General features: G+C 61.1%; 105 protein-coding genes, 1 tRNA gene and 1 CRISPR repeat array (1 of these 107 running past the window's edge). Of the genes, 51 read left to right on the forward strand and 55 right to left on the reverse strand.

Going from position 1 to position 114,521, the window contains the following annotated elements; translation table 11 throughout:
• The 3 genes from acs to NH195_RS18995 form a co-directional block, all read right to left on the reverse strand.
• The coding region (acs, locus tag NH195_RS18985) for an acetate--CoA ligase (protein ID WP_202906535.1) at positions 1–1,886 on the reverse strand (1,886 nt) is incomplete at its 3' end.
• Between the two features lie 487 nt (positions 1,887–2,373).
• Positions 2,374–4,302, reverse strand: coding sequence for a methyl-accepting chemotaxis protein (locus NH195_RS18990; RefSeq protein WP_066710842.1), 1,929 nt, complete (start codon positions 4,300–4,302; stop codon positions 2,374–2,376).
• A gap of 204 nt (positions 4,303–4,506) precedes the next feature.
• A complete protein-coding gene (locus tag NH195_RS18995; RefSeq protein WP_238379810.1) occupies positions 4,507–5,883 on the reverse strand; it encodes an aminotransferase-like domain-containing protein in 1,377 nt (458 codons plus the stop codon).
• Positions 5,884–6,049: 166 nt separating this feature from the next.
• Here NH195_RS18995 and NH195_RS19000 point away from each other — a divergent pair, with 166 nt between their 5' ends.
• The 9 genes from NH195_RS19000 (at position 6,050) to cas2 (ending at position 14,870) form a co-directional block, all read left to right on the forward strand.
• Positions 6,050–6,910, forward strand: a complete 861-nt coding sequence (locus tag NH195_RS19000) for a DMT family transporter (RefSeq protein ID WP_066710845.1) — start codon at positions 6,050–6,052, stop codon at positions 6,908–6,910.
• A gap of 24 nt (positions 6,911–6,934) precedes the next feature.
• Positions 6,935–7,069, forward strand: coding sequence for a hypothetical protein (locus NH195_RS21825; protein WP_274377303.1), 135 nt, complete (start codon positions 6,935–6,937; stop codon positions 7,067–7,069).
• A 141-nt stretch (positions 7,070–7,210) separates the two neighbouring features.
• Positions 7,211–9,448, forward strand: a complete 2,238-nt coding sequence (locus NH195_RS19005) for a CRISPR-associated endonuclease Cas3'' (RefSeq protein WP_066710848.1) — start codon at positions 7,211–7,213, stop codon at positions 9,446–9,448.
• A gap of 63 nt (positions 9,449–9,511) precedes the next feature.
• On the forward strand, positions 9,512–10,180 hold the full coding sequence (gene cas5c / locus NH195_RS19010; protein ID WP_066710851.1) for a type I-C CRISPR-associated protein Cas5c: 669 nt from the start codon (positions 9,512–9,514) through the stop codon (positions 10,178–10,180).
• Complete coding sequence (gene cas8c / locus NH195_RS19015) at positions 10,177–11,988, forward strand: type I-C CRISPR-associated protein Cas8c/Csd1 (RefSeq protein ID WP_066710854.1); 1,812 nt, start codon at positions 10,177–10,179, stop codon at positions 11,986–11,988. The genes cas5c and cas8c overlap by 4 nt, the downstream gene beginning before the upstream one ends.
• Positions 11,985–12,887, forward strand: a complete 903-nt coding sequence (cas7c, locus tag NH195_RS19020) for a type I-C CRISPR-associated protein Cas7/Csd2 (protein ID WP_066710857.1) — start codon at positions 11,985–11,987, stop codon at positions 12,885–12,887. Before cas8c ends, cas7c begins: the two co-directional genes overlap by 4 nt.
• A 15-nt stretch (positions 12,888–12,902) precedes the next feature.
• Positions 12,903–13,547: a CRISPR-associated protein Cas4 gene (cas4, locus tag NH195_RS19025; RefSeq protein WP_066710860.1), complete on the forward strand. Its 645-nt coding sequence runs from the start codon at positions 12,903–12,905 to the stop codon at positions 13,545–13,547.
• Positions 13,544–14,578 (forward strand): type I-C CRISPR-associated endonuclease Cas1c, encoded by a 1,035-nt coding sequence (cas1c, locus tag NH195_RS19030; RefSeq protein WP_066710863.1) that lies wholly within the window; start codon positions 13,544–13,546, stop codon positions 14,576–14,578. The genes cas4 and cas1c overlap by 4 nt, the downstream gene beginning before the upstream one ends.
• Before the next feature lies 1 nt (position 14,579).
• Positions 14,580–14,870, forward strand: a complete 291-nt coding sequence (gene cas2, locus NH195_RS19035) for a CRISPR-associated endonuclease Cas2 (protein WP_066710866.1) — start codon at positions 14,580–14,582, stop codon at positions 14,868–14,870.
• Between the two features lie 174 nt (positions 14,871–15,044).
• Positions 15,045–16,810: direct repeats of the CRISPR family, unit length 32 nt; unit sequence GTCGCGCCCCACCCGGGCGCGTGGATAGAAAC.
• 99 nt (positions 16,811–16,909) lie between these two features.
• On the opposite strand, the gene NH195_RS19040 is transcribed toward cas2, so the two are convergent.
• Both NH195_RS19040 and NH195_RS19045 read right to left on the reverse strand, forming a co-directional pair.
• Positions 16,910–16,985 (reverse strand) — tRNA-Ala (locus NH195_RS19040).
• A 152-nt stretch (positions 16,986–17,137) separates the two neighbouring features.
• Entirely contained in the window at positions 17,138–17,452 is a 315-nt protein-coding gene (locus NH195_RS19045) for a TIGR02300 family protein (protein ID WP_066710869.1), read from the reverse strand.
• A 163-nt stretch (positions 17,453–17,615) separates the two neighbouring features.
• Between NH195_RS19045 and NH195_RS19050 the strand changes: the two genes are divergently transcribed.
• From NH195_RS19050 to NH195_RS19060, 3 genes are all read left to right on the forward strand, one after another.
• A complete protein-coding gene (locus tag NH195_RS19050; protein WP_066710871.1) occupies positions 17,616–18,311 on the forward strand; it encodes a M48 family metallopeptidase in 696 nt (231 codons plus the stop codon).
• Positions 18,312–18,342: 31 nt separating this feature from the next.
• Entirely contained in the window at positions 18,343–18,996 is a 654-nt protein-coding gene (locus tag NH195_RS19055) for a GntR family transcriptional regulator (protein WP_066710873.1), read from the forward strand.
• Positions 18,997–19,075: 79 nt separating this feature from the next.
• Positions 19,076–19,546 carry an acyl-CoA thioesterase gene (locus NH195_RS19060; RefSeq protein ID WP_066710878.1) on the forward strand — a complete coding sequence of 157 codons (471 nt, stop codon included), beginning with the start codon at positions 19,076–19,078 and terminating at the stop codon, positions 19,544–19,546.
• Positions 19,547–19,594: 48 nt separating this feature from the next.
• Here NH195_RS19060 and lpdA read toward each other — a convergent pair whose 3' ends face one another.
• From lpdA to sucC, 6 genes are all read right to left on the reverse strand, one after another.
• A complete protein-coding gene (lpdA, locus tag NH195_RS19065) occupies positions 19,595–20,989 on the reverse strand; it encodes a dihydrolipoyl dehydrogenase (protein ID WP_066710881.1) in 1,395 nt (464 codons plus the stop codon).
• A 207-nt stretch (positions 20,990–21,196) separates the two neighbouring features.
• Positions 21,197–22,702: a 2-oxoglutarate dehydrogenase complex dihydrolipoyllysine-residue succinyltransferase gene (gene odhB / locus NH195_RS19070; RefSeq protein ID WP_066710885.1), complete on the reverse strand. Its 1,506-nt coding sequence runs from the start codon at positions 22,700–22,702 to the stop codon at positions 21,197–21,199.
• 4 nt (positions 22,703–22,706) lie between these two features.
• Positions 22,707–25,667, reverse strand: a complete 2,961-nt coding sequence (locus NH195_RS19075) for a 2-oxoglutarate dehydrogenase E1 component (RefSeq protein WP_066711074.1) — start codon at positions 25,665–25,667, stop codon at positions 22,707–22,709.
• Positions 25,668–25,803: 136 nt separating this feature from the next.
• A complete protein-coding gene (sucD, locus tag NH195_RS19080; protein WP_066710888.1) occupies positions 25,804–26,691 on the reverse strand; it encodes a succinate--CoA ligase subunit alpha in 888 nt (295 codons plus the stop codon).
• 32 nt (positions 26,692–26,723) lie between these two features.
• Positions 26,724–27,266 (reverse strand): hypothetical protein, encoded by a 543-nt coding sequence (locus NH195_RS19085; RefSeq protein WP_066710896.1) that lies wholly within the window; start codon positions 27,264–27,266, stop codon positions 26,724–26,726.
• A gap of 5 nt (positions 27,267–27,271) precedes the next feature.
• The gene (sucC, locus tag NH195_RS19090) at positions 27,272–28,465 is read right to left on the reverse strand and encodes an ADP-forming succinate--CoA ligase subunit beta (RefSeq protein WP_066710899.1); all 1,194 of its coding nucleotides are present in this window, start codon (positions 28,463–28,465) and stop codon (positions 27,272–27,274) included.
• A gap of 390 nt (positions 28,466–28,855) precedes the next feature.
• On the opposite strand from sucC, the gene NH195_RS19095 reads away from it, so the two are divergent.
• Positions 28,856–29,512 (forward strand): outer membrane protein, encoded by a 657-nt coding sequence (locus NH195_RS19095; RefSeq protein WP_066710902.1) that lies wholly within the window; start codon positions 28,856–28,858, stop codon positions 29,510–29,512.
• 125 nt (positions 29,513–29,637) lie between these two features.
• Here NH195_RS19095 and mdh read toward each other — a convergent pair whose 3' ends face one another.
• The gene (gene mdh, locus NH195_RS19100) at positions 29,638–30,600 is read right to left on the reverse strand and encodes a malate dehydrogenase (RefSeq protein WP_066710904.1); all 963 of its coding nucleotides are present in this window, start codon (positions 30,598–30,600) and stop codon (positions 29,638–29,640) included.
• Between the two features lie 160 nt (positions 30,601–30,760).
• Between mdh and NH195_RS19105 the strand changes: the two genes are divergently transcribed.
• Complete coding sequence (locus NH195_RS19105; protein ID WP_066710906.1) at positions 30,761–31,516, forward strand: sulfite exporter TauE/SafE family protein; 756 nt, start codon at positions 30,761–30,763, stop codon at positions 31,514–31,516.
• Here NH195_RS19105 and NH195_RS19110 read toward each other — a convergent pair.
• Entirely contained in the window at positions 31,513–31,818 is a 306-nt protein-coding gene (locus NH195_RS19110) for a hypothetical protein (protein WP_066710909.1), read from the reverse strand. The genes NH195_RS19105 and NH195_RS19110 overlap by 4 nt on opposite strands.
• A gap of 221 nt (positions 31,819–32,039) precedes the next feature.
• On the opposite strand from NH195_RS19110, the gene NH195_RS19115 reads away from it, so the two are divergent.
• From NH195_RS19115 to NH195_RS21350, 11 genes are all read left to right on the forward strand, one after another.
• Positions 32,040–32,894: an HpcH/HpaI aldolase/citrate lyase family protein gene (locus NH195_RS19115; RefSeq protein WP_066711076.1), complete on the forward strand. Its 855-nt coding sequence runs from the start codon at positions 32,040–32,042 to the stop codon at positions 32,892–32,894.
• Between the two features lie 20 nt (positions 32,895–32,914).
• Complete coding sequence (locus NH195_RS19120; protein ID WP_066710912.1) at positions 32,915–33,463, forward strand: NnrU family protein; 549 nt, start codon at positions 32,915–32,917, stop codon at positions 33,461–33,463.
• A 22-nt stretch (positions 33,464–33,485) separates the two neighbouring features.
• A complete protein-coding gene (locus NH195_RS19125) occupies positions 33,486–33,689 on the forward strand; it encodes a DUF1737 domain-containing protein (protein WP_066710915.1) in 204 nt (67 codons plus the stop codon).
• A 10-nt stretch (positions 33,690–33,699) separates the two neighbouring features.
• Positions 33,700–34,737 carry a MaoC family dehydratase gene (locus tag NH195_RS19130; protein ID WP_198403547.1) on the forward strand — a complete coding sequence of 346 codons (1,038 nt, stop codon included), beginning with the start codon at positions 33,700–33,702 and terminating at the stop codon, positions 34,735–34,737.
• 302 nt (positions 34,738–35,039) lie between these two features.
• Entirely contained in the window at positions 35,040–35,429 is a 390-nt protein-coding gene (gene sdhC / locus NH195_RS19135; protein ID WP_066710919.1) for a succinate dehydrogenase, cytochrome b556 subunit, read from the forward strand.
• 12 nt (positions 35,430–35,441) lie between these two features.
• Positions 35,442–35,813, forward strand: coding sequence for a succinate dehydrogenase, hydrophobic membrane anchor protein (gene sdhD, locus NH195_RS19140; RefSeq protein ID WP_066710921.1), 372 nt, complete (start codon positions 35,442–35,444; stop codon positions 35,811–35,813).
• Between the two features lie 26 nt (positions 35,814–35,839).
• A complete protein-coding gene (gene sdhA, locus NH195_RS19145) occupies positions 35,840–37,648 on the forward strand; it encodes a succinate dehydrogenase flavoprotein subunit (RefSeq protein WP_066710923.1) in 1,809 nt (602 codons plus the stop codon).
• Positions 37,649–37,660: 12 nt separating this feature from the next.
• Positions 37,661–38,440, forward strand: a complete 780-nt coding sequence (locus NH195_RS19150) for a succinate dehydrogenase iron-sulfur subunit (RefSeq protein ID WP_066710927.1) — start codon at positions 37,661–37,663, stop codon at positions 38,438–38,440.
• A 173-nt stretch (positions 38,441–38,613) separates the two neighbouring features.
• The gene (gene creD, locus NH195_RS19155; protein ID WP_066710930.1) at positions 38,614–40,023 is read left to right on the forward strand and encodes a cell envelope integrity protein CreD; all 1,410 of its coding nucleotides are present in this window, start codon (positions 38,614–38,616) and stop codon (positions 40,021–40,023) included.
• A gap of 61 nt (positions 40,024–40,084) precedes the next feature.
• Complete coding sequence (locus NH195_RS19160) at positions 40,085–40,285, forward strand: hypothetical protein (protein WP_066710933.1); 201 nt, start codon at positions 40,085–40,087, stop codon at positions 40,283–40,285.
• A 140-nt stretch (positions 40,286–40,425) separates the two neighbouring features.
• On the forward strand, positions 40,426–40,596 hold the full coding sequence (locus NH195_RS21350) for a hypothetical protein (RefSeq protein WP_155846244.1): 171 nt from the start codon (positions 40,426–40,428) through the stop codon (positions 40,594–40,596).
• Between the two features lie 54 nt (positions 40,597–40,650).
• Here NH195_RS21350 and NH195_RS19165 read toward each other — a convergent pair whose 3' ends face one another.
• From NH195_RS19165 to NH195_RS19185, 5 genes are all read right to left on the reverse strand, one after another.
• Positions 40,651–41,640, reverse strand: a complete 990-nt coding sequence (locus NH195_RS19165) for an aldo/keto reductase (RefSeq protein ID WP_202906533.1) — start codon at positions 41,638–41,640, stop codon at positions 40,651–40,653.
• A 28-nt stretch (positions 41,641–41,668) separates the two neighbouring features.
• On the reverse strand, positions 41,669–42,127 hold the full coding sequence (locus NH195_RS19170; protein WP_066710935.1) for a hypothetical protein: 459 nt from the start codon (positions 42,125–42,127) through the stop codon (positions 41,669–41,671).
• Positions 42,128–42,192: 65 nt separating this feature from the next.
• The gene (deoD, locus tag NH195_RS19175; protein ID WP_066710937.1) at positions 42,193–42,906 is read right to left on the reverse strand and encodes a purine-nucleoside phosphorylase; all 714 of its coding nucleotides are present in this window, start codon (positions 42,904–42,906) and stop codon (positions 42,193–42,195) included.
• Between the two features lie 91 nt (positions 42,907–42,997).
• Positions 42,998–43,687: a sulfotransferase family 2 domain-containing protein gene (locus NH195_RS19180; RefSeq protein WP_066710941.1), complete on the reverse strand. Its 690-nt coding sequence runs from the start codon at positions 43,685–43,687 to the stop codon at positions 42,998–43,000.
• A gap of 167 nt (positions 43,688–43,854) precedes the next feature.
• On the reverse strand, positions 43,855–45,849 hold the full coding sequence (locus NH195_RS19185) for a protein meaA (RefSeq protein ID WP_066710943.1): 1,995 nt from the start codon (positions 45,847–45,849) through the stop codon (positions 43,855–43,857).
• A 392-nt stretch (positions 45,850–46,241) separates the two neighbouring features.
• On the opposite strand from NH195_RS19185, the gene ccrA reads away from it, so the two are divergent.
• The 5 genes from ccrA to NH195_RS19205 all read left to right on the forward strand — a co-directional run bounded on the left by ccrA (position 46,242) and on the right by NH195_RS19205 (position 51,107).
• Complete coding sequence (gene ccrA, locus NH195_RS19190) at positions 46,242–47,522, forward strand: crotonyl-CoA carboxylase/reductase (RefSeq protein WP_066710945.1); 1,281 nt, start codon at positions 46,242–46,244, stop codon at positions 47,520–47,522.
• A 310-nt stretch (positions 47,523–47,832) separates the two neighbouring features.
• Positions 47,833–48,042, forward strand: a complete 210-nt coding sequence (locus tag NH195_RS21355) for a hypothetical protein (protein ID WP_155846245.1) — start codon at positions 47,833–47,835, stop codon at positions 48,040–48,042.
• Positions 47,996–48,709, forward strand: coding sequence for a helix-turn-helix transcriptional regulator (locus NH195_RS19195; protein WP_066710947.1), 714 nt, complete (start codon positions 47,996–47,998; stop codon positions 48,707–48,709). The genes NH195_RS21355 and NH195_RS19195 overlap by 47 nt, the downstream gene beginning before the upstream one ends.
• 160 nt (positions 48,710–48,869) lie before the next feature.
• Entirely contained in the window at positions 48,870–49,508 is a 639-nt protein-coding gene (locus NH195_RS19200) for an acyl-homoserine-lactone synthase (protein ID WP_066710950.1), read from the forward strand.
• A gap of 30 nt (positions 49,509–49,538) precedes the next feature.
• Positions 49,539–51,107: an ATP-dependent DNA helicase gene (locus NH195_RS19205; RefSeq protein ID WP_066710952.1), complete on the forward strand. Its 1,569-nt coding sequence runs from the start codon at positions 49,539–49,541 to the stop codon at positions 51,105–51,107.
• Between the two features lie 52 nt (positions 51,108–51,159).
• Here the strand turns inward: NH195_RS19205 and NH195_RS19210 are convergent, their stop codons facing one another.
• From NH195_RS19210 to NH195_RS19255, 10 genes are all read right to left on the reverse strand, one after another.
• A complete protein-coding gene (locus tag NH195_RS19210; RefSeq protein ID WP_066710954.1) occupies positions 51,160–51,903 on the reverse strand; it encodes a TIGR02186 family protein in 744 nt (247 codons plus the stop codon).
• Positions 51,903–52,811, reverse strand: a complete 909-nt coding sequence (locus tag NH195_RS19215; protein WP_066710955.1) for a sulfite exporter TauE/SafE family protein — start codon at positions 52,809–52,811, stop codon at positions 51,903–51,905. The genes NH195_RS19210 and NH195_RS19215 overlap by 1 nt, the downstream gene beginning before the upstream one ends.
• Before the next feature lie 129 nt (positions 52,812–52,940).
• Entirely contained in the window at positions 52,941–53,903 is a 963-nt protein-coding gene (locus NH195_RS19220) for an ABC transporter permease (RefSeq protein ID WP_066710956.1), read from the reverse strand.
• A 1-nt stretch (position 53,904) separates the two neighbouring features.
• On the reverse strand, positions 53,905–55,002 hold the full coding sequence (locus NH195_RS19225) for an ABC transporter permease (protein ID WP_066710957.1): 1,098 nt from the start codon (positions 55,000–55,002) through the stop codon (positions 53,905–53,907).
• Positions 54,999–56,615: an ABC transporter ATP-binding protein gene (locus NH195_RS19230; protein WP_066710959.1), complete on the reverse strand. Its 1,617-nt coding sequence runs from the start codon at positions 56,613–56,615 to the stop codon at positions 54,999–55,001. The genes NH195_RS19225 and NH195_RS19230 overlap by 4 nt, the downstream gene beginning before the upstream one ends.
• A gap of 7 nt (positions 56,616–56,622) precedes the next feature.
• Positions 56,623–57,627 (reverse strand): BMP family lipoprotein, encoded by a 1,005-nt coding sequence (locus tag NH195_RS19235; protein ID WP_066710961.1) that lies wholly within the window; start codon positions 57,625–57,627, stop codon positions 56,623–56,625.
• Positions 57,628–57,861: 234 nt separating this feature from the next.
• Entirely contained in the window at positions 57,862–58,305 is a 444-nt protein-coding gene (locus tag NH195_RS19240) for a GNAT family N-acetyltransferase (protein ID WP_238379811.1), read from the reverse strand.
• 10 nt (positions 58,306–58,315) lie between these two features.
• A complete protein-coding gene (locus tag NH195_RS19245) occupies positions 58,316–58,879 on the reverse strand; it encodes a NifU family protein (RefSeq protein WP_066710963.1) in 564 nt (187 codons plus the stop codon).
• Positions 58,880–58,961: 82 nt separating this feature from the next.
• Entirely contained in the window at positions 58,962–59,426 is a 465-nt protein-coding gene (locus NH195_RS19250; RefSeq protein ID WP_066710965.1) for a DUF2267 domain-containing protein, read from the reverse strand.
• Complete coding sequence (locus NH195_RS19255; protein WP_066710968.1) at positions 59,426–59,881, reverse strand: universal stress protein; 456 nt, start codon at positions 59,879–59,881, stop codon at positions 59,426–59,428. Before NH195_RS19255 ends, NH195_RS19250 begins: the two co-directional genes overlap by 1 nt.
• A 395-nt stretch (positions 59,882–60,276) precedes the next feature.
• Between NH195_RS19255 and NH195_RS19260 the strand changes: the two genes are divergently transcribed.
• Positions 60,277–60,861, forward strand: coding sequence for a L,D-transpeptidase (locus tag NH195_RS19260; RefSeq protein ID WP_066710971.1), 585 nt, complete (start codon positions 60,277–60,279; stop codon positions 60,859–60,861).
• A 125-nt stretch (positions 60,862–60,986) separates the two neighbouring features.
• On the opposite strand, the gene trpS is transcribed toward NH195_RS19260, so the two are convergent.
• The gene (gene trpS / locus NH195_RS19265; RefSeq protein ID WP_066710974.1) at positions 60,987–62,003 is read right to left on the reverse strand and encodes a tryptophan--tRNA ligase; all 1,017 of its coding nucleotides are present in this window, start codon (positions 62,001–62,003) and stop codon (positions 60,987–60,989) included.
• Positions 62,004–62,081: 78 nt separating this feature from the next.
• Between trpS and NH195_RS19270 the strand changes: the two genes are divergently transcribed.
• Entirely contained in the window at positions 62,082–62,780 is a 699-nt protein-coding gene (locus NH195_RS19270) for a rhomboid family intramembrane serine protease (RefSeq protein ID WP_066710976.1), read from the forward strand.
• A 3-nt stretch (positions 62,781–62,783) separates the two neighbouring features.
• Here the strand turns inward: NH195_RS19270 and murJ are convergent, their stop codons facing one another.
• Genes murJ through NH195_RS19285 form a run of 3 tightly spaced genes read right to left on the reverse strand, consistent with a single transcriptional unit; the run spans position 62,784 to position 68,282 of the window.
• Complete coding sequence (gene murJ / locus NH195_RS19275) at positions 62,784–64,325, reverse strand: murein biosynthesis integral membrane protein MurJ (protein WP_066710978.1); 1,542 nt, start codon at positions 64,323–64,325, stop codon at positions 62,784–62,786.
• Positions 64,322–67,144: a [protein-PII] uridylyltransferase gene (locus NH195_RS19280; RefSeq protein WP_066710980.1), complete on the reverse strand. Its 2,823-nt coding sequence runs from the start codon at positions 67,142–67,144 to the stop codon at positions 64,322–64,324. Before NH195_RS19280 ends, murJ begins: the two co-directional genes overlap by 4 nt.
• Positions 67,104–68,282 carry a penicillin-binding protein activator gene (locus NH195_RS19285; RefSeq protein WP_066710982.1) on the reverse strand — a complete coding sequence of 393 codons (1,179 nt, stop codon included), beginning with the start codon at positions 68,280–68,282 and terminating at the stop codon, positions 67,104–67,106. Before NH195_RS19285 ends, NH195_RS19280 begins: the two co-directional genes overlap by 41 nt.
• 118 nt (positions 68,283–68,400) lie before the next feature.
• Between NH195_RS19285 and rsmI the strand changes: the two genes are divergently transcribed.
• The 4 genes from rsmI to NH195_RS19305 all read left to right on the forward strand — a co-directional run bounded on the left by rsmI (position 68,401) and on the right by NH195_RS19305 (position 71,613).
• Entirely contained in the window at positions 68,401–69,258 is an 858-nt protein-coding gene (gene rsmI, locus NH195_RS19290) for a 16S rRNA (cytidine(1402)-2'-O)-methyltransferase (RefSeq protein WP_066710984.1), read from the forward strand.
• 6 nt (positions 69,259–69,264) lie between these two features.
• The gene (locus NH195_RS19295) at positions 69,265–69,648 is read left to right on the forward strand and encodes a YraN family protein (RefSeq protein ID WP_066710987.1); all 384 of its coding nucleotides are present in this window, start codon (positions 69,265–69,267) and stop codon (positions 69,646–69,648) included.
• A 128-nt stretch (positions 69,649–69,776) separates the two neighbouring features.
• On the forward strand, positions 69,777–70,712 hold the full coding sequence (gene gshB / locus NH195_RS19300) for a glutathione synthase (protein ID WP_066711082.1): 936 nt from the start codon (positions 69,777–69,779) through the stop codon (positions 70,710–70,712).
• 4 nt (positions 70,713–70,716) lie between these two features.
• Positions 70,717–71,613: an alpha/beta hydrolase gene (locus NH195_RS19305; RefSeq protein WP_066710989.1), complete on the forward strand. Its 897-nt coding sequence runs from the start codon at positions 70,717–70,719 to the stop codon at positions 71,611–71,613.
• On the opposite strand, the gene NH195_RS19310 is transcribed toward NH195_RS19305, so the two are convergent.
• Positions 71,583–73,046, reverse strand: coding sequence for a YifB family Mg chelatase-like AAA ATPase (locus NH195_RS19310; RefSeq protein ID WP_066710992.1), 1,464 nt, complete (start codon positions 73,044–73,046; stop codon positions 71,583–71,585). The two genes, NH195_RS19305 and NH195_RS19310, sit on opposite strands and share 31 nt — an antisense overlap.
• 3 nt (positions 73,047–73,049) lie before the next feature.
• Between NH195_RS19310 and NH195_RS19315 the strand changes: the two genes are divergently transcribed.
• Positions 73,050–74,828, forward strand: coding sequence for a recombinase family protein (locus tag NH195_RS19315; RefSeq protein WP_066710994.1), 1,779 nt, complete (start codon positions 73,050–73,052; stop codon positions 74,826–74,828).
• Between the two features lie 324 nt (positions 74,829–75,152).
• On the opposite strand, the gene NH195_RS19320 is transcribed toward NH195_RS19315, so the two are convergent.
• The 4 genes from NH195_RS19320 to NH195_RS19335 form a co-directional block, all read right to left on the reverse strand.
• The gene (locus NH195_RS19320; protein ID WP_066710996.1) at positions 75,153–76,148 is read right to left on the reverse strand and encodes a hypothetical protein; all 996 of its coding nucleotides are present in this window, start codon (positions 76,146–76,148) and stop codon (positions 75,153–75,155) included.
• Positions 76,149–76,211: 63 nt separating this feature from the next.
• On the reverse strand, positions 76,212–78,752 hold the full coding sequence (locus NH195_RS19325) for a GIY-YIG nuclease family protein (RefSeq protein WP_066711002.1): 2,541 nt from the start codon (positions 78,750–78,752) through the stop codon (positions 76,212–76,214).
• A gap of 2 nt (positions 78,753–78,754) precedes the next feature.
• Positions 78,755–80,326, reverse strand: coding sequence for an Eco57I restriction-modification methylase domain-containing protein (locus NH195_RS19330; protein WP_066711004.1), 1,572 nt, complete (start codon positions 80,324–80,326; stop codon positions 78,755–78,757).
• On the reverse strand, positions 80,323–81,036 hold the full coding sequence (locus NH195_RS19335; protein ID WP_338012228.1) for an N-6 DNA methylase: 714 nt from the start codon (positions 81,034–81,036) through the stop codon (positions 80,323–80,325). The genes NH195_RS19330 and NH195_RS19335 overlap by 4 nt, the downstream gene beginning before the upstream one ends.
• A 197-nt stretch (positions 81,037–81,233) precedes the next feature.
• On the opposite strand from NH195_RS19335, the gene NH195_RS19340 reads away from it, so the two are divergent.
• Positions 81,234–81,869, forward strand: coding sequence for a recombinase family protein (locus tag NH195_RS19340; RefSeq protein WP_066711008.1), 636 nt, complete (start codon positions 81,234–81,236; stop codon positions 81,867–81,869).
• Between the two features lie 296 nt (positions 81,870–82,165).
• Here NH195_RS19340 and NH195_RS19345 read toward each other — a convergent pair whose 3' ends face one another.
• The 3 genes from NH195_RS19345 to cobU form a co-directional block, all read right to left on the reverse strand.
• Positions 82,166–82,852 (reverse strand): glutathione S-transferase, encoded by a 687-nt coding sequence (locus NH195_RS19345; RefSeq protein WP_066711009.1) that lies wholly within the window; start codon positions 82,850–82,852, stop codon positions 82,166–82,168.
• A 75-nt stretch (positions 82,853–82,927) separates the two neighbouring features.
• A complete protein-coding gene (locus tag NH195_RS19350) occupies positions 82,928–83,497 on the reverse strand; it encodes a histidine phosphatase family protein (protein WP_066711010.1) in 570 nt (189 codons plus the stop codon).
• Positions 83,494–84,042 carry a bifunctional adenosylcobinamide kinase/adenosylcobinamide-phosphate guanylyltransferase gene (cobU, locus tag NH195_RS19355; protein WP_338012227.1) on the reverse strand — a complete coding sequence of 183 codons (549 nt, stop codon included), beginning with the start codon at positions 84,040–84,042 and terminating at the stop codon, positions 83,494–83,496. Before cobU ends, NH195_RS19350 begins: the two co-directional genes overlap by 4 nt.
• A gap of 118 nt (positions 84,043–84,160) precedes the next feature.
• Between cobU and NH195_RS19360 the strand changes: the two genes are divergently transcribed.
• The 6 genes from NH195_RS19360 (at position 84,161) to NH195_RS19385 (ending at position 90,751) form a co-directional block, all read left to right on the forward strand.
• Complete coding sequence (locus NH195_RS19360; protein WP_066711011.1) at positions 84,161–85,042, forward strand: RNA polymerase factor sigma-32; 882 nt, start codon at positions 84,161–84,163, stop codon at positions 85,040–85,042.
• Positions 85,039–85,872: a ChaN family lipoprotein gene (locus tag NH195_RS19365; RefSeq protein ID WP_066711013.1), complete on the forward strand. Its 834-nt coding sequence runs from the start codon at positions 85,039–85,041 to the stop codon at positions 85,870–85,872. Before NH195_RS19360 ends, NH195_RS19365 begins: the two co-directional genes overlap by 4 nt.
• 75 nt (positions 85,873–85,947) lie before the next feature.
• Positions 85,948–87,147: a bifunctional phosphopantothenoylcysteine decarboxylase/phosphopantothenate--cysteine ligase CoaBC gene (coaBC, locus tag NH195_RS19370; protein WP_066711015.1), complete on the forward strand. Its 1,200-nt coding sequence runs from the start codon at positions 85,948–85,950 to the stop codon at positions 87,145–87,147.
• A 34-nt stretch (positions 87,148–87,181) separates the two neighbouring features.
• A complete protein-coding gene (dut, locus tag NH195_RS19375; RefSeq protein ID WP_066711017.1) occupies positions 87,182–87,649 on the forward strand; it encodes a dUTP diphosphatase in 468 nt (155 codons plus the stop codon).
• Positions 87,646–88,674, forward strand: coding sequence for a HesA/MoeB/ThiF family protein (locus tag NH195_RS19380; RefSeq protein WP_066711021.1), 1,029 nt, complete (start codon positions 87,646–87,648; stop codon positions 88,672–88,674). The genes dut and NH195_RS19380 overlap by 4 nt, the downstream gene beginning before the upstream one ends.
• Before the next feature lie 52 nt (positions 88,675–88,726).
• A complete protein-coding gene (locus NH195_RS19385) occupies positions 88,727–90,751 on the forward strand; it encodes a M3 family metallopeptidase (RefSeq protein ID WP_066711023.1) in 2,025 nt (674 codons plus the stop codon).
• Positions 90,752–90,789: 38 nt separating this feature from the next.
• Here the strand turns inward: NH195_RS19385 and NH195_RS19390 are convergent, their stop codons facing one another.
• From NH195_RS19390 to NH195_RS19400, 3 genes are read right to left on the reverse strand one after another with little or no spacing between them, the layout of a single operon-like run.
• Positions 90,790–91,668 carry a cation diffusion facilitator family transporter gene (locus NH195_RS19390; protein ID WP_066711025.1) on the reverse strand — a complete coding sequence of 293 codons (879 nt, stop codon included), beginning with the start codon at positions 91,666–91,668 and terminating at the stop codon, positions 90,790–90,792.
• 27 nt (positions 91,669–91,695) lie between these two features.
• Positions 91,696–92,685, reverse strand: a complete 990-nt coding sequence (locus tag NH195_RS19395) for a capsular polysaccharide export protein, LipB/KpsS family (protein WP_066711030.1) — start codon at positions 92,683–92,685, stop codon at positions 91,696–91,698.
• A gap of 5 nt (positions 92,686–92,690) precedes the next feature.
• Positions 92,691–93,221 carry an SH3 domain-containing protein gene (locus NH195_RS19400; protein WP_066711031.1) on the reverse strand — a complete coding sequence of 177 codons (531 nt, stop codon included), beginning with the start codon at positions 93,219–93,221 and terminating at the stop codon, positions 92,691–92,693.
• A 161-nt stretch (positions 93,222–93,382) separates the two neighbouring features.
• Here NH195_RS19400 and NH195_RS19405 point away from each other — a divergent pair, with 161 nt between their 5' ends.
• The 3 genes from NH195_RS19405 (at position 93,383) to NH195_RS19415 (ending at position 94,976) form a co-directional block, all read left to right on the forward strand.
• Positions 93,383–94,408 carry a 2-hydroxyacid dehydrogenase gene (locus tag NH195_RS19405; RefSeq protein ID WP_274377304.1) on the forward strand — a complete coding sequence of 342 codons (1,026 nt, stop codon included), beginning with the start codon at positions 93,383–93,385 and terminating at the stop codon, positions 94,406–94,408.
• 91 nt (positions 94,409–94,499) lie between these two features.
• Positions 94,500–94,706 carry a CsbD family protein gene (locus tag NH195_RS19410; RefSeq protein ID WP_066711033.1) on the forward strand — a complete coding sequence of 69 codons (207 nt, stop codon included), beginning with the start codon at positions 94,500–94,502 and terminating at the stop codon, positions 94,704–94,706.
• Between the two features lie 72 nt (positions 94,707–94,778).
• On the forward strand, positions 94,779–94,976 hold the full coding sequence (locus NH195_RS19415; RefSeq protein ID WP_066711034.1) for a CsbD family protein: 198 nt from the start codon (positions 94,779–94,781) through the stop codon (positions 94,974–94,976).
• Between the two features lie 53 nt (positions 94,977–95,029).
• Here the strand turns inward: NH195_RS19415 and NH195_RS19420 are convergent, their stop codons facing one another.
• From NH195_RS19420 to panC, 3 genes are all read right to left on the reverse strand, one after another.
• The gene (locus NH195_RS19420; protein ID WP_066711035.1) at positions 95,030–95,947 is read right to left on the reverse strand and encodes a pirin family protein; all 918 of its coding nucleotides are present in this window, start codon (positions 95,945–95,947) and stop codon (positions 95,030–95,032) included.
• Between the two features lie 336 nt (positions 95,948–96,283).
• Positions 96,284–97,105: a 3-methyl-2-oxobutanoate hydroxymethyltransferase gene (gene panB, locus NH195_RS19425; RefSeq protein ID WP_066711037.1), complete on the reverse strand. Its 822-nt coding sequence runs from the start codon at positions 97,103–97,105 to the stop codon at positions 96,284–96,286.
• A 12-nt stretch (positions 97,106–97,117) separates the two neighbouring features.
• A complete protein-coding gene (gene panC / locus NH195_RS19430) occupies positions 97,118–97,966 on the reverse strand; it encodes a pantoate--beta-alanine ligase (protein WP_066711088.1) in 849 nt (282 codons plus the stop codon).
• Positions 97,967–98,179: 213 nt separating this feature from the next.
• On the opposite strand from panC, the gene NH195_RS19435 reads away from it, so the two are divergent.
• The gene (locus tag NH195_RS19435; protein ID WP_066711038.1) at positions 98,180–98,587 is read left to right on the forward strand and encodes a hypothetical protein; all 408 of its coding nucleotides are present in this window, start codon (positions 98,180–98,182) and stop codon (positions 98,585–98,587) included.
• A gap of 79 nt (positions 98,588–98,666) precedes the next feature.
• Here NH195_RS19435 and NH195_RS19440 read toward each other — a convergent pair whose 3' ends face one another.
• The 8 genes from NH195_RS19440 to NH195_RS19475 form a co-directional block, all read right to left on the reverse strand.
• Positions 98,667–99,020, reverse strand: coding sequence for a carboxymuconolactone decarboxylase family protein (locus tag NH195_RS19440; RefSeq protein WP_066711039.1), 354 nt, complete (start codon positions 99,018–99,020; stop codon positions 98,667–98,669).
• Between the two features lie 243 nt (positions 99,021–99,263).
• On the reverse strand, positions 99,264–100,346 hold the full coding sequence (locus NH195_RS19445; protein ID WP_066711041.1) for a BMP family ABC transporter substrate-binding protein: 1,083 nt from the start codon (positions 100,344–100,346) through the stop codon (positions 99,264–99,266).
• A 38-nt stretch (positions 100,347–100,384) separates the two neighbouring features.
• The gene (locus NH195_RS19450; RefSeq protein ID WP_066711043.1) at positions 100,385–101,311 is read right to left on the reverse strand and encodes an ABC transporter permease; all 927 of its coding nucleotides are present in this window, start codon (positions 101,309–101,311) and stop codon (positions 100,385–100,387) included.
• The gene (locus NH195_RS19455) at positions 101,311–102,396 is read right to left on the reverse strand and encodes an ABC transporter permease (RefSeq protein ID WP_066711045.1); all 1,086 of its coding nucleotides are present in this window, start codon (positions 102,394–102,396) and stop codon (positions 101,311–101,313) included. Before NH195_RS19455 ends, NH195_RS19450 begins: the two co-directional genes overlap by 1 nt.
• Positions 102,393–103,904 carry an ABC transporter ATP-binding protein gene (locus NH195_RS19460; protein WP_066711047.1) on the reverse strand — a complete coding sequence of 504 codons (1,512 nt, stop codon included), beginning with the start codon at positions 103,902–103,904 and terminating at the stop codon, positions 102,393–102,395. Before NH195_RS19460 ends, NH195_RS19455 begins: the two co-directional genes overlap by 4 nt.
• Positions 103,901–104,824: a xanthine dehydrogenase accessory protein XdhC gene (gene xdhC / locus NH195_RS19465; protein ID WP_066711090.1), complete on the reverse strand. Its 924-nt coding sequence runs from the start codon at positions 104,822–104,824 to the stop codon at positions 103,901–103,903. Before xdhC ends, NH195_RS19460 begins: the two co-directional genes overlap by 4 nt.
• Positions 104,821–107,223 (reverse strand): xanthine dehydrogenase molybdopterin binding subunit, encoded by a 2,403-nt coding sequence (xdhB, locus tag NH195_RS19470; protein ID WP_066711092.1) that lies wholly within the window; start codon positions 107,221–107,223, stop codon positions 104,821–104,823. Before xdhB ends, xdhC begins: the two co-directional genes overlap by 4 nt.
• On the reverse strand, positions 107,223–108,584 hold the full coding sequence (locus tag NH195_RS19475) for a xanthine dehydrogenase small subunit (RefSeq protein ID WP_066711049.1): 1,362 nt from the start codon (positions 108,582–108,584) through the stop codon (positions 107,223–107,225). Before NH195_RS19475 ends, xdhB begins: the two co-directional genes overlap by 1 nt.
• Before the next feature lie 227 nt (positions 108,585–108,811).
• On the opposite strand from NH195_RS19475, the gene dnaE reads away from it, so the two are divergent.
• Positions 108,812–112,330, forward strand: a complete 3,519-nt coding sequence (gene dnaE, locus NH195_RS19480) for a DNA polymerase III subunit alpha (RefSeq protein WP_066711051.1) — start codon at positions 108,812–108,814, stop codon at positions 112,328–112,330.
• Positions 112,330–113,367, forward strand: coding sequence for a hypothetical protein (locus NH195_RS19485; protein ID WP_066711053.1), 1,038 nt, complete (start codon positions 112,330–112,332; stop codon positions 113,365–113,367). The genes dnaE and NH195_RS19485 overlap by 1 nt, the downstream gene beginning before the upstream one ends.
• 91 nt (positions 113,368–113,458) lie before the next feature.
• On the opposite strand, the gene NH195_RS19490 is transcribed toward NH195_RS19485, so the two are convergent.
• Positions 113,459–113,671, reverse strand: coding sequence for a SlyX family protein (locus NH195_RS19490; protein ID WP_066711056.1), 213 nt, complete (start codon positions 113,669–113,671; stop codon positions 113,459–113,461).
• A gap of 154 nt (positions 113,672–113,825) precedes the next feature.
• Between NH195_RS19490 and hisS the strand changes: the two genes are divergently transcribed.
• A protein-coding gene (gene hisS, locus NH195_RS19495; RefSeq protein ID WP_066711058.1) for a histidine--tRNA ligase crosses the window boundary here: on the forward strand, positions 113,826–114,521 show its 5' portion. Its footprint extends 789 nt past the window's final position; the window shows 696 of its 1,485 coding nt (coding positions 1–696); its start codon is at positions 113,826–113,828; the stop codon falls past the right edge of the window.

The following is a 114,521-nucleotide window of genomic DNA, read 5'->3' on the forward strand; positions in this document are numbered from 1 at the left end:
GCGAGGGTTGAGATGTCGCCGAGGGAGCCTGTGTCGTTCTCGGCGATTTTGCGCAGGATGCGGCGCATGATTTTGCCGGAGCGGGTCTTGGGCAGGCCCGGCGCCCATTGGATGAAGTCCGGTTTGGCGATCGGGCCGATTTCCGTGCGGACCCATTTCTCCAGTTCCGCACGCAGCGCGTCGGAGGGTTCGACGTCGTTCATCAGCGTCACATAGGCGTAGATGCCCTGGCCCTTGAGCTCGTGCGGCATGCCGACGACCGCCGCTTCGGCGACCTTGGCGTGGGCGACGAGGGCGCTTTCGACCTCGGCGGTGCCCATGCGGTGGCCCGACACGTTGATCACGTCGTCGACGCGGCCGGTGATCCAGTAATAGCCATCGGCATCGCGGCGGCAGCCGTCGCCGGAGAAGTAATAGCCTTTGTATTGCTGGAAATAGGTCTCTTGGAAGCGTTCGTGATCGCCCCAGACGGTGCGCATCTGGCCGGGCCAGGAGTCCTTGAGGCAGAGGACGCCTTCGGCCTCCGTCTCGGTCATTTCCTCGCCGGTGGTGGCATCCAGAATGACCGGTTGCACGCCGAAGAAGGGCAGGGTGGCGGAGCCCGGTTTGGTCGGGATCGCGCCCGGCAGCGGGGTCAGAAGATGCCCGCCGGTTTCGGTCTGCCACCAGGTGTCGACGATCGGGCAGTTCCCCTTGCCGACGACCTCGTTGTACCAGTTCCAGGCCTCCGGGTTGATCGGCTCACCGACGGAGCCCAGCACTTTGAGCGAGGAGAGGTCGTATTTCTCGACCCATTCGTTGCCCTGGCCCATGAGGGAGCGCAGCGCTGTGGGGGCGGTGTAGAATTGGTTGACCTTGTGCTTTTCGCAAACGGCCCAGAACCGGCCGGCGTCGGGGTAGGTCGGCACGCCTTCGAACATCACGGTGGTGGCGCCGTTGGCGAGCGGGCCGTAGACGATGTAGCTGTGGCCGGTGACCCAGCCGACATCGGCGGTGCACCAGAAGACGTCGCCGTCGTGGTAGTCGAAGACGTATTTATGGGTGAGTGCTGCATAGGCCAGATAGCCGCCTGAGCTGTGGACGACGCCTTTGGGTTTGCCGGTGGAGCCCGAGGTGTAGAGGATGAAGAGCGGGTCTTCGGCATTCATCGGGCGCGGCGGGCAATCGGGGCTGGCGTGTTCCATCAGGTATTTGACGTCGACATCGCGGCCCTGCACCCAGGAGATCTGATCGCCGGTGTGCTTGACGACGAGGCAGCGGACCTTGTCGGAACAGTGCAGCAGGGCGGCGTCGGTGTTGGCCTTCAAAGGCGTGCGACGGCCGCCGCGGGGTGCTGTGTCGGAGGTGATGACGAGTTTTGCGCCGCAATCGTTGATGCGGTTGGCGAGCGCGTCCGGGGAAAATCCTGCGAAAACAATGGAGTGGATCGCGCCGATGCGGGCACAGGCGAGCATGGCATAGGCGGCCTCGGGGATCATCGGCAGGTAGATCACAACCCGATCGCCGCGCATGACGCCTTGGCTCAGGAGCACGTTGGCCATGCGGTTCACCTTGTCGGAGAGCTCCTTGTAGGTGATGTGGCGGGCGGGTTCGTTGGGATCGTCGGGCTCGAAAATGATCGCGGTCTGCAAGGATTTGCGCGCAAGATGGCGGTCGATGCAGTTGGCAGAGACGTTCAGAACGCCGTCGGCGTACCATTTGATGTCGACGCGACCGAAATCGAAACAGGTCTTCTTCACCTGGGTGTAGGGTTCCATCCAGTCGAGGATCTTGCCCTGCTCGGCCCAGAAGGACACCGGATCCTCCACCGAGCGGCGGTACAGATCCTCGTAGTCCGTCGCGGAAATCAAGGCCTCTGAGGCAAACGCCTCGGAGGGAACGGTCATCTTGTTCGTGTCGTCAGACATGTGGCCTCCCAGAAATATCACATGTGGCCCGCTTGTCCCGCGGACCTCCTCCTCGCCTTTATCTTTATAATCTTTTTGTGAACTTGCCTTTAAGTTGCTGCATTGAATGGATTTTTTAGTAAAGTAATTGACGAATTTTACAACTTTTAGTTAATTTTATTTACAAATATCTCTGAGTTCGGACAAAATGCGTTACTTTACAGATTGTTAGGTTTTCAGCGCGGAAGAGGATTGGTGATCGGGGCGCGCGACGCCTGGGCGATTGACAAGCGGGGCCTTCAAGCCGGATGTGGCGGGAACGCGTGGCATTTCATCGCCGGGCACGGGAGTGTGCGACTCGCGCGCAGGCTTTCATGACAGGTCTGATCGTCCGGGCTGGATTGTCACGGTGGAAATGCAGTGTGAAAAATGCGCGGTGCAAAAATACCGGCACCAGGCAGAGGCGCCGGTATGTCGATGTCAGGGGTCAGGACGCGAGTCTGACCGCTTCATCGTTCTGCCTAGTCTTGAGTTGTGAGCTGTCGCGTTCCAGAGCGGTTGCCTGAGCCTTCAGGGACTGGAGGGCGGCCGTGGTTTCTTCGAACATCGCCGCGTTGTGTTGGGTGACCTGATCCAGTTGCCCGACCGCCGTGGTGATTTCCGACAGGCCGACGGATTGTTCGGAGGCAGAGGTGGCGATCGTGCTCATCAAGGCGTCGAGATTGGACACGAGTGTCTCGATCTCGACCAGCGCATCGCCGGAGGCGTTGACCAGTTCCACGCCCTCGTCCACCTGACGCCCGGAGGTCTCGATGAGTTTCGCGATTTCGTTGGCGGCTTCGGAACTGCGTTGGGCCAGGGCGCGCACCTCGGAGGCGACGACGGCGAAACCGCGTCCCGATTCGCCGGCCCGGGCCGCTTCCACTCCGGCGTTCAGTGCCAGAAGATTGGTCTGGAAGGCGATGTCGTCGATCACGCTGGTGATTTTCGAGATTTGAGTGGAGCTTTCCGCGATGTCGCTCATGGCCTTCACTGTGCGCTGGACAACGTCACGCCCGGCCATGGAGCGTTGCTTGGTTTGTCCGACGGTTGTCGCTGCGTCGCGTGCGCTCTTTGCGGAACTGTCGACGGAAGCGGCCAATTCGGTGATCGCGGCTGCGGTTTCCTCGAGCGAGGCGGCCTGTGTCTCCGTCCGGCGGCTCAGATCAATCGCGGCGCTGTTCAGGTTGTCGGTCTCGTAGATGATCGTTGTCGTTCCTTCGACGATGGTGCCTGCCAGACGTGCGATCTTTTCGACGGCATCGTTGAAGTCATTGCGCAGTTTCTCATAGGATTCGGGGAAACTTTCCTCGATGCGTACGGTGAGATCGCCGCGGGACATGGCGCCGAGGCCTTCAGCGAGGGAAGATACGACCCGTTGTTGTTCCTGCAGGTTTTTCTCGCGTTCTCGTTCGGCGGCTTCGCGGGCCTTCTCTTTTTCCTGACGCGCGGCGTCCTGCTCTTCGCGACGTTTCGCTTCGGCGGCCTCCTCGCGCAGATGGGCCTGGCGTTCGCGCTCGGCATTTTCCTCACGCTCGCGTGCCAGTTCGGCGTCCTTGGCAGTCTGGGCTTTTTCCAGTTCTGCACGTTCCACCAGGGCCAGGGGGAACACTTCGAGGACACGGGCCATTTGCCCGATCTCGTTTTCCGCTTCGGTCATCGGTACGGGGGTTTCCGTGTCGCCTTCGGACATGTGGGACATGCGCAGCTTGATGGCGTCGAGCGGGCGGGTGACGCTGCGGACGAGCAGGGTCGAAATGGTCAGGAGGATCACGAGGGTTGCGATCAGAACGCCATAGCCGATCTTCGTCATCCAGGCGAGCTGGGCGTGGATGTCCGAAAGGTAGGAGCCGGTGCCGACGATCCAGCCCCAGGGTTCGAATGTTTTGACATAGCTGATTTTCTCTTCGTCGCCGCTGCCGTCCGGCTTGTCGAAGAAATAGGTGATGGTGCCGCCGCCCTGAGCCTTGGCGACATCGGACATGGCAACGAAGATCTGGGTGCCGCGGGTGTCGGTATAGTCCGATTGATCCTGGCCGATCCATTCGGTCTTGATCGGGTGGGCGATCATGCGGTTGTTGAAGTCGAGTGCGAAGAAGTAGCCGGTCTCGTCATAGCGCAGCCCCATGAGGACCTCGCGCCCCGTGTCCCTGGCCTCTTCCGGGGTCAGGGCGCCGGATTGCACATCCTGCTGGAGCGCGTCCAGGCTTGAGATCGCGGTGTCGACCACATCGCTCAGGTGTTGTTCCCGCATGCTGAAGGCGGAATCATAGGCGATGTTGAGGATGATTTGCGTGAGTGCGGCGATCATGATGACGGCAACGGCAACGATCGCGTAAATGCGTGTGGAGAGTTTGGACAGGTGGGCTCGAAGCATCGTGGACCGCTTTCTGGAACTGGATGTCATTTGGCTGCATCCTGACGGCGACCCGTTAATTTTTTGTGGATTCCGTCGCAAATTGTCAAAGTTCGCGTTGGAAAGTGGGGCGCTTGGGTTTTGCCGGGCGACAAAGAACGGGATTTTCCGGTGCGACGGTTGAGGAATGGCAGGGGGAGATTCCGCCCCACAGGCCTCCCGGGGTTAGCGCATCGCGGTCGCCAGCACGTCATAGACGCGGGGGGCGTCCATTTGGGTGACGTTGAAACGCATGAAACTTGCGGCGGTTTGTGAGGGGCTGAAGACGTTGCCGGGAGCCAGCATGACGGCAGCCTCCATGGCGCGTTGTGCAACCTGACCGGTGTCGGTGCCTTCCGGGAAGCGACACCATAGGTAAAATCCCCCTTGAGGCAGGACCCATGGGGTGATGCCAAGTGGGGCGAGGCGTGTGATCGCGGTTTTGCGTGCCCGGGCCAGCCGTCGATGCAGTTCGGCGATATGTTTGCGGTAGCTCCCGCCAGTCAGCACCTGGGCGAGCAATTCGGTGGCGACCGGACTCGGTCCGCCAAAGCTCGTGGCGACCTGAAGATCGACGAGCGCCTCGATCCAGTCGGCGCGCCCGGCGATATAGCCGCAGCGCACGGACGCCGAGAGGGTTTTGGAAAAACCGCCGATTCTCAACACCCGGTTCAGCCCGTCGAGCACCGCGAGCCGGGGGGAGGGATCGGGTTCGAGATCGGCGAACGTATCGTCTTCCACGATTGTCAGATCGGTCTGTGCTGTCAGGGACAGCAGCCGATGTGCGACCTGCGGCGAGAGGGTTGCGCCGGTCGGATTGTGTAGGGCTGAATTGGTGATGTAGAGCCGGGGCGCCCCGGACAGGGCGGATTGGAAGGCGGTGAGATCGGGCCCGTCATGGGTGTAGGGAATGCCGACAATCCGGACCTGATGTGTCCTGAGCAGAGCGTGAAAGTTGAAATAGCCCGGATCGTCGACCAGAACCGTGTCGCCGGGGCGCAACAACAGCCGACAGATCAGGTCCATGGCCTGGGATGCGGATGCGGTCAGCATGAGCTGGTCCGGCGCGGGGCTCAGATGATCTTCGGCAAAGCGGCCCAGAAGACAGCGCCGCAAGGTCTCCGAGCCGCGCGCCGAGGCGTAGTTGGTCAGGAGGGCCGCATCGCTTTTCGCCAGCGCCCGCAGTCCCTTGCGCAGCGCGTCTTGCGGCATCCAGTCTTCCGGCAGCCAGCCGCAGCCCGGTTGCAATGTGCCGGGGCGGGCGTCGAGGGATTGCCGCGACACCCAGAACGGATCGACATTGCGCGCTCGCGGCGGTCCCATCCCGGCGACTTTCATGGGTGGAAGATGCGTGTTCGTCACATAGAAGCCGGACCCGGGCCGCGATCGGATCACGCCCTCGGCGGTAAGCCGGTCATAGGCCTCGACAACCGTGGAGGGGGACACATTCATCTGTGCGGCAAAGCGGCGGACCGACGGCATGCGATCGCCCGGCCCAAGGGCGCGGCTGGCGATCCGGTCGCGCAGGGCCTGCATCAGGCTTTCCGTTTTCGGTCCGGCCATCATCCTCGTCCATTTTGCAATTCCATCGCGAAATTGTATCGCACAATGATCCCATACAGTTTGTAGGAATTGTATGGAATTGTCTCTGTCTACACGACCCGTGCGCACTTACCCAGAGATAAACGGCCCAGAGATAAAGGGCCAAGAGACAAAGAGGTGAGGCAGCATGGATCGAAAACTGACGGGTTGGGGCAGCGGGGGGATCGGTGTGCTGATTTTCAGCGGCTCGCTGCCCGCGACACGGGTGGCTGTGGCGGAGTTCGAGCCCCTGTTCCTGACCTCCGCGCGGGCGGTGATTGCAGCGCTTCTGGGGGCGCTTTGCCTTGCGGTTCTGCGGCAAAGCCGTCCGGAACGAAGTGATCTCGTGGCGCTGACGGTGGTCGCGCTCGGTGTGGTCATCGGGTTTCCGCTCCTGACCGCGCTGGCGCTGCAATCCATCACGGCGGCGCGTTCGATCGTCTTTATCGGACTTCTGCCGCTGTCGACCGCGCTCTTTGGTGTGCTCCGCTGCGGTGAGCGGCCCAAACCCGGCTTCTGGCTCTTTTCGCTTCTCGGTGCGGCAACGGTTTCGGGCTTTGCTCTGACGCAAAGTACAAGTGGCGCGTTGCGTGGAGATCTGTGGATGCTGGCGGCCATCGCGGTCTGCGGTCTGGGCTATGCCGAAGGCGCGACGCTGTCGCGGCGCCTGGGCGGGTGGCAGGTGATCTCCTGGGCGCTGTTAATCGCGTGTCCGGTGATGGTGGGCGTGATGGGGATCACCTGGCCTGCGGCGCTGACGACGATTTCTCCTGCGGCCTGGGGGAGCCTTGGCTATGTGGCGGTGTTCAGCATGATGCTGGGTTTCGTCTTCTGGTATCGCGGCCTTGCCTTGGGTGGCATCGCGCAGGTCGGGCAATTGCAGCTTTTGCAGCCCTTCTTCGGCTTCCTGCTGGCGGGCCTGCTCTTACACGAACCGATTGCATGGCAGATGATCGCCTGCGCGGTTCTCACCGTGCTCTGCGTGGCCGGTGCCAGACAACTCGCCTGACGCGAACGGTCAAAGGAAATCGCCATGTTTCAGATGCTTCTCTGGTTTTTGCGGATGATGTCCCGGGCGACAGGGCTGGATGCCGCCGCCGTCTTGCAGCGGCGTCAGGCGTGTCGTCAGGGCACGCGCGAGCAGGCGCCCGATGCGTTCGGGCGCTGAGACCTGTGCGAAAAAGATGGCCTGCGGCGCAGTTCCCCGCCAGAATGGATGTCATCCCCCCGGCGCAGGAGACGTGCCGGGTCACAGGGGGTGTCCGGCATCGTATTGAAGATGTGACCGCTAAAGGGAGCGTGAAACGGCATGATTTATGCGCATTCATTACCGGATCGCTCGACCGATCTCTGGGAAACGCTTTTCGATCACTCCGCCGCGGTCGCACATGCGGCGCGGCGCAATGCGGCGGGTTTCGCGCCGCAAATGGCGGAGATTCTCGGCTGGGCACATGATCTCGGCAAGATGAAACCGCGGTTTCAGGCACGGTTGAACGATCCTGCAATCCATGAGCCGCATGCTGGCGTGGGCGCACGCTATCTGTATTTTCGCCAGCCCGGGCTCTTGTCCACCGTGATGGCGCAGGTCGTTCTTGGCCATCACGCGGGACTGGCCGACGGGGGCGATGCGGGGCGTATTTTTCAGGCCCGGCTCGAAGAGGAGGCGGAAATAACCCCGCCTGACGACTGGAATATTCCGGGGATGACCGAATTCCCGATGCCGCTGAGGGGGCTCGGCAGGGGGGAGGTCAATTACCCGGTGACGTTTCTCGGACGGATGCTGTTTTCGGCGCTTGTCGATGCGGACCGCAGCGAGACGCGGACGTTTTACCAGCGTGCCGAAGGGCGGGTCGTCTGCGAACCGGTCGCGGTTTCGCTCACGGAGTTGCGCGACCGACTTGATGCCCATATGGCGCAGATGTCGGGGGAGGGGGCGGTCAATGCGCTCCGGCAGGACATCCACCGCCATGTCCGCGACAGGGCCGGGTGCGATCCGGGGCTGTTCAGCCTGACTGTGCCGACAGGGGGTGGCAAGACGCTGGCCGCGCTTGGGTTCGCCCTGGATCATGCGATCCGGCACGGTCAGGCGCGCGTCATCTTCGTCATTCCCTACACCTCCATCGTGGAACAGACAGCGGCGGTGTTCCGCGAGGTTCTGGGCGATCCCGAAGGCGAGATCGTGCTTGAACACCATTCCGCCTTCGACTGGCCGGGGCAGGGCGACGACGAGGCGCGCGACCTCAAAACCGCCGCCGAGCGCTGGGATCGGCCGGTGATCGTGACCACTGCCGTGCAGTTTTTCGAAAGCCTTCATGCCGCACGGACCTCGCCCTGTCGCAAGCTGCACCGGATTGCCAATGCGGTGGTGATCCTCGACGAGGCCCAGACCCTGCCGCGGTATCTTCTGCGTCCGAGTCTGGCGGCCATTCGGGAACTGGCCCGGGGGTATCGCAGCTCTCTGGTGCTGTGTACGGCGACCCAGCCTGCGGTTTTGCAGGAAGACAAATTCCCCCACCCGGAAGCCCTGTCGCGGGGGGGAGATTTGCCGCTGCGAGAACTCGCGCCCGACCCGGCGACGCTCGACGAGGCGCTGAAGCGCGTGCGGGTGGAACAGGCGGGGGGGCTCGACAACGCAGCATTGGCCGGGCGGCTGTCGAAGGGGGAGGGTGGGCTGGCGATCCTCAACAACCGGCGTCAGGCGCGGGCCGTCTTCGATCTGCTCCGGGCGTGTCCTCATGCCTTTCATCTTTCGACCAACATGACTGCGCGCCATCGCAGGGCGGTGCTTGAGACGGTGCGACAAGAGTTGCGGGAGGGCGCTCCGGTGCGTCTGGTCAGCACGAGTCTGATCGAGGCGGGCGTCGATGTCAGTTTTCCGACTGTCTACCGGGCGCTTGCCGGGCTCGACAGTATCGTGCAGGCGGCCGGGCGCTGCAACCGCAATGCCGAACGCGAGGAGTTGGGGCGCGTGGTGGTGTTCGAGGCGGAAGCGGGCGAGGGGTTCAGCCCGCCGATGGAATTGCAGCAGATGGCGGAGGTGACCCGCCGTGTGCTGGAGCTCTTCCCGGACGATCCGCTGTCGCTTGAGGCGGTGCGGTCCTATTTCGCGGAGGTTTTCTGGGAGAAGAAGCAGAAGATGGATGCGGGCAAGGTGGATGGCCGGGAGTATCCCATCCTCTCTGGCATCGCGGAGGCCGGTGACAAGGAGGGCATGCCCTATGCCTCCGTCGCAAAGGCTTTTCGGATGATCCCGGAGGGCGCGCTTCCGGTGGTGATCCGGGGTGGTGACTGGGGGGTGCCGGAGGCGGAGTGGCAGACGATGCAGCATGTCGTCAGCGCGGGCGCCGTCGCGCGGGGGCTGCAAAGCTATCAGGTGCAGGTGCCGAGGCAGGTGCGGCAAAAGATGCTTGGTGCTGGGCTGCTAGCGGTGTTGCGGCCAGAGGAGTTCGGAGACCAGTTCCTGATCCTCGATCGGCCGGAGCTTTACGATCCCGAGACGGGGCTGAAATGGGACGACTGGGATGATCTCGGGTTTCTGAGTTTCTAAAGCGCGGTATGCTTGACAGAGGGACCGAACCGGTCCCAATCTGAGGCAAATTTGGATTTTGAAATGTCTTACGGCCTCAAACTTTTGATCAAGGGCGATTACGCCTGTTTTACGCGACCGGAGATGAAGGTCGAGCGTGTGTCCTACGATGTGATGACTCCTTCTGCGGCGCGCGGCGTCATCGAAGCGATCCATTGGAAACCGGCGATTCGCTGGGTGATTGATCGCATTCACGTTCTGGCGCCGGTCCGGTTTGAAAACATCCGCCGAAATGAAATCGCGTCGAAAATTTCCGCCAGCACTGTGAAAACCGCGATGAAGGCGAGGACCGTGTCGGGGCTGCATCTCAATGTCGATGAGGACCGCCAGCAACGCGCCATGATGGCGCTCAGGCATGTGGTCTATGGCGTCGAGGCGCATCTCGAAATGACGCCACGCGCCGGAGCGGAGGACAATCCCGCCAAACATATCGAAATGGCGCGACGGCGTGCGGAGAAAGGCCAGCATTTCCATCAGCCTTGCCTCGGTGTGCGCGAGTTTCCCGCCGATGTGACACTGGTGGAGGAGTTTCCGGAGAGCGCGCTGCCGGAGGCGGAGCGCAATCGCGATCTGGGCTGGATGCTCTACGATATTGCCTATGACCGGGGGCGTGAGGCGATGTTCTTTCATGCTCGTCTGGAGGACGGGGTGATCGACCTGGAGAAGGCCCGGCAAGAGGGGCTTGCGCGATGACGATCCTCTCGGCTCTGGCGGCGCTTTATGAGCGCATGGAAGAGGCGGGGGAGGCCCCGGCCCCGGGCTATTCAACGGAAAAGATCGGTGCGGAACTGGTGATTGATGCCGAGGGGCAGTTGATCGCGTGGCATTCGCTTATGACGCAGGATGGTAAACGTATGGTGCCGGAAAACCTGTCGGTTCCGGCGGCGATCAAACGGTCCTCTGGGATTGCGCCGAATTTTCTGTGGGACAAGACGTCCTATGTGTTGGGCGTGACCGCGCTCAAGGACGAGAAGAAAAAGCCTCTTGCCGATGCCGAGGGGCGATTGCAGCCCTGTCAGGAGCGGCGTACGGCGGATGAACATGCCCATTTTGTTGCGCTGCATCGAGAACGGCTCGGTGGCGCCGAAGATCCGGGCTTGCTGGCCCTTCTGATCTTTCTCGATCACTGGAATTGGGAGGATTTCTCTGGACGTGGCCTGCCAAGCGAGATGCTTGACCAGAATGTCGTGTTCAGTTTCGAGGCGCGTGGTCAATACCTGCATCGTCGGGCTGCGGCCCGTGCGCTGATCGCATGCGCACCGGAGGCGAAGGGGCCGCTGTGCCTCGTGACCGGGGCGCAGGCGGCGCCTGCGCGGCTGCACCCAAGCATCAAGGGCGTGATGGGGTCACAAAGCTCAGGCGCTTCTCTGGTGTCGTTCAACGCTTCGGCCTTTGAGTCCTTCGGCCACAAACAAGGCGACAACGCGCCGGTCTCGGAACATGCGGCTTTCGCCTATGGCACGGCTCTGAACGCGCTGCTCGCGCGCTCCGGCAAGGCGGGGCGGCGCACGCTGCGTATCGGCGAGACCACGGCGGTGTTCTGGGCGGAGACCGACCGGCGGGAGACCGACGAAGCCGCGGAAATGGCTTTTGCCGATTTCTTCGATCCGCCCGACACCGAGGCCATGAGCGAAGATGAAAAGACCGCGCATCGCAAGTTGCAGATCACCATGGAGGCTCTGGCCAGGGGAAGCGCGCCCGACGATCCGCGATTTGCGCCCTCGACACGGGTCTATGTGCTGGGCCTTGCGCCCAATGCGGCGCGGTTGTCGGTGCGGTTCTGGCTGCCGGGGACGCTGGGCGATTTTGCCCGTCATGTGGAGCGGTTTCGCGAGGATCTGCGGATCGAACCCGCGCCATGGCGGCGCCCGCCCGCCGTCTGGGCGCTGCTGTATGAGACCGCATTGCAGCATAAGGCGGAAAATATTCCGCCCCGGTTGGGCGGCGACCTCATGCGCGCCGTCTTGATGGGGACACCTTATCCGCGCACGCTGCTGTCTGCCGTGATCGGACGCATCCGCGCCGACGGGGTGATCAATGGCGCCCGTGCCGCCATTTGCAAAGCCGTTCTGACCCGCAATCTCAAGGAGGAGTTTCCCGTGAGCCTCGATCCAGACAACCCGAGCCCGGCCTATCGGCTCGGGCGCCTCTTTGCCGTGCTCGAAAGCATCCAGCAGGCGGCGTTGCCAGGGCTGAACGCGACGATCCGTGACCGGTATTTCGCCGCCGCCTCGGCAACGCCCGCACGGGTCTTTCCGCTTTTGACCAAGACGGCCACCCATCACCTCGCCAATCTGCGCAAATCCGACAAGGGCGGGCTTGCGTATTGGTTCGACGAGCAGATTGGCGAGATCTGGAGCGGGCTCGACCCGAACCTGCCGGGGAGTCTGACACTGGAGGATCAGGGGCGGTTCGTGGCCGGGTATTACCATCAGAAATTTTACAAAAAGCCGAAAGACGCCGAGTCCGACCTTTCGGTCGTCGAGGGGGAAACCACATGACCGCATTGACCAATCGTTACGATTTCGCGCTGTTCTTCACCGTCAAGGACGGCAACCCGAATGGCGATCCCGATGCGGGCAACCTGCCGCGGATGGATCCGGAGACCAACAACGGGCTGGTCACCGATGTCGCGCTGAAGCGCAAGGTGCGCAATTACGTGGCCACGGCCAAGGGGGATGAGCCGGGCTATCGGATCTATTTTACCGAACGTGCAGTGCTCAATGCCGTGCATGAGGAGGCCTACAAAGCGCTCGATCTCAAGCCGGTGTCCAAGAAGCTGCCCAAGAAAGAGGAAGAGGCAGCGCAGGTCACCGGCTGGATGTGTCGGAATTTCTTCGACATTCGAACCTTTGGCGCGGTGATGACCACAGAGGTCAACGCCGGTCAGGTGCGCGGACCGGTGCAGATGTCCTTCGCCCGCTCGCTCGAACCGATCATGCCGCTCGAAGTGTCGATCACACGCTCTTCTGTGACCAATGAAAAGGACGTCGACAAGGAGCGCACCATGGGCCGCAAGCATATCGTGCCCTTCGGTCTCTATGCCGTGCATGGCTTCATCAACGCCAAGCTGGCGGAAAAGACCGGGTTTTCGGAAGAGGATCTCGATCTGTTCTGGACGGCACTGCGCGACATGTTCGATTTCGACCGCTCGGCGGCGCGCGGCGAGATGGCGGCGCAGGATCTGGTCATCTTCAAACACGACAGCGCCTTGGGGAATGCGCAGGCACATCGCCTGTTCGAGCGGATCGAGGTCTTCCGAAAATCCGGTGAGGACGCTGTTCCTGTCGGCGATCCGCGCAGCCACAACTGGCCGCCGGCACGGGCTTTCTCGGATTACGAGATTCGGGTGAATGACACGGATCTGCCCTCTGGTGTGACGCTTTTGCGCCCATGGTGAGATGGACCCTGTGACATGGAGACGGCGGAGCAGATGAGCCTGCCGATCTCGGCGCTGCAACACTGGCTTTATTGTCCGCGCCAATGTGCCCTGATCCATGTCGAACGGCTCTGGGCCGAGAACAGCCTCACGGCCGAGGGGCGTGTGCTGCACGTCCGGGCCGATGGCGGCACCACCGACCGGCACAAGGGCATTCGTACCCTGCGTGCGGTCGAACTCGGATCGGAGCGGCTGGGGCTTCATGGCGTGGCCGATGTGGTCGAGGTGCATGGCGATCGGTTTTATCCGGTCGAATACAAGCGCGGTCGCCCGAAACCGCACCGGGCCGACGAGGTGCAGCTCTGCGCCCAGGCCCTGTGTCTTGAGGAGATGACGGGGCAAGCGGTGCCCGAAGGTGCCCTGTTCTACGGCGAAACCCGGCGCCGTGTGGTCGTGGCGTTCGACCGGGACCTGCGCTCTTTGACATCGTCTGTCGCGGATGAGGCCCGCAGCGCGCTTGCGCAGGGGGAACTGCCGCCTGCGCATTATGCTCCGGGGCGTTGCAAGGCCTGTTCCCTGCTGGAGCTCTGTCGCCCGCAAAGCCTCGAACACCCGCCCGCGATCCGTGCCTGGCTCAGCCGGGCGCTGGACAGCGACACCGTTCCGGAAGGTCCCGAATGAAGAAACTTCTCAACACGCTCTATGTCACGTCTGAAGGGGCGAGCCTGCGCAAGGAAGGGCAGGCCGTGGTGATCGCCATCGACGGCCATGACCGGGGCCGCGCGCCCGCCCATCTGCTCGGGCAGATCGTCTGTTTCGCACAGGCGGTGATCAGCCCGCCCCTGATGGCGTTTTGCGCCGAGAGCGGCATTTCCATCGCCTTCCTCTCGACCACCGGACGCTTCCTTGCCCGGGTCGAAGGGCCGCAAACCGGCAATGTCCTGTTGCGTCGGGCCCAGCACAGGATGACGGACGATCCCGAACGCGCCCTGCCTGTCGCGCAGGCCATGGTCGCCGCCAAGATCGCCAATCAGCGTGGCCTGCTGCGCCGCGGTCTGCGCGATTACGGCAAGGCGATGGGGCCGGAGCCTTACGCCCTGCTCGACGGCTGTGAACGCCGCCTGTCGGATGCCGCCCGCCTCGCCCTTGACGCGCCGGATCTCGACAGCCTGCGCGGACAGGAGGGCGAGGCCGCCAACGCCTATTTCACCGCCTTTCCGCAGGTTCTCCGTAACCCTGATTTCTCCTTTCAGGGTCGCAACCGCCGCCCTCCGCGCGACCCGGTCAATGCGGTGCTCTCCTTGCTCTACGCTCTGTTGGCACAAGATTGCCGTGCGGCCTGCGAGACCCATGGGCTCGACCCGCAGATGGGCTTCCTGCACCGTGATCGCCCCGGGCGCATGAGCCTTGCACTCGATCTCATGGAAGAGTTCCGCGCGCCTCTGGCCGATCGCACCTGCCTGACCCTGCTCAATCGTCGCCAGTTGTCCGTCCGTGATTTTCGACCTGAGGAAACCGGTGCGGTGCTGCTGAGTGACGAAGGGCGTGAAACGGTGCTCAAGGCCTGGCAGGACCGCAAGCGTGAAACCGTCCGCCACCCGTTCTTCGAGGAAACGGTTCCGCTCGGCCTTTTCCCGCAGATGCAGGCGCAGCTCCTTGCCCGCCACCTGCGTGGCGAACTGGACGGTTATCCCGCCTGGATCTGGAGGTGACATGCTGGTCCTGATCACTTACGATGTCCGCACCGACACCCCGGCCGGCCGCAAACGTCTGAGACAGGTGGCCAGAGCCTGTGAGGATTACGGCCAGAGGGTTCAGTATTCGGTGTTCGAATGCGACCTGCCCCCGGCGCTTTGGACCGCTTTGCGCGCCCGCCTGACCGCGTTGATCGAGCCGGAGCACGATAGCTTGCGGTTTTACATGCTCGGCGCCAACTGGCGCTCAAAGGTGGAGCATGTCGGGGCGAAACCCGCGACCGATTTCGATGGCCCCCTGATCTTCTGATGCGAACCCCAAGCGCCCCGCCAGGCATGGGAGGGTTCGCGCGCGGAAATATACTTATCTTTCAAATGGATGGCGAAACTCGACATCGCAGGATATGGGGCGCGTCGATTGTTTCCTCAGGTTCGCGGAGCAGTTGTTGTTTCGCGTGCGCATTCAAAGGGTTATGAAGAGACCGTCGCGCCCCACCCGGGCGCGTGGATAGAAACAGTTACACACTTGTCTCCATGTCCGTTCGTAAACACCGTCGCGCCCCACCCGGGCGCGTGGATAGAAACGTCACATCACGCGGGACACTCTCACCCCGCGTCTGTCGCGCCCCACCCGGGCGCGTGGATAGAAACTGACATATGGAGGTATGTTGGATCCAATAGATTGGTCGCGCCCCACCCGGGCGCGTGGATAGAAACCATGCACTATTATTTCCGCGCCCCGTCCGGGGTTGGTCGCGCCCCACCCGGGCGCGTGGATAGAAACAATTGTATTGCTCACCTCAACGTCAAGATTGGTTGGTCGCGCCCCACCCGGGCGCGTGGATAGAAACCTGCCTGAGACATAAACACGTCGTCATAACGTGGGTCGCGCCCCACCCGGGCGCGTGGATAGAAACATCATAATCCAGACCCTCTGCAGGTAGTAGGCTTGTCGCGCCCCACCCGGGCGCGTGGATAGAAACCTACTCTATGCCTGTGAAACCCGTCTACCACCTCGTCGCGCCCCACCCGGGCGCGTGGATAGAAACTCCGCATCTGGCGCGTCGAATAACGCTTGACACACGTCGCGCCCCACCCGGGCGCGTGGATAGAAACTCCTTTGTGTTGACCAAACTATGGCATTGGTGCGGCGTCGCGCCCCACCCGGGCGCGTGGATAGAAACGGCACACGCATCCCGCACAGCCTCGGCCACCTGACGTCGCGCCCCACCCGGGCGCGTGGATAGAAACCTGTTGGAATGTGGCAAGCTCGAATTACGGTATCCGTCGCGCCCCACCCGGGCGCGTGGATAGAAACAGTAAGTCCATCTCAGGTGCTGCCACGGAGTTAGGTCGCGCCCCACCCGGGCGCGTGGATAGAAACTGTTGGTGTCATTTAATCAATTTCCCTCAGTTTTGTCGCGCCCCACCCGGGCGCGTGGATAGAAACTAGATACGCCTGCATTAGCCGCACCATTCTCGGCGGTCGCGCCCCACCCGGGCGCGTGGATAGAAACCCGCGCTCTTGTGCATAAAGCGCGCCTTGGTTGGCCGTCGCGCCCCACCCGGGCGCGTGGATAGAAACTCTGATCATCGCCGTAAGGTTGACAAATTCGCTGCGTCGCGCCCCACCCGGGCGCGTGGATAGAAACTGTGCCTCGTAGCAAACGCTTTCAACGTCATTGCGTCGCGCCCCACCCGGGCGCGTGGATAGAAACTTTCGTCGGCTTTTTGTAGTCAACTGCATTGATGGCTGTCGCGCCCCACCCGGGCGCGTGGATAGAAACACCACGAGCGCCCCCATCAACAGCGCCGAAGACGTCGCGCCCCACCCGGGCGCGTGGATAGAAACAGCATTCAAGGGAGACAGCAAGGAAACCAAGAAGGGTCGCGCCCCACCCGGGCGCGTGGATAGAAACTCTCCGGATTGCAAGCATTTCAGCAAGGCCAAGGGTCGCGCCCCACCCGGGCGCGTGGATAGAAACCGGTTGCTGCAGCGCCATATCATGCGGAGGAAACGTCGCGCCCCACCCGGGCGCGTGGATAGAAACCGGGATCAGAAGCCAGCGAGCCTTGAGGAGCGAGAGTCGCGCCCCACCCGGGCGCGTGGATAGAAACCGCAAGGAAGCCGGAACGCCTTGGCCTGTCTTCGTCGCGCCCCACCCGGGCGCGTGGATAGAAACTGAAAGGTGATGCCATCGAAAGAGATTTGCACAACGTCGCGCCCCACCCGGGCGCGTGGATAGAAGCAGCATAAGATTTTTGAGGGAAAACGACACCGGTCTGCGCGTCAGATGCAAGTCCTCTGACGAGAAATGCAGAACTATCGGGTGCTTTTCAAAGGAAATTTGGTGGAGCCTAGGGGGATCGAACCCCTGACCTCTTGCATGCCATGCAAGCGCTCTCCCAGCTGAGCTAAGGCCCCAAATCGACCGTTGTGACGCCGGTCTTGCGTTTCGCGGGAGGGCGTTTCCCGTCCGCCCGCGCTTCCTATTTTGTCTCGCCTGGGGTTGCAAGCGAAAAAATGACGGGCCTGAAAAAATCCTGTGAAATTTTCAGCCCGCCACTTTGGACGGCTTATTCGTCGTCGTTGGCCGCGACATCGGTGATGTCGTCGAGCGACACGTTGTCGTCGTCGTCGTCATCGTCGAGCAGATCGTCGTCGAGATCCATGTCGGCGTCGTCGTCGAGCAGCAGATCGTCATCGGTGTCGAGATCTTCGTCGTTGCGCGGCTGCACTTTTTCGGCGATGGCGACGCGCGATTTGTTGTTCGCGTCGAAGGTCACGATTTCGCCGGTGTAGGGGGACACGATCGGGTCGCGGTTCAGGTCATAGAACCGTTTGCCGGTGGTGGGGCAAAGCCGTTTGGTACCCCATTCCTTTTTGGGCATGATGAATCCCTTTCGTTAATCACTGATCCATTGCGGAGATTTTGCGGGCCATGCCATATCGTGACAGAGGTGTCAAAGGCTTTTCCCTCAAAAAACCGTAAAGACCATGGTCTGGGCGCTACAGGCAGGGTATGGCAGGAAAAACCGGGGCGAAAGGTCAAAAATGCGCGAAATCCGATTGCAGGGCGACCCGCCCGTTTCCGTGACGCTGCGGCGCTCTGCCCGGGCTCGGCGGCTGTCTCTGCGGGTGTCGCGGCTCGACGGGCGGGTGACGCTTTCGATGCCGCAGCGCCTGCCGGAGGCGGAGGCGATCGCTTTCGTCGAGGAAAAGCAGGACTGGATTCGCAAGCATCTCGCAGGGCGCAGCCCGGACCGGATGCCGGTGTTCGGAGCGCATCTGCCGTTTCTGGGGCGTGAGTTGATGATCGTGCCGGGGCAGGGACGGCGGGCGCAGGTCATGGACGGCGCTTTGCAGGTGCCGGGCGGGCCCGAGAGCGTGGCGGCGAAAGTGCGGGCCTTTCTCAGGCTCGAGGCGCAGATGCGGCTGCGCGCGGCCTCTGATCGCTATGCGGAGGCGCTAGGCGTCGGGTACGGGCGGATCACGCTGCGCGATCCGCGGTCGCGCTGGGGGTCCTGTACGTCCCAGGGCAATCTAATGTATTCTTGGCGGCTGGTAATGGCGCCGCCTGAGGTGCTGGACTATGTCGCGGCTCATGAGATGGCGCATCGGCTGGAGATGAACCATTCGGAGCGGTTCTGGGCGCATGTGGCGCGCATCTGTCCGGGACACAAGGCGCATCGGGACTGGTTGCGCCGCGAGGGTGAGCAGTTGCATGGCTGGCGGTTCGAGACGGATTGACCTTGCCGCTTTTTGTGATCACATAGCAGCCATGATCCATCCATCCCCCCGACCGACCGACCATTCCTCCGCCGCCCATGACCGGGTGTACCGGGCCTTGCGCACGCGCATCATGCATGGCGAATTTCGCCCAGGCGAGGCGCTCACCCTGCGCGGCATCGGCAAGATGTTCGACGTCTCCATGACCCCCGCGCGCGAAGCGGTGCGGCGGCTGGTGGCGGATGGCGGGCTGAACCTCTCGGCCTCGGGGCGGGTGTCGACGCCGGAGCTGTCGAACGAGCGCATCGAGGAACTGGCGGCGATCCGGGCGCTGATCGAGCCGGAGCTGGCCTCGCGCGCTTTGCCGCGGGCGCATATCGCGCTGATCGACCGGCTTCAGGCGATCAACAGCACGATTGCCGAGGCGGTCGCGAAACACGATGACGTGGGTTATATCCGTACCAATCTCGAATTTCACCGCACGCTTTACCTGCGGGCGCAGGCCCCGGCGATGCTGGCGTTGACGGAGACCGTCTGGCTGCAATTGGGGCCGACGATGCGGGCGTTATATGCCCGTCTGAACCGCACGGAAGTGCCACACAATCACCGGCTGATCGTGGCGGCGCTCAGGGCAGGCGATGAGCCGGGACTTCGGCTTGCGGTGCGGTCTGACGTGACGCAGGGGCTGCGGATGCTGGCGGTTTGAGGCAAAGCGCGACCGGGCGCTTGACCTTTGCTGCGCTGCAGAGTGTTCTGGGGCGATAGAAACAGGCAAGGGGACTGCCATGGCGCGCTATCTGGAAATGACCGAACTCATGACGCCGGACATGGCGAATTTCTCCGGCAAGGTGCACGGGGGCGCTCTTCTTAAGCTCTTGGATCTGGTCGCCTTTTCCTGTGCGTCGCGCTATTCCGGGCAATATGCGGTGACGCTGTCGGTCGATCAGGTGATGTTCAAGGAGCCGATCCATGTGGGGGAGCTGGTGCATTTCCGGGCGACGGTGAATTACGTGGGCCGCAGTTCGATGGAGATCGGCATCCGGGTCGAAGCGGAGAACATTCGAACGCATCGGGTGCGCCACACCAATTCCTGCTATTTCACCATGGTGGCGGTGGATGATGACGGCAAAACCGTGGCTGTGCCGCAATTCACGCTGGAGACCGAGGTGGATCAGCAACGCTGGCGGGCGGCGGAGCTGCGCAAAGAGTTGCGCCGCGAACATGCCAAGCGGTTGGAAGAGGCCGCAAAGGGCTAACGAAAAAGGCGCTCCGGAGAGCGCCTTTTCTTTTTGGTGTCAATGAGATCAAGCGTGGATCGCGCCGTCGCCACAGGCCAGAGCTGCCTCGCGGACCGCTTCGGAGAATGTCGGGTGCGCGTGGCAGGTCAGGGCGATGTCCTGCGCCGAGGCGCCGAATTCCATCGCGACACAGATCTCGTGGATCAGATCGCCAGCGCCGGGGCCGATGATGTGGCAGCCGAGAACGCGGTCGGTGTCCTTGTCGACGATCAGTTTGACGAAACCTTCGCCCTGATGCACGGCTTTGGCGCGGGCGTTGCCCATGAAGGAGAATTTGCCGACCTTGATGGCGCGGCCTTCTTCCTTGAGCTGCTGTTCGGTTTTGCCGACGGAGGCGACTTCCGGCGTGGTGTAGATCACGCCCGGGATCACGTCGTAGTTGACGTGGCCATGTTTGCCCGCCAGAACCTCTGCAACGGCCATGCCTTCGTCTTCGGCTTTGTGGGCGAGCATCGGGCCGACAATGGCGTCGCCGATGGCGTAGATGCCCGGCACGTTGGTGGCCCAATGCGCGTCGGTCTTGATCTGACCGCGCGGGGTGAACTCGACGCCCAGCTCGGCAAGACCCAGACCGTCGGTGAAGGGTTTGCGGCCGGTGGCGACCAGAACGACGTCGGCGTCGAGCGAGTGCTCGCTGTCGTCTTTCTTCAGCTTATAGTTCACTTTCGCCTTGGTTTTCGAGGCTTCAACACCCGACACGGCAGCACCGAGGATGAAGGTAAAGCCTTGCTTACCAAGGATTTTCTGGAACTGGCGCTGAACCTCGCCGTCCATGCCGGGGGTGATGAAGTCCATGTATTCCACCACGGTCACTTCCGCGCCGAGACGGGCGTAGACGGAGCCAAGCTCCAAACCGATCACACCCGCACCGATAACGACCATTTTCTTCGGGATCTTCGGCAGGGAGAGCGCGCCGGTGGAATCCACGACGATGCCCTTGTCATTGTCCACTTCGACCCCCGGAAGGGCGGTCGGCACGGAACCGGACGCGACGATGATGTTCTTGGCCTCGTGGACCTCGTCACCGACTTTCACCTTGCCCACAGCCGGGATCGACCCCCAGCCTTTGAGCCAGTCGATCTTGTTCTTTTTAAACAGGAATTCGATGCCGCCGGTGTTCTGGCCGATGACGTCGTCCTTGTATTTCTTCATCTGGTCCCAGTCGACGGACGGGGATTTACCCTTGAGGCCCATGTCGGCGAAATTGTGCTCCGCTTCGTGCAGCAGGTGCGAGGCGTGCAAGAGCGCTTTCGAGGGGATACAGCCGACGTTGAGGCAGGTGCCGCCCAGCGTCTCGCGGCCTTCGACCACGGCGGTCTTGAGGCCCAGTTGGGCGCAGCGGATGGCAGAGACGTAGCCGCCGGGGCCAGCGCCGATGATGATGACGTCATAAGATGCCATGGTCTTCTCCTTGGTCTTTTTCGGTGTCTGACTTGTGTCGGACTTATGTCGGACTTCCGTCGGACCTTTTTCGATCTATGGGGCTCTGCCCCCTCTGGGCCAAACCCTTGCGGTTTTGTCCCATTCACCCCCGGGATATTTCCGGACAAAAGAAGGCCGGAACCTCAGAGGAAAACGCCCGGCGCAGAGGCCGGGCGCGAAGTGCGATTACAGATCCATCAGCAGACGGCGCGGATCTTCGAGCGCTTCTTTGACGCGCACGAGGAAGGTCACGGCGCCTTTGCCGTCGACGATGCGGTGGTCGTAGGACAGGGCGAGGTACATCATCGGACGGATGACGACCTGACCGTTGATGGCCATCGGACGGTCCTGAATCTTGTGCATGCCGAGGATACCGGACTGCGGGGGGTTCAGGATCGGGGAGGACATCAGGGAGCCGTAGACACCGCCGTTGGAGATGGTGAAGGTGCCGCCCTGCATTTCCGCCATGGAGAGCTTGCCGTCACGGGCGCGGCGGCCTTTCTCGGCGATGGCTTTCTCGATCTCGGCGAAGGACATGCTGTCGGCGTCACGGATGACCGGAACGACGAGGCCCTGCGGGGTGCCCGCAGCCACGCCCATGTGGACGTAGTTCTTGTAAACGATGTCGGTGCCGTCGATCTCGGCGTTCACCTCGGGGACTTCTTTCAGCGCGTGGACACAGGCCTTGGTGAAGAAGGACATGAAGCCGAGGCGCACGCCGTGTTTCTTCTCGAACTGGTCTTTGTACTGGTTGCGCAGCGCCATCACCTCGGTCATGTCCACCTCGTTGTAGGTGGTGAGCATGGCGGCGGTGTTCTGCGACTCCTTGAGGCGTTTCGCGATGGTCTGACGCAGTTTCGTCATTTTCACGCGCTCTTCGCGGGCGGCGTCATCGGCAGCAACCGGCGCACGCGGTGCGGCGACGGGGGCAGGCGTGCCAGCGGGGGCGGAGGTCATCGCCTTGAGCACGTCCTCTTTCATGATGCGCCCGTCTTTGCCGGTGCCGGAGACCGAAGCGGGGTTGATGCCTTTTTCCGCCATCAGCTTGTTGGCGGAGGGGGCGTTTTCGATGTCCTTGTCACCGGCGGGTGCAGCCGGAGCGGCAGCCGGGGCCGGAGCAGCGGCAACAGCGCCGGCACCTGCGGACATTTCGGCCAGTTTGCCACCGGCGGCGACGGTGGCGCCTTCGGCGGCGAGGATCGCGGTCAGAACACCCGCGGCAGGGGCGGGCACTTCGACGGAGACCTTGTCGGTTTCCAACTCGCAGAGCATTTCGTCGGCGGCAACGCTGTCACCCACGGCTTTGAACCAGGTGGCGACGGTGGCTTCGGTCACGGATTCGCCAAGGGTCGGCACCATGACATCGACAGTCGCGGCGGCACCGGCGGCGGCCGGTTTGTCTTCCATCATTTCGGAATGATGACGCGGGGCGACTTCCTCGGGGCCGGCGTTGCCTTCTTCGTTGAGCGTGGCGAGCAGCGCATCGACGCCGACGGTTTCGCCCTCGGCGGCAACGATTTCACCCAGCACGCCAGCGGCGGGAGAGGGGACCTCGACGGTCACCTTGTCGGTTTCCAGCTCGCAGAGCATTTCATCGACGGCCACGGTGTCGCCCGGTTTCTTGAACCAGGTGGCGACGGTGGCCTCGGTGACGGACTCGCCCAGAGTGGGGACGCGGACTTCAACAGACATGTGGTTATCCTTCGATATTGAGCGCATCGTTCACGAGCGCCGTTTGTTGTGCTTTGTGCTGAGAGGCCAGACCCGTGGCGGGAGAGGCGGAGGCGGCACGTCCGGCGTAGACCGGGCGCGTGTGCTTGGCGCCGATACGCGTCAGCACCCATTCGATGTTCGGCTCGACAAAGGTCCAGCCGCCCTGGTTTTTCGGCTCTTCCTGACACCAGACGATCTCGGCGTTTTTGAAGCGCTCAAGCTCCTTGACCATGGAGAGGGCCGGGAACGGGTAGAACTGTTCGAGACGCAGGATATAGGTGTCGTCCTTGCCGGCGGCGTCGCGGGCTTCGAGAAGGTCGTAGTAGACCTTGCCGGAGCAGATCACGACGCGCTTGATGTCCTTGTCCGCTTTCAGTTTGAGATCGGATTTCGCGGTGCCGAAATTGGCATCGGCGTCATCCCAGAGCACGCGGTGGAAGGAGGAGCCTTCGAGGAAGTCCTTGGCCGTGGAGGTCGCCAGCTTGTGACGCAGAAGCGATTTCGGCGTCATCAGGACGAGCGGTTTGCGGTAGGAGCGGTGCAACTGGCGACGCAGGATGTGGAAGTAGTTCGCAGGCGTCGTGCAGTTGGCAACGATCCAGTTGTCCTCGGCGGAGAGTTGCAGGAAGCGTTCGAGACGGGCGGAGGAGTGTTCCGGGCCCTGACCTTCGAACCCGTGCGGCAGAAGCATCACGAGACCGGACATGCGGAGCCATTTGCGTTCGCCAGAGGAGATGAACTGGTCGAACATGATCTGCGCGCCGTTGGCGAAATCGCCGAACTGGGCTTCCCAGAGCGTCAGCGCGTTCGGTTCAGCCAGAGAGTAGCCATATTCGAAGCCGAGCACGGCATATTCGGAGAGCATCGAGTCGATGACCTCGTAATGCGCCTGACCTTCGCGAATGTGGTTGAGCGGGTAGTAGCGCTCTTCGGATTTCTGGTCGATCAGACCGGAGTGACGCTGGGAGAAGGTGCCGCGGGTCGAGTCCTGACCGGCGAGACGCACCGGGTAGCCTTCGGTCAGAAGCGAGCCGAAGGCCAGCGCTTCGCCGGTTGCCCAGTCGAAGCCTTCGCCGGTTTCGAACATCTGCGCCTTGGCTTCGAGCTGACGGGCCACGGTTTTGTGGATGTTGAAATCGGAGGGCGAGGTGGTCAGCGACCGACCGACCTGCGCCATGGTCTCTTCGGAAATGGCGGTCTGGCCGCGTTGATACTCTTCGCCCTCTTTGTCGAGATGCGACCAGCGACCGTCGAGCCAGTCGGCCTTGTTCGGTTTGAAGGTTTTACCGGCTTCGAATTCTTCGTTCAGCAGCGCCTGGAAGGCGGCTTTCATGTCCTCGATCTCGCCCTCGGGGATGAGACCGTCGGCCACGAGGCGTTCGGTGTAGAGCTGAAGCGTGGTCTTGTGCCGCTTGATGTTGGTGTACATCTGCGGGTTGGTGAACATCGGCTCGTCGCCTTCGTTGTGACCGAAGCGGCGGTAGCAGAAGATGTCGATCACGACGTCCTTGTGGAATTTCTGACGGAACTCGGTCGCCACTTTGGCGGCGTGCACCACGGCTTCCGGGTCGTCGCCATTGACGTGGAAGATCGGCGCTTCGACCATCAGGGCGATGTCCGTCGGATAGGGCGAGGACCGCGAGAAGTGCGGCGCGGTGGTGAAGCCGATCTGGTTGTTCACCACGATGTGGATCGTGCCGCCGGTGCGGTGACCGCGCAGACCGGAGAGACCGAAACACTCGGCCACGACACCCTGACCGGCGAAGGCCGCGTCACCGTGCAGCAGCACGGGGATGACGGTGCTGCGGGTCGGGTCGTTGTTCTGGTCGGTCTTGGCGCGGGCCTTGCCGAGCACCACCGGGTTCACCGCCTCAAGGTGCGAGGGGTTGGCGGTCAGCGACAGGTGGACCTTGTTGCCGTCGAATTCACGGTCGGAGGAGGCGCCGAGGTGATATTTCACGTCGCCGGAGCCGTCCACATCCTCGGGTTTGAAGGACCCGCCTTGGAATTCGTTGAAGATCGCGCGGTAGGGTTTGGAGAGCACGTTGGCGAGCACGGACAGACGCCCGCGGTGCGGCATGCCGATGACGATCTCTTTCGCGCCGAGGTTGCCGCCGCGTTTGATGATCTGTTCCATGGCGGGGATCAGAGCTTCGCCACCATCGAGACCGAAGCGCTTGGTGCCCATGTATTTGACATGGAGGAATTTCTCAAAGCCCTCGGCCTCGACCAGTTTGTTCAGAATGGCGCGACGGCCGTTCTTGGTGAACTGGATTTCCTTGCCGAAACCTTCGATGCGCTCTTTCAGCCAGCCCGCTTCTTCCGGGTTGGAGATATGCATGTATTGCAGGGCGAAGGTGCCGCAATAGGTGCGTTTGAGCACGTCGAGGATCTGACGCATGGAGGCGTGGGTGAGGCCCAGCACGTTGTCGATGAAGATCGGGCGATCCATATCGGCTTCGGTAAAGCCATAGGAGCGCGGATCGAGTTCCGGGTGCGGGGCCTCGTCGCGCATTTTCAGCGGGTCGAGATCGGCGATGAGGTGACCGCGAATACGATAGGCGCGGATGATCATGATCGCACGGACCGAGTCGAGCACGGCGCGTTTCACGGCGTCTTCGGAAACGGCAACGCCTTTTTCGGCGGCCTTTTCCTTGATCTTCTTCTCGGCGGCAACGGGTTCGGCCCATTGGCCGTCGAGCGCGTGGGTCAGGTCGTCATTCGGAACCGGCGGCCAATCCATGCGGGCCCAGGAGGGACCGGCAGCTTCTGCTGTGACATCGTTCGCGGCATCGCCCAGGGATTGGAAGAATTCCGCCCAGGAGGCGTCGACAGACGCGGGGTCCTGCACGTAATTCGCGTAAACCTGTTCGAGGTATTCCGCGTTGTGCCCCTGCATGAAGCTGGAGGCGTGAAAGATGTCGTTCGGGGACTGGTCGTTCATCGTCATGACCTTGTTTGGGGTGCGTTTCCGTTTATCGGCAGGCACGCGTCGCCTTATATGGGTGTGCCTGCGCCCCTCTCTCAAAGGGCGCAGGCGCTGTTGTCAAATCGCGTCACCGTGAGGTGCGCGGCAGCGGTCAGCCCTTGGCAATCGCTTCCTGAACAGCTTCGCCGAGGGTGGCGGGGCTGTCGGCAACGATGATGCCAGCGGATTTCATCGCTTCGATTTTCGATTCCGCATCGCCTTTACCGCCGGCGACGATCGCGCCTGCGTGGCCCATGCGGCGGCCCGGAGGCGCGGTGCGCCCGGCGATGAACCCGGCGACCGGCTTCCAGCGGCCTTTTTTCTTTTGCTCGGCGAGGAATTCCGCGGCTTCTTCTTCGGCGGAACCGCCGATTTCACCGATCATGATGATCGAGGTGGTTTCCGGATCGTCGAGGAACATGTCGAGCACGTCGATGTGCTCGGTGCCTTTGATCGGGTCGCCGCCGATGCCCACGGCGGTGGACTGGCCGAGGCCCAGATCGGAGGTCTGTTTCACGGCCTCATAGGTCAGCGTACCGGAACGGGACACCACGCCGACGGAGCCGCGGCGGTGGATGTGACCCGGCATGATGCCGATTTTGCAGGCGTCCGGGGTGATGACACCCGGGCAGTTCGGGCCGATCAGGCGGGACTTGGAGTCCATCAGCGCGCGCTTCACCTTCATCATGTCGAGCACCGGAATGCCCTCGGTGATGCAGATGATCAGCTCCATCTCGGCGTCGATCGCTTCGAGGATCGAGTCGGCGGCGAAGGGCGGCGGCACGTAGATCACGGAAGCGTTGGCTTCGGTGACGTGCTTGGCTTCGTGCACGGAGTTGAAGACCGGCAGGTTCAGGTGGGTCGAGCCACCTTTGCCGGGCGTCACGCCGCCGACCATCTTGGTGCCGTAAGCGATGGCTTGTTCCGAGTGGAAAGTGCCCTGCGAGCCGGTGAAGCCCTGGCAGATGACCTTGGTGTTTTCGTCTACGAGAATTGCCATGTGGCATCTCCTTACATTGATAGGTCCGGTTTTTAAGAGCCGGAGACCGTATGCTTGATGTGTACGGAGAAGGAACCGACGGGCCCCTTCGCGGAGTTAAAGTGATAGGCTTCGAGAAGCAGGGTTCGCCCGTTCGTCACAAATTCGGCACGTTTGCCGGCAATGTAGGCCTGTGTGCCGTCATCCCATTTGGCCGGGCCGGATTTCGTCGGTTTCTTGCCCTGTCCAGCCGTCTGGCTGAGCCATGCAAAATACTTCTCGAGATCGGCCGCCCCCAAATCTTTTGAGGAGACGTGACAGAAAAAATCGCCTGAACGTTTGTCCGCTGAAACTGTGTATTGAGGTTCGCCGACAAGGTTCTGGGTCAGACCTTTCCGCGAGTACGCGACAAAGGTCTGACTTGCCACTTTGCCCGCCTCATAGGCGTCGGCAACTGTACTCCCTGCGCCCAGTGAAAGGGCGGACTGGTTCAGGCATGCTTCGCCAAAGAGTTTGGCTGCACGCTCTGCCAGATCGCTCGCTGAGACGGGTGTGGCCGCCACTGCGAAAGAGAATATGGTTGCCGCGAGCTTCACGAATGTCAGCCCTTCACTGCTTTCACGATTTTCTGGGCGCCGTCTTTGAGGTCGTCGGCGGCGATCACGTTCAGACCGGAGTTCTGAATGATCTCTTTGCCAAGCTCCACGTTGGTGCCTTCGAGACGGACCACGAGCGGAACCTGAAGGCCCACTTCTTTCACGGCCGCGATCACGCCTTCGGCGATGATGTCACAGCGCATGATGCCGCCGAAGATGTTCACGAGGATGCCTTTGACGTTCGGATCCGAGGTGATGATCTTGAAGGCTTCGGTCACTTTCTCTTTGGTCGCACCGCCGCCCACGTCGAGGAAGTTCGCCGGTTCTGCGCCGTAGAGTTTGATGATGTCCATGGTGGCCATCGCGAGACCCGCGCCGTTCACCATGCAGCCGATCTCGCCGTCGAGCGCGATGTAGTTCAGGTCGAACTTGGAGGCTTCGAGCTCTTTGCTGTCTTCTTCGGTCTCGTCGCGGAGTTCCACGATGTCCGGGTGACGGTAGAGCGCGTTGCCGTCAAAGCCGAGCTTGGCGTCGAGCACTTTGAGGTTGCCGTCGGTCATCACGATCAGCGGGTTGATTTCCAGCATCTCCATGTCTTTCTCGATGAAAGCACGGTAGAGATCGCCCATCAGTTTGACGCATTGCTTCACCTGCGCGCCTTCGAGGCCGAGGGAGAAGGCGATGCGGCGGCCGTGGTACGGCTGGTAGCCGGTGGCCGGATCGACGGAGAAGGAGAGGATTTTCTCGGGGGTGTTGGCCGCCACTTCCTCGATGTCCATGCCGCCCTCGGTGGAGGATACGAAGGACACGCGGGAGGTCTGACGATCGACGAGCAGAGCGAGGTACAGTTCGCGGGAAATGTCGGAACCGTCTTCGAAATAGATGCGGTTGACCTGTTTGCCAGCCGGGCCGGTCTGGTGGGTCACAAGGGTCTTGCCCAGCATCTTCTTGGCTTCTTCCGCAGCCTCCTCGACGGATTTCGCCAGACGCACGCCGCCTTTTTCACCGGCTTCGGCTTCCTTGAATTTGCCTTTGCCGCGACCACCTGCGTGGATCTGGGCCTTGACGACCCACAGCGGACCGTCAAGCTCACCGGCGGCGGACTTGGCGTCCTCGGCGCGGGTGATGGCACGACCGCCGGAAACCGGCGCGCCATATTCCTTGAGAAGGGCTTTCGCCTGATACTCGTGGATGTTCATTAGAGATATCCTCTCCCTGGTTCGATTGGTCCCGTGTATGCCATCGGAAACCGGGCATAAGAAATGGTTTTTTGCCCCCTCGGCGGTAAAACGCGCGTGTTTTCGTTTTTTGTGATCACAGCAAAGTTTTGTGTGATCACAAATTTGGAGAATCGCTTTGGCCGAATCCGGAGAAGGCGTCAGACCCCTGTTCTCAGGGCACATCCGTGCTGCGGGGCAGCATGGGATGCGACGCGGTGTGGGCCGCGACAAAGGAACGGGACGGGATCGGGATATAGAGATATGTGTCCTGACTGTGACGGATTGTCAGTTTCTTGAATGTGATCTCGCCACCCGGCGGTCTCGGGGTATAGAACGAAGTCAACAGATTCGATAAAGAGGACCCTTCCCATGCAAGCTCTTGCAAAGGTGACGCTCGCTGGTGTCGTGCTGATGGCGTCGACCGCCCTGGCTACCGCCGGTGATTTCAGCCTGTCTTTCTATGGCGGCTATCAGACCGCGCCGCACAGCGGCGTGAAGGGCAACGATGGTGTGGACGATTTCGATTTCACCACCGGTTGGGATGGCAAGAGCTTTGCGATGCCGCCGTATTACGGCGTTCGCGGCACTTGGTGGGTGCGGGATAATTTCGGCTGGATCGCCGATTTCAACCATACCAAGGTCTACGCCGACGAAGACGACATGGCGGACAACGGGTTCTCGACACTGGAATTCACCGACGGGCTGAACAACCTGACGGTGGGGCCGATCTGGCGCTGGCCCGGGCTGTGGAACAACTTCACCCCCTATGCGAGCATCTCCGCCGGGATCATCATCCCGCATGTCGAAGTTGCCACCGCGAATACCGATACGCTGGAATATCAGATCGCTGGTCCGACCGTCGCATTGGTTCTGGGGGCGAGCTATGAGCTGAACGACCGCTGGGATCTGTTCACGGAATACAAGGGCACCTACAGCCAGCTCGACGTCGATCTCGATGGCGGCGGCAACCTTGAAAGCGACATCATCACCAATGCGCTGAACTTCGGTGTGACGTATAAGTTCTGATCCTTGCGGATCGCAGAGACATGAAAACCGGGCTTCGGCCCGGTTTTTTGTTTGCCCTGCGTCCAGGCATAGAAAAACCCGCGCGGTTAAGCGCGGGTTTTCCGGATTTCAGGCTGTGGGCCGGATCAGGCAAGGTTGCTGTCGATGGCTTTACAGGCTTCGACGAGGCCTTTCACGGCATCCACGGATTTGTCGAACATCACTTGCTCTTCTTTGTTGAGCTTGATGTCGATGACTTTCTCGATGCCGCCGGCGCCGATCACGGTCGGGACGCCGACGTACATGCCGTCCACGCCGATTTCGCCGTTGCAATAAGCGGCGCAGGGCAGGACGCGTTTCTGGTCTTTCAGGTAGGCTTCGGCCATCTCGATGGCGGAGGTCGCCGGTGCGTAGAACGCGGAGCCGGTTTTCAGCAGGCCGACAATCTCGGCGCCGCCGTCACGGGTGCGCTGGATGATCGCATCGAGTTTCTCCTGGGTGGTCCAGCCCATTTCCACCAGATCCGGCAGCGGGATGCCGCCAACGGTGGAGTAGCGGGCGGAGGGCACCATGGTGTCGCCGTGGCCGCCGAGCACGAAGGCGGTGACGTCTTTCATGGACACGCCGAATTCGACCGACAGGAAGTGGCGGAAACGCGCGGAGTCGAGCACGCCAGCCATGCCGACGACTTTCTCGGCGGGCAGACCGGAGTACTGTTGCAGCGCCCAGACCATCGCATCAAGCGGGTTGGTGATACAAATAACAAAGGCATCAGGAGCGTTTTCCTTGATGCCTTCGCCGACGGATTTCATGACCTTGAGGTTGATGCCCAGGAGATCGTCACGGGACATGCCCGGTTTGCGCGGCACACCGGCGGTGACGATGCAGACGTCTGCGCCCGCGATGTCGGCGTAATCCGTGGTGCCTTTCAGCGTCGCGTCGAAACCTTCGGACGGGCCGGATTCGGCGATGTCGAGGGCCTTGCCCTGCGGGGTGCCGTCCGCGATGTCGAAGAGGACGACGTCACCGAGTTCCTTGAGGGCTGCGAGGTGTGCGAGCGTGCCACCGATTTGACCTGCGCCGATGAGGGCAATCTTGGGTCGGGCCATTGATCTGTCTCCAATTGGTTGTGAGATTGCGGCATGGGTAGCCCTTTGGCGCGGCTCGTGCAAGTCTGCGCTGCGGCATGGTGTCGTGGTTTTGTGGGCGTTATCGCTAACCTCCGTGTGATTTCACGGCAAACCGGAACAGTTCTGAAAGGCGGGGCACATGGCGCTCGATCTGCATTTCTATCTCTTCGCGATTCCCGCGGTGCTTTTCGCCGGGATGTCGAAGGGCGGCTTCGGCTCGGCGGCGGCCTTTGCGGCGACGCCGTTTCTAGCACTGATTCTCAGTCCGGGGCAGGCGGTCGGGTTGATGTTGCCGCTTCTGATGGTGATGGATGTGACCGCAGTAAAGATGTTCTGGCGCAAATGGGATCTGCGGGTGGCGGGGGTGTTGATCCTCGGCGCCGTGCCCGGAATTCTGATCGGCGCACTGGTCTATGGCGCGGCCGATCCGCGCGTGTTCAAATTTCTGATAGGTGTGGTCGCCCTGGGCTTTGTCGGCTGGCAACTGGCGAAAACCGCCCGGCTGATCCGTCCGCCGAAACGTGAGCTGGGCGAGGGGGCGGGGCTGTTCTGGGGCGCGGTGACGGGGCTGACGAGTTTCATCAGCCATGCGGGCGGTCCCCCCGCCGCCGTTTACATGCTGTCGAAACGTATGGACAAGACGACCTATCAGGCGACCTCCGTGCTGACGTTCTGGGCGGTGAACCTGATGAAGGTGATCCCCTATGCTTTCGTGGGGATTTTCACCCGCGAGTCGCTTGTGGCGGATCTGACGCTGATCCCGGTGGCGGTGATCGGGGTTCTGGCGGGGGTGTGGATGCATCACAAGGTGCCCGAAAAGCTGTTCTTCGGGCTGGCCTATGTGTTTCTGGTGATCACCGGCAGCAAGCTGATTTGGGAGGCGCTGGCGACCTAGACGTCATCGCCTTTCGCGACCGGGGCGGTGGCAAGGGTTTCATAGGCCTGACCGGAGGCGATCAGGCAACTCAGGCCGTCGGGGCGGGTGAAGAGGATGGTCCAGGTGCCGGTGGCCTCGGAGGCGAAGACCTCCACCACGCCATTGTTGGGGGTCAGGCCGATGGATTGGCGGGTCTCGCCGTATGTCTGTGCGAGGCGGTCGAGCACCTGATCGCGGGCGGCGCAATTGTCTTGGGCAAGGGCCGGGGCGGTACAGAGCAGGGCGGTGCTCGTCAGACTGGCCAGAAGTGCGGTATGCATCGTCTTCTCCAATTCTCTGTGATCTTGCGTTGTGTCAGGGCTCCCGTCGGCTCATGGATCAGCTTGCCGGAAAAGCGTTAAAAAAACGGTTAACCTTCCGTGCAAGGAGCGGAGTGCGCGGGGCGCAACGCCTGATTTCTGCGCTGCGGAAATTTTACCCTTGCGAATTGGTGCGCTTCTGTGGCCTCTTGCGCAATAATGTTGCGGAGGAAAAGAATCAAATGACCCAAGTCGCCAATCGTCCCTATCGCTCGGCTCTCTACATTCCCGGCTCGAAAGAACGCGCGCTGGAAAAGGCCAAGGGGCTGGCCTGTGACGCGATCCTGTTCGACCTTGAAGACGCGGTGGCGCCTGACGAGAAGGTGAACGCGCGGGCGCTTCTGAAAGAGACGCTGGCGCAAGGTGGTTACGGCAATCGCGCCAAAATCGTGCGGGTTAACGGGTTTGACACCCAATGGGGCCGTGACGATGTGGCGGCTTTTGTCGGTGCCGATATTGACGGGATTCTCCTGCCGAAAGTGGAAAGTGCGGCTATGGTCGAGGAACTGGCACAGGCCATCCCCGATGTGCCGCTCTGGGCGATGATGGAAACGCCGCTGGGGATGCTGAACGCTGCGGAGATTGCCGCCCATCCGCGCATGGCGGGGTTTGTCATGGGGACGAACGATCTGGCGAAGGAGCTGAACACCCGGTTCCGGGCCGATCGTCTGCCGATGATGGGCGGGCTGCACATGTGCCTGATCGCGGCGCGGGCCTATGGGGTGATTTGCCTTGATGGCGTTTATAACGCTTTCAAAGATGAAGAGGGCCTCAAGTTCGAATGCGAACAGGGGCGCGACATGGGGTTCGACGGCAAAACGCTGATCCACCCGGCACAGCTTGAGATTGCGAATGCGGCCTTTGCACCAAGCGAGGCGGAGATTGATCTGGCTGAACGTCAGATCGCGGCCTTTGAGGAGGCCGAGGCAAAAGGCGAGGGCGTGGCGGTTGTCGATGGGAAAATCGTGGAGAATCTGCATATCGTGACGGCACGGGCGATGCTTGCGAAAGCGGTGGCGATCAAGGCCCTGACATAAACGATATACGGAGTACACGCATGACCCTTCTCATTCTCGGACTGCTGCTTTGGGTGGTGGCGCATCTGTTCAAACGACTGGCGCCTGAGCTGCGCGGGGCGATGGGGGAGAAGGGGAAGGGCCTTGTGGCGCTGGGCATTCTGGCGGGGCTGATCCTTATGATCCTGGGCTACCGGATGAGCGGGACGCATGATCTCTATGCCCTGCCGCCCTATCTGCGCCATGTGAACAACACGCTGATGGTGATTGCGGTGGGTCTCTTTGCGCTCGGGCATTCCAAAAGCCGCCTGCGGGCCAAGATGCGGCATCCGATGCTGACCAGTGTCGTGGTCTGGGGCGTGGCGCATCTTTTGGTTAATTCGGATGCGGCCTCTTTGGTGCTTTTTGGCGGCATGACGCTTTGGGCACTTGCCGAGATGGCGCTGATCAACCGCGCGGAGCCCACGCCTGAGCGGTATCAAGGTGGCAGCCTGGCGGGGGATATGCGTCTGGTGGTGATTTCTCTCGTGGTTTTCGGCGCGATTGCCGGGGTACATATCTGGCTCGGGTATAACCCGTTTCCGGGGTGAGCGCATCACGAGGAGCAAAGAGATGAAAGCCTACAGGTTGCTGACCGAAGAAGACACATCGGCCTTTTGTCACAAGGTGACGGAGGCTCTGAACAAGGGCTGGGCGCTGTACGGCGATCCCAGCTACGCCTTTGACGCCGCGTCTGGAAAGATGCGTTGCGCGCAGGCGGTCACAAAGGAGACGGAAGGGGAGTATTCCCCGGACGTGAAGCTGGGACAGCTATAGTGGGAGGACCATCGAGGTGAAAACCAATCCGGGACGTTTTTTCGAGGATTATGCAATCGGGCAGGTGATCGAGCATGCCGTGCCGCGCACCGTGTCGGGCGGCGAACGGGCGCTGTATCATGCGCTCTATCCGGCGCGGCATGCGCTTTATTCCTCTGACGAATTTGCCGAGAACTGCGGGCTTGAGAAAAGCCCCATGGACGATCTGATCGCCTTCCATGTGGTCTTTGGCAAAACCGTCCCGGATATTTCGCTCAACGCTGTGGCGAACCTTGGCTATGCCGAGGGGCGCTGGCTGAAACCGGTCTATCCAGGCGATACACTGCGCTCGGTCTCCGAGGTAATCGGGCTGAAACAGAATTCCAATGGCAAATCCGGCGTGGTCTATGTGCGGACCCGGGGGCTGAACCAGTGGGACGAGCCGGTGCTCGAATATGTGCGCTGGGTGATGGTCCGCAAACGCGATCTCGATGCGCCCGCTCCCGAGACGGTGATCCCGGAACTGACCAAGGTGGTGGCGCCCGAGAAACTGGTGATCCCGGAGGGGCTGGATTTCCTGAAATACAACTTCACGCTGGCGGGGGAGCCGCATCGCTTTGGCGACTATGAGATTGGCGAAAAGATCGACCATGTGGACGGGGTGACGATCGAGGAAGCCGAACACATGATGGCGACCCGGCTGTGGCAGAACACGGCGAAAGTGCATTTCGATGCGACCAATCGCGAGGATGGCAAGCGGCTGATCTATGGCGGCCATGTGATTTCGATGGCGCGGGCCTTGTCCTTCAACGGGCTTGCCAATGCGCAGATGATCGTGGGGCTCAATGGCGGGGCGCATGCCAATCCCTGTTTCACGGGCGATACGGTGCGGGCCTACACCGAAGTGCTCGACAAGGCGGAGACCGATGCGCCCGGTGTGGGCGCGCTGCGGCTTCGGCTTGTGGCCTATAAACACGGGGCGCCGGAGTTCGCCTACAAGACGGAAGAGGGGAAATATCATCCTGATGTCCTGCTCGATCTGGATTACTGGGCGCTGGCGCCGGTTTGATCCATTCGGGCCTTTGAATTTGTGATCGCAAATTTGGGTCGCGCCGCAGAGGCGCGGCCCTTTTTTGTCGGTTTTCCAGGATGTTTTATGTTATAAAACTTATGAAAACCCTCAGAGAAGCCGATAGCGCTACATTTGTGATCACACCTACAATCTTGTGATCACAATGCGTGTTTTGAGTGACATTAATCCTCGAAAAGAGGTTTTGTTAGCGCTACCAATTGCCGAGTGGGTGGTGACTCGGGGGGAGAAAAGGGTATTACGGACCCAGCTTACAGCATCACTCGTGAAAGGACGTCACCATGGCTGATGTGAACCGCGGCAACCGGCCGCTTTCTCCCTTCATGCTCGGAAAATACTATCGCCCGCAGATGACTTCGATCTCGTCGATTCTCGTGCGGATCACCGGCAACGCCCTGATTGCGGCGGCCTTCCTCTCGGTCTGGTGGCTTCTGGCCGCTGCGACTGGCCCCGAATATTTCGACTTCGTCAACTGGCTCATCACCTCATGGATCGGCGACATCGTGATGTTCCTGTCCGTCTGGGCGCTCTGGTACCACTTCGGCGGCGGCTTGCGTCACCTGGTGTGGGACGCGGGCCGTTGCCTCGATGTGGCGACGTCCGAGAAACTTGGCTGGGCGATGCTGATCGGTGCCACGATCATGACCATCATCACCGCGCTCGTGGTCTGAGGAGACAAGACAATGGCATTTCTGACTGACCGCAAACGCGCCGCCAATCTCGGCTCCGCCCACCACGGTGCAGAGCATCACTGGTTCATGATCGTCTCCTCGATCGGCCTGATGATCCTGATGCCGCTTTTCATCTTCACCTTCGGGTGCGCGCTGGGCGGCACTTACGAAGAGGTGATCGCCTATTACAGCCGCCCCTTCCCGGCGATCGTCGCGGGGCTGACCCTCGTCGTCTCCATGATGCACATGATGCGCGGCTGGCAAATGATGGTCGAAGACTACACGGCGGGCTTTACCCGCAAGTTCCTCGTGATCGGCATGAATTTCTTCTGCTACGCCCTGATCGCGACCGGTCTTTTCGCCCTCGTGAAACTCGCCCTCTGAACCGTACAGGTTAAGGAATAAAGACAATGACAGCAGCATATGAATATGAAACCCACGAATATGACGTGGTTGTTGTTGGTGCGGGCGGTTCCGGGCTTCGGGCAACGCTGGGTATGGCCGAACAGGGCCTGCGCACGGCCTGTGTGACCAAGGTGTTCCCGACGCGCTCCCACACCGTGGCCGCGCAGGGCGGAATCGCCGCTTCGCTTTCCAACATGGGGCCGGACAACTGGCAGTGGCACATGTATGACACCGTGAAGGGCTCCGACTGGCTCGGCGACACCGACGCGATGGAATACCTCGCCCGCAACGCGCCGAAAGCGGTGTACGAGCTTGAGCACTACGGTGTGCCCTTCTCGCGGACCGAAGAAGGCAAGATCTACCAGCGCCCGTTCGGCGGCCACACCACCGAATTCGGTGAAGGCCCGCCCGTGCAGCGCACCTGTGCCGCCGCAGACCGCACCGGTCACGCGATCCTGCACACGCTTTACGGCCAATCCGTGAAGAACAACGCCGAATTCTACATCGAATATTTCGCCATCGACCTGATCATGTCGGATGACGGTGTGTGCCAGGGCGTTCTGTGCTGGAAACTCGATGACGGCACCTTCCACCTGTTCTCCGCCAAGATGGTCGTTCTGGCGACCGGCGGTTATGGCCGCGCCTTCTTCTCCGCGACCTCGGCCCACACCTGCACCGGCGACGGTGGCGGCATGGTGGCCCGTGCGGGTCTGGCGCTTCAGGATATGGAATTCGTTCAGTTCCACCCGACCGGCATCTACGGCTCCGGCTGTCTGATCACCGAGGGCGCGCGCGGCGAAGGCGGATACCTGACCAACTCCGAAGGCGAGCGTTTCATGGAACGCTATGCCCCGACCTACAAGGACCTCGCACCGCGTGACTACGTGTCCCGGTCTATGACGATGGAAATCCGCGAAGGCCGCGGCGTTGGCGAGCACAAGGACCACATCTTCCTGAACCTCAGCCACCTTCCGGCCGAGGCTTTGGCGGAACGTCTTCCGGGCATCTCCGAGTCGGCAAAAATCTTTGCCGGCGTGGACGTCACGAAAGAGCCGATCCCGGTTCTGCCGACCGTGCACTACAACATGGGCGGTATCCCGACGAACTATCACGGTGAGGTTCTCAACCCGACGGCGGACAACCCGACCGCCGTGGTGCCGGGCCTGATGGCTGTGGGCGAAGCGGGCTGTGCCTCTGTGCACGGTGCGAACCGTCTCGGCTCCAACTCGCTCATCGACCTCGTGGTCTTTGGCCGCGCCGCCGCGATCCGCGCCGGTGAGGTTGTGGACCCTCGTGCGCCGAACCCGGAGATGAACATGGCGTCCGTGGAGAAAGCCTTTGATCGCTTCGACAGCCTGCGCTACGCCAAGGGCGCGATCCCGACCGCAGATCTGCGGCTCGAGATGCAGCGCACGATGCAAGCCGACGCCGCCGTGTTCCGGACCGACAAGTCTCTCAAAGAGGGTGTCGAGAAGATGACGGTTGTGGCGGGCAAGATGGGCGATCTGGGCGTGACCGACCGGTCGCTGATCTGGAACTCGGACCTGATGGAAACGCTCGAACTGACGAACCTGATGCCGAACGCTCTGGCGACCATTCATGGTGCCGAAGCCCGGAAAGAATCCCGTGGGGCGCATGCCCATGAGGATTACCCGAACCGCGATGACGTGAACTGGCGTAAACACACCATTTCGCGCGTCGAAGGCACCAATGTCGAACTGAGCTATCGTCCGATCATCGAGGCCCCGCTGACCACCGAGGAAGAAGGTGGCATCAGCCTCAAGAAGATCGCGCCGAAAGCGCGGACGTTCTAAGGAGATTTAGAGATGGTTCAATTCAATCTGCCCAAGAACTCCAAGATCGTGACGGGCAAGACCTGGCCGAAGCCTGAGGGCGCGACCAATGTCCGCAAATTCCAGATTTATCGCTGGAACCCGGACGATGAGAAAAATCCGTCGGTGGACACCTATTTCCTCGACATGGATCGCTGCGGCCCGATGGTTCTCGACGCGCTGATCAAGATCAAGAACGAGATCGACCCGACGCTGACCTTCCGCCGCTCCTGCCGCGAAGGCATTTGCGGGTCCTGTGCGATGAACATCGACGGGATCAACACGCTTGCGTGCATCTACGGTCTCGACGAGATCAAGGGCGACGTGCGCATCTTCCCGCTGCCGCACATGCCGGTGGTGAAAGACCTGATCCCGGACCTGACGCATTTCTATGCGCAGCACGCCTCGATCATGCCGTGGCTTGAGACCAAGACCAACCGCCCGGAAAAGGAATGGCGTCAGTCCATCGAGGACCGGAAGAAGCTCGACGGTCTTTATGAATGCGTGATGTGCGCTAGCTGCTCGACCTCCTGCCCGAGCTACTGGTGGAATGGCGACAAATATCTTGGACCGGCCGCGCTTCTACACGCCTACCGCTGGATCATCGACTCGCGCGATGAGGCCACCGGCGAGCGTCTCGACATGCTGGAAGACCCGTTCAAACTCTACCGCTGCCACACCATCATGAACTGTGCGAAAACCTGTCCGAAGGGGCTGAACCCGGCGGCAGCCATCGCGCATATCAAGAAGATGATGCTCGAACGCGCTCACTGAGCGCGTTCGTCAGAACGAAAGATGGGCGCGCGCATTGAGCGCGTCCGTCCGTCGGACAAGCCAGGAAAGCCCCGCTTTGGCGGGGTTTTTCTTTGCGCTTCTCCCCCTTGTCGCACATCGGGTGATCCGCCATCGTTTGCCGGACCGCTCCCGGACGTCTTAAGGAGATCCACATGCGCAAATCCATCGGTGCCCGTTTTCTGATCGTCGGCCTTCTGACGCTTCTGATGTTCATCCCACTGTTCTTCGTCTCCGACATCGTGCAGAGCCGGAAGAATTATTCGCAATACACCCTGAATGAGGTCGGGCGCGAATGGGGCGGGGAGCAGGTGATCGCCGGGCCGATGCTGATGATTCCGGTCGAGGAAACCGTCGAGCGCACGGAGCGCGAAGCGGTGGTCGATCCGGAAAGCGGCGAGATCGTGCTCGATGCCGATGGCAGTCCGCGCCAGCGGCAGGTGACGCGCAAGGTGACGGTGACGCGCGATCCGATCTATGTCTATCCGGGGCGCTTCGATGTCGCCATCGACACACAGACACAGATCCGGCATCGCGGGATTTTCTCCGTGCCGGTCTATCAGGCGGGGATCGAGATGGGGTTCGATTTCCCCTGGGACCAGATCGCCACGCAGGCGGTCAATGAAGAGGTGATCCTCTGGGACCGGGCGGAGTTGATCCTGTCGCTGTCATCGAATGCCGCGCTGCGCGGGCAGGCGGTGCTGACGGTCGATGGGGAGGAGGTGGCGCTCGAACCTATCGCCTCCGCCGATGAGGCTGCGGGGATCATGGCGGCTTTGGGCGATCCGCGCGGCAAGAGCGATTACGCGCTGACACTGGGGGCCAATGGCGCGCAGTCGTTGCAGATCGCGCCGGTCGGGCGGCAGAGCGCGGTGACCATCGCGTCGGACTGGCCGCATCCGAGTTTCCGGGGTGCATTCCTGCCGGACGGCTCGGAAATTTCCGAAGCGGGCTTCTCGGCAACCTGGACCATCCCGCATCTCGCGCGCACCCTGCCGCAGATGACGCGGGAGGATTACACCCGCGCGCTGCGCTATGGCATGGCCTTCGGGGTCGATTTCATCGAGCCGAACGATTTCTATCAAAAATCCTATCGGGCGGCGAATTACTCCATCCTGTTTATCGCGTTGACCTTTCTCACCGTATTGTTGGTGGAAAAAGGCACGGAGCGCCCGGCGCACCCGGTGCAATATATCCTGATCGGTCTGGCGCAGTCGATTTTCGTGCTGCTGATGGTGGCCTATTCCGAACAGATCGGCTTTGGCCCGGCCTATGCGCTCTCTGCCGGGGCGACGGTGGTGCTTTTGACCTTCTTCGGGGCGGTGGGTCTGAAACTCGGGCGGCGCACGGCGGTTCTGGGCGTGATGTTGCTGGTGCTCTACGGTGTGCTCTACCTGATCCTGCGTTCGGCGGATTATGCACTGCTGGCAGGGGCGTCTCTGGCCTTTGTGGCGCTGGCGGCGACGATGTATTTCACCCGCAACGAGGATTGGTACGGGCCGGAGGGCACCGGGTTTCTGGGTCGGAAACGCAAGGCGCAGCCGACGGTGCCGCCGCAGCCGTAACCGGGGCTGCCGTCACGCAAGTGTGCGTTTTCATTGGACGGTTCGGGGGGTATGAGGGGGCATGCTCTTCCTCGTCCCCCTCATCGTCATCGCGCTTTATGTCGGCATGTATCTCATGCGGTCGAACAAGACCGGGGCCTGCCGGTGGCGACAGGTCGGCAAGAACGAGACGGGCGTGCGCTGGCGTTGTCCGGTCTGTGGTGCAGAGGCCGAGACCGTTGCCGGGGAGCCGAAGTTCTGCGGCGGGCAAGGGCCACGCTAGCCCCGAAAGGCATATTTCCGGTGCTGCGTTGCAGCATGCGCATGACGACTATGCGTCATAAGGGGGCTGTCATGCCCGGCGTTGCAGCATACCTAGGGACACAAGGGAGGGCCCAACGGACCCTTAACGGAGACTGACACATGACCCTGCACGACGCGAAACTGAAAGACGCCGCCGCGAAAGAGACCACGATGAAAGTCTCCGAATGGCTGGAATACTATGCGCCGACCACCCCGGCCGTGAACACCGGCGAGCAGATCGCCCCGCGCAAGCTGGACGTGCTCGACCAGATGTACGCCTATTACGAGTGAGCCGCGCGCCCCTCGCAAGATGAAGAAGCCCCGCCTGAGCGGGGCTTTTCTGTTTCAGCAGTAGCGTTCGACACCGACCATTTGCTGATCGGAATAACGGTCGCCTGCTGCCCAGCCCGCTGGCAGGATTTGCTCGATCTCCCAGAGATCGTCCTCGGACAGACCGATCTCGCCCGCATGGGCCCAATCGGCAAGGTGCTCTTTGGTCCGCGTTCCGGGGATCGGGATCAGATGATCGCCCTGATGCAAAACCCATGCGAGCGCCAGCGCGGGCGTGGAGACGCCTTTCGTCTCGGCGTAGGCGCGGAAGGCACGGATATAGTCCATGTTTTCAAGCCAGTTCTGGCCCACGAAGCGCGGGTTCACCTTGCGGAAATCGCTGTCGTCAAAGGTGCTCGGGTCGAGATCGGCCACACCCAGCGCCCCGCGCGCGACCGGGGAGAAGGGGATGAAGGCGATGCCCAGATCTTCGCAGGTCTGGATCACGCCCAGTTCCGGCTGACGGGTCCAGAGCGAATATTCGTTCTGCACCGCCGTCACCGGCACGACACTATGCGCACGACGGATGGTGGAAGGGGCGACTTCGGAGAGACCCCAGGCGTCGATCAGCCCCTCTTCGATCAGCTTGCCCATGGTCTCGGCGACCGTTTCCACCGGCAGCTCCTGTTGCCGACGGTGGATATAGTAAAGCTCGACCTTGTCGCGGTTCAGTTTCTTGAGTGAGCTTTCGAGCTCCGAGCGAATGTAATCTTCTTCGTTGTCGAAGGCGCGCGGCGGCCCGGGGATGATGCCGACTTTCGTGGCCAGCGTCACCTCCGCACCGCTTTCCTTGAGGTATTGGCCGACGATGCGTTCGGAGCGGCCCATGCCATAGAGATTCGCGGTGTCCCAGAAGTCGATCCCGGCGGCCTCGACAGCCGCCAGCGTTTCGAGCGATGTCTCGTCATCGGCCTCCCCGAAGAACCCGGCGAAACTCATGCAGCCGAAACCGATTGCGCTTACCATAGGGCCATGTGCGCCAAGTTGGCGTTTGGGCATGCTCATGCCATTTTCCTTTTCGTTTTTAAAAGACTTAGCGGGTCCAGAGCGTGGAGGCCGATCCTGTCGTCCGATCAATGGTGTAGCGCGTTTCTCCGGTGGGGCAACAGCGCGGCTCGCCGTCTTTCAACGTGGTGAGAGTCACCTCGATCCGGTCGGGATAAAAGGCGGGGTCTCGGGGACCATGACCCCAGATTTGTGAAATCGGGCCAAGATAGGTGAACTGCGGTCCGGGTTGGTTCAGCGCATAGCGCCCCACGGCAATGCTGACGCTGCCCGCCGATCCCTCGATCCATTCATAGACAAAGCCAAGGGCTTCGGTGGCCTGTGCCGGATCGGGATGGTTCGGGAAAAAATACGAACCTTCCACGTGCGCGGGTTTATTTGCGAGCGTCTGAAACAGAACGGCATCGAGATTGGGCCAGTCCTGAGCCTGAAGCGAAAGCGGCAGGGTGGCGAGGGTGAGGGCGAAAGCTTTGGCAAGAAAGGACATGGGGACGACCGGGGCACTCTTTTGGAAATCCGTTTTTCCAAGAGTGCCCCGGAGCGGCAGTGCAATCAAGCCGCGAAGGCTGCCTCAAGCGCGATCTCGACCATATCGCCGAAGCTCTTTTCGCGCTGGTCCGATGGCAGGGCCTCATGGGTCAGGAGGTGATCGGAAACGGTCATGACGCCCAACGCGCGCACGCCGTGACGGGCGGCAACGGTATAGAGCTCGGCGGCTTCCATTTCGACGCCCAGAATGCCGTGGCGGATCATCACCTCGTCGAGATCGGGACGTTCGGCATAGAAAATGTCCGAGGAATAGATATTGCCGACATGGACGCCGGTGTCCTTCTGACGCGCGGCGGCAACGGCGGCCTCCAGAAGGCCGTAATCGGCACAGGGCGCGTAGTTGATTTCCTTGAAGAACCCGGCCGACGGCGTGGTGCCCATGGTGGTGGCGGTCATGGCGATCACCACGTCGCGCACCTTGATATGGTGCTGCATCGCGCCACAGGACCCGATGCGAATGAGCGTCTTGGCACCATATTCGGTGATCAGCTCATTGGCGTAGATCGAGATCGACGGCATGCCCATGCCGGAGCCGTGAATGGTCACCGGGTTGCCCTTGTAGGTGCCGGTGAAGCCCAGCATACCACGCACCTCGTTCACCAGTTTGATGTCGTCGAGATAGGTCTCGGCGGCCCATTTGGCGCGGTAGGGATCGCCCGGCATCAGGACGGTTTCGGCGATGTCGCCAATGGCTGCGGAAATATGGGGGGTCGGCATGCTGTCCTCGCGATAAATCTCTTTGAGGCCATAAAGCCAGCCCCGGCGAGGATTGTATAGATTGCAACCGCGGTTTTTGTTCCGTTCTGGTTCAGAAGCTATAGCCGAAATATGCCAGGTCCCGGGCATAGAAGTCTTCGAGCAGGGCGCGGGTCTTGTCGTCATGGGCGAGGCGATAATCCTGTCCCATGGGCGAGGCCTTTTGCACGTGGAGCGTGCCAAGCTCCGGAAAACCGATCTTCTGACCGATGCGGGTGATCGCCTCGGTGCGGTTCTCGAAGCGGAAAATCTCGGTGACCAGTGGGTTGCCCTCGGCATCGAGCACGAAATCGCAGGCGGTGCGGCGCAGACCGAAATAGCCCAGATAGGGGGTCGCGGGCGAGGCCTCGACATGGCGGGCGACGAATTCGGCATAGCTCCAACTGGCCGGAAGATCGCCGCATTTCTGCATGTAATTGTAAAAGGACAGGAGCCGCTCGAACGGATTGCGTACGATGCTGAAGCTGTAGAGGCTGGCCCAGACCTTGGGGCCGGTGATTTCCTGCATTTCACGGGCGCTCAGATGTTCGGGCAGGACCTGCTCTGTCGCATGTTCCGCCTCGATCACGTTGCGCTTGCCGTGAATGGGGCCAAATCGCTTGCCAAGCTCGGCCCGGATCGAGGTCGAGGAGGTGCGGGGAATGTCGATGAACCAGAAGCCGGTTGCGTCGATTGCCCTGGTGATTTTCCTGTTGCGATAATGGGTCTCGATCCGGCGGAGCGATTTTTGCAGATGTCCCATCCCGGCTCTCTCTTCAACTTCTGGGTGAAGAGGCCTCTAACGGTGGAGACGACCGGGGTAAAGGAGACAATCCGGTGGTGGGCTGGTTTCCTCTCATGCAGAAGAACGAAGCCCGGCCACGCCGCAAGACGTGACCGGGCCGTGTGACATGGGGAGGTCTGGCGCGTTTACTCGGGGGCCTGTGCAGCCGGATCGACCAGGGCGACAATGTCGAACATGATGCGGTTCAACTCGAAATCCTTGGGCGTATAGACACGGGCGATGCCGATGGCGCGCAGGTGCTCGGCGTCCTCTTCGGGGATGATGCCGCCCGCGACCACGGGGATGTGAGCCAACCCCGCCTCCTTCATCTGCCGCATCAGCTCCTCGAGAAGCGGGATATGCGAGCCCGACAGGATCGACAGCCCCACCACATGGGCATCGTCCGCCTTGGCGGCGGCGACAATCTCGGCGGGGGTCAGGCGGATGCCTTCATAAGCGATGTCCATGCCGCAATCGCGGGCGCGGGCGGCAATCTGTTCGGCACCGTTCGAGTGACCGTCGAGACCGGGCTTGCCGACGAGGAACTTGAGCTTGCGCCCAAGGGAGGCCGACACGCGGGCGACCTCTTCGCGGATCTCGTCCAGACCCTCGGTACGGTTCGACGGGTTGGCGGAGACGCCGGTCGGGCCGCGATACTGGCCGAAGGCCGCGCGCACCACGTCGCCCCATTCGCCGGTCGTGGCCCCCGCTTTGGCCGCCTTGATCGAAGCGGGCATGACGTTGACACCGCTGGCCGCTGCCTCGCGCAGCTCCTTGAGAGCGGTTTGCACCGCCGCTTCGTCGCGGGTTTCGCGCCAAGCGGTGAGGCGGGCGATCTGGTCGGCTTCCGCCTCCGGATCGGCCTTCATGATGCCCCCGTCGCCGGCAGTCAGGGGCGAAGGCTCGCCCGTGGTCCATTTGTTCACACCGACGACGACGGTCTCGCCCGCCTCGATCCGCGCGATGCGTTCGGCATTGGCCTCCACAAGGCGCGATTTCATGTACTCAATCGCCTCGATCGCGCCGCCCATACCGTCGAGCGTTTCCAACTCGGCACGCGCACCGTCTTTCAGCTCGGCCACCTTGCGCTCCACGGCGGGGTTGTTGTCGAACAGGTCTTCATATTCCAAGAGGTCCGTTTCATAGGCGAAAATCTGTTGCATCCTGAGCGACCATTGCTGATCGAAGGGACGCGGCAGGCCAAGCGCCTCGTTCCAGGCAGGCAACTGCACCGCGCGGGCGCGGGCGTTTTTCGACAGGGTCACGGCGAGCATTTCGATCAGGATGCGATAGACGTTGTTTTCCGGTTGCTGCTCGGTGAGGCCCAGCGAGTTGACTTGAACGCCATAGCGGAAACGACGGAATTTCGGGTCCTCGACGCCGTAGCGCTCACGGGTGATCTCATCCCAAAGCTCGACAAAGGCGCGCATTTTGCACATCTCGGTCACAAACCGGATGCCCGCGTTCACAAAGAACGAAATCCGGCCGACCATCTCCGGGAAGGAGGCGGCGGGGACTTTCTCTTTCAGATCGTCCAACACGGCGATGGCTGTGGCGAGGGCGAAGGCCAGTTCCTGCTCCGGCGTCGCGCCCGCCTCTTGCAGGTGGTAGGAACAGACGTTCATCGGGTTCCATTTCGGCAGATGCTCGCGCGTATAGGCGGCGACATCGGTGATCATCCGCAGCGACGGGCGGGGCGGGCAGACATAGGTGCCGCGCGACAGGTATTCTTTAATGATGTCGTTCTGAACCGTGCCCTGAAGCTTGGAAATATCCGCGCCTTGCTCCTCGGCGACCGCGATATAGAGCGCGAGTAACCAAGGTGCCGTGGCATTGATCGTCATCGAGGTGTTCATCTGTTCGAGCGGGATGTCATTGAACAGCATCCGCATGTCGCCCAGATGCGCGACCGGCACGCCGACCTTGCCCACTTCGCCCTTGGCCAGCTCGTGATCGCTGTCATAGCCGGTCTGGGTCGGCAGGTCGAAGGCGACCGACAGGCCGGTCTGCCCCTTGGACAGGTTGGTGCGATAGAGCGCGTTGGAGGCTTTGGCGGTCGAGTGCCCCGCATAGGTGCGGAAGAGCCAAGGACGATCTTTGGCTGGACGCTCCTTTTTCACCTCATGTGCCGTCTCGGTCATCGCAAGCCTCCCCTTCGCGTGTCAGATCTGTTGCGTGCAACAATATTTCTCAGAATGTCTTATGCGTGGAATAATGTGCTAATGTCAATTCGCCGCAACGCGGCGGAGCAGGAAAATTTCATGGTTCCCCATGTGACGTAAGGATATTTCTTTCTGAATTTTCAGATGAGAGCTTTGATTTATTTGAATTTATCATGTTTTTCTGCGTTTGCTCGGTTATATAATTTCAAAAATGATAGCTACAGCATTGCATAATTGCTTTCATGAGCGTATCACCATGTCAGACGCTGCGATTCTGCATCGCGGCACAGGAGGGTGTTTCAAGGCAAGCTCAACCGGGGTCAGGAACGCGACCCAGAGCCAGGCTTGAGAAGAAATTTGGAGGACACGACATGGCGCTCGACACCAACCAGCCGGCCTATGAGGCCGAAGAGAAAGAGCTCTACGAGATCGGGGAAATCCCGCCGATGGGCTATGTGCCGCCGAAGATGTACGCTTGGGCGATCCGGCGCGAACGTCACGGCGAGCCGGAAACCTCCTTCAAGAACGAGGTGGTGGACACGCCGAAACTCGACAGCCACGAGGTACTTGTCCTCGTGATGGCGGCGGGCGTGAACTACAATGGCATCTGGGCCGGTCTCGGTGTGCCGATTTCCCCTTTCGACGGTCACGGGGCGGAGTATCATATCGCGGGGTCCGATGCCTCGGGCATCGTCTGGGCCGTTGGGGATCGCGTCAAAAACTGGAAAGTGGGCGACGAGGTCGTGATCCATTGCAACCAAGACGATGGCGACGATGAAGAATGCAACGGCGGCGATCCGATGTACTCCCCGTCCCAGCGTATCTGGGGGTACGAGACGCCGGACGGCTCTTTCGCGCAGTTCACCCGGGTGCAGGCGCAGCAACTTCTGCCGCGTCCGAAGCATCTGAGCTGGGAAGAGAGCGCGTGCTACACACTGACGCTCGCGACCGCCTACCGGATGCTGTTCGGCCACGCGCCGCACGATCTGAAACCGGGTCAGACGGTTCTGGTCTGGGGCGCTTCGGGCGGGCTTGGGTCGTTTGCGATCCAGCTTGCCAAGGCGGCAGGCGCGCATGCGATCGGGGTGATCTCCGGCGAGGACAAGCGCGATTTCGTGATGGGGCTGGGCGCCAAGGGCGTCATCAACCGCAAGGAGTTCGATTGCTGGGGACAACTGCCGACCGTGAACACGCCGGAATATGCCGCGTGGTTCAAGGAAGCGCGCAAGTTCGGCAAGGCGATCTGGGACATCACCGGCAAGGGCAACAATGTCGACATGGTGTTCGAACACCCCGGTGAAGCGACCTTCCCGGTGTCCTCCTTCGTTTGCAAGAAGGGCGGCATGGTGGTGATCTGTGCGGGGACCTCCGGGTTCAACTGTACTTTCGACGTGCGCTACATCTGGATGCACCAGAAGCGTTTGCAGGGCTCGCACTTCGCCCACCTGAAACAGGCGGCTGCGGCCAACCGTTTGGTGATCGACGGCAGGATCGACCCTTGCATGTCGGAGGTCTTCACCTATGACGAGATCCCTGCGGCACATATGAAGATGCTGAAGAACCAGCACAAGCCGGGCAATATGGCGGTGTTGGTGCAGGCGCCGAAAACCGGGTTGCACACGCTGCAGGATGTGCTCGACGCCGGCAAATAAGGCCATCCCGGGAGCATCTGACGCCATGAAATGTCCCGCCCTTTCGTCGAGAGGGCGGGATTTTTTTGACTGTTGGATTTTCGCAACTATGGGTTGATCTCGGCCTTGACCGGGAATCGGGCATTGCGATTCTTGAAATTGTTGGCATCTCCCTTCTCAAGCCCGTGAGAATTAACGGAATATTTGAATTCATTCAGTTAGCTAATTCTGCCTCGCCATTTATGGGGAGGGTGAAACCGCGAATACCAAAATGCAAATTCGATGCCTAAAGTTGAAAATGCATCCACGCGAACGCCGAAAGAGGGTTTACATGCGCAACGATTGGATTCTTGATGTACTCACAGATCTGCGGACATTCGCGGAGCAGAACGGGCTGAAATCGAGCGCCGAACAGATTGCGGATACCTGTCTTGTCGTGGCCGCGGAACTGTCGAACAAGGATCAGGCCGCGTTGTCGGAACAGGCGGGGGTGCATGGCGACGGAGTTGCAAGACTTTCTGGAGGTTATTCAGCAAGTTGACACGTTTGAAGGGTTTCAGGAGGCAACCGTCGGGCTGCGTGATCTCCTGAACATCACCCATGTTGTTTACCATTGGGTAAACAGCGTGGGCGAACGGTTCGGCGCCGGCACCTATTCCTCGGACTGGGTCGATCGTTATCTCGAAAAGGACTACCTGCGGATGGACCCGGTGCTGTTCGGCTGTTTCCAGCGTTTCACCCCCGTGAACTGGAAACAACTGGACTGGTCCTCGAAGGCGGCCAAAGCGTTTTTTCGCGACGCGTTGGATCACGGGGTCGGAAATCAGGGCTACACCATCCCGTTGCGGGGGCCGAACGGTCAGTTCGCCCTGTTGAACCTCAATCACAATGCCACTGACGACCAATGGGAACGGTTCATCTCGCGCTATGAGCGTGACCTGATGATCGTGGCACATGAGTTCAACAAGAAGGCGCTGTCCTTCGATGCTCCGGGAGAGGTGCAGAGCGGCCCGGCCCTGTCGCCCAGGGAAACCGCGGCCATCACGCTGATCGCCAGGGGGCTCAGCCGGGGGCAGGCGGCGGCGGAGATGGGTATTTCCGAGCACACGCTCAGGGTCTATATCGAATCGGCCCGGCACAAGCTGGGGGCGATGAACACGACCCATGCGGTGGCGCGGGCGCTCTCCTTGGGGTTGATCATCGTCTGAGTGCCGATTGACGTAGGGTTGTGCGGATTTTCTGCCTAAAAAATGCTCCGAAAGCGGTTCTGCGGCGCTGCAAAGGGGCTGCGCACGCTGTGGCTAGGATATGGTTAACTCTTGGACGCTAGCGTCCAGTCAAGTTGACGGAGACAGGAGAGATATCCCAATGCTGCGCTATATTTACGGACAAGACCTTTGCCATTTCCCGCTGCTGCGCGACACCATGTTCCGGGACCGCGCCGACCAGTTCAAACGCCGTCTCGGATGGGACGTGCATGTCAATGCGGCGGGCGAGGAACGTGACGAATACGACGAAATCAACCCGCTCTATGTGATCTGGCAGAAAGCCGACGGCACCCATGGTGGCTCGATGCGCTTTCTGCCGACGACGGGGGACACGATGGTGAACGATCACTTCCTGTTCCTGACCGACGGGGTTCGGATCGAAAGCCCGTTCATCTGGGAATGCACGCGGTTCTGCCTCGCTCCCGGTGCGGATCGCCAGGTGACCGCCGCGCTGACGCTCGGCGCGGGGGAGATCATGGAGGAATTCCATCTCAAGCATTTCGTCGGCGTGTTCGACCCGCGCATGGAGCGCATCTATTCCCTGATGGGGCTCAAACCCGATGTGCTCGGCCGCTCGGGCGAGGGCCGCGAGGCGGTCGGTGTCGGGCTTTGGGAGATGCACGAGGATGTGTTTGTCCCGACGTTGGAAAAGGCCGGGATCGACCGTGAGACCTCGAAACGCTGGTTTCATGACGCCTTCGATCATCCCTTTGTCGAGGATCGGCGCGCGATCGCCTGATCCCTCTGGCGGACCCTGCGGGGGACCTTTATGGTTCCCCGCATGACGCTGACCTTCTCCACCGATCAGGCCGAAGCCTTTGATGCCATCACCTCGATGCTCGCACGTGTGGGGATCGACCTTGAAGATGGGATCATCACGCCGCAAGCCGCGGTGACGAACCAGCTCTGTGCCGTGATCGGCAAGGCCGGGTCGGGCAAGACGCTTTTGCTCTCAGAGCTTTACAAGGCACTGGACGCGGCAGGCGTGGAGATCGTCTCTGGCGATTGGGAAGGCAAAAAGCGCAAGGAACGGCGCACGCTGGCCATCCTCGCGCCGACCAACAAGGCGGCCTCCGTGCTGCGCTCGCGCGGCGTGCCCGCGACGACGATCCACCGCATTCTCTACACTCCGGTCTATGACCCGGAATATGAGGCCATCGCGGAATGGCTGGCGGGCAATGGCAACCGACCCGATCTCGAGGGGCTCAACATCGAGGGGTTGACCGACGCGGCGCTCGACCGGGCCTATGCATTTTATCAGAACAACAAATCCATCCCCGGCGCGCTGGCGGCGGCGGGGCTTCGGGGGTCGGATTTCATCACCGGTTGGAAACGTCGCGAAGATCCGCTCGACATCGGTTTCATCGACGAGAGCTCGATGCTGGACAAACGCCAGTTCGAGGATTTGCAGGAAATTTTTCCAACGCTGGTGCTGTTCGGCGACCCGGCGCAGCTCGCGCCGGTGAACCAGTCGGGCGAGATGGTGTTCGAGAGCCTGCCTGAAGAGAAACAACATATCCTGCATCGCATTCACCGGCAGGAGGCGGACAGCCCGATCCTCGATCTGGCGCATGCGCTGGCAGACCCGCAACTGAGTTTCGAGCAATTCGAACGGATGATCGAGGACGCCGCCCGGCGCGACGACCGGGTGGTCTATGCGCAAAGGGTCGAAAGCGATCTCATGGCGCGTTCGCCCGTTCTGGTGTGGCGCAATGCGACGCGCATCCGGCTTATTCAGGCGTTTCGCCGTGTGTTCGACGCGCCCGAAGACGCGCTTTTGCCTGGCGAACCGCTGATCTGCGACGGGATCGAACTGCCGATGAAGCACCGCAAAAAACGGCTCGATCTCGAAGCACGCGGGCTGATCAAGGGCGCGCAGGTGGTCTATCTCGGGCCGGGGCGCAAGCCGGGGTTCTCGCGGCTGCATGTGATGGGGGCGGAGGACCCGAACATCTCGGCGGCCTCCATCGTGAAAATCGAATTCCCGGACGAGGAAGAGCCGTTCATCCCCTATGCGGCTCGTATGGGGGCGGCGTTTTTGCATGGGGCGGCGGTGACGATCCACAAGGCGCAGGGCAGCCAGTGGGAGAATGTCCAGGTCTTCGCACCCGATCTTTATGCTGCTGCGCGGGCCGGACGGACGGAGGCGGGGATTCCCTTGTGGAAACGGCTGGCCTATGTGGCGATCACCCGGGCGGAAACGCGGCTTTTCTGGGTGACGCGGTCGATGCTGGCAAAGCCCTCGGGGCCGCTGTCCATCGCCGATCTGACCGCGAAAACGGCCGCGCCTCTGAAGCTTGAGCCGCAGACGGACATGGGATTCGACAAGGACGTTTGAAGCGCCGGGCTTTTCACCTGAGACATCCCGGAGAAAGGCCGACCGCTTTGCTTCAACGCCGGATCAGGCGGAACACCTCGGAAGCGGCCCAGCCGGAGAGCGCGGCGATCGCCAGCGCCATGAGGCCGTAGATCAGCGCCTGAGAATAGGCGAGGTTGTAGAGCCAGCGCTCGATCCCGACCTTCTGGACATTGATCGAGGTGCCGTAGCTGTCGATCACTTCACCGTCGCGGACAAGGAAAATCCGCGTGGCATAGGCGCCTTCGACGATGTTGGCGGGCAGCGCGATGGAAGTGTCGAACAGCGTGTCGGCGCTCAACACGACCTCGCCCTCGCGGGTGCGGTAGAGATCGTCCTTTTGCCGCAATTCGATCAAGGCTTCGCGCGCCGGGTTGCCACGCAGGGCGGGCAGGATGCGTTTGTCGGCGGTGATCTTCCAAAGGCTGTCGGTCAGGGGCGGCAGAATGTCGGCAATCGGACGGGTCGAGGCGACGGTGTAGAAGGTCGGCGTATGGCCGATGACTTGGGCCTCGACATTGATCCAGATGCCGAACCGGCGATCCTTGCGGCGGATGGTTTCCACCTGTTCCGGTCCGGCGACGGTGATGATCACGTCGAGCGGACTGTCCGTCGGGACGGGCTTGTCACGCTTCACCGCGCCGAACACGAGAATTTCGGAGCCGTCGAAATTGGCGTTTACAGAGACGCGGGTCTGCGACAGGGCGGCGACCACCTGTTCGGCCTGCGCGCCAAAGGGCAGGAGGCAAAGGAGGAGAAGGGCGAAAATCCGAGACATCACGACCCCAGCGAATAGAGATCTTTGGGCGGGATCAACAGGTCGATCCCGAGCTTGAGGCAAACGGCGAGCACCAGAAGGGCAAGCGCGATGCGGAGCTGTTCGGCTTTGAGTTTCAGCCCGATCTGGGTGCCGATCTGCGCCCCGATGACACCGCCGACCAGCAGGAGGAAGGCCAGAAGCACATCGACCGTATGGTTGGTGTAGGCGTGCAGCAGCGTGGTGAACCCGGCGGTGAAGATGATCTGAAACAGCGAGGTGCCGATCACCACCTTGGTGGGCATGCCGAGGATGTAGATCATCGCAGGCACCATGATGAAGCCGCCGCCCACGCCCATCACCGCGCCGAGCATGCCGACCATGACGCCGACGGCGATGGGCGGAATGGCGGAGATATAGAGCCCGGAGGCGCGAAACTTCATCTTGAAGGGCAGGGTGTGGACCCAGAGGTGCTTTTTGCGCGCGGGACGTCCGCCGGGGCGGCCTCTGGCGCGTCTGATCGCCCGGATCGACTCAATCAGCATGAGAAAGCCGATGATGCCGAGAAAGACGACGTAACAGAGCGTCACCAGCAGATCGACCTGCCCAAGCGCTTTCAGCATGTTGAAAATCTGGATGCCGATGGCGGAGCCGACAAGACCGCCGATCAGCAGAACCACGCCCATCTTGATGTCGACGGTCTTGCGCTTGAAATGCGCGAGCACGCCGGAGACGGAGGAGGCGACGATCTGGTTGGCGGAGGTGGCGACAGCCACGGCGGGCGGAATACCGACGAAGAACAACAAGGGCGTGATGAGAAAGCCGCCACCGACGCCGAACATGCCGGAGAGAACGCCGACGATACCGCCCAGCCCGAGTAGGGTGAAGGCGTTGACCGAGACTTCTGCGATGGGGAGGAAAATCTGCATGTGCGGGTCTTTCGCGTCGGCTTTCTTTCAGCAATGCAATGATTTGCCTGTGCCGTCAAATGCTGAGCCGGGGCGGCGCTGTAAAAAACGGGCCCGAAGGCCCGTTTTCAGAAGGGCTGAAACGGGGTTTCAGCGTTCCTTCACATAGGATTGACCGCTGGCGCGCGGCGGGATCGCCTTGCCGACGAAACCGGCGAGGATGATCACGGTCAGGATGTAGGGCAGGGCCTGCATGAACTGCACCGGGATGACGATGTCGCCCAATGCGATGGATTGATAGCGGTTGCCGATGGCCTCCAGAAGGCCGAACAGCAGCGTCGCCCAGAGCGCATACCACGGACGCCATTTCGCAAAGATCAGGGCCGCGAGTGCGATATAACCACGCCCCGCCGACATATCCTTGACGAAACCTGCCGCCAGAGAGGCGAGATAGGTGCCCGCCAGACCGCAGAGCACACCGGCGATCACCAGAGCCGCGTAGCGCAGGCGCACGACGGAAATCCCGGCGGTATCCACGGCGCTGGGGTTTTCGCCCACGGCGCGCAGGCGCAGACCGAAACGGGAGCGATACAGCACCCACCAGGACAGCGGCACCGCCAGAAGCGCCAGATAGGTGAGCGCGGTGTGGCCAGAAATCAGCTCGTCATAGGCCGGACCGATCACCGGGATTTTCGCCATGGCGTCGGAGAAGGGCAGGTTCCACGGGGCAAAACGTCCGTCACCGCTCAGGGACGGGGTGCGCCCGCCGAGTTGGAACCAGCTTTGGCCGACGACGACGGTGAGACCGGCGGCGAGAAAGTTGAGCGCCACGCCGGAAATCAGTTGATCGCCCTTGAAGGTGATCGAGGCCAGCCCGTGGATCATCGAGAAGGCGAGAGAGCCTGCAACCCCTGCCAGAAGCCCGATCCAGATCGAGCCGGTCACGGCGGCGGCTGCGCCGGAGAGGAAGGCGGCGATGAGCAGCTTGCCCTCAAGCCCGATGTCCACCACGCCCGCGCGTTCGGAAAACAGACCGGCGAGGCAGGTCAGAAGCAGGGGCGTCGCGAGACGCACGGAGCTGTCGAGGATCTGGATGATCGTGAGATAGTCCATCTTACGCCTCCTTCTTTTTGCTGAACGCGAGGAACAGCTTTTCAAGCGGCACCCGCACCATGTTGTCGAGCGCGCCGGTGAACATGATCACCAGCGCCTGGATCACCACGACCAGCTCGCGCGGGATCGATTCCCAGAACGCCAGTTCCGCACCGCCCTGATAGAGGAAGCCGAACAGGATCGAAGCGAGGAAAATGCCGATCGGATGGTTGCGTCCCATGAGCGCCACCGCGATGCCGATGAAGCCCGCGCCCTCGACCGCGTTGTCGATCAGGCGCTCGGCCTCGCCCATGACGTTGTTGATCGCCATGAGACCGGCGAGCGCGCCGGAGATCAGCATGGCGATGATCACGATCCGCGCTGGATTGATCCCCGCATATTTCGCCGCCGATTCCGACTGGCCATAGGCGCGGATCTCATAGCCGAGACGGGTGCGCCAGATCAGCACATAGAAGGCGACGGAGGCCAGAATGGCCACGAGGAAGGACATGTTCGCCGGCGCGTTCTTGTTGAAACTTATGCCGAAGGGGGCCAGCATTTCATGGAAGGTCGGCAGGTGTGCCCCTGCCGGGAAACGCGCGCTCTCCGTGAGCATGGAGCCCGGCACTTTGAGGATGTTCAGGATGACATAGCCCACCAGAGCGGCGCCGATGTAGTTGAACATGATCGTGGTGATGACGATATGGCTGCCGCGCTTGGCCTGAAGCCAGGCCGGGATAAAGGCCCAGGCCGCGCCAAACAGCGCCCCGCCGATCATCGCCGCCGGAAGCGCGAGCGCCCAGTGCGGCCACGGCACCGAAAGGCAGACCAGCGTGACGCCAAGTCCGCCCAAAGTCGCCTGCCCCTCGCCGCCGATGTTGAACAGCCGGGCGTGATAGGCGACCGCCACGGAGAGGCCGGTGAAGATGAAGTTCGTGGCGTAGTAGAGCGTGTAGCCGACCCCTTGGGTCGAGCCGAACGCGCCCTGCACCATGGTTTTGATCGCCATGATCGGATCTTTGCCGATGGCCCAGATCACCACGCCGGAAAAGAAGAAGGCGATCAGGATGGAGATCAGCGGAATGAGGATGGCATCCGCCCATTTCGGCATTTTGCTCATTGGTCTGCCCCCGCCGTCTCATGTTTCGTGTCGGTAATCCCGGCCATCATCAGGCCAAGCTCACCCTCGTTGGTCTCGGCGGGGATGCGTTCGCCCATGATCTGGCCGTCGAACATGACGATGATCCGGTCGGAGAGCGACAGGATTTCATCGAGTTCCACGGAGACCAGAAGGATCGCCTTGCCCTGATCGCGCAGCGCCACGATCTGTTGGTGGATGAATTCGATGGCGCCGATGTCGACGCCGCGGGTCGGCTGACCGACCAGCAACAGGTCCGGGTTGCGCTCGATCTCGCGGGCCAGCACGATTTTCTGCTGGTTGCCGCCGGAGAAGGATTTCGCCTCGAGCTTCGGGTTGGGCGGACGGACGTCGAATTTGTCCATGCTGCTCTGGGTCATCGCCTTGATGCCCGCATTGTCCATCAAAAGCGCGTTCTTTTGGTATTCCGGCGCGTGGTGATAGCCGAACACCATGTTTTCCCAAGCCTGGAATTCGAGGATCAGACCCTCGTCATGGCGGTCCTCCGGCACATGGGCGATGCCGCGTGCGCGGCGGGTCTGGCCGTTCGAGTGCTTACCGGAGAGGTCGATCTCCTGGCTGTTCATCACGACCTTGCCGGTGCCGTTCTGATAGCCGCCCAGCACCTCCAGAAGTTCGGTCTGGCCGTTGCCCGCGACGCCCGCGATGCCGACGATCTCGCCTGCGCGCACCTCGAAGGACACGCCCTTGAGGCGCTCGACCTTCTGCTCGTCGATGACGCGCAGGTTCTCGATCTGAACCACCGGCGCACCGGGGGTGGCCGGTTTCTTGTCGACATGCAGCAAGACCTTGCGACCGACCATCAGCTCGGCCAGTTCCTCGGGCGAGGTCTCGGAGGTCTTAACGGTGGCGGTCATCTCGCCGCGGCGCATCACGGAGACCGTGTCGGTGATCTCCATGATCTCGCGCAGCTTATGGGTGATCATAATGATCGTCTTGCCCTGTTCCTTCAGCCCTTCGAGAATGCGGAAGAGGTGATCGGCCTCGGCAGGCGTCAGAACGCCGGTCGGCTCGTCGAGGATCAGGATGTCCGCCTGTCGATAGAGCGCCTTGAGAATCTCGACCCGCTGCTGGTGGCCCACGGAGAGTTCTTCGATCAGGGCGTCCGGATCGACGGACAATTCATATTCGTCAGAGAGTTGCTTCAAAAGCTTGCGGGCTTTTGCCAGCGAGGGCTTCAACAGTCCGCCGTCTTCGGCACCGAGGATGACGTTTTCCAGAACGGTGAAGTTTTCCACCAGTTTGAAATGCTGGAACACCATGCCGATGCCGGCGGCGATGGCGGCCTGGCTGTCGGCGATCTGGACCTCTTTGCCGTTGATCAGGATCTGGCCGCTGTCGGCCTTGTAGAACCCGTAGAGGATCGACATCAGCGTGGATTTGCCCGCGCCGTTCTCGCCGATGATGCCATGGATCGAGCCCTTGGCCACCGAGATTGCGATGTCCTTGTTGGCCTGTACCGGGCCGAACGCTTTGGAAATGCCGCGCAGCTCGATCGCAGGGACGGAGGGGGCGGTGGCGGATGCGGTGGGGGCGACAGTCTCCTGCCGCCCCGCCTCGTTCTGAGCGCTCATGTGAGACTTACTCACCCGGTTTGTCGAAGGCCGGGCAGGTTTCGTCGGACATGTAGTCATGCACCACGACCTCGCCGGAGATGATCTTCGCGGTGGCGTCGTCCATCGCGGCTTTCATTTCCGGGGTGATCAGGGCTTCGTTGTATTCGTCGATGGCGGCACCGACGCCGTCATTCGCGAGCCCCATAACGAAGAGACCGGTTTCCAGGTCTTCGCCCTGCATGAAGGCGTCATAGACCGCGTTGTCGACGCGCTTGACCATCGAGGTCAGGACGTGACCCGGCTGCAGGAAGTTCTGGTTGCTGTCGACGCCGATGGCGAGCATGCCCTCGTCCGCTGCGGTTTGCAGCACGCCGAGACCGGTGCCGCCCGCCGCCGCGAAGACCACTTCGGAGCCAGCCGCTTTTTGCGCGCGGGTCAGCTCGCCGCCCTTCACCGGGTCGTTCCAGGCTTCGGGCTTGGTGCCAGTCATGTTGACGATGACCTTGCCGTCGGGTTTCACGGATTTGAAGCCCTGAGCATAGCCGCAGGCGAATTTGGAGATCAGCGGGATGTCCATGCCGCCGACGAAGGAGACGGTGTCGCCTTTCGCGGCATAGGCGGCGGCGATGCCGACGATATAGGAACCTTCCTCTTCCTTGAACACGATGGAGCGCACGTTCGGTGCGTCGGCCACGCCGTCGATGATGACGAATTTCGTGTCCGGGAAGTCGGGAGCCACGGTTTCGAGCGCGGTGGAGAAGGAGAAACCGGCCATCACGATCGGGTTGAAACCGTTTTCGGCGAAGCGACGCAGCGCCTGTTCGCGCTGGGCGTCGGATTGCAGTTCGACGTCACGATAGGAACCGCCGGTTTCGGCTTTCCAGCGCTCGGCCCCGTTGTAGGAGCTTTCATTGAAGGATTTGTCGAACTTGCCACCGAGGTCGAAGATGATCGCCGGGTCGGCCAGAGCGGTGCCGGAGGTCAGCGCCAGAGCGGCGGCTGCGCCGAGAAAGCTTTTCATCAGGGTCATGGTAATCTCCCGTTCAGGTACTTGTATTGGGGGCATCCCATGCCGCCTCCGGGACCTTTCCCGCAGCGGTCACGTCATGACCCGTGTAAGCGCGCAACACGCGCACCTTGACCCGGATTAGGGCGTGTCCCTGTCCGGGGGTCAATACACATTTTACCATATTTGACCAATCGGTCGCAGTTCCTCCGGGGATTGCGGGTCTGCGCACAGTATGACGTAGGGTATGACGTAGGGTTACGTCTGTTTTATGCGCTTTGTGAACACCAGAGCGTCGATTTTCGGCCCTTCGGGGGGGGCGTAATAGCCCTTGCGCCGCCCGGATTCGCAATAACCTTCCGAGAGATAGAGCGAAATCGCGACGGTGTTATCGGTGGCGACCTCGAGAAAGGCGTCCTCTGCGCCGCGCGCGCGGGCTTCGGCCTCGTAGTCCTGCAAGGCAAGCCGTCCGAGGCTGCGACCTCGGGCCTCGGGGGCGACGGCGAGGGTGAGAAGCTCGGCCTCTCCCGCCACGGCGCGCCCGAGGGCGAAGGAGGGGCCCTCGCCGGTCACCAGAAACACGGTGGGAGACGTAAGAAGGTCCGCGAATTCCTTCGCGGACCAAGGGCGTGGTGTGGTGAAACAGGCCGCATGCAGGGCGGCCAGATCCTCTGGCGTCAGATCGGACACGCGGGTGGCCACGTGGTCGATCTCAGGCCGCGACCGGGCGCACTTCGAGCACTTCGGGGATGTAATGGCGCAGCAGGTTTTCGATGCCCATTTTCAGCGTGAGCGTCGAGGAGGGGCAGCCCGCGCAGGCGCCCTGCATATGCAGGTAGACGATGCCGCGATCGAAACCGTGGAAGGTGATGTCGCCGCCGTCCTGCGCCACAGCCGGACGCACGCGGGTGTCCAGAAGTTCCTTGATCTGCTGGACGATCTCGCTGTCCGGGCCGTCGTGATCGGCATGACCGGCAGGGGCGGTGTTCTCGCCCTCCATCACCGGGTCTCCGGATTGGAAATGCTCCATGATCGCGCCGAGGATCGCCGGTTTCACATGGTCCCAGTCGGTGGCTTCGTCTTTCGTGACGGTGACGAAATCGGAGCCGAAGAACACGCCGGTGACATTGCCGACCTTGAAGATGCGCGTGGCCAGGGGCGAGGCGGTTGCGGCCTCGGGCGTGGTAAAATCCGCCGTGCCGGTTTCCAGAACGGTCTGGCCGGGCAGAAATTTCAGCGTGGCGGGGTTCGGCGTGGATTCGGTCTGGATGAACATGGCGCGTATTCCTTAGTGATCAGGTCGGATATGCGCTTTTCAGCGCCGAAAGTCAATATTTAGAACGGTTCTAAACCGGATGTCAAATGATCCGCTGTTCGAGATCTCGGGGGCTGATCCCGGCGACATGCCAGAACGCGACCGCCTCCGGCCCGATCTGCGCCAGCACGCGTTCGAGATCGCGATGGTTGCAATGGCGCCAGAGCGCATAGGCCGTGGCCTCGATCACGTTCAGGGGCGTGATATTATGCTCCTTGCGTACCGATTGCACCTCGCGGATCATCTCCGCCCGGCTGCCGAAGGGCAGGGGGACGGCATCGACCCGCCAGTTGTAAACCAGCATGGCACGCAGCGTCGAGGGGATGACATCGCCAAAGGCGATCACCTGGGGCGGGGTCAGGCGGCGGCGAAAACATTGCAACACGCCATCGACGGCGGTGTAGGTCATGTTGTCGCTCTCCATGACATGACCCATGCGGTCCTTCGCGTCTTTCAGGAAGGATTTGAACTCCTTTTCCGAATGGCGATAGGTCCAGGGCATGGGCATCAGGTGACGGCCTCCAGCCGTTCCTTCGACATTTCGCCGGGCACAAGCGTCATCGGGATCGGCAGGAAGCCCGCCTGTTTCGACATGGCGCTGACCAGCGGGCCGGGGCCGGATTTTTCCGTGCCCGCGCCGAGAACCAGCACCCCGATGGAAGGGTCTTCCTTGATCTGGGCCAGAATTTCGTGCACCGCCTCGCCTTCACGGATCACCAGTTCGGGGTCGATGCCCTGACGGTCGCGCATCCATTTGGCGAAGACCTCGTAATGGGCGACGATGCGCTCGCGGGTCTCCTCGCGCATCAGATCGGCAACCCCGATCCAGTGGTTGAACTCTTCGGGCGGGATGATCGACAGGATGGTGACGCCGGCGCCGGTCTTCGCGGCGCGCATGGCGGCAAAGCGCATGGCGTTGAGACATTCACGGCTGTCATCGAGGATGACGAGAAATTTGCGCATTCTGGCCTCGGTCCTGAGTTCTTCTGTCCCGACACATGCGGGGCGGTTTGCGGCGATGATGACCGAGCGGGACGCCGGACGCAAGCACGGGAACGGGGGCGGCAAAGCAAACCCCCGGCACTGGGCCGGGGGTCATATGGGCTCTGATCCGTCGGGGAAAACGATCAGCTCGCAAACACCGGGCGCGTAAGGGCGAGCGCTTTGGGCGGGGACGGGCCTGATTCCGATGCTGCACTTACGAACCTTACGGGGGGATTGAATCCCTAATGTGACATTGTCGCCGCGATTTCGGTGTCGAAGCTGGACTAACTGCTTCGTGATTTGTGGTGAGCCGGTGCGATAGGGTTCATACAGGGCAATTCGACAACAAACGATACCGGACAGAGGATGATGCCATGACCGTGATGAAACGTCGCAGTTTTCTTGCCGCCGCGCTGACCGCGCCCTTTCTCGCCCGTGCAGGCTTTGCCGAGGAGATCGGCCTGACCCTGCCGGAGGAGATGAAGACCCCGCAAAACGCCCGGAACAATATTTCGAGCTTTCGCACCATCGACTGGCGCGACCATTTCGAGACCCTCGGGCAGGGGGCGATCGTTGCCGACACGGTGAGTCGCGCGCTGCATTTCTGGGATGCGGAAGGGGGTTACAAGCTTTACCCGACCTCCGTTCCGATTTCGGACGAACTGACCCGGCGCGGCTATACCTCGGTGATCAAGAAGGTGAAGAACCCGACCTGGACGCCGACCCCCTCGATGCGCGAACGCGACCCGAGCCTGCCTGTGACGGTGCCTGCCGGGCCTGCGAACCCGCTTGGGGTACGGGCGCTCTACCTGTCCTGGCAGTATTACCGCATTCACGGCACCCATGACACGCGAAAGATCGGGCGGCGGTCGTCGGACGGGTGCATCGGGCTTTACAATGAGCAGATCGTCGATCTCTACGACCGGGTGGCCGTGGGGACGCAGGTCAAGCTGGTCTGAGTATTTTCCGCACAAAGGAAACGGAAAGGGCGCCGCAATCGGGCGCCCTTTGTTTTTGGGAAGGGCCGCTTTATAGCACACGGACCCCATGTCGCCCCAAAGGGGCGACGGGTATCTCGTAAGCGTCAGCGCACGAAGCCCATGATCTCGAAGGTTTTGTCGAGGATCGGATCGGCGATCTCTTTCGCCTTTTCCGCGCCCTTGGCGAGGATGCGGTCGATCTCGGCGGGGTCGTTCATCAGGCGGGCCATCTCGGTCGAGATCGGCGCGAGTTTCTCGACGGCCAGTTCGGCGAGTGCCGGTTTGAACGCGCCCCAGCCCTGACCGCCATAGACCGCGAGAACCTCTTCGCCGGTCATATTGGCGAGACCCGCGTAGATGTTGACGAGATTGCGCGCCTCGGGGCGGTCCGCCAGACCTTCCATCTCCTCGGGCAGTGGCTCGGGATCGGTTTTGGCCTTTTTGAACTTCTTGGCGATGGTGTCCGCGTCATCGGTCATGTTGACGCGTTCCATGTCGCTTTCGCCGGATTTGGACATTTTCTTGGTGCCGTCGCGCAGGTTCATCACCCGCATCGCCGGGCCTTCGATCACCGGTTTGCATTCCGGGAAGAAATCGACCTTGTAGTCGTGGTTGAATTTATTGGCGATGTCGCGTGTCAGCTCGACGTGCTGTTTCTGGTCCTCGCCCACAGGCACATGGGTCGCGTGGTAAACCAGAATGTCGGCGGCCATCAAAGAGGGGTAGGCGTAGAGACCCAAGGAGACGTTTTCGGCATTCTTGCCCGCCTTGTCCTTGAACTGCGTCATGCGGTTCATCCAGCCGACGCGCGCGACACAGTTGAACAACCATGCGAGTTCGGCATGGGCCGGGACGCGGCACTGGTTGGTCAGGATCGAGCTGTCGGGATCAATGCCCGCAGCAAGGTACCCGGCGGCGACTTCGCGGGTGGCGTGACGCAGATCCTCGGGGTCTTGCCAGACGGTGATCGCGTGCATATCCATCACGCAATAGATGGTTTCGAACTCACCGCCCTGCATATCCACGAAGCGTTTGATCGCGCCGAGATAGTTGCCGAGGGTGAGCCCGCCCGAAGGCTTGATCCCCGAGAAGACGCGGGGGGTGAAGGCAGGCTTGTCCATCTGGAACTCCGTCACTGGATTAATAGGTGATCGTGGCTTACCTATGTGGGACGAGAGCGTCAAGGAAAGGCCCGTTCAATGTCCGATGATCCCGAGTATTCCCGCCCGGAAGTGCCGTTTAACGCGCTGCCGCCGATGGTGATCGCCATTGCGCTGGTGCTGGGCGGGATCGAGCTGGCGTTTCAGGCCGGGGCGTTCGGGCTGATCGGCGGGCCGGATGCGATCGGCTGGCGGATTGCCGCCATCGAGGATTACGGCTTCTTCGATGCGATCTTCGAGGCGATGCGGGCGCAGGGCACATGGCCGTTCGAGCATGTCATGCGGTTTTTCACCTATGCCTTCGTGCATTATTCCATGCTGCATGCGCTGATGGTCATCGTGTTCATTCTGGCGCTGGGCAAGATGGTCGGCGAGACCTTTGGCAATTTTGCCGTGCTCCTGATCTTCGTGGTGTCGACGCTTGCGGGATCGTTGGCCTATGGGCTGGTCCTCACCACGAATGTGCAACTCGTGGGCGCCTATCCGGCGGCTTACGGCTTTATCGGTGCCTATACTTTCATCCTGTGGCTGGGGCTGGGCCGAATGCAGCAGAACCAGATGCGGGCCTTCACGCTGATCGGTTTGCTGATGGCGCTGCAACTGGTCTATGGGCTGCTGGGCTGGGGCTCCGGCGATTGGGTGGCCCGTCTCGCCGGGTTTGTCATGGGGTTCGTAACGGCGGCGCTGATGGTGCCGGGGGCGTTTGGGCGGATCATGACGCGGCTGCGCCAGCGCTGAACGTCAGCCGCCGCGTTTGACGGAGCCTTTCAACTCGGCAAACCGCGTCGCGCCAATGACATGAGCAATGCCGAAATAGCCGACGATCCCGATCGCGACGAGCAAAAGCGTGCCTAAGCCGCGCGACAGCTCGAACACGGGTGAAAGCCCGATCTCACTGCCCCAAAGCAGGGCCCCCATCAGCAGGGATGCGATCAGGATACGCGGCGCGCGGCGGATCAGCCGGGCGTCGGCATGGACTTCATCGCCCATACTCTTCTTGCCGAACCACAAGAGCGCGACCATGCCCCAGGCGGCCAGCGTCGTGGCAACGGCGGCGGCGAGGTAGCCGATGACGAAGGACAGGCCGATGGCCACCACCGCGTTGATCACCATGGCGTAAAGCGCGAAACGGAACGGCGTCTTCGTGTCCTCGCGGGCGAAATACAACGGTTGCAGCACCTTTTGCATGACGAAGGCCGGGAGACCGAGGCCGTAGATCATCACCGCGAGCGCGGTCTTATGGGCATCCTCTGGGGTGAAGGCGCCGCGCTGGAACAGGAAAGAAATCAGCGGTTCCGGGATGACGATCAGCGCGACGGCGGCGGGCACCGTGAGCAGGAGCGCAAATTCGAAAGCCCGGTTATAGGCATGGCGCGCGCCTGCGTGATCCCCGGCCTGAAGGCGGCGGGAGAGATCGGGCAGGAGCACGATGCCGATGGCGATGGCCACGACGCCGAGAGGCAATTGATAGAGCCGGTCGGCGAGGTTGAGATACTGAAGCGCACCGTCCTGCGAGAAGGACGCGACCTGACGCCCGATCAGGAGGTTGATCTGAACGACGCCGCCCGCAAGTGCTGCGGGGCCCGCGAGGATCAGAAGCCGTTTCAGTTCCGGCGTCATGCGCGGCAGGCGCGGGCGCAGATTGAAGCCGATCTTGGCAGCCGCAGACCAGACCACGGCAAGCTGAGCGGCCCCCGCGACCGGTACGGCCCAGATCAGCGCGCGATCCACCGGCAGGCCGAATTTTGCGGCACCGACCATGGCGACCGAGAGCACGACATTGAGCAATACCGGGGCTGCTGCTGCGGCGGCGAAGCGCCCGGTGGCGTTCAGCATGCCGGAAAACAGCGCGCCCATGGAGATGAACAGCACATAGGGGAAGGCGATGCGACCGAAATCGACCGCCATGTCGAACCGCCCGTCGCCGATGAACCCGGCGGCCATGGCCGTCACCAGAGCGGGCATGAACAGCGTCGCCAGGAGCGTGAGCACGATCAACGCCGTGGTCAGGACCGAAAGTGTGTTCTCGGCAAAGGCTTTGGCATCCTCTTCGGCCTCAACCTTCTTGGCAAAGAGCGGCACAAAGGCGACGTTCAGCGTGCCTTCGGCGAAGAAGCGGCGGAACATATTCGGGAGCGAGAAGGCCACGACAAAAGCCTCCGCAGCGGGGCCCGCGCCGAGATAGGCGGCGATCAGGGCGTCGCGCACAAAACCCAGGACGCGGCTGAGCAGGGTCCAGCCGCCAACGGTGACAAAGCCCCGGACGAGGCGGATCGGTTTCATTCGGAATGGGCCCGTTTCGCGCCGGTCACGATGGCCTCGCGCAGTTTCTTCTCAAGCGATTTGCGCTTGGATTCGGCATGGAGTTTCATCCCGAACATATCCTTCACATAGAACACATCGACCACCTGCGCGCCGTAGGTGGCGATCTGGGCGGTGACGATGGAAATGTTGTTTTCGGCCAGAACCCGCGTCAGATCGTACAACAGCCCGGGGCGGTCGCGGGTGTCGACCTCGATGATGGTGAAGATCTCCGATCCTTCGTTGTCGAAGGAAATCGAGGTCGGCACGTCGAATTTGCTCTCGCGTTTCTTGATCTTGTCGCGGGATTTGAGCGCATCCTTGGCCAGAACCTCGCCGCGCAGCGTCTTGTCGATCATCTGACGCAACCGTGGCAGCCGGGCGGTCTCGAACGGGTTGCCGTCCTTGTCCTGGATCCAGAACACAGCCGTGGCGTAGCCGTCCTTCGAGGTATAGGTGCGGGCATCGACGACATTGGCGCCGACCAGGGCAAGAGCGCCCGCGAGACGCGAGAAAATCCCGTGGTGATCGGCCAGTGCGAAACAGGCGCGGGTGGCGTCGCGATCTTCGTCCTGATGCAGGTCGATGCGAATCTCGTCGGGCTGAATGTCGCGCAGAAGCCGGGCGAAAATCTCGTGCGCAGCAAAGGGCAGGCCCTGCCAATAGGTGCTGTAATGGCGCTGCAACTCGGTGCGTTTGTCGGTGGCACTCCAGTCGGTTAGCCGTGCGCGCAACTCTTTCTTGGCCTCGCCTTCGCGGGCGTCGCGGTTGATCTCCTCGAGCCCGTGTTCGAGGGCATAGGCGGTCTGCGTGTGCAGGTTGCGGATCAGCGTGGCTTTCCAGTTGTTCCAGACGCCGGGGCCAACGCCGCGAATGTCGCAGACGGTCAGCACGGTCAAAAGGTCGAGCCGTTCGCGCGTTTTCACCGCCTTGGCGAAATCGCGCACGGTCCGGGGATCGGCGATGTCGCGTTTCTGGGCGATGTCGGACATCAGAAGGTGATAGCGGACCAGCCATTCGACGGTTTCGCATTCGGCGGGCTTCAATCCCAGACGCGGCGCGACCTTGCGCGCGATCTGGGCGCCGATCACGGAATGATCCTCGTTGCGGCCTTTGCCGATGTCATGCAGCAGCATGGCGATGTAAAGTACCCGGCGGTTGATCCCGGATTTCAGAATGCGAGTGGAAACCGGCAGGGCGTCTTCCAGCTCGCCGCGTTCGATCTCCGCGAGGTTGGAGATGACCTGAATGGTGTGCTCGTCCACTGTGTAGCTGTGATACATGTTGAACTGCATCATCGCGACGATGTGCTGGAACTCCGGGACGAAGGCCCCGAGGACGCCCAGCTCGTTCATCCGGCGCAGCGAGCGCTCCGGGTTGCCGTGTTTCAGCAAGAGGTCGATGAAAATCCGCTGCGCCTCGGGATCGGTGCGCATGTCGTTGTCGATCATGCCGAGATTTGCCGAGATCAGCCGCATCACGTCCGGGTGCAAAAGGTAGCCGGTGCGCAGGGCCTCCTCGAAGATCCGCAGAAGGTTGAGCTTGTCTGACAGAAATGCCTGACGGTTGGGGACATTGAGCCGGTTGTGCACCAGCTCGTATTGATCGCCGATCTTGCGGCGGCGTTTGAACAGACGTTGCAGCGCCGGTTCCTGTTTGACGTGCTGCGCCTCAAGCGAGGTCAGGAAAATCCGGGTCAATTCGCCCACACGGGTGGCGTGGCGGAAGTAATCCTGCATGAAATGTTCGACGGCGGGGCGACCCGAATGGTCGATATAGCCCAGCCGGTCGGCGACCTCGACCTGCATGTCGAAGGTGAGCTGATCCATCGGACGTCCGGCGATCAGGTGCAGCGCATTGCGCGCCGCGTGCAGGAAGGTCTCCGCCTCCTCAAACTGGCGATATTCCTCCGGGGTGAAGACGCCGGCCTTCACCAGATCGGCGGCATTGCGCACACCATGGACGTATTTCGCGATCCAGAACAGCGTGTGCAGGTCCCGAAGCCCGCCCTTGCCTTCCTTGATGTTTGGCTCCACCACATAGCGCTGACCACCCTGTTTGCGGTGCCGCGAGGCGCGTTCCTCAAGCTTGGCTTCGATAAACTCACGGGCGGTATTGCGGAACAGCTCGTCGCGCAATTGCTGATGCAACTGGGTCGCGAGCTTGCGGTTGCCCGCCAGGAAGCGCAGTTCCAGCATGGCGGTGCGGATGGTGAAATCCTCGCGCCCGAGCCGGATGCAGTCGCGGATCGTGCGGGTGGAATGGCCGACCTTGAGATGCAGGTCCCAGAACATGTAGAGCATGCTCTCCACCACGCTTTCGATCCAGCCAGTGATCTTGTGCGGCGCGAGGAACAGAAGGTCGACGTCGGAATAGGGTGACATCTCTCCGCGCCCGTAACCGCCTACGGCAAGAACCGCGATGCGTTCGCCCTCCGACGGGTTCGGGTTCGGGTGCAGCCGGGTCATCGCGGTGAACAGCACCGAGGTCACGAGGCAGTCGGTGAGCCAGGCATAGGCGCGCAGCGCGGGGCGGGCGTTGCGCGGGGCCTCGGTCATGGCGCTGGCGATGGCGGTGCGACCGCGCGCCTGTGCTGCATCGAGAACCTTGACAGTGGCCTTGCGCAGGGCGGCGGCGTCGGAGGCCTCCTGCCAGCATGCTTCAAGCGCTGCGGCGACCTCGGCCACGTTGAAAATCGCCTCTTCGGCACAGATCAGCGTGCCCGGTGGGGTCGGAAGGAAACTGGCGAGTGCCGGGGTCTCAGAACCCGGCGCCACCGAAGGCTCTTGGTGCAGGGTCAATCTCGATTACCTGATTGTTTTGAATGGTCGCGATGGAGAGACCGCGTTCGTTGGTGCCGTTGGTGCGCAGGCGGAAGATGCCGTTGACGCCGACGAAGCCGGAGTTGCGGGTCAGCCCTTGAACGGTGAGCGCGTTCTGGTCGCCGGATTTCACCAGCGCCCCGATGGCGGCGATGCCGTCATAGGCGAGACCGGCCAGCGCATGCGGTGCCTGACCGTAGGTGGCGCTGTAATGGCCGGAGAAATTCGCGGTGAGTTGCTGGTCGGGAATGGCGAACCAGCTGTCTTGCAGTCCCGGCAGACTCAGCGCCGAGGCCGGCACGTTCCAGCGTTGCAGGCCGATATATTGCGGGTTGGGCGATTTGATGCCGTTTTCCGGCAGCATCTGCGCCAGAAGCGGCATGGCACCGTCATTGCCGGAGGTGAAGAAGATGGCATCGGCCCCCGAGCTGCGGGCCTTGGAGGCGATCGGCTGGATCGCCTGTACGACGCCCTGCTGGCTCATCTCGAAGCTTTGCTCTGCGGCGAGGGTCGCTCCCCGGCGCGAGATCGCGGATTTGATCGCGCTCGCGCCGGCGTTTTCCGCGGCGCTGTTGCCATTCACAACCATGATGCGGCTTTTGCCATTGGTGCGGGCATAGGACACCAGACGGTTGGCGGTGTTCTCGAAGGTCGGGCCGAGGATGAAGACGTTGCCGCCCGCGATTTCGGGGTTGTTCGAGAAGGACAGGACGTTGATCCCGGCATTGGCGGCGGTGAGGCCCGCGAGTTTGGCGGAGCCGCCATAGACCGGGCCGAGGATGATCTTCGCACCATCGGCGACCGCCTGGGAGGTGGCGGCGGCGGCACGTTCGGCCTGGCCGCCCGTGGGGTAGACCCGCAGGTCGATGGTTACACCGTCGAGATCGGCCATGGCGAGGCGCGCGGCGTTTTCAAGCGAGGTGGCCAGCGCGATATCCCCGGCGCTCGATGATTCGTAGGGCACGAGAAGGGCGACAGGCACCGGTTTCGTCGTGTTGATCGTCGGACCGCCCCCGACCGGGAAAGCCCCCGGATCACAGGCGGCTAGGCCCAGAAGGGACAGACCGAGCGCGAATTTGGCGAGCGACTTGCGGGCGGCGCGCAGAACGGCGAACATGGGGGAAACCTCACTCCTGACGGCAAACAAGAACGCGACACCGAGGGCCACGCGATTTAGTGGCCAGACTATGCGACACGTTCCCAAGAGTAAACGCCGCAAAAGACCCGAGAGACCATTGATTTATCACGCCAAGCAGCTTCCCGCCGGCCTTTATTTCCTTGCCACCCCGATCGGCAATGCGCGCGACATCACGCTGAGGGCGCTCGATCTTCTGGCTTCCGCCGATGTTCTGGCCGCCGAGGACACGCGCAGCCTGCGCAAATTGATGGAAATTCACGGCGTGCCTTTGAATGGGCGTCATGTCATCGCCTATCACGATCACAATGGGGCGCAGGCGCGTCCGGGAATTATCGCGTTGATGGAACAGGGGAAATCCGTGGCCTATGCCTCGGAGGCGGGCACGCCCCTCGTGGCCGATCCGGGATTTGCACTCTGTCGCGAGGCGCTTGCGCGCGGCATTCCCGTCACCTCCGCGCCGGGCCCCTCGGCGATGATCGCGGCGCTGACCATCTCGGGCCTGCCCTCGGATCGGTTTCTCTTCGCGGGGTTTCCGCCCTCGTCGCAGGGCGCGCGGCTGAAATTCTTTGCTTCCTTTGCCGCCGTGCCCGCCACGCTCGGGTTTTACGAAAGCCCCAAACGCATTCATCGCACGCTGGGCGAGCTTTGCGATACGCTCGGGGAAAACCGTCCGGCGGCGATGTGTCGGGAGCTGACCAAGAAATTCGAAGAGGTGCGCAAGGGCACGCTTCGCGAGCTGGAAGAAAGCCTGCGCGATGCGCCGGTGAAGGGCGAGATCGTGTTGCTGGTTGGGCGTGCGGAGGCCGAAGAGGTGTCGGAGGCCGATCTGGAAGCCGATCTGGCCGAGGCGTTGGGCCGCCTGTCGGTCAAGGATGCGGCGCATGAGGTGGCGGCCAAACACGGGCTGAAAAAGCGCGACGTGTATCAGATGGCGCTCGGGATGAGCGGGAAGTGAGGCCGGATGTCGGGAGAGGAAGCCGAAAATCCAAAACGTGCGCGAGGCGAGAAGGCCTATCATTTCGGCCTCTCGGCGGAGGAGATCGTCGCGCGCCATTATGCCGAACGCAGCTATGAGGTTTTGGAGCGGCGCTGGCGGGGCGCAGGCGGGGAGATCGACCTGATCTTTCGGAACGGCGAAGAGATCGTGTTTGTCGAGGTGAAAGCCTCGAAAACCCATGAGGCCGCGAGTGCGGCACTCGGTGCGCGGCAACAGGCCCGGCTTTGCGCCAGCGCCGAGGATTACATCGGGCGTCTGCCGACAGGGCTTTTGACACCGATGCGGATTGATGTCGCCCTTGTGAACGGTGTGGGCGAGGTCGACATTCTCGAGAATGCGCTGATGTGAGGTCGCAAAGGGTGCATGTGACCTTGCGCACAGGGGCGCACAGGACATTCTCATTGAATGCGAGACCGGGCTGGTCCATCTAAGAGGCAACCAGAGGAGATACGCCCTTGTCCAAGACCCCTGCGCCCCTGAAAGTGGCGATCCAGATGGACCCGATCGGTCCGATCAACATCAATGCCGACAGCACCTTCCGTATCATGGAAGAGGCGCAAAAGCGCGGGCATGAGCTGTTCTATTACACGCCGGATCATCTGGCGTTTCAGGAGGGCCGCGTCACCGCGCGCGGCTGGCCGGTCGAGGTGCGCCGCGTCGAGGGCGATCACTACAGCCTTGGTGAGATGACCGAGGTCGATCTGTCCGATTACGATGTGGTCTGGCTGCGCCAGGACCCGCCCTTCGATATGGGCTATATCACCACCACGCATTTGCTGGAGATGATCACCCCCGGAACTCTGGTGGTGAACGATCCGTTCTGGGTGCGCAACTATCCCGAAAAGCTGCTAGTCCTGCGGTTTCCCGATCTGACGCCGCCGACCGCGATTGCCCGCGATCTCGAGACCATCCGTGCGTTCAAAGCGAAACATGGCGACATCATCCTCAAGCCGCTTTACGGCAATGGCGGTGCGGGCGTGTTCCGGCTCGATCCGAACGACCGCAACCTGTCTTCGCTGCATGAGCTGTTTACCGGCATGTCGCGTGAGCCGTTGATCGTGCAGAAATTCCTGCCCGATGTGTCGAATGGCGACAAGCGCGTGATCCTGGTCGATGGCGAACCGGTGGGCGCGATCAACCGCGTGCCGCAGGCGGGTGAGACGCGGTCGAACATGCATGTCGGCGGGCGTCCGGAGAAAATCGGCCTGACGGAGCGCGATCTGGAGATTTGCACCAGGATCGGACCGCTTCTGAAAGAGAAAGGCCAGATTTTCGTCGGCATCGACGTGATCGGCGATTACCTGACAGAGATCAACGTGACCTCGCCGACGGGCATTCAGGAGCTGGAACGCTTCGACGGCACGAACACGGCGGAGATCATCTGGCAGGCGATTGAAGCGAAGCGGAGCTGAGGGCATGAGCCGTCGGGTCACAGCCCTCGCGACGATCTTGCGGCTGTTCGAGAAGCCGAAGCTGGCGCGCATCCAATCGGTGCCGCACCAGCGTCGGCGGTTCGAGTTTCAGTCGCGCCTGTTTCGGCCGACCAAGGGCCCGGTGGATCGGCCCGAGGAAATCGGCGGGATCGCCTGTCTGCGCATCCTGCCGCAGACACCCACCCGGGCCCGCCTGCTCTATATCCACGGCGGGGCCTATATCATGGGCTCGATCCGCACCCATCGCGCTTTGGCGCGGCACCTTGCGGCGCAATTGCAGGTCGAGGTGGTTCTGCCGGACTACCGTCTGGCGCCGGAGCATCCTTTCCCCGCCGCCTTTGAGGATGTTTTGGCGGTGGCGGAGGCCCTGCCCAATGATCTGCCTCTGCTCCTGATGGGGGACAGCGCCGGTGGCGGGCTCTGCCTGTCGCTGCTCTCCGCGTTGTGCCTTGCGGACAAACCGCCCCACGCCGCCGTGGCACTGTCGCCCTGGACCGATCTGGATTTGGCCGGGGAGAGCCTGACCACGAATGCCGAAACCGAGGCAATGTTGCCCGCCTCCCGCATCGGTGAGGTGCGCGACTGGTATCTCGGCGGTGCGGCCAAGGACGATCCGAAAGCCTCGCCGCTCTATGCCGACTTCCCGAATTGTCCGCCGGTTCTGATCCAGTATTCCGAAAGCGAGATTCTCGCCGACGATGCCCGGCGCATGGCTATGCGCCTGACCGAACAGGGCGCGGAGGTCGCGTTGCAGGGCTGGCCGGGCATGGTGCATGTCTGGCAGTTGTTTCACGGCATGTTGCCGGAGGCCGATGCGGCGCTGGACCGGGTTGCCGAGTTCGTTGCGGCTCAGTTGGGCAGGCCGGACACCACCCGGTAACTCAAAGCCTCCGCCAGATGCGGGCGGCAGATGTCTGCCTCTCCAGCCAGATCGGCAATGGTGCGCGCCACGCGCAGCACCCTGTGATAGCCCCGCGCCGAAAGCCCGAGCCTCTCGGCGGCTTTCTGCAAAATCTCCCGCCCCTCGGTATCCGGCGCGGCGACCTCTTCCAGGAGCTGCCCCTCGATCTGGGCATTGGTGCGAAACCCGCTGCCCTCATAGCGCTCTAGCTGGAGCGCGCGGGCCTCGGCCACGCGGGCGGCGACCACGGCGGAGCTGTCGCCCGAGGGGGGCAGGTCGAGGTCCTGAAACTGCACCGGCGGCATGTCGAGGCGCAGGTCGAACCGGTCCATCAGCGGGCCGGAGATGCGCCCGAGATAGTCCTCGCCACAGAGCGGCACCTTGGCGCAGGCGCGCTCCGGATCGGGCAGGTAGCCGCATTTGCAGGGGTTCGCCGCCGCCACCAACATAAACCGTGCCGGGTAGCGCATATGGGCATTGGCGCGCGCCACCATGACCTCGCCGCTCTCGATCGGCTGGCGCAGGGTTTCGAGCACGGGGCGGGGGAATTCGGGCAGCTCATCGAGGAAGAGAACGCCGTTGTGCGCCAGGGAGATTTCTCCGGGCTGCGCACCGCGCCCGCCGCCGACGATGGCGGCCATGGAGGCGGTATGATGCGGTTCGCGAAAGGGCCGCGCGCGGGAAATCCCGCCTTCGTCAAGAAGCCCTGCGAGAGAATGGATGATCGAGGTTTCCAAAGCCTCCTGCGCCGAAAGCGGCGGCAGGATCGTCGGCAGGCGCGCCGCCAACATGGATTTGCCGGAGCCGGGCGTGCCGACCATGAACATATGATGCCCCCCGGCGGCGGCGATTTCGAGCGCGCGTTTGGCCTTTTCCTGCCCTTTCACATCGCGCAGGTCGCGGGCGTGGCTGGGCAGTGTGATCTCGCCGGGATGGGCTTCGTGAAGCGGTCGGTCGCCGGAGAAATGCCGCAGCAGATGCGCCAGCGTTTTTACCCCGTAGACGGGCGTTGCGCCGACCCATGCCGCCTCCGCCCCGCAGGCCTCCGGGCAGGCCAGAACGCAGTTCAGCTCCGCCGCTTTCAACGCCGCAGGCAGCGCCCCCGTCACCGCAACCAGCGATCCGTCGAGCGCCAATTCGCCCAAAGATAAGGTTTTTGCGGCTTTCTCTTCGGGGATCAATCCCGTGGCGGCAAGGATGGCGATGGCGATGGGCAGGTCGAAATGCGAGCCGATTTTCGGCAGATCGGCGGGCGAGAGATTGATGATGAGTTTTTTCGAGGGCAGGGCGATTTGCATCGACGCAAGTGCGGCCCGAACGCGTTCGCGCGCCTCGCTGACGGCCTTGTCGGGCAGGCCGACGATGGTAATTGTATAGTGAATTGTAAAACTAATGATTTGGCGGTAAAGCAAAGTATGATGAAAAAAGCATATTCATATCTCCGCATTTCAACGGACATCCAGAGAAAGGGTGATGGTATTCGGCGTCAGATGGAGGCGTCGGAGAAATTCGCTAAGGAGCAAGGCTGGGAGCTCGTTGAAACGTTGAGCGATATTGGGGTTTCAGCCTTCAAGGGGAAGAACGCCGAGGATGGCGCTCTGTCTCGGTTTATTCATGCTGCGGAAACCGGGGAGATCCAACCCGGTTCGGTCTTGATCATTGAAAGCCTCGACCGGCTTTCAAGGGATAAGGCCCGCAAGGCTCTTACGCAGTTTAACGCGCTGCTCGATAAGGGAGTTGAAATCTTCACGCTCTCGGATCGTCAGCATTACACGCCAAACGGTGTAGATGAGAACCCGACGCAGCTCTTCATCACCTTAGGGGTGATGCTGCGTGCTAACGAAGAGAGTGAAATCAAGTCTAAACGCATTAAGGCGTCGTGGGACCGTAAGAAAAGCCAGATTGATACATTCAAGCTGACGCGCATGGCTCCATCATGGCTTCATCTGAATGATGCCCGCACCGAGTATGTCGTCATCGAGGAGAAGGCCGAGGCAGTACGTAAAGTGTTTGAGCTATGTGCGGGAGGTATGGGCCTGTTCTTGATCACAAAGCACATGAATGACCATTTCTCCCCGATCTCTCGGGCGGACGTCTGGCACCAAAGCTATGTTGCAAAGTTACTTGCCAATGAGAGTGTTCTGGGACGGTTCCATCTGCATAAGACGGTCGACGGAAAGCGGCTTCCGAGCGGTCAAGTGATTGAGGGATACTTCCCTCAGATCGTATCGGATGAGCTATTCTACCTCGCGAATGCCAAGAAGCATGGCAGGAGGCTTGCGCGGGGGCGAAAAGGTCGCGGTCTAAAGAACTTGTTCTCAGGCTTGTGCGTCTGCGAACAGTGCGGGAACACCGTGCTGTTTCGGAACAAGGGGGTTCCCCCTAAGGGTTTCAACTATCTGCGCTGTGAACGGTCCCTTATGACCAAGGAATGTGATAGCCCGGCTTGGCGGTATGACGAGTTCGAGCGCACATTCTTCGATTTTGTGAATGATATCTCCTTCGCTGAGATATTTTCGTCCGATGAACACGCGACACAAGAGGGCAAGCTCCGGGCGGAGGTTTTTGAGACAGAACGTGAGCTGGCACAGCTGATGCAGCAGCATGAAGTACTTGTTGGCCGCTTAGCGACCTTAAATCTGCCGGAAGCCACGCTGGTCAGTCTTTCAGAAAAAGCGTTTGCGATGGAACAAGAAAGATCCGTTCTTGAGGGGCGTCTTGCAGATTTGAAAGAGGCTGTGAGGAGCCTCGAGTTCCGTGATGACCAGGCCGACCAGAAAGAATTTTTGACTGCCTACGAAACGATGCTCCGTTCTTCAGATGAAGATGAGGTGTTGCGTGTCCGGCTTCGGATGGCAGAGATCATTCGCTCGAAAGTCGAAAAAATCGTGATTTGTAACAACGCGAAAATCGCTCCAAGCAACGTGCAGTTCCCACCGTTTGAGTTGGGGAGTCTAATAGGCGAGAGCTTGTCGCGGGCAATGAAAGCAAACGGTGTCGAGCGGCCTCGGGACGTGGTGGATTTCCTAAATACTCGGAAGGGGCGGCGGTTCGTTGCCAAACACGAGCGCTTCTTCGTCGTTTGTTTCAAAAATGGAGTTCGTAGGTCGGTGCGCCCTTCGTCGGCTTCCACCCTAATTACGAGAAGTGAAAGGGAAGCTGCAATGCGGAGCCGTCGAGAGCGAGGTGTGTGAACGCTCATCGCGCATGGTTGAAGCGGGCGCTCACGGTCCAAGGTTAAACTGAGGGCGGGAGTAACACAGTCGTGCAGGTTCTTACGTTTTTGAGGACTTCGAACGGTCACAAAACGATTTTCGGCATTTCTTGACCGTCTTGGGTCTCTCCGTTGTCGGTGAAAACCCCTTTTTTCTTGGGGAATTCCACCATTTCCATCAGGTGTTGAGATGGAGGTGCGGCTAGCGCGCGGGCATCTTTATGAAAGTGTCGAGCGTGTATATTGGAAAACCCACATACCCACACAGTTCGATACAGTGGACAGTATGGGATAGCGATGCTTGTTATTTGACTGTGTGATCAATTTTGAGGCAGCGCCAGCTGCGTCCCTGTACCTCTTGGTACAGGGTAATTAATGCCCCAAGGTGGTCCTTCGTCAGTAGCTCGTCACCTGTGTCGCTGCCGATGAAGGAGTGCTTATATCGCGTCGCTGACTTGAGGGGGTAGCCCGCGATTTTGTCCATGTTGTCGTCGAAGGCCTTGTCCGCGTGAAGCTTTTGGACGTAGAGGCCTGAACCGTCGACGTTGTATGGTTTCTCCCCAGACAGGTAATACGCATCCTTCAGCGCGTCGCGGAGCATCGTTTGGGTGGCATTCGTTACGCCATGCCAGTGAACCAGAACGCCAACTTCGGCTCCATCTGCAATCCAGCCTTGCTGTCGCGAGTACGCCAAGAGTTGCGACACCTGTTCCTTCTTTTTCGCACTTTCGGGGTTATGCCGTTGCATCAGGTAGCGGATGTTGACGACCTCAAGCTCGTACGTGCCCGTCACCCAAAATTCGACGCTACGCCTTCGCCCTTTGATCTTCTTCCAGCGTTTGCGGTCGAGATCAATGCCGTCGGAGACGGCTTGGCTGTCTAGTGAGAACATGCCGACATAGCCGCTGACGTGCAAAAGTTCCCCGTTCATGTAGTCGTTAAAGGCCGGGTCGGATCGGTCGATGGTCGTCGAACCATCCAGAGCTTGATAGACCTCCTCAAGGGGCGCAACGCGCTTGCAGAGGAGTGCGTGAGACGACGCTACGGCAGTCTCGCGACATTGGGCGCACCAGATTGATTGACAACGAGAGGATCGCGAGCAGTTCTGTATGAGGTCCGCCAGTGTATCATTGCCGACATGGCGAAGGGCGTCCTGCACCCTCTGTTGCACAAAATACCCCGAGACGCGTTCGTCCTGCGGCTGCGCGTCCTTGGCGAGTTGGGCCGCAACCTTGGCGGCATGCGCATGCTTGTCGTTTTTGAGATCGGAGAATGTTGTCACGGTGGTATCGGGCCTCATGGTCTAACTTACATCTATTTATAGCTTGGTCGGGAGGCGCATCCTGACCGCTTGGCGATCAGGTTAGATAACCTCCACAACAGTGTCGTAGAGGCCATAACGCGTTAAGCCCGAATGGCTATCGATGCCGCTATAAGAGAGAGAGGCGTCTTCATAGCGGCGGAACGCGAATACAGCTTGATTCATATGCTCAGTATTGAAAACCTTGAGGCGGACAAGCAGGTGGAAGTCGGCGACGGTCAGGCCAGTCACGCTCAAGAATAGGTCAGGCTCCAGTTTAGTGATTACATCTTGGAGCGTGTTTTCGCGGAAATCCGTGAGATACATGAACGCCGGTATCCGGGTTGCGAACTTGACGAGCTTTTCTTGGATTAGTTTGCGCTTCGACTTGAACTCCCTTTCCTCAGCGGAAAGCTCTTTCTTTTCCTTCTCCGTGATGTCGCCGGACTTGGCCTTCCCCTTTAGCTCTTTGACCTTCTCGCTCTTGTTGATGATCGTTTCGATGATGTTGTCGCCGAGCGCACGCCACCCTTCGATACGCTCCACCGCCTTCATGGCTTCTTCGTTGTCCATGATGCGTCGCAGGGTATCGTTATCGACGTTCACCAACAGCGCGCTTTCCCATTTGCGAGCCAGCAGCGTCGCAGAGGTTCCGGCCATCGCAATGTCCAGAATGCCACCAGCATCAATCTGGGTCATGTTCGCGCCGTCGTAAGCGAGAACAGGCAGGAAAGACACAAGATCACGAACCGCGTTTTCTGGGTTCGGTTCGTTTGGTGAAAGCCCAATGCCGTATTCCGACAACTGCCTGAGGGCGCGAGTCGGTGCAAAATCAAAGACAAAGCAAACCGGCTTGAGAACTTCTTCCTCATTGGGATCGTCGCCATTCGGGTTCTTGATCGCCCACGGCGACTGCACCCTAAACGCGGCTTGAAAGTACGTTTCCGGCGATTTCAGGTTCCGCAGCATCAGAATTGCAGACCATTGCTTGACCGTCACGCCGGTTGTGAGCTTGCCGCAGGACAGGGTGATCGACTTCGTGCCAAAGCCGCTTCCGATAGCCACGCGAACTGGTGGCAAGGCTTCAAGCCCTATGCCTGCCGTTGTGCCAGCCGACACCACCACGTTGTACTCGTGCCAGAAAGTGTTTTGGCGCTCGGCCAACAGTTTCGCCATAGCATGACATGCGGCGACGTTTGGCAGGAACCAGAATGAGTGCTGGAGGTATGGCAACAACCGCACGTCAGAATATGGGAACGGCGGTCGCGTGCCTGTTCTGAGGTTGTCCACCGCATGAGCTGCGTGCTGGCCCCTGATGATATTCAGCCAGGTCTGCACTTCATCCTTGTGCTTGAACTGTGCATTCGAGCCTGTGCCGGTTGCGGCAAAAAACTCGTTCAGGTCGAACTCGTCGAACTCACCCGCGCTGGCTATGGACAACAGTTCGTCCGGCATCTGATAGGTCAGCAACCGCATCTGTGGCAGTGAGCCGTAAGGGTTCCATTGGCCGGGATGGTTTGCCGCAAATTCGGCCTTGGCGCGTTGCTCGTCGGTGTAGGTCCAGTTGAAGATCTGTTCTTCGATAAACTCGCCCGTCGCCAGTGCTTTGAACGGCGTCCCTGACAAGTAAAGATATGCCCGCGTTGTGATCGGCAAAAACTCGGCCTCTGCCTCAAGCGGTTCAGCCATCTCGGCCACACGGTCGGTCAATTTTTTGGCGTCTTCTAGAAGCTTTTCCTCGCGCTCAAGGGCTTCTTCTTCTCCTTCGAACAACTCCTTCGCACTCTCACGCCATGCGCCGAAATGGTATTCGTCAAAAACCACTAAGTCCCAATTGACCGCGTGGAGCCACTCATTCCGGGGCTTGATATTGCCCTGTCGATCCTTGCCCAGCATGTCTTGGAAAGACCCGAAGTAGACCACAGGCTTGGTTTCGTCGATCTGGGTCGGATCGGCGTCTGACTTGCGGGACAGGTATTGCCAGCCATCGAAATCGACATGGCTTTCAAGGTCTGTTTGCCACGCATCTTCAACAGCGGGCTTAAAGGTCAGCACCAGCACCCGTTTTGCGCCCATCTTGCGGGCCAACTGGTAGGTGGTGAAGGTCTTGCCGTAGCGCATCTTGGCGTTCCACAGAAAACGGGGAACGGCGTGCATGTCCTCAGACCAGCGCGACATATAGTACGCGTGGGTTTGCTCGACTGCTTCCGCCTGTTCCCGGCGCATGGCGAAGGTCTGGTGGTGCGTGCCTGTGCGTTTTTGCCCCGTGCGCAATTCGGTCAGTACGGTCTGAACGTCAGCAAGTGAACACCGCATCCATTCCAGCGTTGGGTTCTCAAACCCCTTGGCTTTCAGAGCGTCGCGGACCTCGTGGTCGGTGATAACAGAGCCGTCATGGCGCTCGGCGGGTTCGTCAAGCTCGATCCTGAAATTCTCGATGAACGCCGTGCGAAGCTGTTCGCCAACACGCGCCCGCACATCCCGTGTGGTCTGCCCGACTTTGAGCAGGCCAGCATGAGCGGCATCGTCAATCGAATAGGCGTAAATGCGGGGGCGAGCCTTTGGTTTTGGCTCTAGAATGTCGTCTACGGTAAAAGAGACCATGCTTATTCCGAGAGCTCCATCACCTTGACCTGAGAGGCAATAAAGTCCTGTTCGTCCTGAGTAATTCCGTACTTGGTATAGAGCTTTTCATCTGTCCACTCTTGATCCCAAGACTGCATCGGCACCCAAGAATAAGTCGCATGGGTCGCGTGCTGCGTAATTTTGCGCAAAGAAACCAGAAAGCGGAAGAACCTAGTCTTGTAGTATGACAGGATACTTTTAGCCTCCTCCTCACTACCGATATAGAAAAACAAGAATGACTGCGTGCACACAGAAGGGGAAGGCGCGATGAGTGGCTTTCCAACAATCTGGTGCGGCAATCCATCGCCGCCGTTGAAAGCTTGAGGAACCATGACTTTCCAATAGTCGATCAGGTGCGCACTCTTCGTTACTTTCTCTCGCTCGATATAACCAACTCCGCGCTTCATTCTTCTAATGTAGTGAAGTTCTACGTCGTTGGGCTTTTCGTTCTTGTGGAAACCGTCAAAATTCGAAGTCCAACCAAATTCTTTGTCTCTAGCGAGTATCGTGTTTATGGAAGTATGACCTTCGCCGACGACTTTCTCCAAAATTGTCATTGCTCGGCCATCACGCACGAAAACATCGAACTGGCCCAGATTGCGCAAGCTCGGCCCAACCGTCTCATTCCCTCGAACGGTTGTCACCTCACAGTCACCTTGATAGTCGGCATCCCATAGGAAGAAACAAACTCCCGCTTTCACCTCAACTCCAGGGAATACATCCATCGCAGACGGGAAATCATGCAAAGCTCTAATACGTCGATCAGAAAGCATGGTGTCGCGGAAGTCAGACAGCCCCAAACCGGACGCCATCCAACGCGCAGGTATGACCATTGATAGATAGCGTGGTTGTAGGGCTTTTGCTTGTTCCACAAAGTGCTGGTAAATTGGCACGTCCCGCGTTCCGCCATCGCTTGCGAGTTGATATGGTGGGTTCCCTACGATCACATCGAACTGCATGTCGTCTCCGAACAGCGCTGAAATGCGCTCTTGTATTTTGTCTGTGTGGATAAAGGCATAGGCATGGGTTTCTCTGTCGCTACCTCGGTCAAACGTTGATTTGCTAGCACCACAGAATTTGCACTTGTCTTGTTTGTTCCAATCATGCTCCACCCGCTCGAACCAGACATTGCCTGTTTCGGAATTGAAGCCGCGGGTGATCGAATGCTCGCCGTTCGCGTGTTTCGAGCAATAGAGCGACCGCCGAGCCAGCATGGCCGTCAACTCGGTAATACCAATGCCGAACACCTGTCGTGTCAGGATGTGATCCACACGCGCTTGCAACTCGGGTATCTGTGGCTCAAGGCCGTCAATCAGGCGTTTGGTAATCTCTCGCAGAAACACCCCTGACTTGGTGCACGGATCAAGAAACCTGACGGACGGGTCGGCCCAAATGTTTGCGCCGTCATTGTCCGCTGCCCATGCCTCTGCCAGCGTGTCCAACATTCGGTTGGCAAACTCGGGCGGCGTGAACACCTCATCGTTGGACAGGTTAGCAATGCAGGACAGAACGTCCGGGTTCCGCCCGCGCAGCGTGAAGGCGGCTTGGGTCATGCAGTGGCCTCGGGTGCTGGCCCATTTTGTTCGGCAAGGTCTTTAATCGTCATTGGTGGATAGGTCTTGGTCGGCTTGAATATTTCGTGGTTCCCAAGGCCCGCGAATAGCGACCCCTCGGCGTTAAATGCAGATGCTCCGGTCAATACGTCCAAACGAAAATCGCGGCGCTGGAACTTACCTTTGCCAATATAACCCCATTCCGCAAACGAAATCGGACTACCGTCAGTTGTCTTCATGGTCAGCGCGTCGCCGTGCACGAGGTTGGTCGCGAGAACATGCGACGCGGCACGGTACAGGTCATCCTCCGGGGTAAGCCGCAGATAGTCTGACAACACTTCGAGCATGTTGGCCCGACACTCATCTATGTTGTCGGCCAAAAGCTCGATCCCGTAGCAGCACATCAGAGCCAAGAGAGCGTAGTGCCGTCGGTTGAAATCGGACTTGCCAAACTTCATCTGCACAGCCGCCAGCTTGCGTTGCAAGACCGGTACGAGGAAGTTGCCGCTGCCGCACGCGGGTTCAAGGAAGCGGGCGTCGACCCGCTCTGCCTCACCCTTAACAAGGTCAAGCATAGCTTCGACCATCCACGCAGGAGTGAAGACTTCACCGTGGTCGGCGACACGTTTTTTCGAACGAATGAGGCTCATGTTATATTCATCGCAATTCTGAAAGAGATCGCCAAGAGGCTCCGATATTTTTTTGAGGATTGTTCAGTTTCATCTCAGTCCGACAGATGTCGTAAGCGTTTCCAAATGCTCCGCTGCATCACAATTGGATTTTGTAAGGATATGCCCTTCCGCAATGGAAATTTGGCCCGAAAAACCTGTATTGAAAGGATTGTTCTGCCCTATACGTGGCATTATTTTCGCTACGTAGGCTAATGCGACACATGGGAAGGCGAAGAATGGCAATTATCTTGTATGCGCGGGTCTCGACCGCAGATCAGACGGTAGATCACCAGAAGGATCAGGCATTGGCGGCGGGTTTCCAGATTGATGATGTGGTTGAGGACAATGGAGTCTCGGGATTGTCGGTTCCTCTCAGGGAAAGACCGGGCGGTAGGCGGCTATTCGACAAATTGCGGGCGGGAGACACGTTGGTTGTCCGCTGGGTCGACCGATTGGGTCGCAATTACGAGGATGTCACGTCGAATATTCGGCAATTCGTGGAGATGGGCGTCACGATCAGGACCGTTATCAACAATATGACCTTCGACGGCCAGACAAACGACCCGATGCAGAAGGCAATTCGGGACGCGATGATCTCATTCATGGCGGCATCGGCCCAAGCGCAGGCCGAAGCCACGAAACTTGCCGCGAAAGCAGGACATGCTCACCGGAAACGGATTGATCCTGAGGCATACAAGGGGCGAAAGCCCTCATATTCCAAGGACCAGATCGACCGCGTTGTCGAATTGCTCGAAGCTGGCACCGGTGTGAACGAGATCGGCCGGCAAATTGGCCTGACAAAGTTCACGGTTTCTCGGATCAAGGCCGATGTGCCAGCGGCTTATGCGCGCGTTGCTCGGTGGGGCCAGTGACACTAGCAGATTTCGCGAGTTGGTAGGCTTCGTGGAGCGCACGTTGGACGATTAAGCGCTTAATGAGCGCATCGGCCAAATGAAAAAAGTAGTTTTACAATAATCTACACAATAGTGAAACTTGGCAGGCCCGGCGCGATGGCGCATTGCACTTCGATGCGACGCGCTTCAACGCCTTCGAAGGCAACGGAAAAGGTCCGTGCGACCATGGCCTGAAACTCCCGTTAACACATGTTAACCCGTGCTACCGCGAACGTGGTTAGCAAATGGTTAACGGGAGATGGGGCGTGGTGAATTTATATCGACTGGGGCCAGTCCAGCTTCGGCAGATCCATCGCGTAGGGCACCGGATCGTAGCTGATGTTCAGCCCGTCGGTGCGCCATTTCTGAAACGCAGGATCGGCGAGATGCGCGTTCACATAGGCGGCGAGACGCTCGGAGACCGGCAGGCCATAGCCGGTGATCCGCGCCGCAACCGGGGCGTAAAACACATCGGCGGCGGAATAGGCGCCAAAGAGCCAGGGCCCATCGCCCGAGAAGTGCTCGAAGGCATGGCCGAGGACAAGCTCGAGGCGGTCGAGGTCGGCCTGAACCGCATCGCTGATCGCAAACCCCTCGTAGCGATGCAAAAGCTGCATGGCGCAGGCGGAGCGGAGTTCGGTGAAGCCTGCGTGCATCTCTGCGACCAGCCAACGGGCATAAATCCGGGCCTGCGGATCGGCGGGCCAGTGACCGGCCTCCGGGTGACGTTCGGCCAGGGTTTCAGCCAGAGCGATGCTTTCACCGATCACCCAGCCTTCGGGCGTGCGGGCCGTGGGGACGAAACGGGCGGGAGAGAGCGGCGCGAGATCTTGTTGCATCGTGCCGGTGTAGAGACCGGTCATGATTTCGCGGTAGGGGATGCCGAATTTCTCGAACAGGAGCCAGCCGCGCAGGGACCAGCTCGAAAAGCTTTTATCGCCAATGAAAAGATCGTATGACATGGGCACCTCCTGATGTTGCGATTAACATAGAGGGGCTTAATTCATCATGAAAATTCATATTTGTCGAAAAAATAATCAATATTTGTGATTTTTCTGAGCGCAAGACCAGGGACCCGACAGGCCTTGCGGACAGTCAATCACGGTGGCGGATAACGGGTCGATGCGATGTGCAAGGACCTCATGGGCGGAACACTTCAGCGCCTTTTGCAACAGCGCAAGGATCACCCCCATATGGGCGACGACGATGGTTTCTCCGGCAAGGTCGTGGACCCCGGCATGCACCCGCGCGGAAAACGTGTTCCAGCTTTCTCCGCCGGGCGGCGCCACATCTCCGGGGGTCTCGAAGACCTGACGCGCCAGATCGCCGTCGCGGGCTTCGATTTCCGGCCAGCGCAGCAATTCCCAGTCTCCGAAATGGGTCTCCCGCAGGCGTGGATCGTGCGAGAGCCGGGGGCGGGGGCCTTGAATGGCGCTTGCCGTATCGACGGCACGACTCAAATCGGAGGAGATCACCGGCACCTGCGGCAGAGCCTGTTCCAACCGACCGATGGCGGCATGATCGGACAGATCGGCGGGCAGATCGCTCCAGCCGACAAAGCTTTTGGCGTGCGTCGGGCCATGACGGATCAACCAAAGGCGGCTCACAGCAGCCCCTCCGGCAGGCTGCCCTTGAGCACGAAAGGCAGTCCGGCCATGACGCCCACGACGGTGGCCGCTTCCTCGGCAAGCCGCCGGTTCAGCGCGCCTTGGGCGATGCGAAACCGGCGGGCGAGGGCGTTTTCCGGCACGATGCCAAGCCCGACCTCATTGGAGACGACGACGATCTGCGCCGGGCTCTGGCGGATCGCGGCGAGCAGCTTGTCGGTTTCCCGGTCGAGGTCGTGTTCGGCCAGGAGATGGTTCGTCAGCCAGAGCGTGGCGCAGTCGAACAACAGAATCTGACCCTCAAGAGCTTCGGAAATCACCCGATCGGCAGCGTAAGGCTCCTCGATTGTGCACCAATCGACCCCACGATTTGTGCGGTGTCGCTCAGCCTTTGTGCGCATTTCTTCATCGTAGATCTGAGCGCTGGCCAGGTAAACTCTATTCAAACCACTGTGAACGCATATTTTTTCCGAAAAATCGGACTTCCCGGAAGAGGCGCCGCCTAGGACGACTGTCATATTTGTGCACATGATCGTGAGAACCATTTCGGAACCATTTTGTTAGGCTCTGCGTATCAGGAGTAGCCACCGCTCGCAAATGGCCGTCATCGGACTTGCCTTTGAGCCGAAGCCAGAGCGCACAAGAGACCTTCAGGAGGGGACAATGGCACTCGATTTGACTGCATCGGACAACGCCCTGCCACGGCGGGCGATGAAAGCGGAAATGTTGGACGCCGAGACGGAGACGCAGCTTGCGCGCGCCTGGCGGGACCATCATGATGAAGCGGCACTGCACCGTCTGATCACCGCTTACATGCGGCTGGCGGTCTCGACGGCGGCGAAATTCAAGCGCTATGGCGCGCCGATGAACGACCTCATTCAGGAGGCCGGGCTTGGCCTGATGAAGGCCGCGGAGAAATTCGACCCGGATCGCGGCGTGCGGTTTTCGACCTATGCCGTATGGTGGATCAAGGCCTCGGTGCAGGATTACGTCATGCGCAACTGGTCGCTGGTGCGGACCGGCTCCACCTCGGCGCAGAAGTCGCTGTTCTTCAACATGCGCCGGGTGCAGGCCCGCCTTGAACGCGAAGCCATGGCGCAGGGCGCGGCGCTCGACCGCGATCAGCTCTTGCAGATGATCGCCATGGATCTCGGCGTGCCGCTCAGAGATGTCGAGATGATGGACGGGCGTCTGTCCGGCTCGGATTTCTCTCTGAACGCCCAACAGTCCGGCGACGAGGAAGGTCGCGAATGGATCGAGACCCTTGCCGACGAGGGTGAAACCACCGCCGAAATGGTCGGCGAGGCGCATGATCAGGCGCAGCTCAAGATGTGGCTCGGCGAGGCGATGGACACGCTGAGCGAACGCGAACGCTTCATTCTGCGGGAACGCAAGCTGGCGGATGAGCCGCGTACGCTGGAAAGCTTGGGCGAGGAACTGTCCCTGTCGAAGGAACGCGTGCGGCAGTTGGAGGCGGGGGCCCTGCAGAAAATGCGGAGTGTGCTTGAAACCAACCGGCACGAGGTCCACAACTTCCTCGCATGAAAGAGACGATTGCCCTCGTGACCGTTTTGGCTGCGAGCCCCGCATTTTCGGAGCAGATATCCCCGGATGCGCTCGATGTGTTGCAACCGGCGGATGTCGTGATCCTCGGGGAAATCCACGACAACCCATTGCACCATGCGCATCAGGCGCGGGCGGTCGCGGGGCTTGCGCCAAAGGCGGTGGTGTTTGAAATGCTCAGCCCGGAGCAGGCAGCGCGTGTCACGCCGGAGCTGCGTCAGAATGCGGCAGGGCTGGCGCAGGCGCTTGAGTGGGAGAACTCCGGTTGGCCCAATTTCTCCATGTATTCCCCGATTTTTACGGCGAGCGATGCACCGGTCTACGGGGCGGCTCTGCCGCGTGACACCGTGCGCGCGGCTGTCTCGGACGGGGCGGCAGAGGTGTTTGGCGCGGAGGCTGCACGTTACGGCCTTGATCGTCTATTGCCGGATGACATGCAAAAGGCCCGGCAAGAGATGCAGTTCGAGTCCCATTGCGGGGCGATGCCGATGGCGATGATGGCGGGTATGGTCGAGGCGCAGCGGCTGCGCGATGCCGCCTTTTCCCGCACCGTGATCGAGGCGTTCGAGGCGACCGGCGGTCCGGTCGCTGTGATCACCGGCAATGGCCATGCGCGTGTCGATTGGGGAATGCCTGCGGTCCTGGCGCAGGCTGCGCCGGAGTTGCAAGTGCTGTCCATCGGACAATTGGAACATATGCCGGAAGACGTGCCGCCCTACGATCTCTGGCTTGTCACCGACCCGGTGGAGCGGGACGACCTCTGTGCGGGGTTCGTGAGCCAATCCGAAGACGAGACCGGAGGCGCGGGCTGAGCATTGTCTCAAGCCGGGGCTTAGCTTAGAACCGATCCTCGAAACCGTCATGTCCGGGCCTGAGGGAGAGCTGTCATGCTGAACGGAAAGAGCATTCTGCTGATCATCGGCGGTGGCATTGCCGCGTTCAAATCGCTGGACCTGATCCGCCGCCTGCGCGAAGAAGGCGTCCGGGTTGTGCCGGTCCTGACGAAAGCCGCCGAAGAGTTCGTCACACCGCTATCGGTCTCCGCGCTGGCCGCCGAGAAGGTCTATCGCGATCTCTTCGATCTCACCGACGAGGCGGAAATGGGGCATATCGAACTGTCTCGCGCCGCGGATCTTGTGGTCGTATCGCCCGCCACCGCCGATCTTCTGGGCAAGATGGCCGGGGGGCTGGCCAACGATCTGGCCTCGACCCTGTTGATGGCGACCGACAAACCCGTGCTCGTTGCCCCCGCGATGAATGTACGGATGTGGGAATATCCCGCGTGTCAGCGCAACGTAGCGACGCTTATGGGAGACGGTGTGCTGTTCGTCGGGCCAGAAGAGGGCAGCATGGCCTGTGGGGAGTTCGGCCCCGGGCGCCTGTCGGAGACGCCCGACATCGTCGCCGCCATACGGGCTGCGCTGACCGATGGGCCGCTGAAGGGCAAGCACATCCTTGTCACCTCCGGTCCGACGCATGAGCCCATCGACCCGGTGCGTTATATCGCCAACCGGTCCTCGGGAGCGCAGGGCACGGCGATTGCCATAGCTCTTCGTGATCTGGGCGCCGATGTGAGTTTTGTCACGGGACCCGCCGATGTGCCGCCGCCGCTCGGGGTGCGGGTGATCCCGGTGGAAACCGCGCGCGAAATGAAAGCGGCAGTGGAGGCGGCTCTGCCGGCCGAGGCGGCGGTGTTTGCCGCTGCCGTCGCGGATTGGCGGGTGGCCTCCGAGAGTGGGTCGAAAATCAAGAAAACACAGGGTAAGCTGCCCATTCTGGAGTTTTCCGAAAACCCGGACATTCTGGCGGGGGTGAGCCAGATGGCGGAAGGGCGGCCTCGTCTCGTGGTTGGCTTTGCCGCCGAGACAGATGACGTGATCGCGCATGCGACGGAGAAACGCAAACGCAAGGGCTGCGACTGGATCGTCGCCAATGACGTCTCCCCCGCGACGGGCATCATGGGCGGGACGGAAAACGCCGTCACCCTGATTTCCGAGCGCGGGGCCGATGAATGGCCGCGCATGGGCAAGGACGAGGTGGCGCGCCAGCTAGCCTATCGGATCGCCGATCATCTTGTGCAGAATTGAGTAATTCAACCATCAGAAAACAGTGTGGGAAAACATGAGCGTCGCAATCAAGATCCAGTGGCTCGAGGGGGCCGATCCCGAGATCAAGCTGCCGTCCTATGAAACCGAACATGCGGCGGGTGGCGATGTGCGCGCGAATTTTCCGCCGGAGATGCGGGAGGTTGGTGTGGTTCTGGAACCAGGTGCACGGGCACTGATCCCGACCGGTTTCGCGATGGAAATTCCGCCGGGCTATGAGGTTCAGGTGCGGCCCCGTTCCGGGTTGGCGCTCAAACACGGGATTTCCATGGTCAACACGCCGGGTACGATTGACGCGGATTACCGCGGGCCGGTGGGCATTCTTCTGATCAACCACGGGCAGGAGGCGTTTCACGTCACCCATAGTGAGCGCATCGGCCAGATGATCGTCGCGCCTGTGGTGCAAGGCGATTACACCGTGGTCGAGAGTCTGACCGATACCGTGCGCGGTGCGGGTGGGTTCGGCTCGACCGGGCGCAAATGAGTTATTTCCTGATCATCGCTGCGGTGCTTTGGGGCATCGGTTGGCTGACCGGCGCGCCGATACGGGCGCGGTGGGCGATGAGTGGGGTTCTCTATCTGGCTGTGATCTTGGCGCTTGCCGTGTTGCCCGAGGGGCACGCATTACGTTTAAGCCTTGGCGGGTCGCTGGGGGAATGGCTTTTGGTCGGAGCTGCGGCGGTGATCGTCATGGCCTATCGTGCCGGGCTTGTGGCGCTGCGGCGGCGGGCGGAGGCGCGGGAGCCGGAAGAGAAGAGCGACAGTTTTCGCCCCGCGGAACTTGATCGCTACATGCGGCACATCCTGTTGCGCGAGATTGGCGGGCCGGGGCAGCGCAAACTGAAAGATGCCAAGGTTCTGGTAATCGGCGCGGGTGGTCTTGGTGCTCCGGTGCTGCAATATCTGGCGGCCTCCGGTGTGGGCGTGATCGGGGTGATCGACCCGGATGTGGTCGAGGCCTCGAACCTGCAACGGCAGGTGATCCATACGGATGCGCGCCTCGGTCAGCCCAAGGTGTTTTCCGCCGCCGAGGCGATGACGGCGCAGAACCCGTTCATCGAGGTCCGCCCCTATCATCGGGCGTTCGATGAGAACGCGATGGATCTGGTGGCCGAGTACGATCTGGTGCTGGACGGGACGGATAATTTCGATACGCGCTATCTTGTCAATCGCGCCTGTGTGACCCATGGCAAAACCTTGATCGCTGCGGCGATCACGCAATGGGAAGGTCAAATCAGCACCTATAAAACCCATGAAAATGGCCCCTGTTATCAATGTGTGTTCCCTGAGTGCCCCGCGCCGGGGATGGTGCCGAGCTGTGCGGAGGCGGGTGTTGCGGCCCCGTTACCGGGGATTTTGGGGACGATGATGGCGATGGAGGCGGTGAAAGAACTCACTGGTGCCGGGCAGGGCCTTAAGGGGCGGCTCGTGATCCATGACGCGCTCTATGCCGAGACGCGCAGCATCGCGGTGAAAAAGCGTTCCGACTGTCCGATTTGCGGCGCCTAGGCCTTTTCCTTACCGCGCGCGAGGCATAGCTTTGTCGCCAAAGGAGACACGCATGACCAACGCTTACCTGTCCGAGTGGAACACGCCCTTCAATCTTCCGCCCTTCGCCGATCTGACCGATGCGGATGTCAAACCCGCCGTCGATGCCGCGCTTGCCGAGGGGCGTGCGGCGATCAAGGCGATTGCCGAAAACCCCGAGGCTCCGACCTTCGCCAATACGATTGAGGCGCTCGAAAAAGCCGATGCGACCCTGTCGAAGGTCTTGGGCGCGTTTTACGGCATGGCGGGTGCTGACACGAACGATGTGCGCGATGGGTTGATGCGCGATCTGTCTCCGGTTCTCTCGGCCTATAGTTCGGAAATCACCGCCAATGAGGCGCTGTTCAACCGGATCGAAAGGCTCTGGCAGGCGCATGAGGCCCTTGATCTGACGGACGAACAACAGCGTGTATTGATGCTCACCCGCCGCTCTTTCGTGCGCTCCGGGGCGAAACTCGAAGGTGCGCAAAAAGACCGTATGGCGGCGATCAAATCGCGCTTGGCCAGCCTCGGAACGCAGTTTACGCAAAACCTTCTGGCGGATGAGCGGGACTGGTTCATGGAGCTGGAGGAGGCTGATCTCGAAGGTCTGCCGCAGTTCGTGGTCGATGCGGCGCATTCGGCGGGGGAAGAGAAGGGGGCGAAAGGGCCGGTGGTGACGCTGTCCCGGTCTTTGATCACGCCTTTCCTGCAATTCTCGCCGCGTCGCGATCTGCGCGAAAAAGCCTTTCGGGCCTGGGCCGCGCGGGGTGAGAATGGTAATGCCAATGACAACCGCGAAATCGCAAAAGAGATTTTGGAGCTGCGTGAAGAGCGCGCCAAATTGCTCGGCTATGAGAGCTTTGCAGCCTACAAGCTCGAAACCGAAATGGCCAAAACGCCCGAGCATGTGCGCGATCTGCTGATGCGGGTCTGGGCGCCGGCGAAAGAGGCTGCCGAACGGGACGCTGCGATCCTGTCGAAGATGATGGCCGAGGATGGCATCAACGGCGATCTGGAACCTTGGGACTGGCGCTATTATTCCGCGATCCGCCGCAAGGCGGAGCACGATCTCGATGAGGCGGAGCTCAAGCCCTATCTGCAACTCGAACGCATGATCGAGGCGGCCTTCACCTGCGCCAATCGTCTGTTCGGGCTGGAATTCGAACCGCTCGATGTGACGACATATCACCCCGACGCACGGGCCTGGAACGTGACGCGGAACGGTAAACATATCGCCGTGTTCATCGGCGATTATTTTGCGCGCGGCTCGAAGCGGTCAGGCGCGTGGTGTACCGCGATGCGCAGCCAGCAGAAACTCATGGGCGACATTCGACCCATCGTCCTCAATGTGTGCAATTTTGCCAAACCGCCAAAAGGCGAGCCGGCTCTGTTGTCCTATGACGATGCACGCACCCTGTTCCATGAGTTCGGCCATGCGCTGCATCAGATGTTGTCTGACGTGACCTACGAGTCGATTTCCGGCACCTCGGTGGCGCGCGATTTCGTCGAATTGCCGTCGCAGCTATACGAACATTGGCTCGAAGTGCCTGAGGTGCTCGAAGAATTCGCAACCCATGCGAAGACTGGCGAACCGATGCCACGCGATATGTTGGAGCGTCTTTTGGCCGCGCAGACCTACGATCAGGGGTTTGCAACCGTGGAATATGTGGCCTCGGCGCTGGTCGATCTGGATTTCCATGACGGCCCCGCACCGAAAGACCCGATGGCAGCGCAGGCGGAGACGCTTAAACGCATCGGTCTGCCGCATGCCGTCACCATGCGCCACGCGACGCCGCATTTCTCGCACGTCTTCTCGGGCGACGGTTACAGTTCGGGCTATTACAGCTACATGTGGTCGGAAGTGATGGACGCGGATGCGTTCGAGGCTTTCGAGGAAACCTCGCCCTTCGATCCCGCCATGGCGAAAAGCCTTGAAGAGAACATCCTGTCCAAAGGCGGGTCCAAGGATGCCGAAGCGCTTTACAAAGCCTTCCGGGGCCGGATGCCCGGCGTTGAGGCGCTGCTCAAGGGGCGAGGACTTCTGGCCGCCGAATAAGGCTTTTCTGATGGCCTAAATACTCAAAAGCGAGGCGGTCAATCCGCCTCGCCCGCGACGTCCTTGTGAATGATCACTTCGGCATTGGGATAGGCCTCAAGGATCGCGCGTTTCAGCCCGGCCGAGATTGCATGCGCCTCGCGCAGGGTCTGGTCGCCATTGACCTCGATATGGATGTTGACGAAAGGTTTCGACCCGGCCATGCGGGTTTTCAGGTCGTGATAGGCATAGATGCCGGGGAAGTGCTTTGCCATGTCGCCGATCTCGTCGACCATGTCTTGCGGCGCGGCCCGGTCCATCAGAGCGTCCCAGGCGCTTTTGCCGATGTTGAGCGCGCCGACCAGCAAAATTGCCGCCGCCCCGAGCGCGACCACGCTGTCGAGCCGGTCGAAGCCAAAGGCGGAGGAGGCCAGCAGCGCGGCAATCGCGCCGATATTGGGCACGAGATCGCCCAGATAGTGCAGGCTGTCGGCGGATACCACTTTCGATTGGGTCCGGCGTGCCACGTGTTTCTGCCAGAGCACCAGAGCAATGGTGAGGACAATCGAGAGGATCATCACGCCAACGCCGATCGCTTCGGAGGTCATTTCGGGGGGCGTGGGCGAGAGCATCCGGCGCACCGAGGTGACGGCGATCACCGCGCCGGAGACAAAGATGAAGATCGACTGGCCCAATGCCGCGAGATCCTCGGCAGAGGTATGCCCGAAGGTATGGTCCTCGTCGGGCGGCCGTGAGGCGTACCAGATCGCCAGCAACCCGCCCGAGGCCACCAGAAGGTCCATCGCACTGTCCGCCAGCGAGGCGGCGATCGACATGGAACCGGTCGCGCTCAGCGCCCAGATTTTCGCGATTACCAGAACGGTCGCGACACTGACAGAGGCGATCCCTGCCGAGAGATTCAGATGTTTGTCCTGCATGGGTCCGTCATGCCCCGGATTGCGGGCTTAGTCCAGCATGAGCTTGTCACGAATCCGCGCCCAGGCCCGGGTCGCAAAATTGTCCTTGACGGGTTCAAGGCAGTGGCGTTCGAGGAACCAGTGGAAGTAGCCCTCATAGTCGAAATCCCCCATGGTCTCGGGACCGAACTCGATCGCCGCCTTGAGATCTGCGACGTTTCGCGGCGTGAGCGTCGCGTGCCAGTAATCGCTCTTGCCGCAGGTGATCACCGGCTTCTTCTGCATCAGGGCTTCGAACCCCGCCGATGAGTTCTGGGTGATCACGACGCGCGCGGCTTCGATCAGATCGTGCAGCGAGGCATCCGAGAGTTTCACATTCGGATGGTTCTCGCAGAATTCGAGGATCTGCCGCCGGCCCTGCTTGCTCTGATGCGGGTGGAGTTTAACGTAAACCAACGCGTCCCGGTCGAATGTCGCCGCCGTGGCGATCATCTGTTCGGTGGTCAGATAGGCCGAGCCGGGCACCTGCGTTTCGCGCGGCTGGCACAGGATCGTTGCGGTGGCCGGGCGCAGCGGCGCATCCATCCGCGGCTCCTGGCGCAGCTTGGAGACATTCTCGCGGAGCATGTAGCCGGTGACACCGTTGAAGAAATATTCCGCCGCCTCGCGCCGCTCCGGATCGGGGCAATACTGCGCGAACCGCAGCGAACTGTCCTTGCCATGGCCCAGCTCGTCGAAATACCAGAAGCCCCAGAGATAGGAGGGGTAGGCGTGCAGGATCGTCGGCCCGTACATCGCAGGCCCGCCGACGATGATGTGGAAATGATCGGTTTCGAGGAGTGCGCGCGAGGTTCGTGTGTTGCCCTCGACGAGATAGGTCGTGAGCCCCTTGCCCTTGAGCATCGGGGTCAGGCGCGTGAAAAAATCGTGCCGCCCCTGCGCGATGGCCTCATGCCAGCTGCCATAGCCGTGGATGACACAGGATTTGAGCCCGGCGGGAATGTTGCGGGCGGCGAGAGGGGACTTGATCGGCTCCATCGGAGTTACTCCAGAATTTCATCCGGACGTACCCCCCAGAGTCCGGATTTCAACGCCCAGCCTTTCTGCCCGTCGGCAGAGACCTTGCACCATGAGACATCACATTCGAGAAGGCGCAGGATGACGTTTTTCTCCGCCTGCGCCGCCAAGCGGGAGGTTGGATCGGGGCGGGAAAACAGGTCGATGCTGTCCTCCGTCACAAGCGCCGTGCGTACCCCGGAAATCAGGGAATAATGCAGCCAGCCGGTTGCGCCCTCGATGTCGCGCACCCGCCGCCAGTGACCGTATTCGGCAATGACCTCAAGCGGATAGCCGCGGTGGACAAAGACCCAGTCGATCCGGTGCGACAGCGACGGTCCGCGCCGGGCATTGGCCTTGTCGCTTTTGAGTGAGACGAAACGCGGCAGTGGCAGGTTGGTCACGGGGCCGCGGGTCGGACTGTCCGCCTGTCCCGCAACCGGGCTCAGCACCAGCAGACAGAGCAGCGCCACCCGGATCAGGGCGCGTCCCGCAAGAAATCGACCACTGTTCACCATTGCCAACCCGATCTGCCGCCTACCCGATTTGCCTGTTATCCGACGGCTCCGCATGAGACGTGCGCGGTAAGCCTGTCTTGCCCGATCTTATCCTTTACGCCTTGCCGGGATGCAATCGAGTTTGCCACTATGGGGTGGAAAAAGAAAGGGAGGGCGCAGTCATGGGGACCGATATGGGGAATGTCACGAACGGGAACGGTTCGACCCAAAAGCGTCTCAGGGTCGCCGTCACGCGGGCTTTGCCGGAGGCGGTCGAAACCCGGATGACGGAACTGTTCGATGTGGAACTGAACCACGAGGACCGCAAGCTCGACCGCGATGCGCTGGTCGCGGCCATGGGACGTGCGGATGTGCTGGTGCCCTGTGTCACCGACCGGATCGACGCCGGGATGCTGGCGCAGGCCGGGCCGGGGTTGAAGCTCATCGCCAATTACGGTGCGGGGCTCGACCATATCGACGTGGCAGCAGCCCAGGCGCGCGGCATCATGGTGTCGAACACCCCCGATGTGGTGACCGAGGATACGGCGGATATGGTGATGGCGCTGATCCTCTCGGTCACCCGGCGCATCCCCGAAGGCCTCGCAGTGATGCAATCCGGCGATTGGCAGGGCTGGGCGCCGACCGCCTTTCTCGGCCAGCGTCTCGGCGGCAAACGCCTTGGCATTCTCGGTATGGGGCGGGTCGGTCAGGCGGTGGCGCGCCGGGCCAAGGCCTTTGGCCTGTCGGTGCATTATCACAACCGGCATCGTCTGCGCCCGGAGACCGAAGCGGCGCTGGAGGCGACCTGGTGGGAGAGCCTCGATCAGATGCTGTCGCGCATCGACATCCTTTCGATCAACAGTCCGCACACGCCCGCGACCTATCACCTGATCAACGCCCGGCGGCTCAAGCTGATGAAACCCACCGCGGTGATCGTCAACACCTCGCGCGGCGAGGTGATCGACGAAAACGCCCTGACCAGGGGTCTGCGCGCGGGACAGATCGGCGGTGCGGGGCTCGATGTGTTCGAGCACGGGCATCAGATCAACCCAAGGCTCCGGGCGCTGCCCAATGTGGTTTTGTTGCCGCATATGGGCTCGGCTACGGTGGAGGGGCGGATCGCGATGGGCGAGCGGGTGATGCTCAACATCTGCAATTTCCGCAACGGCGTGCGCCCGCCCGACATGGTTGTGCCCGAAATGTTGTGAAGCGCCCGGGTTTCATCGCATCGCAACCATTTCGCGTCAGGCTGCGTTGAAGGTCTGACAACACATGCAGTGAAACCGGGAAGGACAGATCATGCGCTGGTCCAGCATCGAAGACAAATGGTTCCGTTTCAAATCCAAGGCCAAACAGGAATGGGGGGCGCTCAGCGACGCACAACTCGACGAGATCGCGGGGGATCGGGATCGCCTCGAACGCGAGATTGCGGCCACTTACGGCAAGACACCGGATGAGGCGCGTTTCGATGTGTCGAGCTGGAAGGAACGGGTGGCGGTGGCCTGATCTTTCTGGAACCAGATATGGGGGGCGGGCGTTTTGTTTCAGATACGAAATGCCACAGAAAGGAGGCTCCCGATGAATTGGGATCAGGTTCAAGGCAAATGGAAAGAGATGAAAGGCCGCGTTCGTGAGGAATGGGGCGCATTGACCGACGACGATCTGGCGGAGGCCGAGGGCAACCGCGAGCAACTCGAAGGCAAGATTCAGCAACGCTACGGCAAGACAAAGGAAGAAGCCCGTAAGGCGGTGAACGATTTTATCGACAAGCTCTGATTTCGTGATCAGATTATATGAAACGCGCCCGGGGTCCCGGGCGCGTTTTGCTGTCAATGATCGCGCAGATCCTTGATGAACATGCCGTTGTTCAACTCATTGAACGCCTGCATCAACTCCTCACGCGTGTTCATCACGATCGGACCGTGCCAGGCCACCGGCTCCTTGATCGGCTGGCCGGAAATCAACAGGAACCGCACGCCGTCCGGGCCGCTGTTCACCACGATCTCATTGCCGGTGTCGAAATTCACCAGCGTCCGGTTGCCCGACATATCGCGGATGTTGACCTCTTCGCCATTCACTTCTTTCTCGACCCGCACGCCGTAGGGCGTTGAGGCATCGCGGAAGGACGCACTGCCCGCAAAGATATAGGCGAAAGTGTTGGCATAGGTGTCGACAGGCAGCACTTTTCGCGTGTTCGGCGGCACAGACACATCGAGGTAAAGCGGATCGGCGGCGATGCCATCGACCGGCCCGCGCTTGCCCCAGAACGATCCCGTGACGATCTTCACCTTGGTGCCGTCGTCGTCGATGATCTCGGGGATGTCGCTGCCCTGGATGTCCTGATAGCGCGGCGCGGTCATCTTGAGAGAGGAGGGCAGGTTGGCCCAAAGCTGAAATCCGTGCATCTGGCCTGCGGCATTCCCGCGTGGCATTTCCTGATGCATGATGCCGGAGCCCGCCGTCATCCATTGCACGGAGCCTTTGCCCAGTACCCCCTTGTTGCCAAGGCTGTCGCCATGCTCCACCTCGCCATCCAAGACATAGGTGATCGTCTCGATGCCGCGATGCGGGTGCCAAGGGAAGCCTTTTTCGAATTTCTTGGGATCGTCGTTGCGAAAATCGTCGAACAAGAGGAACGGATCGAATTCGCGCGGTTTATGAAACCCGAAGGCGCGGTAGAGATTGACGCCTGCACCTTCGATTGTGAACTGACCTTCAGAGGTCGCTTTGACGGGACGGAATGTCATGGTGAGACTCCTGTATCTGCTGTTGCCTCATCATGTGGTCATTTCTGTATGTGCGTAAACGGCTTTGCGCGAACGGTTTCTGTGCGGTGGCGCGCAGAGAGGCGTTGGATGAGTATTTTACCTGCAATGAAGAGGTGCGCCCCGACCGCCGGTTCATAGCGCGGTGGCGTCACCGGAAGGGTTTCGGCCCACGGGCCGGGGCGTCTTCATCGCAGACGGTCATCGGCTCTCCAGCCTGTACCGTAAACATGTTGTGACGCATTAACCTTAACGCGCGGCTAACGGGTTTTCATTGCAGTCCAAATACTCAAAAAGCGCCCCGAAGGGCGCTCACTCTTATTTCTTAGAACCGTAGACATTGTCCTGCGTCGGGAAAGCACGCGATTTGACGTCTTCGGCATAAGACGCGATGGCGTCTTCGATGGCCGCGCCGACTGCACCGAATTTCTTGACGAATTTCGGCACCCAATCGTTCAGGCCCAGCATATCTTCCATCACCAAGATCTGTCCATCGCAGGTTTTCGACGCTCCAATGCCAATGGTCGGCACGGTGACGGCTTTAGTGATCTTATCGGCCAGAGGCTCGACAACGCCTTCGACCACGATGGCAAAGGCACCGGCTTCAGAAACGGCAATTGCGTCGTCGATGTGGAATTGCCAGTCGTCCTCATCGCGGCCCTGGGTCTTGAACCCGCCCATGATGTTGGTCGATTGCGGCGTCAGGCCGATATGGGCCATCACCGGAATGCCGCGCTCGGAGAGGAATTTGATCGTTTCCGCCATGCGCGCGCCGCCTTCGAGTTTGACGGCCTGACACTGAGTTTCCTTCATGATCTTCGCGGCGTTGCGGAAGGCTTGCGACGGGCTTTCCTCATAGGAGCCAAAGGGCATATCCACGACCACGAGCGCGCGTTTGGTGCCGCGCACCACTGCTTTGCCGTGCATGATCATCAACTCTAGAGACACGCCGACGGTGCTCTCCATGCCGTGCATCACCATGCCGAGGCTGTCGCCCACCAGCAGGAAATCGCAGTATTTTTCAGCGATTGCGGCGGTGTGCGCATGATAGGCCGTCAGCGACACGATGGGATCGCCCCCTTTGCGTGCCCGGATTTGCGGTACGGTGACCCGGCGGATGGTTTCGGTTTGTGATGACATGGCGTTTCCTCCTCACGCAGGGTTCGCGACCCTTTGGTCGATCAATAGCACATCGCCGAAACGCGCGGCCAGAAGGATCACCACGGGCCGCGTGATCGCTCCGGGTACTTCGGCCAGTGTCTCGGCATCGCGCACATCGACGCTTTCCAGTTTGGCGCGCGGTTCGCGGGCGATGAAATCGCGGATTTCCTGTTCGAGATCCGGCCCGGTACGGCCATCGGAGACCTCGTAATCGGCGAAGGCCAGCGCCTTGTTCAGGATCAATGCCGCTTGCCGGTCCTCCGGTGTCAGGCGCACATTGCGCGAGGACATGGCAAGCCCGTCGACATCGCGCACGGTCGGCACGCCGGTGATTTCGATCGGCATGTCGAGATCGCGGACCATCGTCTTGATGACCTGAAGTTGCTGGTAATCTTTTTCACCGAAAAACGCCTTGTCGGCGCCGGTGATGTTGAACAGCTTGGTCACCACGGTGCAGACGCCCTTGAAATGGCCGGGACGCAGCGCGCCCATCAGGACCTTGTCCAGGTCTTCCGTCAGCACGGTGGTTTGTTTCAGGGGATGATACATCTCTTCGACGGCGGGGCAGAATACGGCATCGACGCCCTCGGTCTCCAACATCTTGAAATCACGCGCTTCATCGCGCGGGTAGGCGGCGAGATCGGCGGCCTCGCCGAATTGCGTCGGGTTGACGAAGATCGACACAATGACACGCACGGCATTGGCCTTGGCGGTGCGCACCAGCGTCATGTGACCCTCGTGCAAATAGCCCATGGTCGGCACCAGCGCGACCTTTTCGCCCGCCGCCTGAAAGGTTTTGACCGTGTCGCGGATGTCCTGTTTTGTCCGGCAGATTTTCAATGTCAGCCCTCCCGAAGCCTCTGTTCGGGCGGAGACTACAAATTGCGCGGAGCGGCGTCCAGCGCATCCGTCTTGTGCGATTTTGGCCATTTTTCCTTCGAATATCCGCAGGCTTTCCGCATTTCTGACAGGTTTCGCAGCCATTTTCACAATGATCATACGTTGTCGGCCGGGATTGTAACCGTGAGAATTCTTCTGAAAACACTGAGGCTTATGAGCTTTGCCGTCGGAATCGTTGTGGCTCTTCTGGCCTTTTCGCACTTCACGCAGGGAACGCCCGATGCGATGCAAACGGTGGCTGAAAGCATTGCAACGACCCAAAGCGTTCTGGGCGGTGGGCAGAAGGTGGATGTGGCTGAGGTCGCGTCGACCGTGCGTGTCCCGTCGCCGCAAAGCCTTGCCGAACTGGACCGGGTTGCGCAGAGGGAGAGCGCGGCGCTTGAGCTGCCCGCAGAGGTCGCAGAAGTGGCCGGGCCGCCGGAAGATGCAAGCATCGGGGAGCTTGGAATGTATTATTTCGAACGCCTCAGCGCCTGGCTGTTCGGCGAACGCGAACCGTCGGTCGAGGTGGGGTGCAAGACCCGCAGCGGGGGCAAGATCTGTTCGGTGTCGAACGGCTAAGACACAGACATCGGCATGAAAAACAGGCGCGGAGGGAGCCCTCACGCGCCTGTTTCATATGTGATTGCCCCTAAAGGGATCAGCTTTTCGCAAGTCCCGTCTCGGCCAATTCGTCCCAGCATTCCAAGGCCTTGGCCGCATACATCAGGACCGGGCCGCCGCCCATCTGGACGTTCATGGCGAGCATTTCGGTGAGCTCTTCCCGGGTGCCACCGTATTTCATCAGCGCTTCGACGTGAAACCCGACACAGGGTTCGCAACGCACGGCCACCGCGATGGCTGTGGCCAGCAATTCCTTGGTCTTGTGATCCAGCGCATCGCCTTCGAGCGCGGCTTTCGACAGGGCGCCGAAGCCTGCCGGGATGTTCGCATTGGCCTTGTTCAGGGCCCGCAGCGCAGTGCGCATGCTTTCGTTCTTTTCAACCCAGGACATGAGGGTCTCCTTGTTCGCGTTTCTTCGATGGGCAGTCTTTCGCATATGCAGCATGGCGCGACTTTGATCGTGGTCAAACATATTCTGATGTGTCTGACGTCACGCGTTATGCGACGTTGCGAGAATATGACAAAAGGCCCGCGCGGGATGCACGGGCCTCTTTTTTCACTGTCGGATTTGCGTCGGATACCTGTCGGACTTTTGTCGGACCCTGATCCGCGGCGCGCCGAAGGGCGGGAGCGCTTATTGCGGGATCTCGCCGGTCAGACCTTCGATGTAGAAGTTCATACCCGCAAGCGTGCCGTCGTCGGCCACTTCGCCTTCGGCCAGCCAGGCAGAACCGTCCTGCTTGTTGATCGGGCCGGTGAACGGGTGGTATTCGCCCGAGGAGATGGAATCGCGCAGCGCTTCGGCGCCCGCTTTCACGTCTTCCGGCACAGCGGAGGAAATCTCGCCAATGCCGACCATGCCGTCACCGATGCCGGCCCAGGTGTTGTCCGATTCCCAGGTGCCGTCGATCACGGCCTGAACGCGCTCGATGTAATAGGGCGCCCATTCGTCGATGATGGACGAGATGCGCGGCATCGGGCCGAATTCGGCCATGTCGGCGGCCTGACCGAAGGTGTAGACGTTGCCCGCCTTCTGCGCGGTGATCTGCGGCGCGGTGGAGTCGGTGTGCTGAAGCACGACGTCGATGCCTTGGTCGATCATCGCTTGTGCGGCGTCGGCCTCTTTCGCCGGGTCAAACCAGGTGTTCAGCCAGACGACGGACATTTCAACGTCCGGGTTCTCTTTCTTGGCGTGCAGGAAGGAGGAGTTGATGCCGCGGATCACTTCCGGGATCGGGAAGGAACCGATGTAGCCGATCTTGTTCGACTTGGTCATGTGACCGGCGAGATAGCCCTCGACCGCACGGCCTTCGTAGAAGCGGGCGGAGTAGACGCCGACGTTCGGCGCGGTTTTATAGCCGGTGGCGTGTTCGAATTTCACGTCCGGGAATTTGCCCGCGACGTTGATGGTCGCATCCATGTAACCGAAGGAGGTGGTGAAGATGATGTCGGCACCGGAAAGGGCCATCTGGGTCATCACACGTTCGGCGTCGGGGCCTTCGGGCACGCTTTCCTGTTCGACGATTTCGACCGCATCGCCGAAATGCTCGGCCATGACCATCGCGGCCTCATGGTGGTGCTGCGACCAGCCGCCGTCGTTTTTCGGACCGACATAGATGAAGCCGACTTTCACCGCATCGGCGGCGAAGGACGGGAAGGCCGCGCCAAGCGCCAGAGCGGACGCCGCGACTGCGGTCAGCAGAGTTCTACGTTTCATGGAATATTCTCCCCTGTTGGAATATGTCCCCGTGAGGCTCACGAGGTGTGGAAAATCCGACCCAGCATCGCGGGTGCACTGGTGGCACCATGACGCCGGGCGGAAATAACGACAAGGACCAGAATGGTCGCAAGGAAAGGCGACATGGACAAAAGCTCCACCGGAACTTTCGCGCCTGCTGCCTGAAGGTTGAGTTGCAGCACGGTGATGCCGCCGAAAAGATACGCGCCGATCAGCACACGGCCCGCCCGCCAGCTCGCAAAGACGACGATGGCCAGCGCGATCCAGCCGATCCCGGCGGTGATGCCATCGGTCCATTGCGGCACGCGCACGAGGCTGATGTAGGCGCCGCCCAAACCCGCCATCGCACCGCCAAACCCGATGGCGGCAAAGCGCACGGCCTTGACCTTGTAGCCAAGCGCATGGGCGGCGGCGTGGTTTTCACCGACGGCGCGCAGGATGAGACCGGCGCGGGTGAATTTGAGGAAGGCCCAGATCACCACGACCATGATCAGAGACAGATAGACGATGGCGTCATGTTGGAAGATCACGGGGCCAATCACCGGAATGCTTTCCAGTACCGGGATGTGCAGGTCCGGCATGCGCGGCGGCGACATGCCCTGATAATTCTGGCCCAAGAGCGAGGCGAGGCCGGTGCCGAGAAGCGTGAGGGCGAGACCGGCGGGCACCTGTGTCGTGAGGAAGATCTGGGTCAGGAAACCGAAGAGCATGGAGAGTGCGGCTCCGCCCACAGCGGCGGCGATGAAGCCCATGGTGGGGGATTGTGTTTCGATGGCGGCGATGAAGCCGCAGACCGCACCGAAGATCATCATGCCTTCGACGCCGAGGTTCAGGACGCCGGATTTCTCGGTGACCATTTCACCCAGAGCGGCGAGGAGGATCGGGGTCGAGGCCACCATGAGCGAGGCCATGAGGACGACGGGATTGATCGAGCCGAAATCCATTATGTGGTCTCCCGGTTGACGATGGTGATGCGGTAATTCACCACGAGGTCCATGGCGAGCAGGATCATCAGGAGCATGCCCTGAAACACCTGAATGGCGGCCGAGGGCAGGCCCAGCATGAATTGCGCCAACTCGCCGCCGATGAAGGTCAGCGCCAGGAGGAGGCCTGCGAGCAGGATGCCGATCGGATTGAGGCGTCCGAGGAAGGCGACGATGATGGCGGTGAAGCCATAGCCCGCGCCGAAGTCGATGGAGATCTGACCGGCGGGACCGGTGACCTCGAAGAGGCCCGCGAGACCGGCGAGCGCGCCCGCCGTGCCGAGGCAGAAGACGACGAGGAGCTTGTCTTTCACACCTGCGAACCGGGCGGCACGGGGGCTTTCGCCGGTGAGACGGATTTGAAAGCCGAGCAGGTGTTTGTTCAGGAGAACATAGGCCGCGACCACCGCGCCAAGGGCGGCGACGACGCCCCAATGCGCGCCTGTGCCGGGGATCAGTTCGGGGTTCGAGAGCCATGGGATCTGGCTCATGTTGCGCGATCCGGGGAAGCCGTTGCCTTCGGGATTGCGCAGGAAGCCGAGCGCGGCGGAGGCGAGGATTTGTTCGGCGACATAGACCAGCATAAGCGAGACGAGAATTTCGTTGGTGTTGAAGCGGGTCTTGAGCAGCGCCGGGATCATCGCCCAGAGGAAACCGCCGATGGCGCCCGCGATCACCATGAGAGGGAAAATCCACCAGGCGTCGAGCGGGTAAAGCGCGAGGCCGACAGAGGCGCCTGCGATGGCGCCCATGATATACTGGCCCTCGGCGCCGATGTTCCAGATGCCCGCCTTGAACCCCAGCGAGAGGCCGATGGCGATGAGGATCAGCGGACCGGCCTTGACCAGAAGCTGGGGCCGGGAATAGGCGGCGAATTGGTCGTTGAACAGCGGGTCCCAGAAGATCGTGCGGATCGCGGCGACCGGGTCCTTGCCCATGGCGGCGAAGAGAAGCCCCCCGAGGATCATGGTCAGGAGGACCGCGAAAACGGGGGTTGCGATGGTCCAGAATTTCGAGGGTTCGGGGCGTTTGACAATCGCGATCATCCGGCCATCTCCATATCGTGCGCGCCGCCCATCATCAGGCCGATTTCCTCGACGGAGAGACCCTTGGCGGGACGCGGCGCGGTCAGCGTGCCCTCGTTGAGGGCGGCGAAATGGTCGGAAATTTCCATCAGCTCGTCGAGGTCCTGCGAAATCACGATCAGCCCCGCGCCTTGGGCCGCGAGATCGAGCAAAGCCTGCCGGATCGCGGCGGCGGCGGCGGCATCGACGCCCCATGTCGGCTGGTTCACCACGAGGACTTTCGGGTCCTGAAGCACCTCACGCCCGATGACGAATTTCTGGAGATTGCCGCCCGAAAGCGAACGCGCCGCAGAGCCGGGGCCGGGGGTGCGGACGTCGAATTTCTCGATGATCTCGCGCGCGAATTCTTCGGTCTTTTTCCAGTTCAGGAAATTGCTTTTCGTGAGCTTTTTGCGGATCGTCGCGGTGAGCGCGGTGTTCTCCGTCAGGCTCATGTTAGGGGCGGCAGCATGGCCGAGACGTTCCTCCGGGGCGGCCAGAAGACCGATCCTGCGCCGGGCGTTCGGCCCCATATGGCTGACGTCCTGACCGTCGAAAATCACGGAGCCTTTGCCGGTTTTCGCCTCGCCCGACAGGACGGAGAGCAATTCGTCCTGCCCGTTGCCCGCAACCCCGCCGATGCCGAGAACCTCGCCCGCGCGGAGCCTAAGGGAGACGTCCTTGAGCCGTGTCCCGAACGGGTTCGAGGGCACGAAATTCAGCCCCTGCACATCGAGCAGAACCTCGCCCGCCTCTCCGCCTTCGCGCGTCGGCACATGCAGCGTCTGGCCGACCATCATCTCCGCCATCTCGCGGGCGGTGGTGGCTTTCGGATCGCAAATGCCGACGACCTTGCCGAGCCGCAGGATCGTCGCCCCGTCGCAGAGCGCGCGGATCTCTTCGAGCTTGTGCGAGATGTAGAGGATCGAGGTGCCTTCGGATTGCAGCTTGCGCAGGGTCTTGAAAAGGATCTCGACCTCCTGCGGGGTGAGAACCGAGGTTGGTTCGTCCATGATCAGGAGCTTCGGGTCCTGCAACAGGCAACGGATGATCTCGACACGCTGGCGTTCACCCGCCGAGAGGTCGCCGACGATGCGGTCGGGGTCCAGAGGCAGGCCGTAGTTTTCCGAGACCTCGCGGATCGACTGTGCCAGCTCGCTCATCTTCGGCGGGTTTTCCATGCCGAGCGCGACGTTTTCGGCGACGGTCAGCGCCTCGAACAGGGAGAAATGTTGGAACACCATGGCGACACCGGCGGCGCGGGCGGCCTGCGGATTTTGCGGCGCATAGGAGCTGCCGCGCAGCTTCATGAAGCCCGCATCGGGTTTTTCCAGCCCGTAGATCATCTTGACGAGGGTCGATTTCCCGGCGCCGTTTTCACCCAGAAGCGCATGCACCTCGCCGGTGCCAATGGAAAAACTGACATCGTCATTGGCGCGCACGCCGGGATATTCGCGGGTCAGCCCCACGACTTTCAAAAGCTCCGTCACCCTGTCCGTTCCCCATAAGATTCCGTGATCTTTCGCCCGGAGATTACTTGGGCTGCGACCCCGACCGCAATGGCTTGCGGATGTTTCCCAAGGTCAGGTTGCCCAATCGGACAGCAAATGCAGTCGATTTGGGCATCTGTGTGGCCCAGATCGCGCAACCGGCTGCGAAACCGCGCCCATTTCGTGCGCGATCCGATCAGTCCCGCGAAGGCAAAGCCATGGCTGAGGGCGCGGTGGCAGAGTTCGAGATCGAGCGCGTGGGAATAGGTCAAGATTAGATGTTCGGCCTCGGGTGGCGCATAGGGCATCAGCCTCTCAGGCTTGTCCGCAACCAGTTGCGAGACACTTTTCGGAAGCGTCTCTGGGAAACGGTTCGCAGCGGTATCGACCCATGTGATCGCGAGATCGGGCAGGGGGGCAAGCGTGGCAACAATGGCCCGCCCGACATGCCCCGCGCCCCAGACCCATAAGGGGCGCGTGGCGCGGGTGATCGGTTCGACCATCCAGTCGCCATGGAGTTTCGGCTTGAGCAGGCCTTGAGCGCGGGCCTCGGCGAGGGCTTTCTTGACCGCAAAGGGCATGTCGCCGGGACCACGGGCAAAGATGTCTTCGGGGATGTCCGATGCGCTCTCAAAGACTTCGGTCAAAAGCGTCACCGCCCCGCCGCAGCATTGCCCCATCGCGGGGCCAAGGGGCAGGCGTTGCAGGCGCGGCGCGGAAAACGCGTGTTTTGCCGCTTCATATTCCAGCGTGCCGCCGCCAATGGTGCCGGACTGGGCAAAGCCATCTGCTGTTTGCCAGACCAACATCGAGGCACCAACTTCGCGCGGCACAGATCCCTGCGCCTCGGCCACGACCACGCGGGCGACGCGGCCATGTTTCGTAATGGCCACGCTCAAGGCGTCTTTGTCGAAACTCACGCTTTTGCCCTTCCGATGGCGGCGAGGCATTCCTCCGGCGTGGCGGGGGCGTTGAGGGCCGGGTAATTCGGACCGCAAGCGGCACAGGCGTCCGACAGCGCGAGGAAGGCGGAAATCCCCAGCATAAACGGAGGCTCGCCCACGGCTTTGGAGCGATAGATCGTCTCTTCGCGGTTGCGCCCGTCCCAGAGATCGACGTTGAACACGTCGGGTGCGTCCGAACAGGCGGGGATTTTATAGGTCGAGGGGGCGTGGGTCTTGAGCATACCCTTGGCGTCCCACACAAGCTCTTCGGTGGTGAGCCAACCGGCGCCCTGCACATAGCCGCCTTCGATCTGGCCCTTGTCGAGCGCCGGGTTCAGCGAGGCGCCTGCGTCATGCAGAATATCGGCGCGCAGAATGCGGTTTTCGCCGGTGAGTGTGTCGAGCGCCACCTCGGTGATGGCGATGCCGTGGGCAAAGTAGAAGAACGGGCGTCCTTTGCCCTTGATGCGATCCCATTCGATCTTCGGCGTCTTGTAGAACCCGGTCGCGGAGAGCGAGACGCGGTTCATATAGGCAAGGCTGATCAGGTCTTCGAAGGCCATTTCGTGGACGCCGAAATGCACTTTACCCTTGGCCCAGGTCACATCGCTTTCCCCGAACCGTTCGAGGATGAACACTTCGAGACGGGTGCGAATGCGGTCGCAGGCGTTTTTGACTGCCATGCCATTCAGATCGGACCCCGAGGAGGCGGCAGTGGCGGAGGTATTGGGCACTTTGGCGGTGTCTGTTGCGGTGATCTTCACCTTATCCATCGAGACGCCGAACTCCTGCGCCGCGACTTGGGCGACCTTCTGGAACAGGCCCTGTCCCATTTCCGTGCCGCCGTGGTTCAGATGGATCGAGCCGTCGTTGTAGATATGAACGAGCGCGCCTGCCTGATTGAGGTGGGTAAGCGTGAAGGAGATGCCGAATTTGACCGGAGAGACGCCCAGTCCTTTTTTGATTATCGGGTTCTCAGAGTTCCATTTTTCGATGTTCTTTTTGCGTGCGGCATAGTCGGAGGTCTTCAAAAGTTCCTCGGTCATGCCGTGCAGGATAAAGTCCTCGACCTCCTGCCCATAGGGCGTCAACTTGCCGCGCGGCGTCACCTGACCGCCTGCGTGTTGCGGATGGGCATCCAGATGTTCGACGCTGCCCTCTGAGGTCGGTTCGCCCTCAAGCGACAGCACATGATCTTCTGGCACGCCATCGCCCGCCGTGGGTGTGACCATCTCGTCGTAATAGTTGAGCTTGCGCACCTCGATGGGGTCTTTGCCAAGCTCATGCGCGATGTGATCGACCACGCGTTCGATGCCCAAAACGCCCTGCGGTCCGCCAAAGCCGCGATAAGCGGTATTGGATTGGGTGTTCATCTTAAGCCGGTGGCTTTCGATCCGCGCGTTCGGCAGGAAATAAGCATTGTCGGCATGAAGCATCGCACGGTCGGCCACCGGCAACGTCAGATCCATCGACCAGCCGCCACGGGTGAGTTGCAGGAAATCAATGCCGAGGATGCGCCCCTCGTCGTCGAAACCGCAGGTGTAGGAGATGCGGAAATCGTGGCGCTTGCCAGTGATCACCATATCGTCGTCGCGGTCGTAACGCATTTTGCAGGGCTTGCCAGTATCGCGCGCGGCGATGGCGCAGGCGATGGCCAACCAGTTGCCTTGGGACTCCTTGCCGCCAAAGCCGCCGCCCATGCGCCGGGTTTCGACACGCACGGCATGCATCGGCACATGGAGCGCATGCGCCACCTTGTGCTGAATTTCCGAGGGGTGCTGGGTCGAGGAATGCACCAACATATCGCCGCCCTCTTGCGGCACGGCGGCGGCGGCCTGACCTTCGAGGTAGAAATGTTCCTGCCCACCGATCTCGATGGTGCCTTCGATCTTACGTGGCGCCTCGGCGATGGCGCGGGCAGCGTCGCCGCAGCCATAGATGCGCGGACCGTCTTCGAACCGGCTGTTGGCCTCCATGGCGGCGTCATAATCGAGGAGCGCGGGGAGCTCCTTGTAGGCGATCTTGCCAAGCTTGGCGGCTTTGCGTGCCGCGAGATGCGAGGTGGCGACAACGAGGAAGATCGGCTGGCCGATGAACTGGACCTCACCGGAAGTGAGCAAAGGCTCATCGCCCAAAGAGGGCGAACAATCCGGCACGTGATCGCCGAAATCCTCTGCGGTGTAGACACGCACCACGCCGGGGGCGGCGCGCACGGCGGAGAGGTCCATCGCGGTGATCTCACCATGCGCCACGGTCGAGAGGCCAAAGGCCAGATGCAGTGCTCCGGCGGGCAGCGGGATGTCGTCGATATACCGCGCCTGACCCGTCACATGGAGTTTGGCCGCATCATGCGGAAGAGGGGAGCCAACGGACATCATGCGCCCTCCTTCACGTTTAGGACCGAGGTGGTGAGGCCTTGGGTTTCCGCGAAATAGCGTTTGAGCATGTTTTGCGCGCTCGTGAGGCGATAGGCGGCGGAGGCGCGCATGTCGGTCATGGGGGTGTAATCCGTGGCGAAGGCGGGAAGGGCGGCCTCGATGGTCTCCATGGTCCAAGGCTGGCCGATCAACGCGGCCTCGACGGTTTTAGCGCGCGCGGGTGTTCCGGCCATACCGCCAAAGGCGATGCGGGCGGCGGCGATTTTGCCGTCCGTGACCGTGATGTTGAAGGCGCCACAAACGGCGGAAATGTCCTGGTCGAAGCGTTTCGAGAGCTTGTAGACCTTGAGATCCGCGAGGCCGGATTTAGGCACGGTGATGCTTTCGACGAACTCGGATGCCGCGCGGTCCTGTTTGCCGTATGCGATGAAGAAATCTTCAAGCGGAATGGTCCGCCGCTCCTCGCCCTTGCGCAGCGTCAGAGTGGCATTCGCGGCAATCAGCGGTGGCGGGCTGTCGCCAATTGGAGAGCCGTTGGCGATGTTGCCGCCCAAAGTCGCAGCAGCGCGCACTTGGGTGGAGGCAAAGCGGCGATACATCTCGGAAAGCGAAGGAGAATAGGGTTTGAACAGCGCAATCAGATCGGCAATCGGGGTCATCGCACCGATCTCAAACGCCTCCTCGGTCTCGGTGATGCCTTTGAGGTCCTCGACCCCGTTCAGGAAAATCACCTCATCCAGATCGCGCATCTGTTTGGTCACCCAAAGCCCGACATCGGTCGCGCCCGCGATCAAGGTGGCGTCGGGACGGAGCGCATAGAGACCGGCGAGCTCGTCGGAGCTTTCGGGCCGTTCGACAATCGCCGGGGCGGGGAAGGGGATGTGCTCCAGTTCTTCCGGAATGGGGGCGGCTTCCGCCTTTTTCGCGGCGCGCAGAATGGGGGCGTAGCCGGTGCAGCGGCAAAGATTGCCAGCCAGAATATCCTCGTGATCGGTCTCGCCGCGCGCATGTGCGGTGGCCAGCGACATGACGATGCCCGGCGTGCAAAAGCCGCATTGGCTGCCATGTTCTTCGATCATCGCGCTTTGCACCGGATGCAGCGTGTCGCCTTTCGACAGACCCTCGACCGTGGTGACCGATTTGCCGTGAAGCTGCGGTAGAAACAGGATGCAGGCGTTCAGAGGCTTCTTGCCGCTTTCGTCCTCCACCATCACGGTGCAGGCGCCACAATCGCCTTCGTTGCAGCCCTCCTTGGTTCCGGTGAGGCCGCGATTTTCGCGCAGGTAATCGAGCAGGGTACGGGTGGGCGTGTCTCGCACCGTCACGAGGTCGCCATTCAACCGAAAAGTGATCTCCATTTGTCGGACCAGCCGCTTTCTTGTTCAAGACACGCGCCCGATGCGGCGGAAAGCGCGTGCGATTTCCCAAAGAAAACCGGGATAGAGCGGCTTTTGCAAGGGATTCCGCGCGGAATCTGCTTAGGCTTTGTACTTTTGATCAAAAAACGGGCGGAGCCACGAAGCTGTGGAAAAGCGGCGTTTTGCCCTTGGAAAGCGCGGCGGGCTTGCGGTAGCTTGCCCCTCACATGAGCACAGCATCCTTCATCCATCTCCGGGTTCACACCGAATATTCGCTTCTTGAGGGCGCGATGCGGCTCAAGAAACTGAGCGGCATGGTGACGGAGATGGGCATGCCCGCCGTTGCGGTGACGGACACCAACAACCTGTTCTGCGCGCTTGAGTTTTCCGAATATGCCAAGGGTGCGGGCGTGCAGCCGATCCTCGGCTGTCAGGTCAGCGTCGGCTATCACGAGCCGGAGCCGGGAGAGCGGCAGAAAGCGCCCGCGCCGGTGGTCCTGCTGGCCCAGAACGAGACGGGTTACGAGCACCTGATGAAGCTCAATTCCTGCCTCTATGTCGACAAACACGACGGCATTCCGCAGGTGACGATGGCGGAGCTGGAGCAGTATTCGGCGGGGCTGATCTGTCTCACGGGGGGCTCGGACGGGCCGGTGGGGCGGATGATCCGCGACAACCACGAACCGCAGGCGCGCGCGCTTCTGGAGCGGTTCAAGGCGATCTATCCGAACCGGCTCTACGTCGAATTGCAGCGCCATCCTGGCGAGGAGGGCAGTCATACGGAGGCCGAACGGCTGACCGAGCGGCCTTTCGTGGAATGGGCCTACGATCTGGGGCTGCCTTTGGTGGCGACCAACGACGTGTATTTCCCGAAGGAAGAGATGTACGAGGCGCATGACGCGCTGATCTGTATCGCCGAAGGGGCCTATGTGGATCAGGTCGAGCCGCGCAGACGTTTGACGCCGCAGCATTATTTCAAGACGCCTGCCGAGATGGCGGCGCTGTTCGCCGATCTGCCGGAGGCGATCGAGAACACGGTCGAGATCGCGAAACGCTGTGCCTTCAAGGCCTATAAACGCGCGCCGATCCTGCCGAAATTCGCTGATGACGAGGTCGAGGAACTGCGCAAACAGGCCTGGGAAGGTCTGGACAAGCGTCTGGCCGTGATCAAGCCCGCAGGAACGCGGGAAGAGTATGAGGAGCGGCTCAAATTCGAGCTGGGGATCATCGAACAGATGGGGTTCCCCGGCTACTTCCTGATCGTGGCCGACTTCATCAAATGGTCGAAGGACAATGGCATCCCGGTCGGTCCGGGGCGAGGGTCTGGGGCTGGCTCGCTTGTCGCTTATGTGTTGACGATCACGGATTTGGACCCGCTGCGTTATTCGCTTCTGTTCGAACGGTTTTTGAACCCGGAACGTGTGTCGATGCCGGACTTCGACATCGACTTCTGCATGGACCGGCGGGAGGAAACGATCCGCTACGTGCAGGAGAAATACGGGCGCGACAAGGTGGGGCAGATCATCACCTTCGGTGCGCTTCTGTCCAAGGCTGCGGTGCGCGACATCGGACGGGTGTTGCAGATGCCTTACGGGCAGGTGGATCGTCTGTCGAAACTGATCCCGGTCGAGGGCGTCAAGCCTGTGTCGATCAAACAGGCGCTGGAAGATGAGCCGAAACTCCGCGAAGAGGCCCGCAACGAAGAGGTTGTCGACCGGCTTTTGACCTATGGCCAACAGGTCGAGGGGCTTTTGCGGAACGCCTCCACCCACGCGGCGGGGGTTGTGATCGGGGATCGTCCACTGGACAATCTTGTGCCGCTCTATCAGGACCCGCGCTCCGATATGCCGGCGACCCAGTTCAACATGAAATGGGTGGAGCAGGCCGGTCTGGTGAAGTTCGACTTTCTCGGCCTCAAGACGCTGACGGTGATCCAGTCGGCGATGGATCTGATTTTCAAATCCGGTCGGCCCTTGCACGTCGCTGCCGATGGGACGCAATTGTACGAGCCGCCCGAGGGGGGCGTGAACGAGATCAACCTCATTCCTCTGGATGACGAGAAGACCTACAAACTCTACTCGGACGCCAAGACGGTTGCGGTGTTTCAGGTGGAAAGCTCGGGCATGATGCAGGCGCTTCGGCAGATGAAGCCGACCTGTATCGAGGACATCGTCGCACTTGTGGCGCTCTATCGTCCGGGGCCGATGGAAAACATCCCGACCTATTGCGATGTGAAACACGGGCGCAAGGAATTGCAGTCGGTGCATCCGACCATCGACCATATTTTGGCCGAGACGCAGGGCATCATCGTCTATCAGGAACAGGTGATGCAGATCGCGCAGGTCATGGCGGGCTATTCGCTGGGCGGCGCGGACTTGCTGCGGCGCGCCATGGGGAAAAAGATCAAGGAGGCGATGGACGCCGAACGCCCGAAATTCGAGGCGGGTGCAGCCAAGAACGGCGTCGATAAGAAGAAGGCCTCCGAGGTGTTCGACCTTCTGGAGAAATTCGCCAACTACGGCTTCAACAAATCCCACGCGGCGGCTTACGGCGTGGTGTCTTATCAGACCGGCTGGCTCAAGGCGAACCACCCGGTGGAGTTCATGGCGGGCGTCATGAACTGCGATATTCACCTGACCGACAAGCTGTCGATCTTCTGCGAAGAGGTGCGGCGGGGGCTGAATATCGAGATCATCCCGCCCTGTGTGAACCGCTCGCTCGCCACCTTCGATGTGGTGGATCAAAAGCTGGTCTATGCGCTGGGCGCGCTCAAGAACGTCGGTGTCGAGGCGATGCAACTCATCGTCAAAGCCCGCGAAGAAACCGGCAAGCCTTTCGTGACATTGTTTGATTTTGCCCGGCGGGTGGATCTCAAGAAGGTCGGCAAACGGCCTCTGGAGATGCTGGCGCGGGCAGGGGCGTTTGATTTGCTCGACAGCAACCGCCGCCGGGTCTTCGACAGCCTCGATGCGCTGGTGCAATATTCCGCCGCGATCCATGAGCAGAAGGCCTCGAACCAGGTGTCGCTTTTCGGCGATGCGGGCGAGGACCTGCCGGAGCCGCGCCTGTCGCCGGTGGGCGATTGGGTCGCCTCCGAGCGGTTGATGGAGGAACAGAAGGCCATCGGATTTTACCTCTCCGGCCACCCGCTTGACGATTACGCGGCCGCGCTCAAGCGCAAGAAAATCGGCACGCTCGCCGAGGTGCAGGCTCGCGCTGAGGCCGAGGGCGGCGTGATCATGAAGGTCGGCGTGCTGGTCTCCGGCTTCCGTCCGATGAAGTCGGGCAAGGGCACGCGCTATTTCCGGATGAATATTTCCGACCCGACCGGTCAGCTCGCGGGCATCGCCATGTTCCCGAAAAAGGGCGAATACGAACCCTCCTACGAGATTTTCGAGAAACACGACAAGCTGGTGATGTCGCTCGAAGGCCGCTTCAACGATGGCCAGTTCGACCCGATGATCCGCTCGGTTGCGCCGATGGAAACCGTGGTGGCGGATGCGGGCGGCGCGGGTCTGAAGATTTATTGCGAGGACACCCGTGCGATCGTCATGGTGGGCGAGCTTCTGAACCGGGTGACGCAGGAGGCGAAACAGCCCGCCAAGGGGGCGATCAGTTTCTGTCTCATGCCGCCGGACAGTCAGAACGAGGTCGAGATCGACGTGCCGCAGCCCTTCGTGATCACGCCGGAGGTCAAGGGGGCGATCAAGTCCTTTGACGGGGTGGTGATGGTAGAGGACATGTGATGCGTCTTGTGGGTGTCTTGGCTCTGGTTGCGGTCAGTGTGTCGGGCTGTCAGATGAGTGTGCCGGAGGCGCCCGATGAGGCGTTGAACGCCGGGGCCGGGGCGCCAGCCGCGCAGTTGGCAGAGGCCTTTGCGGCGGCCTCCGCGGGTGGGGTAGCCCCCGCGCCCAAGGGGCTGTTCGCCTTTCTGAAACCCGAGACGCCGCCTTCGCCCTTGGCCGACAGCGACATTGAGGTGGTCGGGACCTCTGACGATGCGAGTGCCGCGGCGTTGCGGGCGCAGGAGGACGTCCCGGAAACGGCTTCAAACCCCGATGTTTTGGCGGCGACCTCAGAGGTGAAAACCGCCGGGCTGGGCGGGATGTTCGGGTTTCTGAAACCGAAACACCAGGCGGGGGCACAATCCGCCGCCTTGCCGCAAGACGGGGGAGAAGTCCGGCCGGAAACCCACGGGGTTGAGAGCGAGATTGCCCCGGAGCCTGCGCCTGTCGCTCCTCAGAAACCGCTGTTCGGATTTCTCAGGCCGCAGGAGCACCAGGCCTCCCAAGGCGGCGGTTCGACCGTGCAGCCCGGAGAGGTGCTGCCCTTTGGGGTGGTCGGGGTCGCGTGTGATCTCAGACCGGGCAGCATGGGACGGAAGGTCGATCAGTTCCCGCGTGAGGGCCGGGCGGTCTGGCAGCTCTATGACAGCGATCCGGAAAGTGCCGCGCCGCGCAGCCAGTATATCACCGGCTTCTCCGACGGCTGCCCGCGTCAGGTGACGGCGGCTTTGGTCATGTTCGGCGAGGCGGCCCTGCACGAGGTGCTGCGCTATTCGGGCGATACGGAGCGCGACTGGACCCGCGCCGACAAGACCTATGAGAAGATCAAACGCCAGACCTGCGGCGTTGGGCGCGGGGAGCGCTGTCCGGAGGACAAACTGGGCGCGCTGGAGCGGCAGGTGGCCTTTGTGTCGGTCTATCCGCAGTATGGAGCGGAAGAGGACTGGCTGGAGCTTTTGCTGCATAACGGGGCGCTGGTGAGCGAGGAGATGCGGTGAGATATGGCGGGCGGCAGGTTTGAAGGCGCCCGTTTCGCAGGCGCTGCCTTAACCCCGCTTTGCTGTCACATTTTCCTGCGAGAATGATGCCTTACCAATGCGGTGGGCGTTGATCGGCCAAGGGGACGGAGCCATCGGTTTCGGATTGGCGAAGCGCTTCCGCCTCCATCAACATACCGAGCCGCCGCTCGGCGAGTTCGAGCACGCGCTCCTGTTGCGCGACGACGTCGGAGAGCTCCTCGACAGTTTTCGTGAGATAAGCGACCTGCTCCTCAAGCGCGATGATGCGATTTTCGTCTGACATGCCGGTCTCCTTTTATGAGCGGGTTTATGCCCCTGAATACGGGGCTTGTCATCAGCTTTTCATGGGATTTCGCGGGTTTTGCCAGTGCTGCCGCCTTGCTCAGCGGGCGGGCTTCCGCTATGCCGCCCGCGACAGTCGTGCAAAAGGACCAGCCATGGCCAAGCCCAAGAAAACCCCGCGCCCCAAGGCCGTCACGCCGAAGGGCTTTCGTGATTACTTCGGCACCGAAGTGAGCGAGCGCAAGCATATGCTCGATCAGATCGCCGAAGTGTATCATCTTTACGGGTTCGAGGCGCTGGAAACCTCTGCGGTCGAGACCGTCGAGGCGCTGGGGAAATTCCTGCCCGACGTAGACCGTCCGAACGAGGGGGTTTTTGCCTGGCAGGAGGACGACTCGGATTGGGTCGCGCTGCGTTATGACATGACGGCACCTTTGGCGCGCGTCGCGGCGCAGTATCGCAATGACCTGCCCTCGCCCTACCGCCGCTTTGCGATGGGGCCGGTGTGGCGCAATGAGAAACCGGGGCCGGGGCGTTTCCGCCAGTTTTATCAATGCGATGCCGACACCGTAGGCGCGCCCTCGGTGGCCGCCGATGCAGAGATTTGCGCGATGCTCTCGGACACGCTCGAAGCCGTCGGCATTCCGCGCGGCGATTACATCATCCGGGTGAACAACCGCAAAGTGCTCGACGGGGTGCTGGAGGCCGCCGGCCTGCCGGACACGGACGAGTGCGCGCATGTGCGCGGCATCGTTTTGCGCACCATCGACAAGCATGACAAGTTCGGCGATGCGGGCGTCATGGCGCTGTTGACCGAGGGGCGCAAGGACGAGAGCGGCGATTTCACCAAG

Source organism: Celeribacter ethanolicus (genome assembly GCF_001550095.1).
GTDB classification, from domain to species: Bacteria; Pseudomonadota; Alphaproteobacteria; order Rhodobacterales; family Rhodobacteraceae; genus Celeribacter; species Celeribacter ethanolicus.

Bases quoted from the DNA above. Each gene is read 5' to 3' on its own strand.
- NH195_RS18990 (WP_066710842.1), bottom strand. From the start codon at position 4,302: ATGCTTCGAGCCCACCTGTCCAAACTCTCCACACGCATTTACGCGATC.
- NH195_RS19185 (WP_066710943.1), bottom strand. From the start codon at position 45,849: ATGACCGAGACGGCACATGAGGTGAAAAAGGAGCGTCCAGCCAAAGAT.
- NH195_RS19380 (WP_066711021.1), top strand. From the start codon at position 87,646: ATGAGTTATTTCCTGATCATCGCTGCGGTGCTTTGGGGCATCGGTTGG.
- NH195_RS19340 (WP_066711008.1), top strand. From the start codon at position 81,234: ATGGCAATTATCTTGTATGCGCGGGTCTCGACCGCAGATCAGACGGTA.
- dut (WP_066711017.1), top strand. From the start codon at position 87,182: ATGAGCGTCGCAATCAAGATCCAGTGGCTCGAGGGGGCCGATCCCGAG.
- sdhC (WP_066710919.1), top strand. From the start codon at position 35,040: ATGGCTGATGTGAACCGCGGCAACCGGCCGCTTTCTCCCTTCATGCTC.
- NH195_RS19450 (WP_066711043.1), bottom strand. From the start codon at position 101,311: ATGGATTTCGGCTCGATCAATCCCGTCGTCCTCATGGCCTCGCTCATG.
- NH195_RS19220 (WP_066710956.1), bottom strand. From the start codon at position 53,903: ATGGACTATCTCACGATCATCCAGATCCTCGACAGCTCCGTGCGTCTC.
- NH195_RS19345 (WP_066711009.1), bottom strand. From the start codon at position 82,852: ATGTCATACGATCTTTTCATTGGCGATAAAAGCTTTTCGAGCTGGTCC.
- NH195_RS19215 (WP_066710955.1), bottom strand. From the start codon at position 52,811: ATGCAGATTTTCCTCCCCATCGCAGAAGTCTCGGTCAACGCCTTCACC.
- NH195_RS19045 (WP_066710869.1), bottom strand. From the start codon at position 17,452: ATGCCCAAAAAGGAATGGGGTACCAAACGGCTTTGCCCCACCACCGGC.
- NH195_RS19475 (WP_066711049.1), bottom strand. From the start codon at position 108,584: ATGGAGATCACTTTTCGGTTGAATGGCGACCTCGTGACGGTGCGAGAC.
- NH195_RS19320 (WP_066710996.1), bottom strand. From the start codon at position 76,148: ATGAGGCCCGATACCACCGTGACAACATTCTCCGATCTCAAAAACGAC.
- NH195_RS19005 (WP_066710848.1), top strand. From the start codon at position 7,211: ATGATTTATGCGCATTCATTACCGGATCGCTCGACCGATCTCTGGGAA.
- mdh (WP_066710904.1), bottom strand. From the start codon at position 30,600: ATGGCCCGACCCAAGATTGCCCTCATCGGCGCAGGTCAAATCGGTGGC.
- NH195_RS19105 (WP_066710906.1), top strand. From the start codon at position 30,761: ATGGCGCTCGATCTGCATTTCTATCTCTTCGCGATTCCCGCGGTGCTT.
- cas7c (WP_066710857.1), top strand. From the start codon at position 11,985: ATGACCGCATTGACCAATCGTTACGATTTCGCGCTGTTCTTCACCGTC.
- NH195_RS19230 (WP_066710959.1), bottom strand. From the start codon at position 56,615: ATGAGCGCTCAGAACGAGGCGGGGCGGCAGGAGACTGTCGCCCCCACC.
- NH195_RS19440 (WP_066711039.1), bottom strand. From the start codon at position 99,020: ATGTCCTGGGTTGAAAAGAACGAAAGCATGCGCACTGCGCTGCGGGCC.
- NH195_RS19050 (WP_066710871.1), top strand. From the start codon at position 17,616: ATGCGCGAAATCCGATTGCAGGGCGACCCGCCCGTTTCCGTGACGCTG.
- NH195_RS19405 (WP_274377304.1), top strand. From the start codon at position 93,383: ATGGGGACCGATATGGGGAATGTCACGAACGGGAACGGTTCGACCCAA.
- NH195_RS19205 (WP_066710952.1), top strand. From the start codon at position 49,539: ATGGTTCCCCGCATGACGCTGACCTTCTCCACCGATCAGGCCGAAGCC.
- NH195_RS19415 (WP_066711034.1), top strand. From the start codon at position 94,779: ATGAATTGGGATCAGGTTCAAGGCAAATGGAAAGAGATGAAAGGCCGC.
- NH195_RS19210 (WP_066710954.1), bottom strand. From the start codon at position 51,903: ATGTCTCGGATTTTCGCCCTTCTCCTCCTTTGCCTCCTGCCCTTTGGC.
- cas4 (WP_066710860.1), top strand. From the start codon at position 12,903: ATGGAGACGGCGGAGCAGATGAGCCTGCCGATCTCGGCGCTGCAACAC.
- NH195_RS19270 (WP_066710976.1), top strand. From the start codon at position 62,082: ATGTCCGATGATCCCGAGTATTCCCGCCCGGAAGTGCCGTTTAACGCG.
- lpdA (WP_066710881.1), bottom strand. From the start codon at position 20,989: ATGGCATCTTATGACGTCATCATCATCGGCGCTGGCCCCGGCGGCTAC.
- coaBC (WP_066711015.1), top strand. From the start codon at position 85,948: ATGCTGAACGGAAAGAGCATTCTGCTGATCATCGGCGGTGGCATTGCC.
- NH195_RS19410 (WP_066711033.1), top strand. From the start codon at position 94,500: ATGCGCTGGTCCAGCATCGAAGACAAATGGTTCCGTTTCAAATCCAAG.
- cas2 (WP_066710866.1), top strand. From the start codon at position 14,580: ATGCTGGTCCTGATCACTTACGATGTCCGCACCGACACCCCGGCCGGC.
- NH195_RS19060 (WP_066710878.1), top strand. From the start codon at position 19,076: ATGGCGCGCTATCTGGAAATGACCGAACTCATGACGCCGGACATGGCG.
- odhB (WP_066710885.1), bottom strand. From the start codon at position 22,702: ATGTCTGTTGAAGTCCGCGTCCCCACTCTGGGCGAGTCCGTCACCGAG.
- NH195_RS21350 (WP_155846244.1), top strand. From the start codon at position 40,426: ATGACCCTGCACGACGCGAAACTGAAAGACGCCGCCGCGAAAGAGACC.
- deoD (WP_066710937.1), bottom strand. From the start codon at position 42,906: ATGCCGACCCCCCATATTTCCGCAGCCATTGGCGACATCGCCGAAACC.
- NH195_RS19285 (WP_066710982.1), bottom strand. From the start codon at position 68,282: ATGTTCGCCGTTCTGCGCGCCGCCCGCAAGTCGCTCGCCAAATTCGCG.
- NH195_RS19055 (WP_066710873.1), top strand. From the start codon at position 18,343: ATGATCCATCCATCCCCCCGACCGACCGACCATTCCTCCGCCGCCCAT.
- NH195_RS19095 (WP_066710902.1), top strand. From the start codon at position 28,856: ATGCAAGCTCTTGCAAAGGTGACGCTCGCTGGTGTCGTGCTGATGGCG.
- NH195_RS21355 (WP_155846245.1), top strand. From the start codon at position 47,833: ATGCGCAACGATTGGATTCTTGATGTACTCACAGATCTGCGGACATTC.
- NH195_RS19305 (WP_066710989.1), top strand. From the start codon at position 70,717: ATGAGCCGTCGGGTCACAGCCCTCGCGACGATCTTGCGGCTGTTCGAG.
- NH195_RS19330 (WP_066711004.1), bottom strand. From the start codon at position 80,326: ATGACCCAAGCCGCCTTCACGCTGCGCGGGCGGAACCCGGACGTTCTG.
- NH195_RS18995 (WP_238379810.1), bottom strand. From the start codon at position 5,883: ATGGCCGGACCGAAAACGGAAAGCCTGATGCAGGCCCTGCGCGACCGG.
- sdhD (WP_066710921.1), top strand. From the start codon at position 35,442: ATGGCATTTCTGACTGACCGCAAACGCGCCGCCAATCTCGGCTCCGCC.
- NH195_RS19260 (WP_066710971.1), top strand. From the start codon at position 60,277: ATGACCGTGATGAAACGTCGCAGTTTTCTTGCCGCCGCGCTGACCGCG.
- NH195_RS19400 (WP_066711031.1), bottom strand. From the start codon at position 93,221: ATGGTGAACAGTGGTCGATTTCTTGCGGGACGCGCCCTGATCCGGGTG.
- NH195_RS19170 (WP_066710935.1), bottom strand. From the start codon at position 42,127: ATGTCCTTTCTTGCCAAAGCTTTCGCCCTCACCCTCGCCACCCTGCCG.
- cas5c (WP_066710851.1), top strand. From the start codon at position 9,512: ATGTCTTACGGCCTCAAACTTTTGATCAAGGGCGATTACGCCTGTTTT.
- NH195_RS19435 (WP_066711038.1), top strand. From the start codon at position 98,180: ATGAGCTTTGCCGTCGGAATCGTTGTGGCTCTTCTGGCCTTTTCGCAC.
- NH195_RS19160 (WP_066710933.1), top strand. From the start codon at position 40,085: ATGCTCTTCCTCGTCCCCCTCATCGTCATCGCGCTTTATGTCGGCATG.
- NH195_RS19180 (WP_066710941.1), bottom strand. From the start codon at position 43,687: ATGGGACATCTGCAAAAATCGCTCCGCCGGATCGAGACCCATTATCGC.
- sucD (WP_066710888.1), bottom strand. From the start codon at position 26,691: ATGGCAATTCTCGTAGACGAAAACACCAAGGTCATCTGCCAGGGCTTC.
- NH195_RS19385 (WP_066711023.1), top strand. From the start codon at position 88,727: ATGACCAACGCTTACCTGTCCGAGTGGAACACGCCCTTCAATCTTCCG.
- NH195_RS19315 (WP_066710994.1), top strand. From the start codon at position 73,050: ATGATGAAAAAAGCATATTCATATCTCCGCATTTCAACGGACATCCAG.
- NH195_RS19120 (WP_066710912.1), top strand. From the start codon at position 32,915: ATGACCCTTCTCATTCTCGGACTGCTGCTTTGGGTGGTGGCGCATCTG.
- cas1c (WP_066710863.1), top strand. From the start codon at position 13,544: ATGAAGAAACTTCTCAACACGCTCTATGTCACGTCTGAAGGGGCGAGC.
- NH195_RS19225 (WP_066710957.1), bottom strand. From the start codon at position 55,002: ATGAGCAAAATGCCGAAATGGGCGGATGCCATCCTCATTCCGCTGATC.
- NH195_RS19365 (WP_066711013.1), top strand. From the start codon at position 85,039: ATGAAAGAGACGATTGCCCTCGTGACCGTTTTGGCTGCGAGCCCCGCA.
- NH195_RS19445 (WP_066711041.1), bottom strand. From the start codon at position 100,346: ATGAAACGTAGAACTCTGCTGACCGCAGTCGCGGCGTCCGCTCTGGCG.
- NH195_RS19115 (WP_066711076.1), top strand. From the start codon at position 32,040: ATGACCCAAGTCGCCAATCGTCCCTATCGCTCGGCTCTCTACATTCCC.
- NH195_RS19255 (WP_066710968.1), bottom strand. From the start codon at position 59,881: ATGCGCAAATTTCTCGTCATCCTCGATGACAGCCGTGAATGTCTCAAC.
- NH195_RS19455 (WP_066711045.1), bottom strand. From the start codon at position 102,396: ATGATCGCGATTGTCAAACGCCCCGAACCCTCGAAATTCTGGACCATC.
- NH195_RS19075 (WP_066711074.1), bottom strand. From the start codon at position 25,667: ATGAACGACCAGTCCCCGAACGACATCTTTCACGCCTCCAGCTTCATG.
- xdhB (WP_066711092.1), bottom strand. From the start codon at position 107,223: ATGTCCGTTGGCTCCCCTCTTCCGCATGATGCGGCCAAACTCCATGTG.
- cobU (WP_338012227.1), bottom strand. From the start codon at position 84,042: ATGGTTCTCACGATCATGTGCACAAATATGACAGTCGTCCTAGGCGGC.
- ccrA (WP_066710945.1), top strand. From the start codon at position 46,242: ATGGCGCTCGACACCAACCAGCCGGCCTATGAGGCCGAAGAGAAAGAG.
- sdhA (WP_066710923.1), top strand. From the start codon at position 35,840: ATGACAGCAGCATATGAATATGAAACCCACGAATATGACGTGGTTGTT.
- NH195_RS19125 (WP_066710915.1), top strand. From the start codon at position 33,486: ATGAAAGCCTACAGGTTGCTGACCGAAGAAGACACATCGGCCTTTTGT.
- cas8c (WP_066710854.1), top strand. From the start codon at position 10,177: ATGACGATCCTCTCGGCTCTGGCGGCGCTTTATGAGCGCATGGAAGAG.
- NH195_RS19360 (WP_066711011.1), top strand. From the start codon at position 84,161: ATGGCACTCGATTTGACTGCATCGGACAACGCCCTGCCACGGCGGGCG.
- NH195_RS19420 (WP_066711035.1), bottom strand. From the start codon at position 95,947: ATGACATTCCGTCCCGTCAAAGCGACCTCTGAAGGTCAGTTCACAATC.
- NH195_RS19110 (WP_066710909.1), bottom strand. From the start codon at position 31,818: ATGCATACCGCACTTCTGGCCAGTCTGACGAGCACCGCCCTGCTCTGT.
- NH195_RS19200 (WP_066710950.1), top strand. From the start codon at position 48,870: ATGCTGCGCTATATTTACGGACAAGACCTTTGCCATTTCCCGCTGCTG.
- NH195_RS19150 (WP_066710927.1), top strand. From the start codon at position 37,661: ATGGTTCAATTCAATCTGCCCAAGAACTCCAAGATCGTGACGGGCAAG.
- NH195_RS19395 (WP_066711030.1), bottom strand. From the start codon at position 92,685: ATGGAGCCGATCAAGTCCCCTCTCGCCGCCCGCAACATTCCCGCCGGG.
- panB (WP_066711037.1), bottom strand. From the start codon at position 97,105: ATGTCATCACAAACCGAAACCATCCGCCGGGTCACCGTACCGCAAATC.
- NH195_RS19245 (WP_066710963.1), bottom strand. From the start codon at position 58,879: ATGTTCATCCAGACCGAATCCACGCCGAACCCCGCCACGCTGAAATTT.
- murJ (WP_066710978.1), bottom strand. From the start codon at position 64,325: ATGAAACCGATCCGCCTCGTCCGGGGCTTTGTCACCGTTGGCGGCTGG.
- NH195_RS19165 (WP_202906533.1), bottom strand. From the start codon at position 41,640: ATGAGCATGCCCAAACGCCAACTTGGCGCACATGGCCCTATGGTAAGC.
- NH195_RS19325 (WP_066711002.1), bottom strand. From the start codon at position 78,752: ATGGTCTCTTTTACCGTAGACGACATTCTAGAGCCAAAACCAAAGGCT.
- NH195_RS19195 (WP_066710947.1), top strand. From the start codon at position 47,996: ATGGCGACGGAGTTGCAAGACTTTCTGGAGGTTATTCAGCAAGTTGAC.
- NH195_RS19390 (WP_066711025.1), bottom strand. From the start codon at position 91,668: ATGCAGGACAAACATCTGAATCTCTCGGCAGGGATCGCCTCTGTCAGT.
- NH195_RS19000 (WP_066710845.1), top strand. From the start codon at position 6,050: ATGGATCGAAAACTGACGGGTTGGGGCAGCGGGGGGATCGGTGTGCTG.
- trpS (WP_066710974.1), bottom strand. From the start codon at position 62,003: ATGGACAAGCCTGCCTTCACCCCCCGCGTCTTCTCGGGGATCAAGCCT.
- NH195_RS19250 (WP_066710965.1), bottom strand. From the start codon at position 59,426: ATGCCCATGCCCTGGACCTATCGCCATTCGGAAAAGGAGTTCAAATCC.
- NH195_RS19485 (WP_066711053.1), top strand. From the start codon at position 112,330: ATGCGTCTTGTGGGTGTCTTGGCTCTGGTTGCGGTCAGTGTGTCGGGC.
- creD (WP_066710930.1), top strand. From the start codon at position 38,614: ATGCGCAAATCCATCGGTGCCCGTTTTCTGATCGTCGGCCTTCTGACG.
- NH195_RS19235 (WP_066710961.1), bottom strand. From the start codon at position 57,627: ATGACCCTGATGAAAAGCTTTCTCGGCGCAGCCGCCGCTCTGGCGCTG.
- sucC (WP_066710899.1), bottom strand. From the start codon at position 28,465: ATGAACATCCACGAGTATCAGGCGAAAGCCCTTCTCAAGGAATATGGC.
- NH195_RS21825 (WP_274377303.1), top strand. From the start codon at position 6,935: ATGTTTCAGATGCTTCTCTGGTTTTTGCGGATGATGTCCCGGGCGACA.
- dnaE (WP_066711051.1), top strand. From the start codon at position 108,812: ATGAGCACAGCATCCTTCATCCATCTCCGGGTTCACACCGAATATTCG.
- NH195_RS19490 (WP_066711056.1), bottom strand. From the start codon at position 113,671: ATGTCAGACGAAAATCGCATCATCGCGCTTGAGGAGCAGGTCGCTTAT.
- NH195_RS19295 (WP_066710987.1), top strand. From the start codon at position 69,265: ATGTCGGGAGAGGAAGCCGAAAATCCAAAACGTGCGCGAGGCGAGAAG.